The organism is Mycolicibacterium austroafricanum (genome assembly GCF_902705885.1).
Taxonomy (GTDB): Bacteria; Actinomycetota; Actinomycetes; order Mycobacteriales; family Mycobacteriaceae; genus Mycobacterium; species Mycobacterium vanbaalenii_A.
Map to the genome: position 1 here is coordinate 1 of NZ_CACSIP010000019.1, position 90,692 is coordinate 90,692.

Here is a 90,692-nt window from a genome sequence, read left to right on the forward strand (position 1 = left end):
GGGCAGATCACCCACGTGTTACTCACCCGTTCGCCACTCGAGTACCCCGAAGGGCCTTTCCGTTCGACTTGCATGTGTTAAGCACGCCGCCAGCGTTCGTCCTGAGCCAGAATCAAACTCTCCAAACAAAAACTTCTCGCACCCAAAAGCACAAGCAGAATTCGAATCAGAACAAGCCTGACCTAACAAAAAGACACCAAAAACTGGCATCAAAAACAGTCACACCCCCAAACGGGAAAATGCAGGCATGACCAAAAAACAAACAAAAACCACCAAACACACTATTGAGTTCTCAAACAACACACCCGGTTTTCAGGCAACCCTGCCACTGTACTGCATGTGACCAGGGAGGTCAAACCTCGTCCGCCGCGCCTTTTGGGCTGGGGCCGTTGGCTTCTGCCGAAATACTACGCGCTGTGGCGCTCAGTCCCAAATGACCAGCACAGCGCCGGTTCTGGGCTGCGGAGACTACTCGACGCGCTCGATCTCCGCGCCCAGAGCGACCAGGTTTTCCACGAATTTCGGGTAACCGCGGTCGATGTGAAAGACGTCGTGCACCTCGGTGTCACCATCGGCGACCAGACCCGCGAGCACCAGACCGGCGCCGGCGCGGATGTCCGAGGACCACACTGGAGCACTCGACAGCTGAGGGATTCCCCGCAGCACGGCGTGGTGGCCGTCGGTCCGGGCGTCGGCGCCGAGCCGGATCATCTCCTCGACAAACCGGAATCGCGCCTCGAACACGTTCTCGGTGATCATCGAGGTTCCCTCGGCGATCGCCGCCAACCCGATGGCCATCGGCTGGAGATCGGTCGGGAAGCCGGGGAACGGCAGTGTCGCCACGTTCACCGCCTTGGGGCGTTCGTACTGGACCACCCGGAAGCCGTCGTCGCTCTGCGTCACCGTCGCGCCGGCATCGTGCAACTTGTGCAACACCAGCTGCAGATGAGCAGGATCGACCCCGGTGACCGAGATGTCTCCTTGTGTCATCGCCGCGGCGATGCCCCACGTCGCGGCGACGATCCGGTCGCCGATCACCCGGTGCTCCGTGGGGTGAAGCCGGTCGACACCGGTGATGATCAGCGTCGACGACCCCCCACCGGCGACCTGGGCACCCATCTGGTTGAGCATCGTGCACAGGTCGACGACGTCGGGCTCGCGGGCGGCGTTGTGGATGGTCGTCACGCCCTCGGCGAGCACGGCGGCCATCAGGATGTTCTCCGTTGCCCCGACGGACGGGAACTCGAGTTGGATCTCGGCGCCGCGCAGGTGGTCGGCTTCGGCGACGACGCAGCCGTGTTCGATGTTGCACCGAGCACCCAGCTGGCGCAGCCCCGACTGATGCATGTCGAGCGGACGCGAGCCGATGGCGTCACCGCCCGGTAGGGCCACTTTCGCCCGCTTGCACCGCCCCACCAACGGACCGAGGACACACACCGACGCGCGGAACTGCCGGACCGCGGCGAAGTCCGCGTCGTACTTCAACTCGTCGGGTGAGGTGATCTGCACGACGCTGCCGTCGAGCTCCACGGTGGCGCCGAGGCCCCGGAGCACCTCGGCCATCAGCGGCACATCAAGGATGTCGGGGCAGTTGGTGATGGTGCTGGTGCCCTCCGCGAGCAGCGAGGCTGCCATCAGCTTCAACACGCTGTTCTTGGCGCCCCCGACGGCAACTTCGCCCGATAACCGACTGCCGCCGGTCACCACGAAACGCTCGCTCACGCGGCCAGTGTAAACAGCGTCGACGAGCGTGTCAGTTTCCTGGCATCCGCCGCCTGCACCGGTACGGTTTCAGCATGGCTGTTCACCTCACCCGCATCTACACACGGACCGGCGACGATGGGACCACCGGGCTGAGCGATTTCAGCAGGGTCTCGAAGAACGACGCACGGTTGGCGGCGTACGCCGACTGTGACGAGACCAACGCCGCGCTCGGTGTCGCCGTGTCTCTCGGGCATCCCGAGGGGCGACTTCTCGACGTGCTGCGGCAAATTCAGAACGACCTCTTCGACGCGGGCGCCGACCTGTCGACCCCGGTGGTCGAGAACCCTGAGTATCCGCCGCTGCGCATCAAGCAGAGCTACATCGATCGCCTGGAATCGTGGTGCGACGAGTTCAACGAACCGTTGCCTGCGCTCAATTCGTTTGTGCTGCCCGGCGGCACGGCGCTGTCCGCGCTCCTGCACGTGGCGCGCACTGTGGCGCGGCGCGCCGAGCGGTCCGCGTGGCATGCAGTCGACACCGAAGGGGATTCGGTGAGCGTGTTGCCCGCGAAGTACCTCAATCGGCTCTCGGACCTGCTTTTCATTCTGTCCCGCGTGGCGAACCCGCAGGGTGACGTGCTCTGGCGGCCGGGCCAGGAGTCTCAGTAGCTTCGGCGGCGCGCCCGCGGCGAGGGCCGCGATTCCAGCCACGAGGTGAACGCCGTCAGCGCTCCGCGATCGAGGGCGATCTCATAGCCGCGGCCGGGTTCGGGTCCGACATCCCGCAATTCCAGGATCACGATCTCCTCGGTCATGATGTCGAACTCGTCACCGCGGGGCGCGCGTCTCGAGACGACCTCCAGGCCCCGCCTGCTCAGCGTCCGATCCGGCCACCACCGCATGCTCGACAGTCGGTAGAAGCCGGCCTCTCCTCCGCGGTATCGCATCACCCCGTGCCGCCAGCCGTGACCGCCGACGGCGGGGACGTCCCGCAGGATCGCTGCCGTGCCCCCGACCTGCCTCAGCTTCCACAACCGGTAGGAGAGCGCGACGACGACGATCAGCAGCACGCCGACCAGCGCGACCATGAACAGCATGGACGCGCTCACCGGCTCGCCTACTAGTCGATCTGACCGAGGGCGCGAAGCCGCGCCCTGCCCCATGCCGCGGTGTGTTCATCGTCGGACTCGGAGTCCTGTTTCGCCTCATCGGCGTTGATCTCCGACTCGAACTCGGCCCGCTCCACCAGGATCCGCACTGCCTCCTCGGTGACGGAAAGGAACCCGCCGTCGACCGCGATGCGCAGGTCGTCGTCGCCTTCGCGCTCGACACGCACCATCGCGTCGTCGACGAGCTCAGCCACCAACGGGATGTGCCGCGGCAGGATCCCGATCTCGCCGGCGGTGGTGCGGGTGAACACGAACGTGGCCTCACCCGACCAGAGTTCGCGCTCCACGGCGACGATCTCGACTTTGATTTCGGCCATGTCACACCACCTTTCGCAGCTGGATAACCGTCACAGCTTGGCGCCGAGGCTTTCGGCCTTCTTCGCCAGGTCGTCGAGCCCACCGATCAGGAAGAACGCCTGTTCGGGCAGGTGGTCGAAATCGCCCTTGCTCAGCTTGTCGAACGCCTCGATGGTCTCCTTGAGCGGCACCGTCGAGCCCGGCTGACCGGTGAACTGTTCGGCCGCCATCATGTTCTGGCTCAGGAAGCGCTCGATCCGTCGCGCCCGGTTGACCAACTGCTTGTCCTCTTCGGAAAGCTCGTCGACACCGAGAATGGCGATGATGTCCTGCAGGTCCTTGTAGCGCTGCAGGATCCGGATGACTTCCTGCGCCACCCGGTAGTGCTCGTCACCGACGACCGACGGATCCAGGATCGTCGAGGACGAAGCCAGCGGGTCCACGGCCGGGAAGATGCCCTTCGAGAACACGTTTCGGCTGAGCTCCGTGGTCGCGTCGAGGTGCGCGAACGTCGTGGCCGGCGCCGGGTCGGTGTAGTCGTCGGCGGGCACGTACACGGCCTGCATCGAGGTGATGGAGCGGCCGCGGGTCGAGGTGATGCGCTCCTGCAGCTCGCCCATCTCGTCGGCCAGGGTGGGCTGGTAACCCACCGCGGACGGCATACGGCCGAGCAGCGTCGACACCTCGGAGCCGGCCTGGGTGAACCGGAAGATGTTGTCGATGAACAGAAGCACGTCCTGCTGCTTCTCGTCGCGGAAGTACTCGGCCATCGTCAGCGCCGAGAGCGCCACGCGCATACGGGTGCCGGGCGGCTCGTCCATCTGGCCGAACACCAGCGCGGTGTCCTTGAGCACGTCGGCATCGGCGAGCTCGACCCACAGGTCGTTGCCCTCACGGGTGCGCTCCCCCACGCCGGCGAACACCGAGGTGCCGCCGAAGTTGCGGGCGATGCGGTTGATCATCTCCTGGATCAACACGGTCTTGCCCACGCCGGCGCCGCCGAACAGGGCGATCTTGCCGCCACGCACGTACGGGGTGAGCAGGTCGACGACCTTGAGGCCGGTCTCGAGCATCTCGGTGCGGGGCTCGAGCTCGGCGAACGGCGGCGGCTTGCGGTGGATCGACCAGTGCTCGAAGTCCTCACCGTAGCCCGGGTCGTCCAGGCAGTCGCCCAGCGCGTTGAACACGTGACCCTTGACGCCGTCACCGACCGGCACCGAAATGGACTTGCCGGAGTCGGTCACCTCGACGCCGCGCACCAGACCGTCGGTGGGCTGCATGGAGATGGTGCGGACCAGGTTGTCGCCGAGGTGCTGGGCGACTTCGAGGGTCAGCGTCTTGGCCAGGTCCCCGTAGGTGATCTCGGTGTTGAGCGCGTTGAACAGCTCAGGCACCGCGCCCCGCGGGAACTCGACGTCCACGACCGGCCCGGTGATACGAACGACGCGACCGGCGGAACCGCTCTTGCTGTCGCTCTTGGTCTCTTCTGCGGTAGCAGTCATTTCCTCTTCGCTTCCTACGGGGGCTTACTTAGCATCGGCCAGCGCGTTGGCGCCGCCGACGATTTCGCTGATTTCCTGGGTGATCTGGGCCTGGCGTTCGCGGTTGGCCATCAGCGTCAGATCCTTGATGAGATCGTCGGCGTTGTCGGAGGCCGACTTCATGGCACGTCGCCGTGACGCCGACTCCGACGCCGCCGCTTCGAGCAGCGCGGCGTAGACGCGGGTCGCGACGTACCGCGGCAGCAGCGCATCGAACAGCGTCTCCGGGTCCGGCTCGAACGAGAACAACGTCTGGGGCCCGTCGTCTTCGGGTTCGTCCTCGACGTACTCGACCACCATCGGGGCGATCCGGCGGGCCGCCGCGGTCTGCGACAGCATCGACCTGAACTCGGTGAACACGATGTGCAGCTCGTCGACGCCCAGAACGCCGTCGTCGCCGGGGTCGTCACCTTCGTCATCGACCCCCGACATGAACGAGTTCACCAGGGTGCCGGCGATCTCCCGTGCGTTCTCGTAGGTCGGACGCTCGGAGAACCCGGTCCACGACTCGGTCACCTCGCGCTGACGGAAGTTGTAGTAGCCCAGGGCCTTGCGGCCGACGACGTACAACTCCGGCGTCTTGCCCTCGTCGCGCAGCAACGAGAACAGTTCCTCCGCCTGTCGAAGCACGTTGGCGTTGTAGGCGCCGCACAGTCCGCGGTCCGAGGACACCACCAGCACACCCGCCCGCTTGGGGTTCTCCCGCTGGACGAGCAGCGGGTGATCCAGTGCGCTGGCACTGGCGAGTTCGGTGAGCATGCTGGTGATCTCGTTGGCGAATGGCCGAGCCGCCTGGACTCGGGCCTGCGCCTTGGCGATTCGCGATGTCGCGATGAGTTCCTGGGCCTTGGTGATCTTCTTGATCGACCCGGCGGAACGGATGCGTCCGCGAAGTTCGCGCAGTGTTGCAGCCATCTAGCTCTCCAGACCCTTTCCAGATCCTATGATTTCGGGTCCGCTCTACTTCTTGGGCGCCGGCTTACGGACCTTCACGGATTCTTTCTCGACGTCTTCTTCGTCCATGGCTTCGGCCTCGGCCTCGTTGACGACCACCGAGCTGCCGTCGCTGGCCGAGAAGCCCTTCTTGAACTCGTTGATGACGCCGGTCAGCTTCTTCTCGGTCTCCTCGGAGAGCTTCTTGCTCTCCCGGATCTCCTTGAGGATCTCCTCGTGTGAAGCCCGGACATGCTCGAGGACCTCGGATTCGAAGCGCGCGACGTCTTCCACCGGAACCGAATCGAGGTGGCCCTTGGTACCGAGGAAGATGGCGACGACCTGGTCTTCCACCGAGTACGGGGTGTACTGCGGCTGCTTGAGCAGCTCGACCAGGCGAGCGCCACGCTCCAGCTGCGCCTTCGACGCCGCATCCAGATCCGAGGCGAACGCGGCGAACGCCTCGAGCTCGCGGTACTGGGACAGCTCCAGGCGGAGACTTCCCGCGACTTCCTTCATGGCCTTGATCTGGGCGGCGCCACCGACGCGGGACACCGACACACCGACGTTGATCGCCGGTCGCACACCCTGGTTGAACAGATCGGACTCCAGGAAGCACTGGCCGTCGGTGATCGAGATGACGTTGGTCGGGATGAACGCCGAGATGTCGCTGGCCTTGGTCTCGATGATCGGCAGCCCGGTCATCGATCCGCCGCCGAGTTCGTCGGACAGCTTCGCGCAACGCTCCAGGAGCCGGGAATGCAGGTAGAACACGTCGCCGGGGAAGGCCTCACGACCCGGGGGCCGGCGCAGCAGCAGCGAGATCGCGCGGTAGGCGTCGGCCTGCTTGGAAAGGTCGTCGAACACGATCAGGACGTGCTTGCCGTCGTACATCCAGTGCTGGCCGATGGCCGAACCGGTGTAGGGCGCCAGCCATTTGAAGCCGGCCGCATCGGACGCGGGTGCGGCGACGATGGTGGTGTACTCCATCGCGCCGCCCTCCTCGAGGGCGCGCTTCACCGAGGCGATCGTGGTGCCCTTCTGGCCGATCGCGACGTACACGCAGCGCACCTGCTGCTTGGGGTCGCCGGTCTCCCAGGCTTGGCGCTGGTTGAGGATCGTGTCCACGCAGACCGCCGTCTTGCCGGTCTTGCGGTCGCCGATGATGAGCTGGCGCTGGCCGCGGCCGATCGGGGTCTGCGAGTCGATGGCCTTGATACCGGTCTGCAGTGGCTCCGACACGCCCTGACGCTGAATCACCGACGGCGCCTGGAGTTCCAGCGCACGGCGGGTATTCGATTCGATGTCGCCCTGACCGTCGATCGGCTGACCCAGCGGGTTGATGACACGGCCGAGGAACGCGTCCCCGACCGGCACCGAGAGCACCTCGCCGGTGCGCTTGACCTGCTGGCCCTGCTCGATCTTCTCGAAGTCACCGAGGATCACCACGCCGACGCTGTGCTCGTCGAGGTTCAGCGCCACCCCGAGCACACCACCGGGGAACTCGAGGAGCTCCTGGGTCATGACCGAGGGCAGGCCTTCGACGTGCGCGATGCCGTCACCGGCGTCGATGACCGTGCCGATCTCCTCACGCTCGGTTTCGGCGGAGAAGTTGGCGACGTAGTCCTCGATCGCCCCTTGAATGTCAGAAGCCGAGATTGTCAACTCTGCCATGGCTTTTGGTTCCTGCCTTCGTGTCTGTCGTGTCGAATTCTGTTAGTCGGGCAACTGGGTCTCGGCCGCTGCCAGCCGTGACGACAGGGAGCCGTCGATGACCTCTTCGCCGACGGCGATCTTCAAGCCGCCCAGCACGTCGGGGTTGAGGTGGAGCTGCAGCGACACCGGGTGCCCGTAGATGCGCGTCAGCACTTCCGTGAGACGGGTACGTTGCCCGTCGCTGAGATCGGCGGCTGCGGTGACGTGCGCGACGACCTCGCCGCGACGGGCGACCGCGAGTTCGGCGAGGTCGCGCACCACCTCATCGGCCCGCTCGCCGTTCAGCAGTTCGATCGTCTGGTTCAACAACGCCCGCGTGGTGGCGTTGGCGTTGGCGCCGAGCACATTGTCGAGCAGACCGATCCGCCCCTCGGCGGGTGCGGTGTGATCACTCAGCAACGAGTTCAGCTCCGACTCGGAGTCCAGGACACGGCCGAACCGGAACAGTTCGTCCTCGACCTCGGTGGTCTCGTCGTTGCGCTCGGCCCGCACCAGCAGGGCGAGCCTGGCGACGTGCCTGATCGCGAAGGCCAGGTCTGCCTCGCTCGACCACCGCTGTGACACCGCCGCTTTGACGATCTCGAGCGCGGTGTCGGAGATCTTGCCCGACAGGAGGGTTTCGGCCAGGCCGGCCTTCCCGTCTCCGACGTCCGCAGGCTCGGCGAAGTGCTTGGCCAGCACCACCTCTACTCGCAGTAGCTTCGCGAACGACGTCAGGTCCTCCGCGACCGTCGACAGACCGTCGGCGTCGACGTCGGAGGTGAGTTCGTCGAACCGCGCGACCACGGCGTCCAGGGAATCCCTGCTGGTGGCCCGGAGTTCGCTGCCCGCGGTGTCCGCGATCACGGCCTCCGACGGGGCCATGGCGTCCAACTCGTCGAGGAACCGATCGACGGTGGCCGACTGCCGGTCCGCGTCCGACACGTGCTGCCGGACGAGTTCGCCTGCGCGGTAGATGGATTCGGTGCCGAGATTCTGACGAAGCTCCCGGATCAGCTGCTGCCGGAGCAGTTGGACCTGCGCGGCACCCTGCACCTTGATCCGCTCGACCTCTGCGTCGGCTTGTGCCCGCAGCTGCTCGCCGATCTTCTCGGCATCAGCACGCGCCTCCTCGACCACCTTGGCAGCGTCAGCTTTTGCCGCCTCGACCGCCTTGGTGTGCTCGGAGTCCGCCTTCTCCACCTTCTCGGCGGCAACGGCGCTCTCCTCGAGCTGACGGCGCACCGTTTCCTGCTGCGCGGTCATCATCTTGCGTACCAGGGGCAAGATGTACCGCACCACCAGGAACACGATGAGCAAGAACCCGACGAACTGACCGATGAATGTCGACATTTGTTACCGTCCCTGACTGCTCGTCGGGGCGACGTCCACGCCGAGCACGCGGCTGGCCAGCTTCTCCGACAGAGCCTCGATCGACGACTGCAGTTCTGTGGTGGTCGCCCGACCCTGTTCCGACAACTGGTCGTTCGCTTGCTGCAGGGTCTCCCCGCTTTCGGCACTGGCCCGACCGCGCATGTCCTCGACGATCTTGCGGCCTTCACCGCGCGCCTCGTCCCGGATCGCCGACGCCTCACGGCGCGCCTCGGTCATCACCTCTTGTGAGTCGGCCTGTGCCGCGGCGGACAACTCGGACGACTTGCGGAAGTCCTCGTTGGTCTTGGCGACCATTGCCTCACGTTCGTGCAGCACCTTGCTGATCGGCGGTACCACGAACTTGGCGATGACACCAAGCACGATCAGGAAGATGAGCAGCACGAAGATGAACGTGCCGTTGGGGAGCAGGAAGTTGCCTCCCCCGCCCTCTTCCTGGGCGAGGATGGTCGTGCTCAGGTCACCCATGACTCGAGACTCCAAGCCGACTACGCAACCGGGGTCGCGAAGACGAACAGCGCCATGAACGCCAGGTTGATGAAGTACATCGCCTCGACCAGACCGACGGTGATGAAGAACGGGACGAAGAGCCGGCCCTGAGCTTCAGGCTGCCGCGCGACGCCGTTGACCAGCGCGCTACCGACGACACCGTCGCCGATTGCCGCGCCGATGGCGCCGCCCCCCAACAGAAGTCCACCGCCGATGAGCGCGCCGGCAGCGATTGTGGGATCCATTTCTTTCCTCCTTGCTAGCTGGTAGGAGTCCTACCAGGTGTCGTGGGTCGAGCATGTCGGGATGGTCAGTTCAGTGTGCGTCGTGCTCTTCCAACTCCATCGACTGACCGAAGTACAGGATCGTCAGAAGCGCGAAGATGAACGCCTGGATGGCGCCGATGAACAGTTCGAAGGACTTCCACAGCGCGTTGGGCGCCCACAGGATGTAGGCAGGGAACAGCGCGATGATCGTGACCATGATGCCGCCGGCGAAGACGTTGCCAAAAAGACGGAGTGACAACGAGACCGGCTTGGCGATCTCCTCGACGAGGTTGATCGGCGCGAGGAACGCGACGTGGCCCTTGAGCAGCTTGATCGGGTGCCCGATCGCGCCGCGGCGCCAGAACCCGGCGGCGTGGTAGCAGACGAACACGAAGAGACCGAGGGCCAGCACGAAGTTGATGTCCGAGGCGGCCGGCTTGAGGAACTCGTGGATGCCGGTCTCGTCGGAGTACTGCCACGGGAACACCGACAGCCAGTTGGCTGCGAGGATGAACACGAACAGCGCCAGCGCCAGCGGAAGCACAAACGGCGCGATGCGCATGCCGATGGCGCTTTCGATCTGGTTTCGAGTCTGGACGGTGATCGCCTCCCAGAACAGCTGGACACCACCGGGGACACCCGTGGACGTCACCTTGGCCCGGAGGAAGAACGCCAGCGCGAGCACGATCACCGCGGCGATCGTGGTCGAGAGCAGGGTGTCGGTGTTGACCGTCAAACCGAACCACTCGGCCTCGGTGTGCTGTCCGACGTGAATGCCGGACTCGGCGGCGAGAATCGTCCCGTTCATTGCTAGCTGATTTCCCCTTCGGCTCCGTGGCTTGCCGGGCCACTGGCGTTGGCGGCGCCGGCCCGCAGTTTCTTTGCCACCGGTAGTGCGGTCGTAAACACCAGCAGAAGCTGGAACAAAGCCATCCCGAACACCACGCCCAGTCCGTCAGGCCGGAACACGAATGCGATCGTCAGGCCGATGACCGTCATGATCATCAGGCGCGTCGCGGAATTGACCGCCATCTTGCTCTTGAGTGGATGCTCCTCGGCGGTGATCTTGGTGACCGATCGCCGGATGAGCAGCGCGTTGATCAGACCCAGCGCCAGCCCGATGCCGAAGAACACCCCGATCATCACGCGCCCCACAAGTCCGAGGCCCAGCGTTGCCAGAGCGGCGAGCACCACACAGATCACCAGCAGGCGCACGGGACGGAAAGCGACGGACGGGAACACCAACGGCGCATCTTGCGCTGGTGTCGTCACTGGTTCACCTCAATCCCGCGGTCGTCGAAACTGCTGAGCCTTCAAAGGAGCCGGTCCCGATGATCCGGTGCGTAGTGCCCGTAGCGTATCGGAGGGCGGCGGGCGCGCTGGAATCACCCAAGAGGTAGCTCCTGTGATCGGTCAAACTGTCGGTCAAAGTTCCGTTCCGATCGGTGTGAACCGATGGTCCGGGGCCGGCAACCCGCGAGGTAATTTCGGGCTCTCACCGAACCCTAACATATGGTGAGAGCCACAAAAGAGGGCCTACTACTTTCCGTCGTACAGCTGCTCGGCAGGATCGTCGCGGCCCCGCAGGAGTGGGATCAGCGTCGCCACGACGGCGATCAGGATCGCCCCCACCATCACCGCGGCGGTGTGCCGTGGGTCGAAGAAGATCGTGCTCGCCGCACCGAGCGCGACGATGCCCACCCACAGGTAGATCAGCAGCACCACGCGCCGGTGCGAGTGCCCGATCTCGAGCAGTCGGTGGTGCAGGTGCATCTTGTCGGGGCTGAAGGGACTCAGCCCAGCGCGGGTGCGCCGGATGATGGCCAGCAGCATGTCCAACGCGGGCACGAACATCACTGCCACCACGAGCAGGAACGGAGACAGCAGGGCGAACACGTCGCGGGCGCCGTACGCGGTCTGGCTGATCGGTCCTGCCGCAGTCGTCGACGCGGCGGCGAGCATCAGACCGATCAGCATCGAGCCCGAATCGCCCATGAAGATCCTGGCCTTGTGGAAGTTGTGCGGCAGGAAGCCCAGACAGGCTCCGGCGAGGACGACGGAGATCACCGCCGGCGGATAGAACAGCACGTCGCCGCCGTGGTCGCGCAACAACCCGATGGAGAAGATGCAGATCGCCGAGGCCGTGATGAGTCCCAGGCCCGCGGCCAGCCCGTCCAGGCCGTCGACGAAGTTCATCGCGTTGACGATGGCGACCGTCAGCGCCAGCGTCAGCAGGATCGAGGAGACCTGGTCCAGCACGATGGTGCCGACGCCGCCGATCGGGATGTAGAGGACACTCCACGCGACCCCCATCGTGACGAGCACGCTGGCCGCGGTGATCTGGCCCGCGAACTTGGTCAGCGCGTCCAGCCCCCATCGGTCGTCGATCAGGCCGACCACCATGATGAGCCCGCCCGCGACCACCACCGCGGGCATTCCCGACGAGTAGACGAAGCCGCGCGTCAACGCCGGCAGCTGGGAGGCCAGCAGCACGGCGGCCACCACACCCAGGTACATCGCCAGCCCGCCCATTCGCGGGGTGGGCTGCAGGTGGACGTCGCGCTCGCGCGGGTAGGCGACCGCTCCCCACCGGGTGGCCAGCATCCGGACCCAGCCGGTGGCCAGATAGGTGATGATCGCGGCGGTCAGGCCGACCAGCGCGAGTTCCCGCAGCGGGACACCTGCGCCCCGGTCGGACAGGGCCAGCAGTGTCGAAGACAGCGGCTCCGTGGCGGGCACTGCCGTGATCATCGCTGAACCGTATGGCACAAGACTCCAGAGTCAATCCGTCTGTGGGGTCAGGTCTGCGGCGTCGACACCCAGCACGTCGGCGATCGCCTCGGTCGTCACCGGCCCCTGCCGCAACACCCGGGGATGTGTCCCGGTGAGGTCGACGATCGTCGAGGCTGCCTGCTGCTCGGCGGGACCACTATCGAGGTAGACCTCGACGAGATCGCCGAGTTGTTCGCGCGCCTGCCCGGCGGTCAGTGCGGCCGGCTGCCCGGAGATGTTCGCGCTCGACACGGCCATCGGACCGACTTCGCGCAGCAGATCGATGGCGACCGGATGCAACGGCATCCGCAGCATGACGGTGCCGTTCGCGTCGCCGAGGTCCCATTGCAGCGACGGAGCCTGGCGGACCACCAGGCTCAGCGCGCCCGGCCAGAACGCCCGGATCAATTCTTGCGCGCTCTTGGGGACCGTGTAGACGAGTCCCTGGATGGTGTGCCAGGACCCGACCAGCACGGGCACCGGCATGTCGCGGCCACGCCCCTTGGCAGCCAGCAGCGCCGCGACCGCGGCACCGTCGAACGCGTCGGCCCCGATGCCGTACACCGTGTCGGTGGGCATCACCACGAGCCGCCCGCCCTTGACCGCGCTGATCGCCGATGCGATCCCGGCCTCGCGCTGTGCGGGATCGGTGCAATCGAAGATTTCGGTCACAACAATCAGCCTCTCACCCGCCGCGTACCGCGGTCACGAACCGGGGTCGACCGGTGAGGTCGTGTCGTGCGGTGACGTCGACGAATCGCGCTGCCCGGGTGAAGGCTTCGACGGTGGCCGCCGAGGTGGTGTCGTCGTGCTCGACGGCGCAGAGGCCACCCGGCCGCAGCAGTCGCGCCGCCGACGTGACCAGGTGGGTGACCACCGCCATGCCGTCCTGCCCGCCGAACAGCGCATGGGGTGGATCATGTTCGGCCACTTCGGGTTCCAGGCGTGCGCCGGTGGGAATGTAGGGCGGGTTGGCCACCAGCACGTCGACGGTGCCGTCGAGATCGGCCAGCAGATCCGTATCGGTGACGTCGGCACGCACCAGTTCGACGGATGTCTCGCGGATATTGCGCCGCGCATACGCCAGTGCCTCGTCGGAGTCGTCGACGGCGATCACCCGGGCCGCGGGCCGGTGGTGCCACAAAGCCAGCGCCAGCGCGCCCGAGCCAGTGCACAGGTCGACGATCGTCGGCTGGTGCGACAACGGTTGGGCGAGCACCCATGCCAGCAGCGACTCGGTCTCCGGTCGCGGGACGAAGACGCCGGGCCCCACCTGGACGGTGACCGCACCGAAGGCGGCGGTCCCGGTGAGGTGTTGCAGCGGCACCCGGTCGGCCCTCCTGGCGACGAGCCGTTCGTACTGCTCGACGAAATCGGGGCCGGGGTCGACCAGCGCGAGTCTGCCCCGGTCGGTTCCGGCCACGTGAGCGGCGAGCAGTTCGGCGTCCGCCCGTGGGGATCCGACGCCGGCCCGGGCCAGCGTCGCTGTCGCGGCATCGATCGCATGATGCAGCCGACGGGTCCTCATCGTCGGCTCGTCACGTGTTCTGCAACCTGGACTGCCTGTCGGCGGCTGCCAGCGCATCGAACAACGGATCCAGGTCACCGTCGAGCACCTGATCGAGGTTGTGCGCCTTGAAGTTGATGCGATGGTCGGCGATCCGGTTCTCCGGGAAGTTGTAGGTCCGGATCCGCTCGCTGCGGTCGACGGTGCGGATCTGGCTGGCGCGGTCGGCCGNCGCGTCGGCCGACGCCTGCTCCTCGGCCAACAGCTGGAGCCGCGCCGCGAGCACCTGCATCGCCCGCGCCCTGTTCTGCAGCTGCGAGCGTTCGTTCTGACAGGTCACGACGATTCCGGTGGGCAGATGGGTGATCCGCACCGCCGAGTCGGTGGTGTTGACCCCCTGACCGCCCTTGCCCGAAGACCGGTAGACGTCGATGCGCAGATCGGACTCATCGATCTGGACCTGCTCGACCTCTTCGGGCTCGGGGTAGACGAGCACGCCGGCCGCCGAGGTGTGAACCCGGCCCTGGGATTCGGTGACCGGCACCCGCTGCACCCGGTGCACGCCGCCCTCGAACTTGAGCCGCGACCACACCCCGTCGGCGCTGTCGCCCTTGCTGGTGATCGACAACGTCGCGTCCTTGTAACCCCCGAGGTCGGAGAACGTCTCGTCGAGCACCGTCACGGTCCAGCCGTGCCGCTCGGCGTAGCGGATGTACATCCGCGCCAGGTCCGCGGCGAACAGAGCCGACTCCTCGCCGCCCTCTCCGGATTTCACCTCCAACACGATGTCGTCGGCGTCATGGGGATCGCGGGGGGCGAGCAGATCGGCCAGCTGGGTTTCGAGCTGCTGCACGGTTGCGGTGAGCTCCTCGACCTCGGCGGCGAACGAGTCGTCGTCGGCGGCCAGTTCCCGGGCGGCCTCGAGGTCACCGCGGGCCGTCTCGAGTTTGCGGTAGGTCGAGACGACGGGCGCGAGCTGCGCGAAGCGCCGGCCCGCCTTGCGTGCGGCTCCCGGGTCGGCGTGCAGTTCGGGATCGGACAGCCGCCGCTCCAGGTCGGCGTGCTCGGCGAGCATCGCGTCGATCGCCGGTGCCGTATCGGTCACCTAGCCTCCTCTGCGCGCCGTCTGCTGCTGACTACCCCTTCTCACGAAGCGGCGCCCGACCTGCGCACAGCGCAGAGCGGGCGCCGATCTTCAGAGCTACTTGTCGGCGGAGGCTTTCGTGTCCCCCGTCGCTGCGCTCGCCCCGGCGCGCTTGCCGTAGCGCTTCTCGAAGCGCGCCACCCGGCCGCCGCTGTCGAGGATCTTCTGCTTGCCGGTGTAGAACGGGTGGCACTTCGAGCAGACCTCGACGGTGATCTGTCCGCTCTGCTTGGTGCTGCGGGTGGTGAAGCTGGCGCCGCAACCACACAGCACGCTGGTGTCGACATAGTCAGGGTGAATGCCCGATTTCATGGTTTCCTCTTCAGTCGTTGGTCCCGGGTCGCCCCTCCCGTTCTGGGAGGCGTGCGGCGTGAACCGGAACCGAGGTGTCGGCGATGAATTATGCCAGGTCAACCGCCAGTGTCCTAAACGCCCGCGCAGGAGGGCCTATTCCCCGCCGACAGTCCGGTAGGTGTCCCCGGCACGCTTCCACAGCACCCGCCCTGCGGGTTGCACGCCCATCGCGATCAATTCGCGTTTGACCACCTTGTTGGTGGCGGTGCTCGGCAGTTCGCCGGCGATCCAGACGTGGCGCGGCCACGCCTTCGGCGACAGGTCCGGTTGCGCGGCGAGGAACTCGCCGAACTCCCCCGGCGTCAGGGCCGCGCCGTCCTGCAGAACGATAGCGGCCATCACCTGGTCGCCGACGTGCTCGTCGGGCACCGGATACACCGCCACCTGGCTGATCGTGGGTTCACGGATCAGGATGCGTTCGATGGGCGCCGCCGTCATGTTCTCGCCGTCCACCCGCATCCAGTCCGCGGTGCGACCGGCGAGGTAGATCCAGCCGTCGGCGTCCCGGTAGGCCAGGTCACCGGACCAGAACATGCCGTGACGCATCCGCTCGTCAGTCGCCCCCGGATCGTTGTAATAGCCCGCGAACATCCCGGCGCCCTCGGTGTTGACCAGCTCGCCGATCGCTTCATCCGCGTTGGCCAGCGCGCCGTGCTCGTCGAACTGCGCGACGGCGCACTCGGTCAACGTCTCGGAGTCGTAGATCGCCACCCCCGGGAAACCCTTGCCGATGGACCCGGCGGGACAGCCGTCCTCACGCGTCACCGTGACCGCATTCTCGGTCGAACCGAAACCGTCCCACACCTCGCAGCCGAAGCGCCTGGCGAACTGCTCGATGTCGCGGTCGCTGGCCTCGTTCCCGAATGCCACCCGCAGCGGGTTGTCGAGGTCGTCGGCCCGTTCGGGACTCGCCAGGATGTAGGCCAGCGGCTTGCCGACGTAGTTCATGTACGTGACGCCGTAACGGCGGACGTCGCCGATGAACCCGGAGGCGCTGAACTGCGCCGGGGCCATCGCGGCACCCGCATTGAGCGCCACCGACCACCCCGCGAGCACCGCGTTGCTGTGGAACAACGGCATGGACAGGTAGCAGACGTCGTCGGGGGTCAGCTCGTAGCGGCCGGCCAGCGCCGCGCCGGCCAGCAACACCATCGCATGCATGACCCGGACAGCCTTGGGGTCGCCGCTGGTGCCGGAAGTGAAGATCAACATGTAGGTGTCGACGGCGGCGGCTTCGCGGTGCGGCCTCAGCTCCCCCGCCTGCCCCAGCAGGTCCTGCCACTCGGGGCTGCCGACCACCAGCACGCGGACGCCGGTCAGATCCAGGCCGTCGAGAAGCGGGAGGTGCCGGTCGTCGGTCACCAGGATCTGGCAGTCGGCCCGGTGGATGTCGCGGGCGAGCGCCTCACCACGTCGGGTGTTGTTGATCCCGCACAGCACGTATCCACCGAGCCCGGCGGCGGCCATCGCGGTCAGCATGTCGGGGGTGTTGTCGAGCAGGACGCCCACATGGAGCGGTCGGCCTGGGTCGGCGACGCCGATCAGCGCCGCGGCTTGCCGCGCTGCGCCGTCGAGGTGCTCGCGCCAGGTCCACGTCCGGCCGTCGTACTTGACTGCCACGCCGTCGTCGTCCGCGCGCTCCCGCAGTAGCTGTTGAACTGTCTCTGCCACCTGCCTGCCCTTCAAAGTCGGTGAACAGATTGCCCTACGTGTCTACTCGATCCGGGGCGGGCCTGGCGCATCGCCCCACCGATGCCCGCTCATTTGCGAAGATAGGGGCGTGAGTGTCGGCACAGCGGCGAAACCCGAAACCAGATCCGTTCGTGATCGCCTGATCGAGGCTGCCGAACAATGCCTGACCGCCAAGGGCATTCGGGCGACCACGGTGTCCGAAGTCGCCGAGGTGGCGGGGGTCAGCCGCGGCTGGCTGTATCGGCACTTCCCCGACAAGGCCGACCTGCTCGGCGCGGCGATCGTGCGACTCAACGACGCGTTCTGGACCGAGGCGAGTACCCGCTTGAACGCGGTCAGCGGCCTCGACCGGCAGATCGTCGCCGGAGTCGCGCTGGCGCACACCACCTCGGAGGCCCCCGGTGCCCTGGTGCTCAAACTCCGCCAGGAGGAGCCGGAGGCGTTCGCCGCATGCGTCGGAGTCGGGGTACTCGGGCTGATCCCCGAGATCGCGGCGTTCTGGGAGCCCTACCTGCGTGCTGCGGTCGACAACGGTGAGATCCACCCCGACACCGACTGCGCCGAGTCGGCCGAATGGATCGCCCGGATCACGATGAGCCTGGCGACCGTGCCGAGCGAGCATTTCGACCCGGAGAACCCGGATTCGGTGCTGCGCCATGCCCGCCGGTACATCGTGGCGGCGCTGCGCTGCGACCCGGCCGAGGGGTGACTTCGGCGCGCCGAGTCGCGCTGAGCGCGACCGGCCACGCCGAGATCACTCAGTCGCCGTCGTTGCCGCCGGGGGTGTTCTTCGACACCTGGACCAGGAACTCGTAGTTGTTCTTGGTCTTGCGCAGCTGACTCATCAACAGGTCGATGGCCTGATGCGGGTCCAGTCCGGACAGCACCCGACGCAGCTTGTGCACGACCGCGAACTCGTCGCTGGACAGCAGCAGCTCGTCCTTACGGGTGCCTGACGGGTTGACGTCGACGGCCGGGAACACCCGACGCTCCGAGATCTTGCGGTCCAGCTTGAGCTCGGCGTTGCCGGTGCCCTTGAACTCCTCGAAGATCACCGTGTCGCCGGTGGAACCGGTCTCGACCATGGCCGTGGCGATGATCGTCAGCGAGCCGCCCTCTTCGATGTTGCGCGCCGCGCCCAGGAACCTCTTGGGCGGATACAGCGCCGTCGAGTCGACGCCACCGGACAGGATCCGGCCCGACGCCGGCGACGCGTTGTTGTAGGCGCGACCGAGGCGGGTGATCGAATCCAGCAGCACCACGACGTCCTTGCCCTGCTCGACCAGACGCTTGGCCCGCTCGATGGCCAGCTCGGCGGCCTGCGTGTGGTCTGACGGCGGCCGGTCGAAAGTCGAGGCGATCACCTCGCCCTTGACCGAACGCTGCATGTCGGTGACCTCTTCAGGACGCTCGTCGACCAGCACGACCATCAGATGGCACTCGGGATTGTTCCTGGTGATCGCGTTGGCGATGTCCTGCATGATCGTCGTCTTACCGGCCTTCGGCGGTGACACGATCAGGGCACGCTGCCCCTTGCCGATCGGCATGATGAGGTCGATGACGCGGGTGGTCAGCTTGTCGGGCGTGGTCTCCAGGCGCAGCCGCGTGTTGGGGTACAGCGGGGTGAGTTTCTGGAACTCGGGCCGCTTTCTGGCCTCCTCCACCGGTTTGCCGTTCACGGTGTCCAGGCGCACCAGCGGATTGAACTTCTGCCGGGAGTTCTGTCCACTGTTGTCGCCGTCGCGGGGCACCCGCACCGCACCGGTGACCGCGTCACCGCGGCGCAGACCGTTCTTGCGCACCATGTTCATCGAGACATAAACGTCGTTCGGGCCCGCCAGATACCCGGAGGTGCGCACGAACGCGTAGTTGTCGAGAACGTCGAGGATGCCGGCGACGGGCTGGACGACGTCGTCCTCGCGCAGCTCGGTGTCGCGCTCGCCGCCACCGCCACCGCCACCGCCACCGCCACCGCCGCCGTCGCCACCGCGGTCCCGCCGCCGCCGGTCGCGGAATCGGCGGCCGCGCCTGCCCTGACGGCCTTCGCCATCGTCGTCGGCGTTGCCGCCGCGGTTCTGTCCGCCCTGCTGGTCGGAGTTGTCGCCGCGGTTGTCGCCGCGGTTGTCGGAGTCCCGGTTGTCCCGGTCGGTCTTGTTGCCGTCGGACTTCTCGGCCCTGTTGCCCTCGGACTTGGCGGCCTGATTCTGGCCGCCGTCGCGCTTGGGCTGGTCTTTGGGCTGGTCTTTGGGCTGATCCTGGGCCTGGGCCTGATCCTTGTTGCCGGGTCCGCCGGCGCCACGGGCCGCCGAACGGCGCTCGCGGCGCTGCTGCGGCTGGGCCTCGGGGTTGGTCTGTTCGGGCGCGGCACTGTCGCCGGAGTCACCGACAGGTGCACTCGCAGGGGCGCTCTCGGCCGGTGCGGGAGCGGCGGCCGAATCGCCGGCAGTGCTGCTCTCCGCCTTGCCTGTCTCTGCCTTGCCTGCGGAGCGGCCGTTGGCTTCGCCACGGCGCTCACGAATGGCGGCGATGAGCTCGCTCTTGCGCATGCCGGAGGCGCCGTCGACGCCGATCTCCTTGGCCAGGGCGCGCAGCTCGGGCAGCACCATGCTGGTCAGAGCGCCACGCCGGGTGCCCGAGCCGGCGCCGGCTGAGCTTTCGGGGGCCGCTGCCGTCGGAGCATCCTCCGCAGCCGGAGCCTTGCGCTCGGTCGAAGAAGTGCCGTCCGCAGTCACGGTTTTCGGCAGCTCACCGCTTTCAGCGCTGCCACCAGCCGTGATGAGGTCCGTATCAGTCACGGATTTCCTTTCTTCCCTCGCTGATCGAGTCACGCGGGGGTTCGGTGCGCTCAGCCAAACTGCTGAACGCGAAGGTCACACCATTGCCACTGCAACGGTGATCGCCGGGTTTCGCCGAAACGGCAAACCGTCAGTCCACTAATTTGAACACCTGAAAGAAGAGTGGTCGTCCTAGTGTCGGCGCAGCTTCAGACGCTGCGATTGCTGGACGAGAGCGAGAATAACCCGCATCCGGGCCGGAAGCAAGAAACGCCGTGATTCGCATGTTACAGGTGTTGCTCGCGCGCGGCGATCCAGCTAGGGCCGGGCGGCCACGCCGGATGTCCAGGTCACCCCGTCGCCCACGGACATCCTGGCCACCGCGAAGCCGTGCTCGCGGCCGTGGTCGAGAACTTCCGCCGGCAGGTCCGGGGTGGTGCTCAGCGCCAGCACTGAAGGTCCGGCGCCGGAAAGTACCGCTGCAATGCCACAACGGCGGAACACCGCCAGGTATTCCGCTGACGCAGGCATGGCCGCCGCCCGTTGCGGTTGGTGCAGGACGTCCTCGGTGGCCGCCATGAGCAGGTCGGGCCGTTGGGTGAGCGCGACGACCAGCAGGGCGGCCCGGCTGAGATTGAAGCGTGCGTCGGTGTGGCTGATCTGCTCGGGCAGCAGGACCCGGGTCTCTGCGGTCGACGAACGCTCCTGCGGCACTGCGGTGAACACGTGGATGTCGGGGTGCAAGGCGATCGGTGCGGCCGCGTACACCGGGCTTCCGGCGCCGGATTCCGTCCAGGACACCACCGCCCCGCCGAGCACCGCGGCGGCCGCGTTGTCGGGATGGCCCTCGAACTCAGCGGACATCTGGACCAGCTGCTCCGGCGTCAGCGCTGTCGAACCATCCTGCGCGGCAAGGCCACTGGCGGCCGCGAGACCTCCGACGACAGCCGCAGCCGATGACCCCAGCCCGCGGGAATGCGGAATGTCGTTGCGGCAGCGGACGATCAACCCGGGCGCCGCCGCACCGACTTCACGCAGGCCGCGCTCGATCGCGCGCACCACCAGGTGAGAAGCGTCCAGCGGGACCTGTCCGGCTCCTTCCCCGTCGACCTCGACGACAAGGCCGGATTCGGTTGTTTCGACCACGATCTCGTCGTAGAGACTCAGCGCGAGCCCCATGCTGTCGAAACCGGGCCCGAGGTTGGCGCTGGAGGCCGCGACCACAGCGGTGGCCGTCAGCCCGGGTGGCAGGTTGCGTGTCACTGGAATCCGTTCTAGACCAGGCCGAGCTTGGCGACCACGGCCACAGGGTCGACGGGTACCGGGATCACCGCAGGCATCCCCTTCAGGGCGGTGTCGGGGTCCTTGAGTCCGTTTCCGGTCACGGTGCACACCACCGTGGAACCCTTGGCGACCCAGCCGTCTTCGATCGACTTCAGCAGACCCGCGATGCTCGCCGCCGACGCGGGTTCGACGAAGACGCCCTCCGCCCGGGCCACCAGATGGTAGGCGGCGAGGATCTCCTCGTCGGTGGCGGCGAGGAAGCGACCCTTGGACTCCTGCTGCGCCTCCACTGCCGAGGTCCACGAAGCCGGCGAACCGATCCGGATGGCGGTGGCGATGGTCTCGGGGTCGCTGACCGGCTCACCGAGGACCAGCGGTGCCGCGCCGGCGGCCTGCGTGCCCAGCATTCGCGGCAATCGGCCGGCCAGACCGTCGTGGTGGTATTCGGTGTAACCCTTCCAGTAGGCCGTGATGTTGCCGGCGTTGCCGACGGGCAACGCGTGCACGTCGGGCGCCTCGCCGAGTGCGTCGACGATCTCGAACGCCGCGGTCTTCTGTCCCTCGATACGAAACGGGTTGACCGAGTTGACAAGTGACACGCTCGGGAAATCAGAGGTGAGCTTGCGGGCGAGTTCGAGGCAGTCGTCGAAGTTGCCGTCGATCTGAATGATCTTCGCGCCGTGCATCACAGCCTGGGCCAGCTTGCCCATCGCGATCTTTCCCTGCGGCACCAGCACTGCACAGGTGATGCCGGCGCGCGCGGCATACGCCGCCGCCGACGCGGAGGTGTTGCCCGTGGAGGCGCACAGCACCGCCTGCTGCCCGCGGGCCACCGCCTCGGTCACCGCCATCGTCATTCCGCGGTCCTTGAACGACCCGGTCGGGTTGAGTCCTTCGACCTTCAGATGCACTGTGCACCCGGTGTACTCGGACAACCGCGGCGCCGGCAGCAGCGGAGTGCCTCCCTCGCGCAGCGTGATCGGCGTCCAGCTGTCGTCGACAGGCAGCCGGTCACGGTACGCCTCGATCAGGCCGGGCCAGGGCTGATGCACGGCTCTCGGCGCGGTGGTACTCACTCTGTGGTCCCTTCCATGCGCAGCACGCTGTTGATACTCTGCACGACCTCCAGGTCGGCCAGCGCTGCAACCGTTTCCGAGAGGGCCGCGTCTGTCGCCTGGTGGGTGACGACGACGATGCGCGCACCGCAGCGCTGACCTCCGTCGTCGACCATGCCCTCCTGGCGCACCTCGGCGATGCTGACCTCGCGCTTGCTGAACTCCGCTGCCACAGCGGACAGAACGCCCGGCCGGTCCGCGACGTTCATGTTGACGTAGTAGCGGGTGGGGATGAACCCGATCGGCGCCACCGGCAGCTTGGCGTACTTGGATTCACGGGGTCCGCGACCACCCTGAACCCGGTTTCTGGCCGCCATCACCAGATCACCCAATACCGCCGACGCCGTCGGCGCACCTCCGGCGCCCTGGCCGTAGAACATCAGCCGCCCCGCGGCTTCGGCTTCGACGACCACCGCGTTGAACGCGCCGTTGACCGAGGCCAGCGGGTGATCCAGCGGCACCAGCGCCGGGTAGACGCGCGCCGAAACGCGCTGCTGCCCCTCATCGGTGATGAGCCGTTCGCAGATCGCCAGCAGCTTGATCGTGCAGCCCAGCGCGCGGGCCGACTCGAAGTCGGCCGCGGTGACGGTGCTGATGCCTTCGCGATAGACGTCGTCGGTGGTGACCCGGGTGTGGAAAGCGATCGACGCCAGGATGGCCGCCTTGGCTGCCGCGTCATAGCCCTCCACGTCCGCGGTCGGGTCCGCCTCCGCGTATCCGAGCGAGCAGGCGTCGGCGAGTGCCGAGGCGTAATCGGCGCCGGTGCTGTCCATCTCGGACAGGATGTAGTTGGTGGTGCCGTTCACGATCCCGGCCACCCGCAGGACGGTGTCTCCGGCCAGCGACTGGGTCAGCGGGCGGACCACGGGGATGGCACCGGCGACGGCCGCCTCGAAATACAGGTCGACGCGGGCGTTCTCAGCGGCCTGGGCGAGTTCGCCGGTGGACACCGCCATCAACGCCTTGTTGGCGGTCACCACCGATTTGCCCTGCTCGAGCGCGGTCAGGATCGCCTTGCGCGCCGGTTCCACCGGCCCCATGAGTTCGACGACGATGTCGACGTCCTCGCGGGACACCAGTTCCTCGATGTTGTCGGTGAGCAACTCGACCGGAACGCCACGGTCGGCGTCCACCCGTCGCACCCCGATACCGCGGATCTCCAGCGGCGCGCCGATACGAGCGGTCAGATCCGCGGCGCTCTCGTTGATGATGCGCACCACCTGGCTGCCGACATTGCCCAGACCCAGCACGGCTACGCCGATTGCGTTACTCACGCTCACCTCACTTCCAGACTCAAGAGATCCTCGACCGTCTCCCGGCGCAGGATCAGACGTGCCCGCCCGTCGCGCACGGCCACCACGGCCGGTCGGCCGATCAGGTTGTAGCGGCTCGACATCGAATAGCAGTATGCGCCGGTCGCTGCCACGCCCAGTAGGTCACCCGGGGCCACGTCGTCGGGCATCCATGCGTCGCGCACGACGATATCGCCGCTCTCGCAGTGCTTCCCGACGACCCGAGACAGTGTCGGTGCCGCCTCGCTGACCCGCGAGAGCAGCCGCACGTCGTACTCGGCGCCGTACAGCGACGTCCGGATGTTGTCGCTCATCCCGCCGTCCACACTCACGTATCGGCGGTGCCTGTCGGAGGCCACCGCGACGTCCTTGACGGTGCCGACCTCGTAGAGGGTGATGGTGCCCGGTCCGGCGATCGCGCGCCCCGGTTCGACCACCAGGGTGGGCGCGGGCAGACCCACGGCGGCGGATTCGCTGCGCACGATCGCCTGCAGCTTGTCGGCAAGTTCCTTCATCGGCGGCGGGTGGTCCTGCGGGAGGTAGGAGATGCCCAGCCCGCCGCCGAGGTCGACGATCGCGATCTGCGCGGTCTTGTCGACACCGAACTCGGCGACCACATCCCGCAGCAGCCCGATCACCCGGTGGGCGGCCAACTCGAAACCCGCCACGTCGAAGATCTGCGAACCGATGTGGCTGTGCAGGCCGACCAGTCGCAGGTTGTCGGCTTGGAAAACCGCGCGCACCGCGGCCATGGCGGCACCGCTGGCCAGCGACAACCCGAACTTCTGGTCCTCGTGGGCGGTGGAGATGAACTCGTGGGTGTGCGCCTCGACCCCGACCGTGACCCGGACTAGCACGTCCTGCACGATCCCGGCCTCGCCCGCGATCCGGTCGAGCCGGTCGATCTCGATCATCGAGTCCAGCACGACGTGCCCGACACCGCCGGCGACCGCCGCGGTCAGCTCGGCGACCGATTTGTTGTTGCCGTGCAACGCGATCCGCTCGGCCGGGAACCCCGCGTGCAGCGCCACCGCGAGTTCTCCCCCGCTCGCGACGTCGAGCGACAGGCCTTCCTCGTCGACCCAGCGGGCCACCTCGGTGCACAGGAACGCCTTGGCCGCGTACCGGACCGACTCGCCACCGCCGAACGCGGCCGAGATGTCGCGACAGCGCGCCCGGAAGTCGGCCTCGTCGATGACGAAGACTGGCGTGCCGAACTCCGCGGCGATCTCGGTGACCGGGACCCCGGCGATCGACACGGCTCCGTCGCCATCACGGACTGCGTTGTGCGGCCACACATTCGGCGCCAGCACCGCCACGTCGGCGGCGTCGCGCGGACGGTCGGGCGCCCCGCCGTGGTGCATCTCTTCGGCGTGCCGGGGGCCGGCCGGATGCGCGCTCACATCCGCTCCGGGGCGCTGACACCGAGGATGTTCAGTCCGTTGGCGATGACCTGGCGGGTGGCCTGACACAGCGCCAGCCGCGCGGCGTGCAGTGGGCCGGGCTCCTCGTCACCCTGCGGGAGCACCCGGCAGGAATCGTAGAAGCGGTGGTAGTCACCGGCCAGGTCTTCCAGATAGCGCGACACCCGGTGGGGCTCGCGCAGGTCAGCGGCGGTTTTCAAGACGCGGGGAAACTCGCCGATGTTGCGGATCAGCGTGCCTTCCTTGTCGTGGGTCAGCAGGTCGAGATGGTCGGTGCCGGGTGTGATGCCCAGTTCGGCGGCGTTGCGGGCCAGCGCCGACAGCCGCGCGTGGGCGTACTGCACGTAGTAGACCGGGTTCTCGGCCGATGCCGAGGACCACAGGGCCAGGTCGATGTCGATCGGGGTGTCGACCGAGCTGCGGATCAGCGCGTAGCGGGCGGCGTCCACCCCGATGGCGTCGACGAGGTCGTCGAGCGTGATGACGGTGCCGGCCCGCTTGCTCATCCGCACCGGTTGCCCGTCACGCACCAGGTTGACCATCTGGCCGATCAGCACCTCGACGGTGTCGGGGTCGTCACCGAGCGCGGCGGCGGCGGCCTTCAGGCGTGCGATGTAGCCGTGGTGGTCGGCGCCGAGCATGTAGATGCACAGGTCGAAGCCGCGCTGCCGCTTGTCCAGGAAGTACGCCAGGTCACCCGCGATGTAGGCGGGCTGACCGTCGCTCTTGATCACGACACGGTCTTTGTCGTCACCGAAGTCGGTGGTGCGCAACCAGACCGCGCCGTCGGACTCGTAGATGCTTCCGGTCTCGCGCAGCTTGGCGATGGCCTGATCGACACGACCGGAGGTGTGCATCGAGTCTTCGTGGGTGTAGACGTCGAAGTCGGTGCCGAACTGGTGCAGCGATTCCTTGATGTGGTCGAACATCAGGTTCACGCCGATCGCGCGGAACGTCTCGCGCATCTCGCTGTCCGGCAGGCCCAGCGCGTCGGGTTCCTTGTCGAGCACTGCCGAGGCGATGTCGGCGATGTAGGAACCCGCGTAGCCGTCCCCGGGGGCGGGCTCACCCTTGGCGGCGGCGATCAGCGAGTTGGTGAACCGGTCGATCTGCGCGCCGTGGTCATTGAAGTAGTACTCCCGTACCACCTCGGCACCCTGGGTGCTCAGCAGCCGGCCCAGCGCGTCGCCGACGGCGGCCCACCTGGTCCCGCCGATGTGGATGGGTCCGGTGGGGTTGGCCGAGACGAACTCCAGGTTGACCTTGAGGCCCAGGTCCGCCGAGGTGCCGTAGCCGGCGCCCGCGGCGATGACGTTTCCGACGATGACGTTCTGGGCCGATGCCTCGATCCGGAGGTTGACGAACCCGGGTCCGGCGACGTCGGCGGCCGCGATGCCGTCCTGCTCGGCCAGCGCCGCGGCCAGCCAACCGGCCAGCTCACGCGGGTTGGCGCCGACCTTCTTGCCGAGTTGCAGGGCAAGGTTGGTGGCGTAGTCGCCGTGCTCGGGGTTGCGGGGACGCTCGACGGTGACGGTCGCAGGCAGCGCGGCGGGGTCGAGGGCGTGCTCGGAGAGCACCGCGGCGGCGGTGGTCCTGAGCAGCTCAGCCAGATCGGCGGGGGTCACGGGGGTCCATCCTATGGTCTGGGGTCTTCGCGCCCCGAATCCATTTCCCCTCGTGGGTATGCGCTAGGCTAGCCACGCCCATTGGCGCAGTCAGTTCGGTATGCGCCCCCGTAGCTCAGGGGATAGAGCGTCTGCCTCCGGAGCAGAAGGCCGCAGGTTCGAATCCTGCCGGGGGCACCAGGTCAGGCCATGTTACTGACTAATGCTTGCAACATACGTGCGAGATTGCATGGCCATACGTGTCGGTCCAATCGGTCACAGTGTCATCATGGCCAGAACCGCGCGAGTCGCTCTGCCCGAGGACGACTACCTCATCCTTATCGGCTAGGTGGCCTATATGGTCAGCTCGCTCGAATGGACCATTCTGGGCGATCTGCCGGGGTTGGCGCAGTACCTCCCACCTGAACTCACCACGTCGGCCCTAGCGGGCAAGTCCACCGGCCAGATCGCTGGCGCATTGACCAAGGCAGCGAACGGTATCAGCGATGACGACGTGCGGATCTTTGTCGAGCGCGCAGGTGAGTTGCTGAGCGACGCAGCTGAACTACGCAACGACATGCTTCATGCGCGACCGGCGACCATCGGTGAAGACCAACGCCTATACCGCTGGAGGCCCGCCGACTGGCGGGGGCCCGGTCGCGCGTTCCCTATCGACACCGGATGGCTCAACAGCACAATCGACAAGCTATCGGCGGCGGCGGGTGCACTCAGCGCCGCCAGGCCGCTCCACAGAAACACAGCGTTCCTCACTCGCCAGCCACAGCCCCGCAGCCGCTAGTCGGCATCGGCTCGCAGCGCCGCGATGTCCTGGTGCGGGGTGCGCCAGACCGCAGGATCGAGCGCGTCGGGGCCGATGGTGGTGAGGTCATCAGGCACCGGCACGCCAACGTCGGAGACGCGGACGGTCACCTCCTCGTCAACGCTCGTTTTTGTGACCACCACGGCCTCGTTCAGCACCTCCGGATCCACTGTCAGCATGCCCTTGTCGATCAGGCCTTTGAGCATGATGTGGGTGTAGATCACCCGGTCGCATATGCGTGCGATGCCTGGTGCGGCGGCGTAGTACCGCTGGTCGATGCTGAGGTCGCGGATGACCGACGACCTCCGCGACTGCGCGTGGATCACATCGCCGTAGAGCCAGGCGTACATCAGCTTTCGGTCGGTGGTGGTGCCGCTGGGCGTAGCCACCCAGTACGCCTGCGCCGCCAGGTTGGCGTCGATGACGGCGCGCCAATAGTCGCGCCACCAGGTCAGGTCAATTTCCTCGTTCAGGGCCTCGGTCCCGACGAGCTGTTCCAGCGCGTCGAGCGCCCTGGCGTAATAGATCGGCTCGCTGCTGAGGATCAGCGGACGTACCCGGCTGGCCAGCGACTCCAACGCCTCCTCCGGCGGGTATTCGACTTGCAGCCGGTGGCTCTCCTCGCCGGTCTTGGTGTTGACCGTGACCCAGATCGTGACCTGGCCGGAGTGGAGCTTGCTCATCAGCGCCGCCTGCTCGCGGATCAGCGAGTGCGCCATCACACGCCGGGTCCGCAGAAGGAATCCCTCGATGACGGCTTGTGGTGTAGGTGGTGCTGAGGCCATGGCCGCACTGTACGACCGCGCACCGACACTCTCGGGCGGCGGCGCGACACCCCCGAGAAGCGCGTTCACGCCGGTGCGCCCCCGCGTGCTGGCTGATTGGTGACCCTTGTGGGTAGGGGTGGTGCATCATCGTGAGCATGCCGTCCATACCCGCCCCCGTTGAGCCATCGGTGCTCCGCTGGGCGCGTGAGTCGTGCGGCCTGATCGAGGTCGCGGCATCGCGCAAGATCGGGGTGCCCGACGACCGGGTGGCCGCGTGGGAGGCGGGCACGGCGGTGCCGACCATTGCGCAGTTGCGCAAGGCGGCCGAGGTGTACAAGCGGTCGCTGGCGGTGTTCTTCCTTCCCGCGCCGCCCGAGGGGTTCGACACCCTGCGCGACTTCCGGCGGCTCGACGGTGCCGACGGCGGGAAGTGGTCGCCCGAGCTGCATGAGGAGTTCCGGCGAGCGCATACACAGCGTGACTACGCATTGGAGCTGGCCGAGACCGAGGAGCGCGAGCTGCCCGACGCCTGGCGCGTCCCGGTGTCCGAAGACGACAGCGACGCCGACATCGCGACGCGCATCCGCGCGGCCCTGATCGAGGTCGGGCCGCTGCCCATCCCGCCGAACTCGCCGACGCCCTACGAGCACCTGAATGCGTGGGTCTCGGCCATCGAGGCGTCCGGGGTGCTGGTGCTGGCGACCCGTGGCGGCAAGGTGGCCGTGGACGAGATGCGCGGCATGTCGCTCTACTTCGACGTGCTGCCGGTGATCGTGCTCAACGGCGGCGATTACCCCCGCCCGCGACTGTTCTCGCTGCTGCACGAGTTCGTCCACCTGGTGTTGCACACCGAGGGGTTGTGCGACGTGGTGACCGACGACCGGCCCCGCAGCGCCAACCGGACCTTGGAGGCGCGGTGCAACTCCATCGCCGCCGCCGTACTGATGCCCGCCGCCCAGGTGCGCGGGAGACCCGAAGTCATCGCGCGCACCGACATCCCGGCCTCGTGGACCTACGAGACGCTGCGCCCGGTAGCTGCGCAGTTCGGTGTGAGCGCCGAGGCGTTCCTGCGGCGGCTGTCCACGTTGGGTCTGGTGCCGGTCGAGCTGTACCGGCAGCGCCGCGCGGAGTTCATCGCCGCCCATGATGAGGAGGCCGACCGCGCACGGTCGACCGGCGGTGGGGATTGGTACCGCAACACCGTGCGCGACCTCGGCAAGGGCTACGTGCGCGCCGTCGCCGACGCCCACCGCCGCCGGGTCATCGACAGCAACACCGCTGCGATCTACCTGGACGCGAAGGTGAGCCAGATTCCGCGTCTGGCCGAGTCCGCCGAGCTGCGGAGCGTTGTGTGACCGACCGGTTCTACTCGTTCGACACCAGTGCGATCCTCAACGGGCGACGTGACCTGTTCCGGCCCACGGTGTTTCAAACGCTATGGGTGCAGATCGAGGACGCCGTCGCGGCAGGACAGATCAGGTCGGTGGACGAGGTGCAGCGCGAGCTGAGCAGGCGTGATGACGACGCCAAGCGGTGGGCCGACGCGCAGCCTGACCTGTTCGTGCCGCTTGAGACGCCGATACAGCAAAGCGCTGCCCAGATACTCACCGTGCACGACCGGCTCGTCCGTCAAGGTGGAAGGCGCAGCGGTGCTGACCCGTTCGTCATCGCGCTGGCGATGGTGCGCAACGGCACCGTCGTCACCGAGGAAACCGCGACCGGTAATCTGGACAAGCCGCGCATCCCTGATGTGTGCGGTGACCTCGGGGTGCCGTGCCTCAACCTCATGGAGTACATCGAAGCGCAGGGGTGGACATTCTGATCAGTGCGCCGCACGCCACGGCGACCCTGCTCGCTCTGCATTGTGCGCCACGCTGACCTTATCCCTCGGTGATGATCAGTGCGTACTCGATGCTGTAGGTGTTGGTCAGGCCGAGTGCCTGTTCCCACTGGTGAATGAACTCGGCGGATTTGTCGCACGCCCACTGCGCGACACCGGCGCACAGGACATGGTGAGGGAACCAGGGTTTCGCACCTTGCATCAACGGGTTCGCCGGCATCAACTGGATCAGCCGTTTCTGCAAGGTGTGCGCGTCGTTGTCCCATTGGAGCTTCGGCTTGAAGTGCACGAAGGCGTCGCGCAGTTTCACTAGGCCGCACACGTCCTGGGCGGGCCGCGTGCCCCTGTCGATGCCTCGCCCAGTAGCGCAGACCAGCGTCTGGTCTAGCTTGTCGATCACCGGCAGACGGTCCGAGCCTGGTCGTTCGGCAAACTCGCGGATGGCATCGACCTGCGCAACGTTCAGACCAGCGAGGCGCTGCCTCGCTGACCCAGGGATCGGCTCCGTGGCAGCGAACCAGACTTCATTAACCCGCGCCTCCAAGAACGCCGCAGACTCGACAATTGCACACACCGCATATGACTCAGCGTCGTAATCGACGGTCGGCAGTGCATCGCGCCGGGTTTCCAGCACCACACGCTCCCGTTCGCGGCATTGGGATGCCATCAAACGGGCGGCACGGATGTGTGCACCCGCGAAATAGTGCCGCGTACCGATCACGTCGTAAGTCGGTCTGCCTGCCGGATCTGCCATAACCGAAGTATGCCGACACCGAACCCCGCCGCGCCTCCGAGTCATCGTCCGCCGATCTGGCGGCGCATCCATGCCGGGGGTGGTGGAATCTTGCCCTCGCGGGCGCGGCGTGCGGTGTCCATTGGGGTGAATGCGCCGAGGCCAAACGCGCGTGGCTGGGCCGCATCACTGCTTTACAGGATTGTGCGCGTTCGTATTTGACGCGCGCATGCTTATCGAGCGGCCTGAATCTCCACCGGAATCACCGGGCGCAGCAGCGCATTGACATCGGCGACTTTGACGCGCATGGCGCTGCCCGGCTTGTCGCTTATCCGGTAGGCGGGCAGCTCGCCGCTGGCGATCTTGTCGCGGAACGTGAACACCGAGTAGCCCGTACGGGCGGCCGCAGAGCGCAGCGATTCGTACTCGGGCGTGGGAATGGCAGTGCGGGTGGACACTTCGGTCTCCTTTGAACTCGCCGCTAACCGAAGGGACCGGGTGGTCCTATTCGGGTTGCGGCGGCCCAATGCCGCCTTAACGCCTACGAATATAGCGCAGGCCGTGAGTTTTCGTTGCATTGCGCGCGAAACGCGCCAATCGAGTTAGGTTGTGCGGGTTCAGTTTCCCGACATTTACGGGTTAGTCGCGGCTAGCGCGGAGAGTTTGTCGGCCAGCTCGGCCGTGCGCCCCTCGGCGGTGTGCTGGTAGCGCATCGCCATGTTGGGCGAGGTGTGGCCCAGCCAGTCCATCAGCTCGCGCAGCGTCGCGCCGGTGTGTGCGTACAGTACGCCGCCCGCGTGGCGCAGATCGTGGAAGTGCAGGTCCGGCTGCCCGACTGCCACCCTGGCGGCCTCCCAGGCGGTGCGGAACCGCTTCTCCCCGGCGAACGACCCCGTGGAAGGCTCCACGAACACCAGTGCCTCGTCGCTCTCGCCGACGTGGCGCGCGAGGTGGTCCACGACAGCGGGCCGGACGTGCGGGGGCACACTGACCACGCGCCGCGATTCGCGGGTCTTGGTCGGCCCCACCTCGAACTTGCCCTCCCGGTACGTCACCGCCCGCTCGATCCGCACCGTGGACCCGTCGGCGGCGATGTCGCAACGGCGCAACGCGAACACCTCACCCATTCGCAGCGCGCACCAACCGGCTAGCAGCACGGCCAGGCGTGCGTCGTCGGGCATCTTCGCGGCCAGCTCGGTCAGTTTGGGCGGCGTCGAGCAGCACTACCGACCGGCGGGCGTGCTTCACCTGCGCCGCCCCCTTGATCCGACACGGGTTGCGCTCGATCAGGTCGTCGGACATGGCGGTGTTGAACACCCCGTTGAGGACGGCGTACGGCTGCGCGTTGCGGGTCTCGTGCTCACTGCCCAGCCCGGCGAACCACGTCCGCACGTGCTCGGGCGTGATCTCGGCCAGACCGAGGTCGCCCAGCGCGGGCAGGATGTGGCTGTCGAGGTGGCCCCGGTAGTTGTCGCGGGTGCGCCGTGCCAGCTTGGTCTTGTTGTCCAGCCACGTGTTGGCGTAGGTGCGCAACGTCAGCTTCTCGGCCTGGCGGCGGGCAGCCCATTCGGCGGGCGGGGTCCACTCCCCCGGTCAGCGACGGTCGAGGGCGGTCAGGTCCTCCTCGGCCTGCAGCCAGTGCTCGGCGCTGCTCTTGGTCGGGAACGTGGCCAACGCCTTGTAGACCACCCCGTTGTGCAGGTAGCTCGCCTGCCAGCGGCCCGAGGGCAGTTGGCGCAGCCGACCGAACGACCGCCGGGGGCACCACGAACATCCAAGCTGGCTCCACGGCCATTACCAGGGCCAACTCGGCATCCCGACCCGCACCGCCTGGAAGTCGTCGCCGCCCTCGGGATCAGCACCACCTGGTCCCGACGTCGAAGGCTCCGTCGATGGTGACGGCGAGTTCACCCCCAGAGGATGATGCACTGATGAAGGCGAGCAGGGCGTGCAAGGGCGGAGGCAAGAACTGGTCGGTGAATAAGGACGGCAAGCCGATCTGTCCCGGCTGCTTCCGAGGCCTCAGCGCCGTCGCCGGCTATGGAAAGACGGTGCGCAACACGCCCATCGTCCCTGCGCACGACCGTCCCGGTCCTCAGGACGCCCAGAAGCCTCGTCGCGACCGACACGCTGACTCACGGGGCTCCGGCGGCGCCTCCTGAGCGAAAATCCGTGGACAGATCGCGGCGGCCCGTGTGCCGTGCACGCGTGGCGTCAGGACCACTCCGCGAGGACCCGCATCTTGCCGGCCTTCACCGCCGCGTCCCGTCGCAGCTTCTTGAGCTGCGGCGCGAACGCGTTGCGGGCGTTGTCCTGGAAGTTCAGCGGCAGCTCCAGCGCACTGACTAGCTTGGCCTCGAGATACCACGGCTCAGGATGCAGCACCCAGGACACCGCGGCATTCTCTGCCATCCACCGGGTCAGCACGGCTTCACCGCCGGCGAAGGTCTGCCGCTTGCCCGAGCCGATCCGGCGCAGCGCGAAGCCGAGTTGATCGCCGAGCAGCACCCCGAGCGACTTTCGCAGTGTGGAGCCGTCGGCGCCGGCATTGCCGGCACCGAAGTGGTAGCGAATGCGTTTGCGCAGGTCCTGCGGCGTCTGCGGCTTGCCGTCGGCGCGGGGCGGACCGGGGCTGATTCCGACGTAGAGCAGTGTCCAGCCGTCCCGCTGTTCGCACCCGGTGACATCGATGTCGCCCGGAATGTCGCGGAACCACCATCCGTGAGCGCCGGCTTCGTCGGGCACCGGGCACGGCTCGGCGAACACCTCGTCGCGCGTATACCGCTGAGCCGCAAGAAAGTTCGCGACAGCGGTGGCGTTCCGCTTCGCGGAGATCGACTCAGCCATGATTCCGAGCGTAGTCGCAGGTGGCCTTGGCGTATCGCTGCGCCGCCGGACCGCCGGAAACCGACGTCACCACCACGTTTGATTTACCGACCAACTAGGTGGTTAGTCTGCAGTGAGACCCCGTTCCCGAGCAGGAGGCCGCCATGCAGTTGGCGCTGACACCCGAGGAAGCCGCCTTTCGCGACGAGCTTCGCAACTTCTATCGCACCGAGATCCCGGCCGAGATCCGCGAGCGGACCCGCGTCGCCGCGGAGGCCAACCGCGAGGACATCGTCACCACCCACAAGATCCTCAATGACAACGGCCTTGCGGTGCCCAACTGGCCGGTCGAATGGGGCGGCAAGGACTGGACCGCGACCCAGCAGCAGATCTGGCTCGACGAGATGCAGCTGGCCTGCGTTCCCGAACCGCTGACCTTCAACGCGAACATGGTGGGCCCGGTGATCGCCGAGTTCGGCTCCCAGGAGATCAAGGAGCGCTTCCTGCCGCCCACCGCCGCGCTGGACATCTGGTGGTGCCAGGGGTTCTCCGAGCCCGAGGCCGGCTCGGACCTGGCCTCGCTGCGGACCACGGCGCTGCGCGACGGGGACACCTACGTGGTCAACGGCCAGAAGACGTGGACGACGCTGGGTCAGTACGCCGACTGGATCTTCTGCCTGGTCCGCACCGACCCCGACGCGCCGAAGAAGCAGGCGGGAATCTCGTTCGTGCTCATCGACATGAACGCTCCGGGCATCACGCTGCGGCCGATCAAACTGGTCGACGGCAGCTATGAGGTCAACGAGGTCTTCTTCGAAGACGTCCGGGTCCCGGCCGACCAACTCGTCGGCGAAGAGAACCAGGGCTGGACCTACGCGAAGTTCCTGCTGGGCAACGAGCGCAACGGCATCGCCCAGGTGGGCCGCACCAAGCTCCGGCTCGCCGAGGTCAAGCAGCGGGCGCAGTCGAGCGGCCTGATCGACGACCCGCTGTTCGCCGCGCGCCTGGCAGAAGCCGAGAACGACATCCTCGCGCTGGAACTGACCCAGATGCGGGTCGCCTCGGGCTCGCAGGGCGGCAAGCCGAACCCCGCGTCGTCGGTGCTGAAGCTGCGCGGCAGCCAGCTGCAGCAGCTTGCGACGGAACTGCTGCTGGAGGTCGCCGGACCCGACGCGCTGCCCGATCACGCCGACGGCGTCGCCTCCCCGCAGTGGGCGCAACACAGCGCGCCGCGCTACCTCAACTACCGCAAGACCTCGATCTACGGCGGCAGCAACGAAGTGCAGCGCACCATCATCGCGTCGACGATTCTCGGATTGTGAGGTAGACCATGGACTTTCAACTCAGTGAAGAGCAGGTCCTGCTCCGCGACACCACCAAGAACGTGCTGTCGCGCACCTACGACCCCGAGAGCAGGCTGAAGGTCCTCGACAGTGACCTCGGCTGGAGCCGCGACGTGTGGACCCAGTTGGCCGAGATCGGCATCCTCGGGCTGGGGTTCGAGGATGACGCCGGCGGCCAGATCGAGGTTCAGCTGGTCGCCACCGAGATCGGTCGACGCTTGGCGCCCGAACCGGTCGTGCACGCGGCGTTGGGGCCGGGCGGTCTGATCGCCGAAGTGGGCACCGCAGAACAACGCGCGCTGCTCGACGAGGTGGCCGCCGGTGAGCGGCTGCTGGCGTTCGCCCATTCCGAACCCGGCATGCGGCTGCCCACCGGATCTTTGACGACAATCGCTGCGCGCGAAGGCGATTCGTGGACCCTCAGCGGGTGCAAGAACCCGGTGCTGGCCGGGGACTGTGCTGACACCCTGGTGGTCAGCGCCGCCCTGCCCGACGGTGGCACCGGGTTGTTCCTGGTTGATGCCGCAGCGGCGAACCGGCAGCCGTACCGCACCTTCGACGGTCAGCGCGGCGCACAGATCGACCTCGACAAGGTCGCCGCCGAACCCCTGGGCGAGGCGGTCGACGCCGGCGCCGCCGTCAGCCGCGCCCTGGTGCGGATCTCGTCGGCGCTGTGCGCCGAAGCACTCGGCGCGATGGAGGAAGCCCTGCGCCTGACGGCGGAGTACCTGACCCAGCGCAAGCAGTTCGGCGTCACGCTGAGCAAGTTCCAGACGCTCACTCAGCGCGCCGCCGACATGTACGTCTCCCTCGAACTCGCACGCAGCATGACGCTGTACGCCGCGATGTCGGTCGCAGACGGTGATCTCGACCCGACCATTGCGGCACGGGCCAAGCTGCAGATCGGCCGCTCAGGACGCCACATCAGCCAGGAGGCCATCCAGTTGCACGGCGGCATCGGGGTCACCGCCGAGTACCCCGTCGGGCACTATGCCGCACGGCTCACCGCGATCGAGCACACCCTCGGGTCGTCGCAAGACCAGGTGCACGTGCTCATGAACCAGCTCGGTGACTACGAGGTCGTCACCGTCTGAGGCGGTGTCCGGGCGTTAACGCGTCTGGCGGAAGATGCGATACAACGGATGAAGGACCGCAACGAGCATCCAGATACCAGGCAAAGGAGTGCACGATGCAGGTGAAGAGAGTTCTCGCCGCCACCGCGATCACCGCAGGTCTCGGATCGGCCGGCCTGGGGTTCGCAGGTACTGCCGCCGCGGACGACGACTGGTGGGCACCCAAGCCGCCGTCCCCCGGCCACGTCGGACAGGTCGTCAACGTCCCACCAGGGCACATCGGTCAGATCGTCGGTGTCCCGCCCGGGCACTGGGACAAGCCCTGGAAGTGGGTCGGGTAGCGACGACGGCTGCTGAAGGTCACAGCCGTAGCGAGGTGCCGGTTTCGGCCTCGGCGAATTCCCACAGCGCCCTGGCCGTGTCGTAGTCGCAGGCGTTAGGGGTGCGTCCACTGAGCGTCGGGCCGCCCTTGAACCCGAACCTGCCGTTGATCCCGACGTAGCTGCCCGGCGGGATCGGCTCCGAGATGCAGTACAGCGTGGGGGCCGCGCCGGCGTCGATGTCGTTGCCGATCCGGTTGGCGACAGCCTGGGCGGCGGAGTGCACTGCCGACATCACCCGGGTGTCGGAGATGTTGGTCAGGTTGGACGACACCCAGCCTGGGTGGGTCAGCTGGGCGGTGACCGGTGACCCCGCGTCGCGCAGCCGTCGGTCGAGCTCGAGGCCCCACAGCATGACCGCCAGTTTCGAGCGGGCGTACGCCGGAAACGACGACCATGCGCGGGTGCGCAGGTGTGGGTCGTCCATCGCGATGGTCGCCCGCTTGTGGGCGTCGGAACCGACGTTGATGATCTGCGAACCCACCCGGTCGAAGAGCAGATTGGTCAACGCGAACGGCCCGAGGAAGTTGGTACCGAGGGTGACCTCGAAACCGTCGACGGTTTCGGTCCGGGTCTGCGCGACCAGCCCGGCATTGTTGATCAGGATGTCCACGTTGCCGTCGAACAGGCCGGGGAACGCGCGCACCGACGACTGATCGGCGAGGTCGAGTTTCACGACCTCGGTGTCACCGCCCATCTCGGCTGCGCGTTGCGCGCCCAGCTCGAGATTGCGCACCGCCAGGATGACGTGAGCGCCGGCGCGGACCAGGGCGCGCGCCGTCGCCAGGCCGACGCCGTTGGTCGCACCGGTCACGATGATGCGCTTGCCGCTGAGATTGCCGAGTCGGCTCGGCGACCAGTCCGAAGTCACGCAGCGAGATTAGCCGTGGAATCGTTGACATGACACATCCCGGCTGGTTGTCTACCGAGAAATGACAACATTTCAGGGCACCGCGATGCACCTCGATTCGTCGGGGCGTGAGCTGTCGGCATGAGTGACAGCGCCCGGGACATCGAGAACCTGATCTACACCTATGCCGAACGGCTCGACGCCGGCGACCTCGACGGGGTGGCGGCCCTGTTCGCCCACGGCCGCATCGCCGGCGTGGAGGACGGCCCACCGGAGACGGTCTTCAGCGGTGTGGCGGGGGTCCGTCGGATGTACGAGATGGCTACCCGGCTCTACGAGGACGGCACCCCCAAGACCAGGCACCTGACCAGCAACGTCCGGATCGTCGTCGACGACGCGGCCGGCACCGCGCAGGCCGGCGCGTATTACTGCGTCACCCAGGCGACCCCGGACCTGCCGCTGCAGATCATCGTGACGGGCCACTACCGCGACACCTTCCATCGCATCGACGGTCAGTGGTGGTTCGACACCCGCATCATGTTCGTCGACCAGGTCGGAGACACCAGCCACCACCTGAAGTTCTGATCGCAGTGCCGACGCGATGCGCCGCTGGCTCGACAGGCGACCGCGCGAGGTGGCGCGGCCTCAGCAATGAACTGATCGAGCGGTTCACCGCCTACAACTCCCGATTCCGTTCCGCTGCAGATACTTCGAGGAGCACTTGATGTCCGAGTACCCCGGTGACCCGGTCGCCACCGCGTCGCAACACGAACAGGAACTCGCGGCGCTGGAGCTCACCAGCCACCCCACCGTCAAGGCGGCCTACCGCCGCGTCGCCGACACCTGGCTGGGACGGGCCAAGGCCTCCGAGGCGATGCGCGCGGTGTTCGACGATGCGTTCGCCGAGGTGATGTTCTCGGCGGCGGTGTGGTCGTCGAATCAGGACAAGCTCCGGCCGAAGGTCAGCTGCATCACCCGCCTGGGCCATCCGGTCGGCGGCCGACCGATCCCTGGATCACGTTGGGGCATCGACAATCCCGACAGCGTCTACCGGGTGATCCCGATCTCCGGCGAGGAGCGCTACGAGATCCGGGGCCGTGTCGGTGAGCACCGGTTGACGGAGAACTACTTCACGTTGTGGGACGCGCACATGGGCACCGTCGCGGTGCTCAACGGCCGCACCATGGAAATCGAACCGGACGGGTCGTTCGTGATCACGGTGGACTCGAACCCGGCAGGCGGGCGGCCCAACCATGTGCAGTCCACGCCGGAAGCACACGAGTTCTACATCCGCGACGTGTTGCTGAACTGGGACCACGACGACCCCAACCACCTCACCGTGCACCGACTCGGCGGCGAACCGACGGCCCCGGCCCGGACGCTCGAGGAACAGGCCGAAGCGACCGCGGACATGATGGCCTACTTCGCGAACTTCACCGGCAAGCTCAGCCACGGCATCTACAAGATGGCACCGAACAACTTCAACCTGGCCTGGTCGGCCGACAAGGTCGGTGCGATGCGCAACCAGGTGTACGTGATGGGCCGGTTCGAGCTGAATCCCGGCGAGGCCTTCGTCGTCGACGTCAGCGACGGTGGGGCTGAGTACTTCACGGTACCGCTGAGCAACATCTGGGGCACCACCCTGGACATCGTCGACCGCACCGGCAGCCTGAACAAGGCCCAGTCGGTGCCCAACGAGGACGGCACCTACACCTACGTCATCTCCCCCACCGACCCCGGCGTCGCGAACTGGATCGACTCGAACGGGCTGCACGAAGCGATCCTGACGCTGCGGATGGCCGAGTTCGGTCCGGAGGGACCGACACCCGATCTCGGGGCCCGCGGACGAGTCGTCGCGCTCGACGGCCTCGAGGCGCAGGTGCCGACACTTCGGCGGGTGTCCGCGCAGGAGCGGGCGACCGAGCTCGCCGCGCGCCGGGCGTCGTATCTGCGCCGGCTTCCGGAAGGGACGAACTGACATGGGCCGCTGGCTGATCACCGGGTGCTCGACCGGAATCGGACGCGAGATCGCACGCGCAGCCCTGGAATCGGGGCACTCGGTGGTGGTGACCGCACGGCGGACCGAGACGGTGGCCGACCTGGCCGACGGCTTCGGCGACCGCGCGGTCGCCGTAGCACTCGACGTGACGGACAAGGACCAGATCACCGCGGCGGTGCGCACTGCAGACAAGGCGTTCGGTGGCATCGATGTGCTGGTCAACAACGCGGGCAACGGCTATCTGTCGGCGATCGAGGAGGGCGAGGACGAAGCCGTTCGAAAACTGTTCGACACCAATTACTTCGGTGTGGTGGACACGATCAAGGCGGTGCTGCCCGGGATGCGTGCCCGCCGCTGCGGCCACATCATCAACATCTCGTCGATGACCGGTCTGGTGGCCAATCCCCCGAACGCCTACTACTCGTCGACGAAGTTCGCGCTCGAAGCGCTCACCGAGGCGTTGGCCCAGGAGGTCAAGCCGTTCGGCATCAAGGTGACAGCCATCGAACCGGGTGCGTTCCGCACCGACTGGGCGGCGCGCTCGATGTGGGAATCATCGACTCCGATCAGCGATTACGACGAGAACGTCGGCGCCCGCAAGACGATGATCAAGGAGTTCGCGAACCATCTTCCCGGCGATCCGCGCAAGGTGGCCGAGGCGGTGTTGATGGTGGCCACCCTCGACGAGCCGCCGCTGCGGTTGCTGCTCGGCCGTGACGTGCTCAAGGCGGTCCGCGAGAAGCTCGCGGCATTCTCAGCGTCCATCGACGATTGGGAAGCCGTCACCAAGAACGTCAACTTTCCGAAGGAATGACGATGGGATCACTCGACGGCCGGGTCGCGTTCATCACCGGTGCGGCGCGCGGCATGGGCCGGGCGCACGCCGTCAAACTCGCCAGTGAGGGCGCCGACATCGTTGCCCTCGACGTCTGCGCCGATGTCGACTCCACCGACTATCCGGGCTCGACCCTCGACGACCTGGCGACCACGGTCGAATTGGTTGAGCAGCAGGGCCGTCGGATTCTGGCGCGCCAGGCCGATGTCCGCGATCCCGCGGCGGTGGACGCGGTGGTCGCCGACGCTGTCCGGGAGTTCGGCCGCCTCGACATCGTGGTCGCCAACGCGGGAATCATCCGGGTGACCGACAGCGACGATCGCCGACAGACGTTCCGCGACATCGTCGAGGTCAACCTGATCGGGGTCTGGAACACCGTCGACGCCGCGATCCCGGCGCTGATCGCGGGCGGTCGCGGCGGGTCGATCGTGCTGGCCAGCTCCACCCAGGGAATCAAGGCGTCGGGAACCGACCGACCGGGAATCCAGGCCTACAGCGCCTCCAAGCGCGCCCTGGTGGCACTCATGCAGGGTTGGGCGATGTCGCTTGCGCCGCATTCGATTCGGGTCAACACCATCCATCCCAGCGGGGTGGCCACCGACATGATCATCAACGAGGCCACCATGGGTTTGGCAGCGGCCGCAGACCCGTGGCTCGCCAGCCAGCAGAACGCGCTGCCGATCGCGCTGCTGCAGCCGGAGCAGATCGCGGGCGCGGTCGCGTGGCTGGTGTCCGACGCGGCGAACTTCATCACCGGCACGTCCTGGCCGCTCGATGCGGGTTTCACGCTGCGCAGTTAGCGCCGGGACACCTGACGATCGGCGACGAACCGCTCGCGGTAGGCACGGAACCGGTGAGCGACCTCGGTGACGTCGAGGCCGAGCGCCTCGGGGTCGTAGATCACCCCGCCGTAGCGGCCTCGTGGATGCTCGGCGATGAACTGTTGCATCGCCGTTTGCACCCCGGCATCGAACGGCTGCCCCGCTTTCTCGTAGATGGCCTGGATCGTCGCCTGCTCGTCGGCCATGAAGTCGTCGAACCCGATGTCGATCGACTGTCCGGCCGGCAGCACGTCGCGGTCGCGCACACAGCCGTCGAGGAGGTCGTCGATGCGGTCGAGCCAGTAGCGGGTGATCTTCACCGGATCCGGATGGGTCACCGCCATCCGGGTGACGTAGCAGATCATGGTCAGCATCGATGTCGTCACTTCGACGGGATCACGATGGGTGAGCACAAAAGTCGCGTCGGGGAAGGTCGCCGCCAGGACAGGGAACTGCTCCAGGTGCTGCGGTGACTTCAGCACCCACCGGGTGCCGCCGCGCAGCCATTGCATTGCCTGCAGGGTGCGCTTCAGGTAGCCGTAGGACGGTATCTGGTCATGCGCTTTGTAGTGCGCCGCGAAACTCGGGACATGATAGGTGGTTTCGAACAGCATGCCGGAGATGTCGTTGGCCAGCAGCTGGATCTCTTCATGGGCGTGCTCGACGGTCATGTCGTGCATGCGGCGGAACTCCGGCATCGAGGTGTGCACCAGCTCCAGTCCCGCCACGCACCGTTGGCGGCGGGGCTCGGGGTCACCGTCCTCGGGTGCGGGGAACGGTTCCAGGCTCTCCCAGTACGGCAGATGCCGCAGCGACGGGTCGGCGGCCAGCAGGTTGTGCAGGTGCGTGGTCCCGGTGCGGGGCAGACCGCAGATGATGATCGGCCGCTCGATCCGCACATCCTCGATCTCGGGATGTTCGGCGACCAGCGCTTCCAGTCGAAGCCGGTTGACCAGGTTGCCGACCAGTTGTTCGAAGGCGATGGCGGTGCCGGCGTCGCTGAGCCCGGCCTCGTCGCGCAGCGAGGCACACAGCACGTCGAGGCGCTCACCGAACGCCGGGTCACCCCAGTCGTCGAGGCCCGTGCGCTCCATGGCCGCGGCGCGCAGCGCCTCGGCGCTGAGGTCCAGCACGGCCCCGTAGGCGGCGAGCCCGTCACGGATCGGCGTGGCGGCTTCCGGGTACACCGGGTCGGCCAGGTCGGTGAGCCGGATCGGCGCGGGCCGCGCCGTACCGGTGCTCACCCGGCTACCGCTTCAGCGAGTTCCGCGGGCCCGACCACACGGCACTGTGGCCGGCTCGGCGTGTCCTCCGGCAGGAACCAGCGCAGCCAGATCAGACCCTTGCGCCGTCCCGCGGTGGACACCCAGTTCCGATGGCCCGGATCCTGGTCGCAGATCACGATCTTCCACGAGCCGTCCGGTTCATAGGTGATCTGGGAGCCGTTGATGGTGACGCGTTCGTAGGTGTGATCGTAGGTGTGCAGGAATGGATTCCACAGGCACAGGTTCCAGAACACACACTCCGGTGACGTGCCCGTCACCACCAGGGCCTGACCGGGTTCCAACTCGAAAGCGCCCATCGCGTACGCGGCGTCGGCGGCCGACCATCCGTAGGCGTTCTCGGGCACCGGGAACGGTTCCATGATCTCGTTGGGTGGGTCGATCCGGGTCGGCAGGAACGAAACCTGTTCATGCAGCCAGGTTCTGGCGTGCTGCAGCCTGCGGGTGAGATCCCCGGCGCTGTCACGGCGGCGGGCGGGCGGGTCGATGGCCTCGAGCTTCCACACCGGGCGGCGTCCGGTCGTCGGTTCGTTGAGGTAGTCGCGGGTCAGGGCGAACTCGGCATCGGGGTCGAGTCGCAGCCACGCACCGTCCCCGGCGTGCGGACCGAGCATGAACTCGAAGTTGCCGGCGCTGTCGAACTCCAGGTTTCGGTCGTTCATCGTCCCGACGATCCGGTTGCTGTACTGACCGTTGCCGGGGCCCCCGTAGACGGTCATCGACAGATAGACGGCGTCACCTCGGTTTCCGGTGACCCGGTAGGTCCGGTTCGGGTCGAGCGGCGCCAGCTGGTAGTAGGCGTCGGAGTTGTCGCCACCCCACTTCAGATACGGGCCGATGACGTCGACCAGGATCGGGTTGTCCCGGTCGCCCCACACGTAGGCGTCGACGGCGACGCGCAGCAGGCTGAACGTCAGCCGATAGGCATCGAGCAGGTCGGGTTCGTCCAGCGCCGGCTGTGTGGACAGCACCTTCTGCTCGATCGCACGGACCTCGTCGAGTAGTTCGTTGAACGCCCGTGACAGCTCGGGGGTCTCGGTCATCGGTGTTCCCTCTTTCGGTTGGGGACTGCGCGGACCCCCTGGATCACCAAGGAACACAGTCGTTCTGCCAGTTGTACGGGGTTCGACCCGGCGTCCATGACCACCTGCGCCTGGTAGAAGGTCGTCCCGATCACGAGCTGGTAGAAGGCATCGACGTCGACGGCCGGGTCGACCACACCCTGCTCGATGCCACTGCTCACCAGCGACCGGAAGTGTGCGACGGTGCGCTCGTCGAGCAGTTGCTGTGTGCGGATGTGCAACTCGGGGTCACGACGCCGTTCAGCGAGGATGCCCCGGGCAGCGGCCTCCACCACCGGGTCTCGCCAGAAGCTCAGCGCAGCGCTGACGAAGGTATGCAGGTCGGCCTCGAAATCGCCCGACTGAAGCGGGAGTTCGTCATCCCCCGGATCTCCGAACGCTGCGTCGAACACCAGGTGGGCCTTCGACGGCCACCGCCGGTACACGGTGGGCCGGCTGACGCCGGCGGCTTTGGCGATCGACTCGATGCTGATCTGTTCGTAGCCGTCGGTGGCGAGCAGTTCGCGGGTGGCAGCCATGATGTCGCGGTCCGCCCGCGGATCGCGCGGACGACCCCGGACTCCCGCACCCGCCACGGCCACTCGATTATGATTACACTACGTAACGTAAATTAGGCAATGGTTCGCGCACCCGCGCTCGGGGACGGGCTCAGTAGGCGTCGTGCAGACGCATCCACTCGTAGGGCGGCTCCTGGGGCCAGCCCTCGGGCGAGTCCTCCCAGCTCTCCTGCCGGCCGTAGGGCGTGAGGTCGAGCAGGTCGAACACCACCATGAACGGCTCCTCGCCGCGGTCGAACGTCTGCCAGGTGTGGAACACCCGGTCGCCGTCGCGCAGGAACACGCTGATCGAGTGGCGTTCCTCGCCGTCGACCGTGGTGTGGAAATCCTCGTTGAACGACGACCGCCCCGACGACACCCACGGCAGGTCCCATCCCATCCGGTCCTTGAACGCCACCAGCTTGCCCACCGGCGCCCGCGAAACCAGGACCAGCGACGTGTCCTTGGCGTAGAGGTGTGACAACGGGCCGATGTGGTCGGCCATCATCGAACAGCCCGAACAACCCTCGTCCCAGTCCGGTCCGAACATGAAGTGCTGCACGATCAGCTGGCGGCGACCGTCGAACAGCTCGAGCAGCGACCACGGCCCGGCCTCGGTGTCGAACTCGTAGGGCGTCTCGATCGCCACCATCGGTAGCCGACGGCGAGCGGCGCTGACCGAGTCCTTGAGCCTGATCAGTTCCTTTTCCCGGACGAGCAGTTCAGCGCGGGCACGGTCCCACTCGGCGCGCGAGACGATCGGCGGCATGGCTTCGGAGGTCCCCATTCCCCGAGCATGCCACCGTGCTCAGTCGAAGTCGCGGACCACGTCGGCAACCTGGCGAACCTGGTCGATGTCCGAGCTCGTCGGGATCAGGTGCACCTCGTCGGTACCGATGTCGGCGAACCGCTTGAGTACCGCGTGCAGCTGCTCGGCGGTGCCCGCCCAGCCCGTGGTCGGAGCCATCGCGTCGACGATCTCGGCGGGAATCCAGTTCATGTAGCGCTGCAAGTGGCGGTGGACCTGGGCGCGGGGCTCGTCGCCGTCACCGATCGCGAACCAGAACGACGTCGCCAGGTGCGGCGCCATCTTGCCCGCCTGCTGCCACGCCTCGCGTGCCACGTCGAACAGCTCGCTCTGCTTGCCGGCGTCCAGATCCAGGGTGGTTCCGGCGAGTCCGTCCGCCCAACCGGCGGCGTGGCGCGTCGTCTTCGGTCCCATCGTGCCCACCAGCAGCTTCGGCCCCCCGGCCTGCACCGGCGGCGGCCCCACCGGCAACGTGGACTCGGTCACCTTCTCCCCGGACCACACGCGTCTCATCACCGCCACCCGCTCGGCCATCTCGCGCATCGTCTGGGTCGCGGGGTCGGCCCCGGCGGCGCGGTAGTCCTCGTGGCGGCCCCCCACCCCGAGGCCGACGGTGAGCCGGCCGCCGCTGAGCATGTCAGCGGTCGCCAGCGCCTTGGCCAGCATCACCGGGTCGTGCAGTTGCGGGATCAGCACCGTGGTCACCAGCTGCACCCGGCCGGTCCAGGCCGCCATCGCCCCGAGCAGGGTCAGGCTCTCAGGATTGTCGAACGCCATCCGCTCGCCCCAGCACAGCGACGAGAACGGTCCGCTGTCGACGAGGTGCGCCCAGGCTTTCAGCGTCGCCGCGTCCAGGTCGGGCTCCATCACCGGCAGGGTCATCCCGATATGCACGTCGGCGATTCTGGCATGCCCGGCGAATCCGGCGCGAAACGCGACGCGACGCGGGCGTCAGCGCGCCGGATTCGACGCGGGCGGATCCTTCTGAGCGCGGATCGGGTCGGTTCCCGGCGGTGCGAACAGTCCGCCCCGCAACCCGCCGCCGAACGTACGCACCGCCACCAGACACCAGGTGGCCAACAACCCGATGTAGGCGATCGCCGCGGCGACCCGAAATGCCGGCAGGTCGGTGTGCACGGCCAACTGCGTGGTGCCGGTGACGAACGTGCCCACCGGGAACGTCAGGCTCCACCAGGTCAGCGCAAACGGCATACCGCGGCGCAGCGTGCGGGCGGTCAGCGCGGTGGCCAGCGCGATCCACAGCACGCAGAAGCCCCACACCGGCACCCCGTAGAGGACCGCGAACACACCCATTCCGTCGGCGAGCTCCTGGTCGACGGCCAGTGCCGCATCCGTGGCGAGAAGGCCTGCCACGGTGATCGATTGGCCCAGAGGGCCGAGGACGATCCACAGCGTGGGCACTCGTGCGGTACCCGAGGTGCCGAAGTGCGCCAGCCGGCTCCAGATGATGGTGATGATGATCAGCGACGCGACCAGCGACAACCCGAACATCGCGTAGCAGCCGTAGAACATGGTGGTGCGACCGGTTCCCGGAGCCATGTGCGGGATCAGCATCGCGCCCGTGGCGGCAGACACCATGGGCGGCACCACTGGCATCAGCCATCCGCCGAACGCGGCGTCGGGTTCGACCCGGTACTGGGTGAACATCATGAAGGGGATGCTCATCGCGGTGAACAGGCCCCCGAGAGTCCCTGCGGTCCACAACACCCAGGCCAGGTCCACCGCCGCGCGTTCGCCGATCAGGTCCCTGCCCACCAGCAGCGCCCCGGCGCCGACCGTGAGCAGGGCCATCGGAGCGGCCCCGTAGAAGTGCGCCATCTGCGGATTGCGGACGTGACTGCGCGCCACCGTGGGGTTGCGCACCCAGTGGGCGATCATCGCGAGGATGAGCAGCACCAGCCACACCGTCGAGGCCACCCAGACCACCAGCGCGAACCCCCGCAGCCCCGGTATCTGCACCGGCAACGTCGCGCCGGCCGTGGCGACGATGCCGGTGCCCATCACCGACGCGAACCAGTTCGGCCCGAGGTAACTGAGAGGGTGGGGCCGGTCGCTGGGCATGTCACCGGTCATCCAGCCAGTATGGCCACCGCGAGCGCTCCAGAAATGCCACTTCTGGCGGTGTGTTGGCGAGCAGACACGCGCCGTCGCGGCGCAGGGGGTGGTTAACCCCCGCCGGAATGGGAGGAAAACGCTGTGTCGCCGGCACGGGCAGATCCATAGGTTGGAGTCCATGGCCGCTATTGCTGACATGGACGCAGTCACCGACCCTGGTCCCGCGGTCCCGCACGAGCCGACCGCGGCAGGGTCTCCGGAACCCCGCGCGCTCGGCCTGGCACCGAGTGCATCGATGATCACCGGCGGCGCGCTCGGCTCGGTGTGGGTCTGGATCCCGTTGGCGATCGTCGTCATCGGCATCTCCTCGATCCCCAGCATCATCGGGTTCGTGGTGGCCGGCGTGGTCTTCATCTACCTGATGCGGGGCATCGAACAAGTCGAACGCGTGCGCAGCGAAGCCGTGTTCGGCATGGACATCGGGATTCCGCCACGGCGACTGTCCCCGCACACCGGCTTCCAGCGCTGGGCACACCAGCTGTGGCTGGACCTGAGCAGCACCCGGTTCTGGAAGGCGGTGGCGCACCACTACCTGCGGATGATCTACGACATCCTGGTCACCGGGCTGGCACTGGCCCTGTTGGTGTTCGCGTTTCTCGCGCCGGCGGCCGCGATCGCCATCGGCAACAGCGACGCAGACGCCGGCCTGACGTTCCTGCCCACGCCGTTGGCCTGGCTGTTGGCAGTGGTGGCGCTGGCCGCGGCGATCGCGCTGCTGGTGTTCGCACCGGCCCTGGACGCGACGATCGACCGCTGGCTGTTGTCCCCGTCGCCGACGGCCGCACTGCAACACCAGGTCTCTGCGCTCGCCGACGCCCGCCAGGGTGCGGTGACGTCCGCGCAGACCGAACGGCACCGCATCGAGCGCGATCTGCACGACAGCGTGCAGCCGCGGCTGGTGTCCCTGGCGATGACGATCGGCCTGGCCCAGACCAAGCTCGACACCGATCCGCCCGCGGCCAAGGCGTTGATCGCCGAAGCACACGACGACGCCAAGAGCGCTCTGGTGGAGCTGCGCAACGTGGTTCGCGGCATCGCCCCGACAATCCTGTCCGACCGCGGCCTGGACGCCGCGCTGTCGGCGGTGGTCCAGCGCGCGACGAATGCCGGTGTCCCGACGACGCTGAGCGTGCATCTGCCCCGCCGGCTGCCCGACGAGGTCGAGGCGTGCGCCTACTTCGTGGTGGCCGAGGCTCTGACCAATGTCACCCGACATGCGGGGGCCTCGCACGCGGCGGTCACCGTGCGACTCGACGAGTCCGCGAACCGGTTGTACGTCACGGTGTTCGACGACGGCCGCGGAGGCGCGTGGATCACCGACGACGAGAACGCGACCGGGTTGCGCGGTCTCGACGAACGGGTGCGCGCTGCCCGTGGCACCTTCTCGGTGGCCAGCCCGGTCACCGGACCCACGATCGTCACGGCGGTGCTGCCATGCGCATCGTGATCGCCGAGGACTCGGCGCTGCTGCGCGCCGGCATCGAGCGCATTCTGACCGACGCGGGGCACCAGGTCGTCGCCGGTGTCCCCGACGCGACGAACCTGCTGCGCCTGGTGAACGAGGAGCGGCCCGATCTGGCGATCCTCGACGTCCGGATGCCGCCGACGTTCACCGACGAAGGGATCAGGGCCGCTGCCCTGCTCCGCAGTCAGAACCCGGAGTCACCGGTTCTGGTGCTGTCCCACTACGTCGAGGAACGCTATGCTGCCGACTTGATCGCTTCGGACACAAAAGGTTTCGGATATCTTCTCAAAGACCGCGTAGCCGATGTCCCCGCGTTCCTCGACGCGGTGACGGTCGTCGGCGCCGGAGGCACCGTGCTCGACCCCGAGGTGGTCTCCCAGATCCTGGTCCGCTCCCACCGGAACAACACCCTGGACGCACTGACCGCGCGCGAGCGTGAGGTCCTGCAGTTGATGGCCGAGGGCAAGACCAACTCCGCCATCGCGATGGCACTGCACATGTCGGTCGGTTCGGCCGAAAAGCACATCGCATCGATCTTCACCAAGCTGAATCTCGCACCCGACGAGAGCGAGAACCGTCGCGTTCTCGCGGTGCTGCGCTACCTCGAATCCTGAAGCAGTGAAAGGACTCTGACGTGACAACCACCCTCGCACCGCCTCCCGGACCGGCCTCACCGCCTCCACCCCTGTCCCCCGGCGGACGGACCGCTGTCCGTGCCGTGCTGATCGTCGCGGCCGCGGCGCTGGTCATCGGGCTGGTCGTGACGTTGTCCGTATTCGCCTGGGGGGTGAGCACTTTCCGGGTCGTCACCGACTCCGCGGCGCTGCCGGCCACGCTGCGCTCGGTGATGATCGACACCGGCTCCGTCCCGGTGGCGATCCGGATCACCAGCGACCGCGAGGCACGCGAACCCCGGGTGGATATGCGAATGGTGAACTCCACGCGTGCGGGCTCGGATCCGTTGTCGGTCGACACCGACGAACTCAGCGCCCGGGTGACGATCGACGCCGAGGACTCGCCGATTCTGGACTGGGGCAGGGCGTCGGAGATCACTTTGGTGCTGCCGCCCGAGCTGGCGCGCCGAATGACGGTCACCACACAACAGCAGATGGGTGTGGTGCTCGCCCAGGCCGACGTCGACCAGCTGATCGCACGGACCGGCGAAGGTGCCATCGTGCTGAGCGGCTCGGCCAACCACATCGACATCACCAACGAGCGCGGCGACGTCCACACCCGAGAACCGGTTTCGGTGTCCGAAACGTTCCGGGTGGTGACTCAACACGGTGACGTCAGCGTCGATTTCACCGCTGCGCCGAAGACGATCGACGCCCAATCCGTCAACGGGGACATCGTTCTCGCGCTGCCGCGGCCTGGCCCCTACAGCGTCGACGCGACAACCGGTCAGAGGTGGGGCACCACGGTCGTGCGGGTCCCGCAGACCCGGGACCCGAAGAACGCGGTGTCGGTGGTGACGGCGCGGTCGGACACCGGCGACGTCATCGTCGAGGAGCTGGATTAATCGCCGGCGTCGGGCGGCGCCGCCGGCAGCCCGACGGTCAACTTCTCGATGATCGAGGCGACAGGTGCGGATTCGGCCTGCAGATATCCGGTGCCCGCCCAGACGTTGACCGCATGCGGGTCCCCAGCACGCACCGACGCTGCACGCACCGGACTGGTCAGATGGTGCACCTCGGGATATCCGAACGGCGCCTGGGATTCGTGCTCGTCGACGAACCGGTTGCGCAACCCGCGCGCGTAGCGGCCGGAGAACGCGCGTGTCACAACGGTTTCGGTGAACTGAGGATCCCGCAGCGCCGCCCGGTGCACCGCGCTGCTGCCGGCTTCGTCGGCGAGCAGGAACGCGGTTCCCAGCTGGGCGGCCACCGCTCCCGCCTGCAACACCCGCCGCACGTCGCCGGCGCCCATCAGCCCTCCGGCCGCGATGACGGGGATGTCGAGATCAGCCACGATCCTGGCCACCAGCACGTCGAGCGGCCCCTTCGACGGTGCTGCGGTCGCATCGAACGTGCCGCGGTGCCCACCCGCCGACGGACCCTGCGCGACCACGGCGTCGACCCCACACTCCACGGCGAGCCTCGCCTCGGCAATCGTGGTCACGGTGCCGACGGTGCTGATCCCGGCGTCGGAGAGCCGCCGCCGTTCGTCGGCGCTCGGCAGCCCGAAGGTGAACGACGCCACCGCCGGCCGCAGCTGCAGCAGGACCTCGATCTTGGCGTTCCAGCGGTCGTCGTCGAAGCGCGGCGCGCCCAGGCTGACGCCGTAGTGCTGCGCCTCGGCGGCCAACGCGTCGGCATACGCCTCGATCGCGGCGGGGGTGGCCGCACTGGGCTGCGGCACGAAGAGATTGGCACCGACCGGCCCCGTGGTCAGTCGTGCGGCGGCCTCGAGTCGCTCGGCGAACACCTCGGCGGTCAGGTAACCGGCGGGCACGAACCCCAGGCCGCCGGACTCTGCGCCCGCCGCGGCCAGCTGCGGGGTGGACGGCCCGCCCGCCATCGGGGCGATCAGGACCGGGACGGCGAGATCACGAACGTCGAACATCACACCTCCTTGGAAGCCACAACCAACCGGAAGCCCCAACTAACCGACCGAGTGCCCCCGCGCCTCTTCCTGGCTGCGGTAGTCGTCGGCCAGGGCGCACACGTGGTCGGGCAGTGCGCCGGCGACCACGTCGGCCAGGGTGGTCTGTTCCACCACCGAACGCATACTGGCCCGCAGCGCCCGCCACACGTCGGTCAGCGCCGCCGTGGGACCCGAGTACGGAAGGTCACCCAGACCGATGTCGCGGACGCTGGCCAGCGGCCCGTCGATGCAACGCAGCACGTCGGCGATGCTGATCTCGATGGCGGGCCTGGCGAGTTCGTACCCGCCCTCGCGGCCACGGTGGCTACGCACCAGTCGGTCGGTACGCAGGTCGGAGAGGATATCGACGAGGAACTGGGGTGGGATCCCCTGCGCCCTGGCCAGGTCGTCGGTCTTGACGACGGTGCCGTCGTCGACCGTGGCCAGCTGAACCATGGCCCGGACGGCATACTCCGCCTTGGCCGACATCCGCATGCCCCAAGGCTAGTCGGGTATGTCCGCCGATCCCGCAACCACCACCGCGAACATATCGGCCAGGGCCGCCAGGCTGGCCGACTGCATCGCCGACGCCGGCACCGGATCGCCCGTCAGTCCCGGCAGGGCGCGGGTCGCGGTGGCACCAGCTACCACCGTCGGCGAGTAGCCCAGATTGAACGCCCCGCGCGCCGTCGAGTTCACGCACATGTGCGTCATGAATCCGGCCAGGACCAGGTGTGACGCGTCGACCGTCTTGAGCAGTCCGTCGAGTTCGGTCTTGAAGAACGAATTCGGATAGTTCTTGATGACCACAGGCTCAGCATCCCGCGGCGCCACCTGCGCGACAATCGCTCCGCTCTCGCCGTCGACGTCGTAGAGCGAGCCGGGTCCGTCGTCGTGCTGAATGTGGATGACAGGGATACCCGCTGTGCGCGCCCGCTCGAGCAGAGCCGCCGCTTCGTCGAGTGCGGGTTGCACGCCCTCGAGTTCCATCACCCCTCGGGTGTAGGTGTTCTGGCAGTCGATCAGGACGAGCGCCGAATCGGCCAGACTGACCGGGGCAAGCGGAAGGCCTGCCATCGCGCGCAGAGTGTTGGGATCAGACACGGCCCAAGCCTACGCGGGGACCTGTGGGGCCTGGATGGGATTCAGCGAGCGGTGACCGCCAGCACTGCGTCCGCGTATTCGGGACGGCAGACGATCAGGTCGGGAAGTTTCGAGTCCCGCTGGTTGTACCGCAGCGCCGACCCGTCGATGCGCGAAGTGTGCAACCCGGCGGCCCGGGCCACGGCGACCGGGGCGGCGGAGTCCCATTCATACTGCCCGCCGGCATGCACGTAGACATCCGAGAGCCCCTGCACCACCGATGCCACCTTCGCTCCGGCCGAACCCATCTCGACGAGAACACCGCCGAGCGCATCACGAACCTCGAGCGCGATGGCGGGCGGGCGGGTCCGCGAGACCACGATCCGCGGAACCGCGGGTGCGGGCGGCGGGGTGAGCACCGTCGGGGTGGCAAGCGTGACGTGCTGCGCCGGCAACGCGACCGCACCGGCGATCAGCTCACCGCCGTCGCCCCCGCGTTGCCAGAGCGCCACGTGCACCGCCCAGTCGGTCCGGCCGAGCTCGGAGAACTCCCGGGTGCCGTCGAGTGGATCGACGATCCACACTCGCTCGGCGCCGATCCGCACCGGATCGGCCGCCTCTGCCGGCCCTTCCTCCGAGAGGACCGCGTCATCGGGTCGCTCGGCAGCCAGCGCCGCCATCAGGAAGTCGTGGGAGCGCTTGTCCCCCGCGGCCTTCCGCTCCTCGGCACTGGCTTCTGCGAGTTCACTACGGACGTCGAGCAACAGCGCACCGGCCTCGGTGGCCAGTCGTGCGGCGAGCTCGTGGTCGGTCACAGCCGTCTCCTCTTCGCGCGAGCGCTCATCACTGCCGATCCTCGAGCATCTCGATGACCGACACCGCCAGCTCGTCGGGGGTGCGGTCCGGGGTGAGTCGCAGGTCCGGGTCCTTCGGCCGTTGGTAGGGACTGTCGACACCGGTGAAGTGGGTGATCTCCCCGGAACGCGCCTTGGCGTACAACCCCTTCGGGTCGCGCCTCTCGCAGTCCTCCAGCGGCGTGTCGCAGAACACCTCGTAGAAGTCGACACCGGCTTCGGTGGCCACCGTGCGCGCCAGCTCGCGATGTTCGGCGAGCGGGCTGATCGCCGGCACCAGCACCACCTGACCGGAGTCGGCGAGGATCGCAGCCACATGCGCCAGCCTGCGGAGGTTCTCCGACCGGTCGGCCATCGAGAAGCCGAGGTCCGCGTTGAGGCCGTGGCGCAGGTTGTCCCCGTCGAGAACGTAAGCGGGAATCCCCTTTTCGAGCAGCTTCTGCTCGACGAGCATGGCCACCGAGGACTTGCCCGAGCCCGACAGACCGGTGAACCACACGGTGCGCCCCTTGCTCAGCCGGTCCTCGGCGGTGCACAGCGACTCGTGTCGGACGGTGTTCGGGCTCGCGCTGCGCGCCGTACCGTCGCGCAGCACCATGCCCGCGGCGACGGTCCCGTTGGTGTTCGGGTCGATCAGGATGAACGAGCCGGTCGTCGCATTGCGGCTGTACTCGTCGAGCAACAACGGCACCTGGGTGCGCAGCGAGATCCGGCCCAGCTCATTGAGTTTAAGCGCCGTGGCCGACTTGTCGCGGTGCAGGGTGTTGACGTCGAGCCGGTAGTCCAGACCCGTCACCTTGACGCGGGTGGTGCGGGTGTTGTGCTTGATCAGGTAGTCACGGCCGGGTTCCAGCGACGCAGCGTCGGCCATCCAGCACACCGTGGCGTCGAAGTCCTGCGAGACCCTGGGCTGGTTGTTGGGACGCGCGATCAGATCGCCACGGGAGATGTCGATGTCGTCGGTCAGGCTGACCGAGACCGCCATCGGCGGGAAAGCCTCGTCGATTGGGCCGCCGGGGCTTTCGATCGCGGCGATCTTGGACGTCTTGCCGGTCGGCAGCACCACGACCTCGTCACCGACGCGCATCACGCCGCTGGCCAGCGTGCCCGCGTAGCTGCGGTGATCATGGTGGTCCCGGGTCTGTGGACGGATCACGTACTGCACCGGGAACCGGACGTCGACGAGGTTGCGATCGCCGGCGATGTACACCTCCTCGAGGTGCGTGAGCAGCGACGGCCCTTCGTACCAGGGCGTCACGTCGGATTTGGTGACGACGTTGTCGCCGTTGAGCGCCGACAGCGGGATGGTGGTCACGTCGTGCACGTCCAGCCGTGCGGCGAAGTCGTGGAAGTCGTCGCGGATGGACTCGAACCGTTCCTGGTCCCAGTCGACCAGATCCATCTTGTTGACCGCCAGCACCACGTGCTGGATACCGAGCAACGAGGCCAGGAACGCGTGCCTGCGCGACTGCTCGAGCAGCCCGTGACGCGCATCGACCAACACGATCGCCAGCTGCGCGGTCGAGGTGCCGGTGACCATGTTGCGGGTGTACTGGATGTGGCCGGGAGTGTCGGCGATGATGAATTTCCGCTTGGCCGTGGCGAAATAGCGGTAGGCGACATCGATGGTGATGCCCTGCTCACGCTCGGCCCGCAGCCCGTCGGTCACCAGCGCCAGGTCGGTGTAGTCGTTTCCGCGCTCCTTGGAGGTGCGCTCGACGGCCGCGAGTTGATCCTCCATGACGGCCTTGGAGTCGAAGAGCAGCCGGCCGATCAGCGTGGACTTGCCGTCGTCGACCGAACCGGCGGTCGCGATGCGAAGCAACGTAGCCATGTCAGAAATAGCCTTCCCGCTTGCGGTCTTCCATGCCTGCTTCGGAGATCCGATCGTCGGCGCGGGTGGCGCCACGTTCGGTCAACCGCGAGATGGCGGTCTCGGCGATGACCTCGGCGACGGTGGCCGCCGTGGACTCGACGCAACCGGTGCAGGTGACGTCGCCGACAGTGCGGAACCGCACCGTCTTCTCGATGATCGGCTCGTCCTCATGGGGCTGCAGGTACCTGTGGACGGCCAGCAGCATGCCGTCGCGCTCGAACACCTTGCGCTGGTGGGCGTAATAGATCGACGGGAGCTTGATGTTCTCGGCGCCGATGTAGGACCAGATGTCGAACTCGGTCCAGTTGGACAACGGGAACACCCGGATGTGCTCACCCTTGTGGTGGCGGCCGTTGTAGATGTTCCACAGCTCCGGGCGCTGAGCCTTGGGATCCCACTGGCCGAACTCGTCACGGAAGGAGAAGACCCGCTCCTTGGCCCTGGCCTTCTCCTCGTCGCGACGGGCACCGCCGAAGGCGGCATCGAACTTGTTCTCCCGGATCGCGCGCAACAACGTGAAGGTCTGCATCGGATTGCGGGACGGAATGGTCTCGACCACCCGGCCGGCGTCGATGTCGTCCTGCACCTTGGCGACCACCAGCCGCACCCCGGACTCCGCGACCAGCTCGTCACGGGCGGCCAGCACCTCGTCGAAGTTGTGGCCGGTGTCGACGTGCATCACCGGGAACGGCAGCCGACCGGGCCGGAAGGCCTTGATCGCCAGGTGCAGCATCACGATCGAGTCCTTGCCACCCGAGAACAGCAGGACCGGCCGCTCGAACTCGGCGGCCACCTCCCTGATGATGTGGATGGCCTCGGCCTCGAGGGCTCGCAGGTGGCTCAGCTCGTACCGGCCGGCGTTCTGGGTGAGCTCGTCGTCGGTGACCGTCATCGCATCTCCATAAAGTCGGTAGATATGACCAACTTAGCAATCATGACCTGAAATGTAGCGATCTGCCACCACTGCTGTCAACGTCGAGCAGGCGCTCGGACCTCGCACGCCGAGCAGACACAAAATCGTGCTTATCGCAGGGGTTTCGCACGACTTTGTGTCTGCTCGGCGGTTCGGGGACGGTCGCCGGGCAGCCGGACAATGAACTCGGTTCTGCCCGGGACGCTGTGCACCTCGATCGTGCCGCCGTGTGCCCGCACGACAGCGTCGGCGATCGCCAGGCCGAGCCCAGTACTGCCACCGCGTCGCGACCGCGAGGAGTCACCGCGCGCGAACCGCTCGAACACATCGGGCTGCAGCCAGGCCGGGATACCCGGGCCGTCGTCGAGGACGGTCAACACCACGTCCGCCCGGTCACCCACGGCCAGTGATGTGGTGACGGTGGTGCCGGGCGGGGTGTGCGTGCGCGCATTGGCCAGCAGGTTCGCCAGCACCTGATGCAGGCGCGCCTCGTCTCCGGCGACCGTGACGGGTTCGTCGGGCAGATCCAACTCCCACGTGTGATGGGGTCCGGCGATGTGCGCGTCGCTGACCGCGTCCACCACGAGGCGGGTCAGGTCAACCGAACCCTGCTGCAGGGGACGCCCGGTGTCCAGGCGGGCCAGCAACAGCAGATCCTCGACGAGGTGCGTCATCCGCGCGGTCTCGGATTCGACGCGGTTCATCGCGTGGGCCACGTCGTCGGGGAGCTCACCCTGCTTGCGCTGTGCCAGCTCGGTATAGCCCCGGATGGCCGCCAGTGGCGTCCGCAACTCATGGCTGGCGTCGGCGACGAATTGCCGCACCCGTGTTTCACTGGCCTGACGCGCCGACAGCGCCCCGGCGATGCGGTCGAGCATGCGGTTCAGCGCGCCGGAGAGCTGCCCGATCTCGGTGTGCGCGGCAGCCGGATCGACCTTGACGATCGGCGTCGGCAACCGCACCTCACCTCGATCCAACTCCAGGTCGGCGACCTGCTGCGCGGCCGCAGACACCCGCGCCAACGGCTCGAGTTGGCGACGGACGGTAACGATGCCCGCCGCCGCGGCGGCCACCAGAGCGACGGCACCGACGACACAGAAGATGACGAACACCCAGAGCAGGGTGTCGTCGACATCGGCGGTGGGCAGACCGGTCACGATGGTCTCGCCCGGGTGATGTGCGGGTGAACTCACCACCCGGTAGCGGCCAAGCCCATCGATGTCGACTGTCCTGGCACGCATGTCGGCGGGAAGCTCGGCGAGTTGTTCGGCCGCGGCCGAGGAGATCTCGGCACGGGATCCGTCGGCGGTGATGACCCCGGCGTCCAGCACGGATCCTTGCGACACGACCGCCCCGACCGTGCGGATCTCCTGGCCCGGCGCGTTGAGGAAGGCCGGCCCCACCCCGTCGGCGTCGCGGATGATCACACGGGGGGCGGAGCCGGGCGGCCGGGGCAGGGCGGGCTGCCTCATCATGGGCGGGCCCATTCCGGGTGGCGGCCCGAAGTCGAAGATCACCGCTGAACGTCTGGCGGCCTCCACCACCTGTTCGTCGAGCTGGTTCATCAGAAAGCGTTGCAGCGCGAACTCGGTCGCGACGCCGATACCCGCGCACACCGCCGCCAGCAGCACGACCTGGGTGACCAGCAGGCGGGTCCGCAGCGACCAGCTACGAGGAGCTCGCCAACCCACCCGTGTGGGTTCAGCGCGCGGGCTTGAGGACATAGCCCGCACCCCGCAACGTGTGGATCATCGGTTCGCGCCCGCTGTCGATCTTCTTGCGCAGGTAGGACACGTACAGCTCGACGATGTTCGATCGGCCCCCGAAGTCATAGCTCCACACCCGATCGAGGATCTGCGCTTTGCTCAGCACCCGTTTGGCGTTCCGCATCATGAACCGCAGCAACTCGAACTCGGTCGCGGTCAGCGAGATGACGTCTCCGGCACGGGTCACTTCGTGGCTGTCCTCGTCGAGCACGAGGTCCCCGACGACGATCTTGGCTCCGCCGCCCTCGGTGGTCACGCCGGTGCGCCGCAGCAGCGCACGCAACCGCAGCACCACCTCTTCGAGGCTGAAGGGCTTGGTCACGTAGTCGTCTCCACCGGCGGTCAGACCTGCGATGCGGTCCTCGACGGAGTCCTTGGCGGTGAGCAGCAGCAGCGGCAGCCCCGGGATCTGCTCCCGCAGCTTGCGCAGTACCTCCAACCCGCTCATGTCCGGCAGCATCACGTCGAGCACGACCACATCCGGCGGGGTCTGTCTGGCCAGCGCGATCGCGGTGGCACCGTCGCCGGCGGTCACGATCTCCCAGCCCTCGTAGCGCAGCGCCATCGACACCAGTTCGGCCAGCACGGGCTCGTCGTCGACGACGAGGACGTGGATCGGGCGCCCGTCGGCGCGGCGCATCACCACCCGGGCACCGTCGCCGGAGGCGGCGAGACCGGCGGCGTCGCCGTCGGAAACTGGCGTGTCGGCCACTGACCCAGTATGTGCCCGGGCCCTAGGCGTTTTCTGTGTCGTTGCTATGCGCAGGCTGTGAACAGTGGCCGACAGGCCTGGCCAGCCGCCGATTCCCCAGCAGGACCCCGGCACCGATCAGCCACGCCGAACCCACCTGAACGGGCTGTGTCAACACATTTCTCCTAACCTGTGCGAATGCAGCGCAGCGGCGGACCCACCGCATGACCCGGTTCCTCGCGCGCCGGCTGCTCAACTACATCGTGCTGCTGGGCATCGCGTCGTTCCTCACGTTCACCCTGACCGCGCTGACGTTCGAACCGCTCGACAGCCTGCTCGAACGCAACCCGCGGCCTCCGCAGGCCGTCATCGATGCCAAGGCCGCCGAGCTGAACCTCGACGAACCGATACCGGTCCGCTACGCGAACTGGGTGTCGGGGGCCGTCCGGGGAGACTTCGGCACCACTGTCGGCGGCCAGCCGGTCAGCGACGAACTGTGGCGCCGCATCGGTGTCAGCCTGCGGCTGGTGCTGATCGGATCGGTGGCGGGAACCGTCATCGGGGTCGTGGTGGGCGCGTGGGGCGCGATCCGCCAGTACCGGGTGTCGGACCGGGTGATCACCGTCACGTCTCTGCTGATCTTGAGCACCCCGACGTTCGTGATCGCCAACCTGCTGATCCTGGGCGCACTCAAGGTGAACTCGATACTGGGCGTGCAGCTGTTCGAGTACACCGGGGAGACATCGTCGGACGCGGTCGGTGGCGCCTGGGCGCAGTTCGTCGACCGTCTGCAGCATCTGGTGCTGCCCACCTTCACGCTCGCCCTGGCGTCCATCGCCGGGTTCAGCCGCTATCAGCGCAACGCGATGCTCGATGTGCTGGGGCAGGACTTCATCCGGACGGCGCGGGCCAAGGGCCTGACGCGGCGCCGGGCGTTGTTCAAACACGGCCTGCGCACCGCGCTGATCCCGATGGCCACACTGTTCGCCTACGGCGTCAGCGCCCTGGTCACCGGCGCGGTGTTCGTCGAGAAGATCTTCGGCTGGCACGGCATGGGCGAGTGGGTGATCCAGGGCGTCGCCACCCAGGACACCAACATCATCGCCGCGATCACGGTGTTCACCGGAGCGACCATCCTGCTGGCAGGGTTGCTCTCGGATGTGTTCTACGCGGTTCTCGACCCCAGGGTCCGGGTCTCATGAGCGCCCCCGAGTATCAGTTCGTGTCCCGGCGCACCCTGGTGCTGCGCAGGTTCCTGCGCAACCGCCCCGCGGTGGTCTCGCTGATCGTGTTGGCCGTCTTGTTCATCGGCTGTTACGCGATCCCACCACTGCTGCCCTACTCCTACACCGATCTGGACTACTACGCCCTGCAGCAACCACCGACCACCGCGCACTGGTTCGGCACCAATGCGCTGGGCCAGGATCTGTTGGCGCAGACGTTGCGCGGGATGCAGAAATCGCTGCTGATCGGTGTCTGCGTGGCGTTCATCTCGACGATCATCGCGGCCACCGTCGGTGCGATCGCCGGCTACTTCGGCGGCTGGCGGGACCGAACCGCGATGTGGATCGTCGACCTGCTGCTCGTCATCCCGAGCTTCATCCTGATCGCGATCGTCACCCCCCGCACCAGGGAGTCCGGCACCATCCTGTGGCTGATCCTGTTACTGGCGGCGTTCAGCTGGATGATCAGCTCACGCATGGTCCGGGGCATGACGATGAGCCTGCGGGAGCGCGAATTCGTGGTCGCTGCGCGGTATATGGGTGTCAGCCACTGGCGCATCATCGTCCGCCACATCCTTCCGAATGTGGCCTCCATCCTGATCATCGACACTGCGCTCAACGTCGGCATCGCGATACTGGCGGAGACCGGTCTGAGCTTCCTGGGCTTCGGCGTGCAACCGCCCGATGTGTCACTGGGCACGCTGATCGCCGACGGCACCCGCTCGGTGACGACCTTCCCGTGGGTGTTCCTGTTCCCGGCCGGGATGCTGGTGCTGATCGTGTTGTGCGCCAACCTGATCGGCGACGGACTGCGCGATGCGCTGGATCCCGGCGCGCGGCCCGCCCCGCGCCGCACGCGGGGGGCGCGGGCGATGAGCGCTCGGGCGAAGAGCAGAGGGCAGCGATGAGCCTGCTCGAGGTGCGCGGCCTCACGGTGACGTTTCCCACCGACACCGAACGTGTCGCAGCCGTGCGCGGCCTGGACTACCACGTCGACGCCGGTGAGGTCGTCGCGCTGGTCGGCGAATCCGGCGCCGGGAAATCAGCGGGCGCGATGGCCGTCATCGGACTGCTCCCCGAGTACGCCGAGGTGGCCGGGTCTGTCCGGATGCACGGTGATGAACTGCTGGGTCTGTCGGACCAGCAGATGTCGCGCATCCGGGGCAACCGGATCGGGACGGTGTTCCAGGACCCCATGTCGGCTCTGACGCCGGTCTACACCGTGGGTGACCAGATCGCCGAGGCGATTCAGATCCATCACCGCGATATCGGCAAGCGGGCAGCGCGCACCCGGGCTGTCGAGTTGCTCGAACTGGTCGGGATCGCCCAGCCGCAGCAACGGGCGCGCGCGTTCCCGCACGAACTGTCCGGCGGCGAACGTCAGCGCGTTGTCATCGCGATCGCGATCGCCAACGACCCCGACCTGCTGATCTGTGACGAGCCCACCACCGCGCTGGACGTGACGGTGCAGGCGCAGATCCTCGACGTGCTGCGCACAGCGCGCGATGTGACCGGCGCCGGGGTGCTGATCATCACCCACGATCTCGGCGTCGTCGCGGAGTTCGCCGACCGTGCACTGGTGATGTACGCGGGACGTGCAGTGGAGACGGCGCCCGTGGCCGACCTGTACCGCAGCCGCCGGATGCCCTACACCGCCGGTCTGCTCGGCTCGGTGCCGCGCCTGGACGCACCCCAGGGTGCCCGTCTGGTGCCGATCCCCGGCGCTCCCCCGTCGCTGGCAGCACTGCCTGCGGGCTGCCCGTTCACCCCGCGGTGCCCGCTCGCCGTCGACGCCTGCCACGAGCAGGAGCCGGAACTCGAGACGGTCGGTGACGATCACCAGGTCGCCTGCATCCGCAGTGAGCAAGTCGCCGGCCGCAGCGCCGCCGAGATCTACGGCGTGTCCACCGCGCCGCAGCCGGCGACCGGTCCGGAGGCCGACGAATCCGTCGTGCTGCGCGTGCGCGATCTGGTCAAGACGTACCCGTTGACCAAAGGGGTGGTGTTGCGCCGCCGGATCGGCGAGGTGCGCGCGGTCGACGGTGTCGGTTTCGAGTTGCAGCAGGGCCGCACCCTGGGCATCGTCGGCGAATCGGGTTCGGGCAAGTCGACGACGCTGCACCAGATCCTGGAACTCAGCGCACCCCAGGGCGGGACCATCGAAGTGCTCGGCACCGATGTCGCCACGCTGGACAGACGGGTCCGCAAAGCCCTGCGGGGCGATCTGCAGGTGGTGTTCCAGGATCCCGTGGCATCCCTGGATCCCCGGCTGCCCGTGTTCGATGTGTTGGCAGAACCGTTACGGGCCAATGGCTTCCACAAAAACGACATCGATGGCCGGGTGGCCGGCTTGCTCACCGAGGTCGGGTTGCGCCGTGAGGACGCCGGAAGGTACCCCGCTGAATTCTCCGGCGGCCAGAAGCAGCGCATCGGCATCGCCCGGGCGCTGGCGTTGCAGCCGAAGATCCTGGCACTCGACGAACCGGTGTCGGCGCTGGACGTGTCCATCCAGGCCGGGATCATCAACCTGCTCCTCGATCTGCAGGAGCGCCTCGGGCTGGCATACCTGTTCGTCTCCCACGACCTGTCGGTGGTCAAGCACCTCGCCCACCGGGTGGCGGTGATGCACCAGGGCGTGATCGTCGAGCAGGGCGACGGTGACCAGGTTTTCACTCACCCCCGCCACGAGTACACACGCCGGTTGCTGGCTGCGGTGCCGCGGCCGCCGGCGGATCACGGATAAAGTCGGTGGGCATGACCTACCGAACCTCCCGAGCAGACGCAAAATCGCATCCATCGCCCGCTTTGCGTGCGATTTTGCGTCTGCTCGGTGTCGGCATGGCGGCCGTGCTGGTACTGACCGGCTGTTCCAGCCCGGACAGCGACGTGCCGTCCGCCGGTGGTGACGCCGAGATAGGCGCGACCGCCGATATCAACCCGCAGGATCCTTCGACGCTGCAGCAGGGCGGCAATCTGCGGCTCGCGCTGTCGGGTTTCCCGCCCAACTTCAACTACCTGCACATCGACGGCAACCTCGGAGAACTGGGCGCATTGTTGCGCGCCACGCAGCCGCGGGCGTTCTTCATCAGGCCCGACGGGGAGATGACCGTCAACGAGGACTACTTCACCAGCGTCGAGTTGACCAGCACGGACCCCCAGGTCGTCACGTACACGATCAACCCCAAGGCGGTCTGGTCCGACGGGGCGCCGATCACCTGGGAGGACATCGCGGCCCAGATCAACGCCACCAGCGGCAAGGATCCCGCATATCTGTTCGCGGCCCCGAACGGCAGCGAGCGCGTCGCGTCGGTGACCAAGGGCGTCGACGACCGGCAGGCCGTCATCACCTTCGCCAGGCATTACGCCGACTGGCGGGGAATGTTCGCAGGCAACAGCATGCTCGCCCCCAAGGTGATGACCGAGACGCCGGAGGCGTTCAACACCGGCTTCCTGGACGGTCCCTCGCCGTCGGCCGGGCCCTTCACCATCACCTCGGTCGACCGCAGCGCACAGCGAATCGTGTTGAGCCGCAACCCGCAATGGTGGGGAACCCCGCCGGTTCTGGATTCGATCACCTACACGGTGCTCGACGACGCGGCCAAGATACCGGCGCTGCAGAACAACGCGCTCGACGCGGTCGGGCTGGGGACGCTGGATGATCTGACGATCGCCCGCCGCACCGACGGCGTCTCGGTCCGGCGGGCGCCGGCGCCGAGCTGGTACCACCTCACGTTCAACGGCGCGGAAGGCTCGATTCTGTCCGATCCGGCGCTCCGGACGGCCATCGCGAAAGGCATCGACCGCCAGGCCATCGCGGCGATCACGCAGCGTGGCCTCGTCGACAACCCGGTACCGCTGAACAACCACATCTACCTCGCGGGCCAGGAGGGTTACCAGGACAACGCCACCGCATTCGACCCGGAGGCCGCGCGGCGCGATCTGGATGCGCTGGGCTGGACACTCGGCGGCGACGGCCAGTTCCGCGAGAAGGACGGCCGCAGGCTCACCATCCGGGACGTCTTCTATGACGCACAGAGCACCCGCCAGATCGGTCAGATCGCGCAGAACAACCTGGCGCAGATCGGTGTCGAACTGCAGTTGAACGCCGTCGCCGGCGGCACCTTGTTCAGCGACTACATCACGCCGGGGAATTTCGACATCGCCCAATTCGCTTGGGGCGGGGACGCGTTCCCGCTGGGTGGCCTGACCCAGATCTATGCCTCCGACGGGGAGAGCAACTTCGGCAGGATCGGCAGCCCGGAGATCGACGCCAAGATCGAGCAGACGCTCTCCGAGTTGGACCCGGCCAAGGCCCGCGACCTGGGCAACGAACTCGACGAGTTGATCTGGGACGTCGGGTTCAGCCTGCCGCTGTTCCAGTCGCCGGGCAACGTCGCGGTGCGCTCCAACCTGGCGAACTACGGCCCGTCCGGTATCGGTGACCTGAAGTACACCGCGATCGGCTTCATGAAGGAGTGACCTGGCGCCCAGCGCGGGCGAGCGCATCGGGCACCACGGACTCCGCCTTCGCCGCGACGTTGATCGCGCGGGCGAGCAACCGGAGGGACAGGTTCGCCGGCAGGTCGTCCAGTTCGCTTGAGAGCGAAGGGAGCTGGTGAATCTTGCCGGCGGTCACGGACGTGCAGATCCGCAGCGCAGCCTGCTCTCGGGTGTCGAGGATGCTGTGGCCGGCCGTCGGGAGTTCGACGAGCACCGCGTCGGGGATCAGCTCGGCGATCCGCCGCGCCACGGCCGGTGGTGTGGTCAGGTCACGTCCGCCCGAGATCACCGCGGTCGGCCAGGAGAAACCGGGCATGGCCGCCATCAGGTCGTAGGGCTCGGCGACGAAATCGGGGTCACCGCCGGCGATCTCCCGGAAGCCGAGCGCCGGGTCGAGCGGGCCGCCGTCCGGTACCGCACCATAGTTGAGTTCCCGGTAGGCGATGCGCTCGACGAGGTCTGGCTCGTGGTGGTACGGCGTCTGACGTTCCAGCAGCAGCCTGGTTCCCAGTCCCACCGCTGCCCACAGCCAGTCATGACCGGCCAGCAGCAGGTCCAGCTGACGGCTCAGCACCTTCGGGCCGGCGATGCCGTACATGCCGGCGGCCCGCAGCACGGCTGTCGGATCGAGGACACCGTCGGCGACCAATCGGCGTACCTTGACCGCGAGGTCGGCGCTCTCCGGAATCACCCCGTCCCACAGCACCCGTCGGATCTGTGCCCGAACGTCGTTGATGTCGGCGGCCGAGAGCAGCGGCGAGTCCAGCACCATCGTGTGGATCCGTCCCGGGTGACGCACCCCGAGGCCGGCCGCCAGGTATGTGCCGTAGGACGTTCCGTACACGATCGCCGAATCGACTTGGGCGTCGTCGAGCGCCGCGGCGATGTCGTCGACCACCGCGTCGACGGTCAGCGCCTCCGGGGGCAGGTCACCGCCCGCGTCGTCATGGCGGGACAGGCCGACACCACGGTGCTCGATCATGATGACGTCGAGTCCGTCGACCGCCGCGTGGCGCCGAAACGCCCGGTAGAGCGCCACCGAAGCCGCCCCGGGTCCGCCGGGGATGACAACCAGCGGATGGGCGGTTTTGTGGCCGGTCCGAACGTAGTAGAGGTCGAACTCGCCGTCGCCGCCCTGCACGATCGGCCTGCGAACCGGGCGCACACCGGCCAGCGCGGCGAGCTTGTCATGCGCTCGGCGCCGTGCGGCGTTCATCGTCATCACGTTAATTGTGCCCCGCGCGTTCTCAGCGCACTCGTCGGCCGCGACCGCGCGCTCGATGTCCGCGGTCAGCGGCGCGTCGGCGTGCAGACACGAGCGCTCGCGGTCAGGAGGTGATGAGGTCGGCGGCCTTCTCGCCGATCAACACGCTGGGTGCGTGGGTGTGGCCGCGGATGATCGACGGCATCACCGACGCATCGGCCACCCGCAGCGCCGTCACGCCGCGGACCCGCAACTCGGGATCGACGACGCTGGCGTCGTCGGTGCCCATCCGGCAGGTGCCGACCGGGTGATACAGCGTGTGCGACAGGGATTCCAGTGCCCTGGCAAGGGTTTGGTCATCGAGCGTGGTGGCGTCCAAGGGACGGGCGATTCTGCCGATGGTCTCCCGCAGCGCCGGGGCGCGGGCGATGTCGGCGCACACGCGCAGCCCCGCCATCAGCGCTTCCCGGTCCGCCCCGGCATCGTCGGTCAGGTAGCGGGGGTCGATCAACGGCTTGTCGTGAGGGTCGGCGGTCCGCAGCGTGATCGTGCCCCGGCTCTGGGGTTTGAGCAGGATCGGACCCATCACCACGGCGTGGCCGACGTAGGGATCACCGATCCCCTCGTCGAAATAGGGTGCGGGAGCGAAGATCAGCTCGAGATCCGGGAGCTCCAGGTCTGGTCGGCTCTTGATGAAGCCGTAGGCCTCCCCGATGTTCGAGGTGAGCATGCCGCGACGCCGCACGAAGTAGTTGAGCAGCTCCAGCGGCTTCTGCGCCGCGAACAGCGAGTCGTGGGGCACGTCGAAGCCCAGCGGGATGACGAGGTGATCGATCAGGTTGGCGCCCACCTCCGGCGAGTGCGCGACGCCGACGATGCCGTGCCGGGCGAGTTGGTCATGGTCACCGATGCCGGAGAGCATCAGCAGCTGCGGGGTGTTGATCGCCCCGGCACACAGCACCACCTCTCGGCGCGCGGTGGCCACGGTGCGGCCGTGCTTGCCGTCGAACTCCACGCCGATCGCCCGGTCGCCGGCGAACACCACCCGCGTCGCCGTGGCCTCGGTCAGCACCCGCAGATTCTTGCGCTTGCGGATGGGCTTGAGGTAGGCGTCTTCGCTACTCCATCGCGCACCCCGGCGCTGGGTGACACGTGTCTCGCAGAAGCCTTGCGGCTCAGCCTGGTTCGGCTCCTCGACGGGGTATCCGCATTCCTGCGCCGCGGTCAGCCAGGCTGCGGTCGACGCCCGCGGGCTGCGTTGGCGCGAGATGACCAGCGGGCCCGATTCGATGCGCCGCAGGTACGGCTCGAGGTGGGCGTGGTCCCATTGCTCACCGGCGTGCTCACCCCACTCGTCGTAATCGGCGGCGAACCCTGTCACCCACATCATCGCGTTCATCGACGACGACCCGCCGAGCATCTTGCCCCGGGGCCAGTAAATCCGGCGTCCGCCGAGACCCCGTTGGGGTTCGGTCAGGTAATTCCAGTCCAGCGGGCCCCGCATCAACTGCGCGAAGCCGGCGGGGATGTGGACGAACTTGTCCTTTCCACGCATGCCCGCCTCGAGCACGGTGACCCGGACGGAGGGATCGGCGCTGAGGCGGTTGGCCAGGACTGCGCCGGCAGAGCCTGTTCCCACGATGACGTAATCGGCGTCCACGAGCCGAAGTCTAGGTGCCGACGCACGGCGGCCGGCGATTTCAGGCGGTCAGCTCGATGTGCTGGGCGCAGCGCACACCGGCGTAGCGCTGCGGGCTGCACGTCAAGATGATCACCTGGCCGTCGGTGGAGACCGCGTCGAACACCTCGGCCATCTTCGTCAACCGTTCGGCGTCGGTGAACCCGAGCGCATCGTCGATCACCACCGGCACGCTGTCCTCCTTGGCGACCAGGACGGCACCGGCCAGCCTGGCGACGATGCCCAGTTGCTCCTTGGCTCCCCCGGACAACGACTCGTACGGCACGGTGCGCCCCGACAGTGTGCGGCCCTCGATGCACAGCTTGCTGTTGATGTCGACCTCAAAGCTCTCGCCGAACACGATGCGGCCCAGCCGCTCCACCTCGTCGCGGAACGGGTCGACGTAGCGCAGCCGCATCGCGTCGCGGTGGCGGCTCATCACCGTGCGGAGCAGCTGCGCGGCCCGGGCGCGACGCTGCACTCGCTGATACTCGCCCTCGGCATGCTCGCGTTCGGCCTCGGCGGTGTCCAGCCGGCCTTTGCGTCCCTCGGTGCCATACACCTTCAACTGAGCGGCGACCTCGCGCAACTCCTCGGCGGCGCGGTCATGGCGGCTCTGGATGCCGGCCGCGGCCCGCTCGGCGTCTTCGAGTTCGGCGGCCACCGCCGCCGGCTGGTGGCCGGCCAGTTCGGCGTCCAGCCGGGCGACCAGAGCCAGCGCCTTCTCCGAGACGTCGGCTTCGGTCTCGGCCTTGACCGCTAGCTCGTCGTCGCCGGTGGCCTGCCGCTGGGCGGCCAGACGTCCGCCGGCGACCGCCAGCTCCGTCTGCGCGGCCTGCAGTTTCTCCTTGGCGCGGGCCGCGCGCATACCGCGCTCGGCGAGCAGCTTGGCGGCCTCTTCGGCGACCTTGCGTCGGGTTTCACAGTCGCGGACCGCCTGTTGATGCGCCGTGGTGGCAGCTTCGAGCTTGGCGTGCACCGCGGCAGGTTCCTGCGGACCGGGTGCCGCCGGGTCCCACAGCCCGTCCTCGGCGGGCATGCAGGCCTGCAGCTGCGACAGCCGCGACCGCAGGTCTTCGAGGGTGTCTTCCGCGGTGAGCGCACCGAGGACGGATCGAAGCCGTTGCGCCACTTGGGCCAAGTCGCGGCGTTGTTCGTCGAGGGTGCGCGCGGCGGTGACGTCGGCGACGCCGGCCTGCTGCAGCGCGGCCGCCAAGTCCGCCCGGGCAGCGTCGAGAGCAGCCTGGGTGGTCGCGGCCGGGGCACCCGCTGTGAACCGCACCGAGAGCACCCCGGGGACCTCGACACCGGTCGTGCCGCTGACCCCCGCCGACCATTCATCGCCGGCGCGCAACGTGACGGGTTCGCCGCCGACCCGCACCTCGAGGTCGGTGGCGGCGACGAGCTCGAGGTGCGCCGAGGCCTGCGCCGCCGCGGCGCCGGTCCGCTCGACCGCGCCTGCGGCGTCCTCGATGGTCTGCATCAGCTCGCCGGTGAGCGTGATGGCGGACAGGCTGCGCTGTGCGGAATCGAGTTCGCGTTGGTGGCCTTCGATGGTGCCGATCCGGGCGGCGATGCGGTCGAGCTGCTCCCGGTCCGACAGTAGCTGCGCAGCGGCACGCGCGGCGTCGACCCGGGCTTGCGAGGCTTCGAGCGCCGACCGGGCCTGCGCCGCCGCCTCCTCGGCCGCCACCTGCACCTCCCCGGCGGTGGCGAGTTCCTCGGCCGCGTCGTCGGACGCCGCCTGGAGGTCCACGATCGCTGCGGTGCGTTCGTCGATGTCTGCCCGGGCACGGCGCCGCTCGGTCAACGCCGCGACCGACGCGGCGTGTGCCGACTTCGCCGCATCGGCCAGCACGTTGGCCTGGGCGAGCTCGCCGCGCAACCTCGTGACGGCCGAAGCGGCGGTCCTGGCATCGGTCAGTCGCTCCAACGCGGCGGTGCTCTCCACCGTCAGTGCCGCGACCTGGGCGGTCAACGTGGCGTGCGTGCGCACCGCCTCGTCGACCTCGGCGACCGCCGCGGCACACCTGGCCACGTCCTCGTCGGCAGCCCGCAGTCTGGCGGTCGCGGCCGCCCATTCCCCGGTGGGCCGCCCCGTCGAGGTGAAGTAACGCCGGTACTCCTCGTCGATCCGGTCCACCAGCAGCGTGTCGACATCACCGCAGGTGCCGCCGTTAGGCACGATGGCGTCAGCGGCGTCGGCGGCGTCCTCGACCTCACCGGCCGCCACGTCGAGGGCGCGGGACAGGGCGTTACATCCGGACAGATCGGCCGCCGACGTGGGTGCCGACTGCAACACCCGCTGGGCCTGCCACAGATCCATGTCGACGGTTTCGGCGAGCATGGCCAGCACCCTGTCGTGTGCCTCGTCGCCGGTGAGCTGCTCCCGCCGCGGCGCCAGCAGCGTCAGCTCCGTCTCGGCACGTTTGTGGAATCGTTTCCGGTACACGAAACGGTAAGGCCCGGTTGATATCTCGGCGGTGACTTCGGCACCGACGTCGGCGTGGGTGGGCTTGACCTGTTTGACTTCCTTCTTGGTCGAGCGGTCCTTGGTCTCCAGCAGCAGATCGAGAGCCTCCAGCATCGACGTCTTGCCGGTCTCGTTGGCGCCGCTGATCACGACCACGCCGTGGTCGGGCAACTCGATGTCGCGGTGCGAGATGCCGCGGTAGTTCGTCAGCGTCAGGCGGTGCAGCTTCATGCGGCACCGCCCTCGGCCAGCCGCCGCAGCAGCGCCAGCGCTCCCCGGGCGTCCTCGGCTTCCTCGCCGGTGGAGCGCGCGGCGGCCACGAGCTCGTCGACTGCGGCGACCGCGAAACCCCCGATGCCGAGATCGTCGAACTCGCCGTCGGCGGGCATCACGGCGATGTCGGTCTGCTTGTCCCACGGAACCAGTGCGGCGAACAGCCGGGCGTAGCGGTCCAGACACGCATCCAACGCGGCCTTGTCGGTGACCGTCAGCGTTCCGGTCAGACCCAGCCGGATGACGGTGCGTTCCTTGTCCGGCATCAGGTCCAGGTTGATGTCCAGATCGGCGATGTCGCGGCTGTCGTCCACGGGGCGGCGCAGCGACACGAACCGCCAGCTGCCGATCCGGCGGGCGTCGACCGCGACGGGCCGCAGCGGATCGGATTCGTCGATGTCGACCACGAGCACCTGGCCAGGGTCCGGTTCGATGTCGTCGTAGTTCGTCACCTCTGGTGAGCCCGAGTACCAGACCCGCCCGGTGGCGCCGACGCTCAACCGGGAGTGCTTGTCCCCCAACGCGACATAGTGGACCGCACCACGGGCGACGGCGGACTCCAGCGCCGCGAAGCCGATGAGTGAGGGCCTGTCCTTGTCGGGCACGAGGATGTCGACCGCACCGTGGCCGACGAGGATCCGGGTGGTCCCGTCCGCCGGCGCAGCCTCGAGCGCCTCGGCGACGAGGTCGACGGTGGGCGCCTTGGAGTACCAGGGCGCGGCCACCAACTCCAGCCCCGGCCGCACCTCGTGGATACCGGGACGGTCCAACACGACGACGTTGTCGGGCCGCTCCGCGGTGAACAGCGCGCTGGTGTAGACCGACGACGCGTCGAGCGGATCGTGATTACCGGGAAGCAGGTAAACCGGCACGTTGATGGCGCGCATCGCCTCCAGCGACTGGCTGACGTCACGCGGAGCGAGCTGATTGTGCTCGAACACGTCGCCGGCGACGACGACGAACTCGGCGCCGACCTCGGTGGCGAGCGGGCCGAGAGCCGCGACCGCGGAACGCCGGGCAGCCGAATACCGAGGCTGCGCTTCCCCGTTGAGGAAGTGACGGGTCATCCCGAGTTGCCAGTCGGCAGTGTGCAGAAACCGCATCTCACCCGTCCTTCCTCACCTGGTCCCCCAGCCTGTCGGCCATGGCACCGCGAGTGTATGGCGGGCCGCCGACAAGTCCGGGGACGCGCACCGGCATGGCCTACCGTTGTCCGCATGAGCACCACGATCCGCACGCTGCTGCTGCTTCGCCACGCCAAGTCCGACTATCCGTCCGGCGTCGACGACCATGAGCGGCCGCTGGCTGCCCGAGGCATTCGGGAGGCCGTCTTGGCCGGTGACTGGATCAGGGCCAACGTCGGTGACGTCGATGCGGTGCTGTGCTCGACCGCGACCCGCACACGGCAGACGCTGGAACGGACCGGGATCACCGCGGCGGTGCAGTATGTCGATCGCATCTACGACTCGACACCCGGAATCGTCATCGACGAGATCAACACCGTGCGATCACGGTTCGCCGCAGACCTCGGAGACCACGCGGAACTGACCACCCTGCTCGTGGTGGGACACGAACCGGTGATGTCGTCGCTGGCGCTGAACCTGGCGAACGACGCTACCAACAATGGTGCGGCCGCCCAGGAGATCTCGGCGAAATTCCCCACGTCTTCGGTCGCGGTGCTGCGCATCGCCGAGCCGTGGAATCAGCTGGCGCTCGGCGGTGCCGAGCTGGTCGATTTCCATATCGCACGCTGAGCGTGCGGAACGCGCTGGCGCGCTGAACGTGCGTGTTACGCCCGGGTGGCCAAGGTCAGCTCCATCAGCTTGATGGCCATGCCGCAGGCGTCGATGCCGGGTGTCTGCGGGTTGACCCACCAGCCCACCACGCCCGCGGCGTCGCTGGCCACACCGCACGCGCCGTTGGGGTCGTTGGGGCGCATCACGATCGACTGGATGCCGGCGACCGACCGGCTCTCGATCTGATACTCCAGCTCCTCGGCGGTCTGGCGCTCGTTGTCGAGGCTGCCCAGCTCGAACCAGAACCGGGTGATGTCGACGAGCCCGGCGGGATTGGCCGCCTGCCATCGGCAGACCGCGCCGACGAAGGTGCTCTGGATGTCCAGAGGGTCCGCGCCGACGGTCTCGGCGAGGATGTCCTCGGTCAGCACCTCGCATTCCTTCAACAGGTTCGGGTACTGGCGCTCCGAGTCGTCGTTGCGCGGGACGTTCCCTGATCCCGCCTTGGCCGCGGTGCCCTCGACGGTCTGGCTGCAGCCGGTCAGTAGAACCAGCCCTGTCAGGGCGGCGATCGCACCGGCCCGTATCCGCCGCGCGCTCACCGGGAGTTCACAATCGACTGGCGGGTCAGCTCGGTGGCGACCTCGCAGGCGTCGGGGAACGGCGGCTGCGCGTAGCTGATCGACCACTCGATGAAGTCATCGCCGAACTGGACGCCGATCTCGCACAGGTTCACAACGCCCGTGGTCAGGTCTTCGTTGATCCCCATGAACCCGTCGTGGCCCTCGATGCTGATGTCCTCCACGCTGGTGCGGGACAGTTCCATGGTCTTGCGCTCCCGGCCGATGGGGCTGCCGCGGAACCAGGTGAACGAGAAGTGCGGGCCGAGGATGCTGCCACCGGAGAGCCACTGGCACCCCACCGATGTCTTGGCGGTGTTGACCAGGCCGGGCACTTGGGTCTGGCTGATCACCTCTTCGTCGCTGACTCCGCCGCACTCGGGAAAGAACGGGCCGTGCGAGATGCCCTCTGCCGGCGCGTCCGTTGTCGGCACGGCCGGAGAAGCCGGCTCGGAGTCGGAGCACGCGGCAAGGACCGGGAGCATGGCCGCAACCGCGACGGCCAGCGCCCCGCGCACGCGAGGAGCAGATGTGGCCTGCGCCGACTTGCTGGGTGTCACGCCATGCACTGTAGCGGCCGCGCCTCAGGGGAACCACCGACATGCCGACTGAGCAGCTCATTTAGGGAATTCTCAGGCAGGCCAGCCGAACACGCGTCCCGCCTGGCGGGTGTGCGAAAGTAGCGGGATGCTCTGGGAGCTGCTCCGACGGCACGTGCGGCCGTACCGGCGGTTGCTTGCGGTGGTGGCGCTGCTCCAAGTCATCAGCACCCTCGCGACGCTGTACTTGCCGACGGTGAACGCCGCGATCATCAACGACGGCGTCGCACAGGGCAACCTGACACTCATCGTCGAGCTCGGCGGGGTGATGCTGGCGGTCACCGCGTTGCAGGTGGTGTGCGCCGTGGGAGCGGTCTACTTCGGATCGCGAGCGGCCATGAGCGTCGGCCGGGATCTGCGCTCGGTGATCTTCCACCACGTCACCGGGTTCTCCGCCGAGGAGACCGGCCGGTTCGGCGCCCCCTCGTTGCTGACCCGGACCACCAACGACGTCCAGCAGATCCAACTGCTGGTGCAACTCACCTGCACGATGCTGATCACTGCCCCGATCATGTGCGTCGGCGGCATCGTGATGGCGATCCACCTCAACGCCGGTCTGGCATGGCTGCTGCTGGTCAGCGTGCCGCTACTCGCGGTCGCCAACTACTGGATCGTGTCCCACCTGCTGCCGATCTTCCGCCGGCTGCAACGTCAGATCGACGGCATCAATCGGGTGATGCGCGAGCAGCTCACCGGCCTGCGGGTGGTGCGGGCGTTCGCGCGGGAGCCCTACGAGCGCAACCGATTCGCCGAGACCAACCGCGCACTGGCGGACACCGCGCTGGAGGCCGGGCGCTGGCAGGCGCTGATGCTGCCGGTGACCACGCTGGTGATCAACGTCTCCAGCGTGGCGCTGATCTGGTTCGGCGGCCAGCGCATCGACGCCGGCCAGATGCAGGTGGGGTCGCTGATCGCGTTCCTGTCGTACTTCATGCAGATCCTGCTCGCGGTGCTGATGGCGACGTTCATCCTGGTGGTGATCCCCCGTGCGTCGGTATGCGCGGAGCGGATCACCGAGGTGCTCACCACCACGCCGGCGATCACCAGCGACGAGACCGCGATCCGGCCCGAGCGGATCGTGGGTGAGGTGCGGCTGGAGTCCGCGACGTTCAGTTATCTGGGCGCCGAGCGTCCGGTGTTCGAAGATGTTTCGTTCACCGCGCGGCCAGGCACCACCACCGCGATCGTCGGATCCACCGGGTCGGGCAAGTCGACGCTGCTGTCGCTGATCTGCCGGATGTACGACGTGACGGGCGGTTCGGTGAGCGTGGACGGAATCGACGTGCGCGACTTGGACATCGAACGGCTCTGGTCTGCGATCGGGCTGGTCCCGCAGCGCGGGTATCTGTTCGCGGGCACGGTGGCCGAGAACTTGCAGCTCGGCGCGGCCCCAGGGCATGTGGCGGACGAAGACGAGATGTGGGAGGCGCTGCGGGTGGCCGCGGCCGACGACTTCGTCGCCGCCCACCCCGACGGACTGGGCATGCAGGTGGCCCAGGCCGGCATGAACTTCTCCGGCGGGCAGCGCCAGCGCCTGGCGATCGCCCGCGCCGTCATCCGCCGCCCCGCGATCTACCTGTTCGACGATGCGTTCTCCGCCCTGGACGTCCACACCGACGCACGCGTTCGCGCCGCGCTGCGCGAGGTGTCGGCCGCCGCGACGGTGCTGATCGTCTCGCAGCGCATCGCCACGGTCGCCGAGGCCGACCAGATCGTCGTCGTCGACGACGGCCGGGTCGTCGGTGCCGGTGACCACGCGCACCTGCTGCGCACCTGTTCGGCGTACCGCGAATTCGCAGATTCCCAGTCGGTCAACGCCGGTCAGACATGACCGGGCCCCTGGCACGACCGCTGCGCGGCGCCGAGCCGCCGGAGGTCCGGTCCCGCGACTTCAAGGGCTCCGCGGTCCGGCTGCTCAAGCGCCTGCTCCCCCACCGAAGCCTGACGGTGGCGGTGATGCTGCTCGGCGTCGGCGGCATCGCCATCGGGGTGGTCGGCCCACGCATCCTCGGCCACGCCACCGATCTGCTGTTCAACGGTGTCATCGGCCGCCAGCTCCCGGCGGGTCTGACCAAGGCGCAGGCAATCGACGCGGCGCGGGCGCGGGGCGACGACAGCTTCGCCGATCTACTGTCCGGGATGGACGTGGTACCCGGGCAGGGTGTCGACTTCGGCGCCGTGGCCCGCACACTCGCGCTGGCCTTGGCGCTGTATCTGGTTGCCGCCCTCCTGGTTTGGCTACAGGCTAGGATCCTGAACGTCGTCGTGCAGCGGACGATGGTCGCGTTGCGCGCCGACGTCGAGAACAAGGTGCACCGACTGCCCCTGCAGTACTTCGACTCGCGGCGGCGCGGCGAAGTGCTCAGCCGACTGACCAACGACGTCGACAACGTGCAGACGTCACTGTCGATGTCCATCACCCAACTGCTGACGTCGGTCCTGACGGTGTTCGCGGTGGCGGTGATGATGCTGACCATCTCGCCGCTGCTGACGCTGCTGACGGTGGTGACGGTGCCGCTGTCACTGTGGGTCACCCGTTCGATCGCGCGCCGGTCACGGAAACTGTTCGTCGCGCAGTGGCGCAACACCGGACGGCTCAACGCGCACATCGAGGAGACCTACAGCGGCTTCACGGTCGTCAAGACCTTCGGGCACCGCGCCCAGGCCGAGAAACAGTTCAGTGAGCTCAACGACGACGTCTACCGGTCCAGCTTCGGCGCCCAGTTCCTGTCGGGACTGGTGTCTCCCGCGACGATCTTCGTCGGCAACCTGAGCTACGTGGCGGTGGCCGTCGTGGGTGGGTTGCAGGTGGCGACCGGGCAGATCACGCTCGGCAGCATCCAGGCGTTCATTCAGTACGTGCGCCAGTTCAACCAGCCGCTGACGCAGATCGCGGGGATGTACAACACCCTGCAGTCCGGGATCGCGAGCGCAGAACGGGTCTTCGACCTGCTCGATGCCGACGAGGAGCCGGTCGATTCCTCCGAGACGATGCCCGCGGTCGACGACGGGCGCGGTGTTGGACTCGGGGGGCGGGTCGAGTTCGACCACGTCTGGTTCGGCTACCTGCCCGACACCCCGGTCATCGAGGATCTGTCGCTGGTCGCCGAGCCGGGCACCACGGTCGCGATCGTCGGACCCACCGGCGCCGGCAAGACGACGCTGGTGAACCTGCTGATGCGGTTCTACGACGTCGACTCGGGGCGGATCCTGCTCGACGGCGTCGACATCTCTTCGGTGAGCCGCGCCTCCCTGCGCTCCCGCATCGGGATGGTGCTGCAGGACACCTGGCTGTTCGCCGGGACGGTGTACGACAACATCGCCTACGGCCGCCCCGAGGCCACCGAGGAGGAAGTGGTCGAGGCGGCCGCCGCGGCGTACGTCGATCGGTTCATCCACACGCTGCCCGACGGGTACCACACCCTTCTCAACGACGGCGGCACGAACATCAGTGCCGGCGAGAAGCAGTTGATCACGATCGCCCGAGCCGTACTGGCCCGACCTCAGTTGTTGATCCTCGACGAAGCCACCAGCTCGGTGGACACCCGTACCGAGGTGTTGATCCAGCATGCGATGAGTCGACTGCGCCGGGACCGCACGAGTTTCATCATCGCGCACCGGCTTTCGACGATCCGCGATGCCGACATGATCCTGGTGATGGAGGCCGGCCGGATCGTCGAACGCGGCAGCCACGCCGAATTGATCGCCCGCCGCGGTGAGTACTGGACGATGACGCAGGCCTGACTCCAAACGTCGGTTTAAGCGGATTGCTTCGTGCAGGATGACGACATGGGTACCCCGTCCGGCCGAAAGACCGTTCACACGTTCTGCCGGTACTGCCTGGCCTCGTGCGGCGTGGACGTGACCGTCGAGGACAACCGGGCCACGAAGATCTCTGCCGACAAACAGAATCCGCACAGCTGGCACGACTTCTGCGCCAAGGGACGCACCGCCGCACAACTGGTCGAACACCCCAGGCGGATCCTGACTCCGATGCGACGCGTGGGCGATTCGTACGTCGAGGCGACCTGGGACGAGGCCATCACCGACATCGCCGCGCGGATGAATGCCGTCATCGACGCCGACTGCCCGGACGCTGTCGGCGTCTACTACGGCAACCCGTCGGGCTTCTCGTCGTCCAACATCATCTTCATGAACGGCTGGTTGGATGCCGTCGGCACCCGCAGCCGGTACTTCGTCGGTTCGATCGACCAGAACGCGATGCACGTGGTGGCCGCGGCCATGTACGGGTCGATCCTGATGGCCCCCGTCTCGGACATCGACAACTGCGACTATTTCCTGCTGGTCGGCACCAACCCCGCCGTCAGCGCCTGGAACTGGCTGGAAACGGTGCCGGGAGGCTGGCGTCGCGCTCTGGCGCGGCAGTCCCAGGGCGCCCAGATCGTCGTCGTCGACCCGTTGCGGACCGAATCCGCGCAGAAGGCGGACCGCCACCTGGCCGTGCGTCCCGGTCAGGACTGGGCGCTGCTGCTGGCGATGGTCAAGGTCATCCTCGACGAGGGGCTGGAGCACACCGAGGACTGCACCGAACTCGCCACCGGGGTGAGCGAGCTACGCGACCTCGTGGCGCAGGCCGACCTCGACGACCTGGCGCGCCGTTGCGACGTCGATCGGTATCAGATCGAAAGTGTGGCAAGAGATCTTGCAGCAGCACCACGTGCCATGGTGGTGACGCGCACAGGGGTGTCGCTGCATCTGGCCGGCACCGTCGCCGAGTGGCTCGGCCACGTGTTGAACGTGATCACGGGTCGGATGGACCGTCCCGGCGGCCGCCGGTACGAGCCGGGTTACGTCGACGCCATCAAGATGTCGGGCATGGTCAAGACCAGCCCGCACCGCAACAGGTTGTCGGGGCGGGAGATGGTGGCCGGCGCCCACGCGCTGTCCGAACTGCCCGCGGAGATCACCACTGTGGGTCCCGGTCAGATCCGGGCGATGGTGATCAACTGCGGCAATCCGGTGGTGTCCGGGCCCGATGGAGCCCGCCTGGACGAAGCGCTGTCGCAGCTGGACCTGCTGGTCGCCATCGACTTCGTGCAGCGGGAAAGCCATCGTCACGCGCACTGGCTGTTGCCGGCGGTGCACTGGCTGGAACGCGACGACCTGCTGGCGTTCACCAGCAACATGCACGACGAGCCCTACCTGCAGTACGGCGCCAAGGCGGTCGAACCGCCGCCGGGCGCACGTCAGGAATGGCGGATCTTCGTCGACCTCGCGATCGCCATGCGCAAGCCGCTGTTCCGGGCCAGAGGGCTCAACGGCTTCATCGGGGCGTCCCGCCGGGTCGCCCGGCTGACGGGCCGGCCGGGCCTCGAGTTCACCCCGCACTGGATCGACCGGCTGGTGGTCGCTACAGGACGAAAGTTCAACGGGCGCAGGATCAAATGGCGCGACATCCTGGCTCACCCGCATGGTTGGGTGCTGGGGCCGCGGGAGTTCGGGCATTTCAGGCGAGCGCTGCGCACGCCGGACAAGAAGGTGCACGCGGCGCCGGCCGAGTTCGTCGCGCGGACCGAGGAGCTGCTGGCCGAGCCGCCACCCGAGGCGCCTGTGGACTATCCGTTCCAACTCGCCAACCGGCGCCACCGGCACTCGATGAACTCGTGGCTCAACGAGTTGCCCGGCCTGCACCCGGCGGGCAAACGCAACGAGGTACTGCTGCATCCGCTGGACGCGGCGACACTCGGCGTCGGCGATGGCGATCCGGTCAAGGTGTTCTCTGCGGTCGGCGAGATCGAGCTGACGGCATCGCTGAGCGAGCGTCCCCGTCGTGGCGTGGTGGTGGTCGACCACGGTTGGGGCTCACGCGTATTCGACCCGCGCGGGGGCGCCGAGCCGGTGTCCTTCGGCGTCAACCGGAACCTGCTGGTCGACGCCGGACCGGTGGACCCGTTGTCGCAGACCTCGGCGTTGAGTTCCTGCTACGTGGGCGTCAAACCCCTGACCTGATCTGCCGGAACGGTATTCCAGCAGCACTTTTCCGCGTGGGAGCCTGCTGGAATACCGTTCCGGCGGGGTCTAGACCTGCGGGGTCTAGACCTGCGGGCCTGCTGCGCGCAGGTCGTCGACGTTGCGCATCGCCTCACGCAGATCCGCGAGCCATTCGTCGGCGTGCTCCCCGACCAACCGGACCGACCATGCCAGCGCGTCGGAGCGGGACCGGGCCACGCCGGCGTCCACCAGTGTGTCGAGCACCTGGCGTTCCGGTTGCCGCAGCCGGGTCATCACCGGTACCGCCATGTGGGTGAACAGGATTCGCTCGGGAGCGGCGCCGGTCGCCGCGATCTCGACACCCCACGCCACCTTGCGGCCATACCGCGCCTCGGCTTCATCGGCAATGCGCATCCGTTCCGTGCGGGTCTGCTCACGGAACCGCGCCGCGCGACCCGACGCGCGGGCCTCGCTCTCGGAACTGTCGGCGCCTTCGGGCAGCCGGCCGATCACGGTGATCTCTTCTCGGTCGACGACGACCTGTGGGTCACCGGCGAACCAGTCCTCGGGCATCCGACCGGCGAACCAGTCGGCGGCGTCGGTTGCATCGGGTTGGTCGGCCTGCTGCCAGCCGCCGGAACGTCCCGGCCTCCGGCTGTGGGGATGGTGTCTCATGATTACATGCTTACACTGTTGCACCGCTGGTGGGCGGCAGTTCGCCGTCGGCGAAACGATGGCGAGAGCCGACGTCAGCGGCGCTTGGTCAGCACGGCCGCGCCACCGCCGAGCACCGCGGCGATCAGCAGCAGCGCCGCCCACCCGGCACCGAAAAGCCACCACACGACACCCAGCCCCAGCAGCACCGGCGACAGCGCGAACAGCACCATGCCGGGATGTTGTCTGATCACCGCGAGGGCGCCTTGGGCCCGCTGACGGTCAATTTCCTTTGCCATCACCCAAGGATGCCAGCCGCCGGCCTCGCGCGGCATAGTGTGGGAAGCCGGTCAAACGTCAAGGAGGCAGCGGTGACAGGACCCGGACAAGGCAGCTGGCAGCCCGACCCCGAGGGCCGCTACGAATACCGGTGGTTCGACGGGCAACAGTGGACCGATCAGGTCTCCCAGCAGGGCCAGGTGATCCGTGCGCCGCTCGGCGGCGGCGGACCGGGTCCGCAGGCGGCGCCGCAGGACCGCGGTCAACAGACGGCCCAGCACGACCAGAGCCAGCACCAGGGCAGACACCAGGGCCCGGCGCAGCCCGATCAGCCAGGCGGCGGCGACGGATTCGCCGGCATCACCGGGGACCTGATCGACGGGCGGTTCAGCGAAAAAGAAGACAAGGCGATCGCCAACCAGAACTCCAGGCTGCTCAGGGTGCGCCTCGGTGAGCCGTTCATGGCGCGGCAGGGATCCATGGTCGCCTACCAGGGCAACGTGGATTTCGCCTTCGAGGGTGGCGGCGCCTCGAAGTTCATCAAGAAGGCGCTCACCGGCGAAGGGCTGCCGCTGATGCGCTGCTCCGGCCAGGGAGACGTGTTCCTCGCCGAGCGCGCCAACCACGTTCACCTGCTCAACATCACCAATTCGGGGTTGTCCATCAGCGGCAAGAACGTGCTGGCGTTCTCGTCGAGCCTCGACTGGACCATCGAGCGGGTCAAGGGCGGCAGCATCGCGGCCGGCGGCTTGTTCAACACGATGCTGCGGGGCACCGGGTGGGTTGCGCTCACCACCGACGGGCCGCCGGTGGTGCTCAATGCCGCCGAGGCCCAGACCTTCGCCGACACCAATGCCGTGGTCGCCTGGTCGGCAAACCTGCAGACGCAGCTGAAGACGAGCTTCAAGGCCGGTGCCCTGATCGGCCGCGGCTCCGGTGAAGCGGTGCAGGTGTCGTTCTACGGCAACGGATTCGTGATCGTGCAGCCCTCCGAAGGTGTCCAGATCACCGCCGCGCAGTAGTTACAGCTCCAGCAGCAGGGTCACCGGGCCGTCGTTGACGAGCTCGACCTGCATGTCCGCGCCGAACACGCCGGTCTCGACCCGGGCACCGAGCCCGGCCAGCGCCTGGGCGAACGCATCAACGAGCGGTTCGGCGACCGCCCCCGGCGCCGCTGCGTTCCACGTCGGGCGTCGCCCCTTGGTGGTGTTGCCGTACAGCGTGAACTGACTGACCACCAGGATCGGCGCCCCCACATCACTCGCGGATCTCTCGTCGTCGAGTATCCGTAGTTGCCAGAGCTTTTCGGCCAGCTTCTGCGCCTTGGCGACGTCGTCGGTGTGGGTGACCCCCACCAGCGCGAGCAGACCCTGACCGCCGGGCCGGATCTCGGCGACCGTTTCGGCCGCCGAGCCGGCACCGACCGTCACGCGCGCGGAGGTGACCCGCTGGACGAGAATCCTCATGCCGGCGATGCTGCCATGCGCTACATGGAATCCAGGATCTGCCTCATCGTGTCGATCTCACGCACCTGGGCTTCGATGATCTCGGTTGCCAGCGCAACGGCGGGCGCGAACTGACCGGCGTCGATCTCGGTCTGCGCCATCGTCACCGCGCCCTCGTGATGCTCGATCATCCCGGTGAGGAACTGCCGACTGGCATCGGCGCCCTGGGCCTGGCGCAGCTCGTCGAGCTGCTGGTCGGTCATCATTCCCATCGCCTCGTGCACGGACCCGTGCATGGGCTGATCGCCGGGCATGTCGTGCCCCTCGTGCCCGGACGGCGGCGGAGCCGTGCCCCACTCCGCGAGCCAACCCCTCATCGTCTCGATCTCGGGCCCCTGCGCGGCCTTGATCTGGTCGGCGAGCTCGGTGACGCGCGGGTCGATGTCCTCCTTGGCCAGGATGATGTCGCTCATCACGATCGCCTGCTCGTGGTGGGGAATCATGTCGCGGGCGAACGCCACGTCCGCGTCGTTGTGCACATCCGCGCCGTGCACATCACCGTGCTCACCGTCGTGCCCGTCGGCCGCTTGCGAGGTCGACTCCTGCTGTGGGGCTGCAGTGTCCTGCTCGGCGTCGGTGCCTTCGCCGCTGCAGCCCGCCATCAGCAGCACCAGGGTGGCACCCACGGCACCCGCTCCGACCTGCACACTGTGTTTCCGCATCCGTTCCTTGCTCCCTTCGAACCTCTTGAATACCCTAGGGGGGTATGGTACACAGGTGTCAAGCACGTCGTTCGCCCGAGAGGAACTCCATGGAATCCACCACTTTCACCGTCGCGGGCATGACATGCGCGGGGTGCGCCTCCTCGGTGCGCGCCGAACTGACCGTCATTCCCGGCGTCGTCGACGTCGGCATCGACCTCTCCAAAGGTACGGTGACGATCGACAGCGCCGAACCGGTGGACAGCCTGGCCGTCCGCGTAGCCGTGGAAGAGGCCGGCTACCAGTTGGCCGGATGACCGGCACCGCCATGAACGTCGTCTCGAGGATCGCGGTGTTCGCCGCCCTGCTCGTCGGGGTTTTTGCGGTCTCGGTCTGGGTCGGAGGCACCTTCGGCCCCGACCCCGGCTCGGTGCCACACGCCCCGTCGACGAACCAGCACCTGCCCACGCATGGTGAGGCCGGGCAATGACCTCCGTCGACCTGTCCATCAGCGGGATGACGTGCGCCTCCTGCGCGGCGCGGGTCGAAAAGAAGCTCAACAAGCTCGACAACGTGGTCGCCACCGTCAACTTCGCGACCGAGAAGGCCCGCGTGCAGTTCGGTGACGACGTCACCCCCGAGCAACTCGTGGCCGCCGTGCAGGCGGCCGGCTATCAGGCCCGGCTGCCGGAGCCGACTCCGACCTCAGAGGGCGCTGTCGACGACCCGACCGCGGCGCTGCGTCGGCGCCTCCTGATCTGCGTGGCGCTGTCGGTCCCGGTGATCGCGATGGCGATGGCGCCGGTGTTGCAGTTCACCTACTGGCAGTGGCTGTCGCTGACGTTGGCGGCCCCCGTCGTGGTGTGGGGTGCGTGGCCGTTCCACCGGGCAGCGTGGACGAACCTGCGGCACGGGACAGCGACCATGGACACGCTGATCTCGCTCGGCACGCTGGCCGCCCTCGGCTGGTCGGTGTACGCGCTGTTCTGGGGTACCGCCGGAACGCCGGGAATGACGCATGCCTTCGCGCTGACGATCGCCCGCACCGACGGCACCGCCAACATCTATCTCGAGGCCGCCGCCGGGGTGACGACGTTCATCGTCGCGGGACGCTATTTCGAGGCACGCGCCAAGCGACGGGCCGGCGCAGCCCTGCGGGCGCTGATGGAGATGGGCGCCAAGGAGGTGTCGGTCCTCAGGGAGGGCGTAGAGCACCGCATACCGATCGACCTGCTGGGTGTCGACGACGAGTTCGTGGTTCGGCCCGGGGAGAAGATCGCCGCCGACGGCGTGGTCGTCGAGGGCAGTTCGGCCGTCGATGCGTCGATGCTCACCGGCGAGTCGGTGCCGGAGGAGGTGCTACCGGGCGACCAGGTGGTGGGCGCGACGGTGAACGTCGACGGCCGACTGGTGGTGCGCGCCGAACGCGTGGGCTCCGATACCCAACTGGCCCAGATGGCTCGACTGGTCGAGGATGCGCAGAACGGCAAAGCACAGGCACAGCGCCTGGCCGACCGGATCTCGGCGGTCTTCGTACCGATCGTGATCGGATTGTCCGTCGCGACACTGGGTTTCTGGGTCGGCGCGGGCGCTTCGGCAGCGGCCGCGTTCACGGCAGCGGTCGCGGTGCTGATCATCGCGTGCCCGTGCGCACTCGGGCTGGCCACGCCCACTGCACTCATGGTCGGGACCGGACGCGGGGCGCAGTTGGGCATCCTGATCAAGGGGCCCGAGGTGTTGGAGTCCACGCGCCAGGTGGACACGGTGATTCTCGACAAGACCGGCACCGTGACGACCGGCACGATGACGCTGTTCGACGTGGTCGCCGCGGACGACGAGCAACCCGACGAGGTGCTCAGAATCGCCGGCGCCGCGGAGAGTCCGTCCGAGCATCCCATCGCCCGGGCGATCTCCGCCGGCGCCAGGGGCAAGCTCGGCGAACTGCCGCGGGTCGAGGCTTTCACCAATCTGCGAGGCCTGGGAGTCGAGGGGACCGTCGACGGCCACCCCGTGCTGCTGGGCCGGCTCAAGCTCCTGGCCGACCGATCCTACGACGTGCCTGACACCCTGACCCTCGCCGCGCACCAGGCGGAACTGGATGGCCGGACAGCCGTCGCGGTGGCGTGGGACGGGCGCGCCCGCGGGCTGCTGATGGTGGCCGACGCGGTGAAAGCGACTTCCGCCGAGGCCATTTCCCTGCTGAAGGGCCTCGGACTGACCCCGATCATGGTCACCGGCGACAACGACGCGGTGGCCCGTACGGTGGCGGCGCAGGTGGGTATCGACGAGGTGATCGCAGGAGTTCTGCCGCAGGACAAGGTCGATACCGTCAAGCGCCTGCAGGGTGACGGCAGGGTCGTGGCGATGGTCGGCGACGGCGTCAACGACGCAGCCGCGCTGGCGCAGGCGGACCTGGGGTTGGCCATGGGCAGCGGGACCGACGTGGCCATCGAGGCGAGCGATCTGACGATCGTCGGCGATGACCTGCGTGCGGTGCCTGACGCGATCCGGTTGTCCCGCAAGACGTTGAGCACGATCAAGGGCAACCTGTTCTGGGCGTTCGGATACAACGTCGCCGCTCTACCGCTCGCCGCGGCCGGACTGCTCAACCCGATGATCGCCGGTGCCGCAATGGCGTTCAGCTCGGTGTTCGTGGTCAGCAACAGCCTACGCCTGCGGGGGTTCACTCCCTCACGCTGACAACAGACTTCAGAACAACAGTGACCTCGAAGTTGACAGTTGATCTCACGTTCTGGAGACTGAGACCTCCGGGCGCGGCGATCCCGAATTCCGCTGAGAGGCATCCCGTCTCACGCCCCGAACATCGAACGCCGAGGTGAGCATGGCCACCACGCAGGAGCCCGGCGGCGGCACCACGACGGTCCCGCTGCGCAAGCGGCAGCGCAATGCGCTACGCGCCGACATCCAGCATGTCGCACTGCGGATGTTCGCTGAGCACGGGTTCGACAAGGTCACCACCGAAGCGATCGCCGAAGAGGTGGGCATTTCGCCCAGCACGTTCTTCCGTCATGTTCCGAGCAAGGAGCACCTCCTACTCGGAGCAACCCAGCGGGGTCGGGCCAAGATCGTCGCCAACTTCCACGCGCGCCCGCGCGACGAGGACGTCGTCGATTCCCTGGCAGCGGCGATCCTGGCCCGCACCTCCCAGTTCGTGGACGACGACGAGACCCTGGAACTGTGGCGTCGGGCGATGGCGTCGGCGCCGGCAGAACTGCGGCGAGCGTCCCTGCTCGACCGCGAGGACTACGACGAGTTGATCGGAGCGGTGGCACGCCGCTGGGACGACACCGTTCCCGCGGCGGACATGCGCGCCGGGGTGCTCGTGCGCGCGGCCGTCGCAGCGGTCGAGTACGCCTACGAGTGGTGGCTTGCCTACGGCCAGAGCGAATCCCTGCACGGGCTCACCGAGCAGGCCCTGCAGCTGGTGACCCGCGGGCTCGCCGGACCAGTCCCCCCGACCCGTCGCCGTCGGCGATGACGCGCCTGTGCGCGGCCCTGCTCCGGCGCCCGCCGTCGCTCACGCACCGCCGGCGGTTGGGCGCAATCGTGGTACCGGCACATCCATCGCCGGCCGTTCGCAACCGCCGTCGACGTGCAGCAGTTTGCCGGTGACCCACGCCGAGGCCGGAGAGCACAGATAGAGCGCAGCGCAAGCGATGTCCTTCGGAGTTCCCGGCCGGCGCATCGGGGTGTTGGCCTCGAACTGGGCCCGCAGTTCGTCATTGGTGAGCACCATGTCGAGACCCTGGGTGGCGACGCCGCCGACAATGATCCCGTTCACCCGCACCACGGGGGCGAACTCGGCAGCGAGGTTTCGGGTCATCTGGTTGAGGGCGGCCTTCCCCGCGCCGTAGGCCGCGAACGATGTCATCACCATGTCGGAGGCCCGTGACGAGATGTTCACGATCGCGCCGCTGCCCGCGGTGTCGACCATTGCCTGTGCGCCGAGCTGGCTCATCAGGAACGGCGCGGTGACGTTGAACTTCATCGCCATGTCGAAGAACTGCTCGGACGTCGCCATCGCCGGCCGAGGCCCGGTACCGCCGGCGTTGTTGATCAGGACATCGAGCCGGCCGTACCGTTCGACCGCAGCGTCGACGAGCCGGCGTCGGTCCTCCTCGGCCAGCACATCGGCGACCACCGCCAGCGCGCTGCCACCCCCGTCCGCGACCTCGGCGACGACTGCGTCGAGATCGGCCTCGGTGCGGGCCCCGACCACGACACTGGCGCCGGCCTCGGCCAGACCCAACGCGATTCCGCGGCCGATGCCCTGCCCGGCGCCGGTGATGACCGCAACGCGTCCATCGAGGCGGAATTCGTCGAGGATCACTTGGTGCGGCCCAGCCCGAACTGCGGTGCTGCGCGGCCGGCCAACAACGGCAGATCGAGGTAGGTCTTGATGCCGGGATCGGCGGCGACGACGTACGGGATCGCGCTGACGCAGTGGTTGGCGGTGACGACGATCCCCGGATTGCGAACCAGCCCCTCCTCGATGGTGTCGGGCTGCAGACCCTTGAACGTCAGCAACACATCGGGTTCGCCACTGATCTCCACCTCGAACCGCTCCCCCTCGGGCCCGAAACTCCAGGCCGGGTCGAAATGCTCCTCACCCATGAACCAGTTGACACTCGCGGTGACAACCGGCGTCCCGTCCACCAGGGCCCGCCAGTGGAACTTCCGCGCGGCGACCTGACCCGGCTCGATGACGCCGGCAGGGGTGTCGATCGGCGCGGTGGCCACGGCGACCTCCTGCACCGTCTCCAGTTCGGGATCGATGTCAAAACCCATCTCCGTCACGATCATCCGGACCGAGGCCTTGAAGCCCGCGGCCAGCAGGCCGACGATCGGGCCAGCCATCGCCTCTTCGGGCGTCACGCCGAACCCCATGATGTGACGCACGACGTCAGGCGCGTTGTAGGTGCGGATGTCGCTGAACTCCTCCGACCGCACATGTGTGACACCGGCGGTCAGCGCCGAGACCATCAGCGGAAACCGCTCGGTGATGCCACCCGGATGAATACCTGTGCCGTGCAACGTGCTTCGCCCCTGCGCGCAGGCGTCGAGGATGGCTCCGCAGTTCTTGAGATCCGGGTACACCCAGCCGACGGGGGTGACGACGTTCTTGCCCGACCGCAGCAGCGCCACCACCTCGTCCTCGTTGGGCAGCAGCGGACTGTAGACCACGCAGTCGGCGTCGAGGGCGAGTACGTCGTCCACACTTGTGGTCGCGCTGACACCGAGGGGTGCCAGGCCGATCAGCTCACCAACGTCCTTGCCGTGCTTGGACTCTGAGTGCACCCATGCGCCGACCAACTCGAGGTCGGGGTGCGCCAGCACCCCTTCGATCGCCGCCTTGCCCACGCCCCCGGTCGCCCACTGCACCACTCGAATCGCCATGGGGACCATTCAAGCCCCGTGTGACAGTGACTGTCAATATCAGAGTGTCTACCGCTACGGCGACTCCAGCGCTACGTCATTGCGGTCATTGCGCCCGGCGCGCCCTGAACGCTTTGACATCGGGCTTGATGCCCTTGAGGTGTTTCGCGCCGGCGAACGACCACATGAAGCGGTCGTCGTCGGCGATCGCCTCGCGCGTCGCCTCGGCCACCAGGACCGAGCCCGGCCGGGCGGCGCCCGTCACCCGGGCCGCCAAGTTGACGGGGCTGCCGAACCAGTCCCCCTCCCGGCTGACCGCCATACCGGTCGCGACGCCGACACGCAGCCGCGGGAACCCGTCGTCGCTCTCGGTGTCCTCGACCAGCTGCAGGACCGCGTCCAGCAGCGGCGCCGGGTCCGGGCTGACGAGCATCACCTCGTCGCCGATGGTCTTGATGAATCGCACCGGCCCGACCGCCACGTCGCGGGTCAGCAGGGCCAGCCGCTGCGAAAGTCGCTCGAGGTCTTCGGGTTGGAGCGCTTCACCCAGGCTGGTGAAGCCGACCAGGTCTGCGAACCCGATCGTCACCAGCCGCGCACCCGGCAGGTGCTGCCCCTCTGCGCGCTCCGTCGCGTTGACGGCTTCGGTCTCGATCGCGTGGCGCAACTGCAGCAACAGCACCTCCTCGATCATCGGGCCCAGCAGCGGCGCCACGTTGCCCACGAGCCTCTCGGAGGCCTGCGCGATCTCCAATTCGGTTGCGCCGGGACGCATCACGGCAGCCAACGCCGCATAGCGCATCGCCTCGGCGGCCCGGGAAAGGCCGTCGCCGAGCAGGCGGGTGATCTGCAACAGTTCATCGGGATGAATGCCCGCCTCGAGGAACTCCCGGGTGAACTTGGCCGACTCGGCGTCGGCGCGCAGGAAAACCGCAGCGTCGGGATCCTCGACCCGCGGCAAACCCATGGCACGCTGCATCCGCTGGAAGAGGTCGACATCGACCCCGGCCTTGGCGGCGGCCTCCCGCGCAGAGATGTACTGACCGTCGTCGCCGATGACCCGCCGCGACGCCAGCATCATCGGTGCCGAGGTACCGCGGATCTGCTCGACGCCGACACCCCGCTCGATCAGCCAGGGGATCAGCTCGGCACGCTCGGCCCGCGCCGTCCCCTCGAGCCCGTCGAGCAGTCCGGATGCCTCGAGATCGACGTCGTCACCCACCCGCCCAACGTATACGGCTCGCGCCGGTGCGATAGACAGGAACGATGACGTCGCCGACGCTCGAGAGCTTCCCGCCGCTGGTCGCCACAGGTGCGCGCATCTTGATCCTCGGCAACATGCCCGGTGTCGCGTCGTTGCAGGCGCAGCAGTACTACGCCCACCCGCGCAACGCGTTCTGGCCGATCACCGGCGAGCTCTACGGATTCGACCCCGCCGCGCGGTACGACGATCGCGTGGTGGCCCTGACCCGTGCCGGAGTGGCCGTGTGGGACGTGCTGCGGTGCTGCCGACGAGTGGGCAGCCTGGATTCCGCCGTCGAACCGGACAGCATGGTTGCCAACGCCTTCGGTGCGTTCTTCGCGGCGCACCCGACGATCACGCAGGTGTTCTTCAACGGTGCGGCAGCAGAAAAGAACTATCTGCGTCTGGTCGGCGTCGATCCGCAGATGCGCTATGTGCGCCTGCCTTCCACCAGCCCGGCGCACACGATGTCGTTCGCAGACAAGCTCGCCACCTGGCGTGAGGAACTCACCGCCTGACCGCGCCGTACGTCGCGGCGTACTCCCCCGGCGTGGTGCCCAACATAGTGCGGAAATCGTTGATGAAGTGGGCCTGGTCATACCAGCCGAACCGAACTGCCAGGTCGGCGAAATCGATGTCCGGGTCCGTCTCGATCTTCAACGCGGCATTCTGGAGGCGGTACCGGCACAGAACCCATTTGACCGGCACGCCCACATGACGTCGGAACACCCGTTGCGTGGTGCGCGCACTCCACGGCGAGTGAGCCATCACCTGCTCGACTCGGTGGATGCCGGCGTCTTCCCGGATCCGGTCGATGAGCGGCGTCAGCGCCGCGAAGATGGCGTCGGGGCGGCCACCCTGCGCAACCAACCGGTCGAGGCGGGTGGCTGCCGCGGTGGCGTCGTCGTCGAGTCGAATTGACGACCCGAACAGATCGTCGTCGACAGGCTGCACACGTCCGGTCATCGTCGATGCGTCACTGCCGAACCGGGCGGTGAAGCCGCCGGGCCGGAAGCGCGCGCCCACTACCGTGCCGCGCTCGCTGATCGTTGTCCGGAACACCCGCTCGACGACACCGTGGACCAGGGTGTTCGGCAGCCCAAAACCGTGGCGCGCAGCATCTTCGCCCCATTCATGGGTGATGTGCATCGACGGGAATGTGATGACGGTACTGGCGAAAGGCCGCTGTCCGCGCAGATCCCAAGAGACCGACCAGAAGTGCTCGACGAACCGTGAACTCTCGTCGCTCGGAGCCCACCGCTGCAGGTCATACACCGAGGAGCTCTTGGCACGCCCGACCACCCCGCGCACCGGCGGGTCAGGTGTCGCATTTTTCCAAGCGCGCACCAACCCGATGCTACGAGACTCGTCGGTATGACTTGCGAAGACATCCCCCGCGGATACACCAGCCTGACCCCATTCGTCTGCGTCGCAGGCGCGTCAGCCGCGATCGACTTCTACACCACGGTGTTCGGGGCAACTCTCGTCGAGAAGATGGACGGACCGGACGGCACCGTCGCTCATGCAGAACTTGACTTCGGCCGCGGCCGCCTTCAGCTCGGCGAACCCTCCGAGGCCTACGGCATCGCGGCACCCAAACCGAACAGTCGCGTGGTCACACACTCGACCGCCCTCTATTGCGCGGACGTCGACGCCGTCGTGGCCGCGGCCGAGAACCACGGCGCCACCGTCCGGGAAGCGCCGCAGGATTTCGCCACGGGCGACAGGTTCGCGTCGATCATCGATCCGTTCGGCCTCCGTTGGACCGTGATGACGCGAGTCGAGGACGTCTCCCCCGCCGAACGCGACCGACGGCTGGGTGAATGGTCTGAGCAGAACCTCAACTAGCTTGGACAGCATGCCCTGCGTGTTCTGCGCCATCGTCGCCGGCGAGGCGCCCGCCGTCCGTATCCACGAGGACGACGACTGCCTCGCCATCCTCGACATCCGTCCCTTCACCCGCGGCCACACCCTGGTCTTTCCCAAGCAGCACACGGTCGACCTCACCGACACACCGCCCGACACCGTGGCGGGCATGGCCGCGCTGGGTCAGCGCATCGCGAAGGCGGCACGCTCGTCGGGTCTGCACGCCGACGGCAACAACATCGTGATCAACGACGGCAAGGCCGCGTTCCAGTCGGTGTTCCACATCCACCTGCACGTGGTGCCGCGCCGGGCCGGCGACAAGTTCTCGTTCGCCAAGGGCATGCTGGTGCGCCGCGACCCCAACCGCGAGGAGTCCGGGCGGCTGTTGCGTGAAGCACTGGCGCGGATCGACGTCGGTGAGAAGGATTGACGACATGAGCATTGCACTGTGGTTGGAGAAGAACGTCGGCAGGCGGCTGCTGATGACGCACGACGCGCTCTACAAGGGCACCAACGGTCGGATCGGACACCGCATCCCGCTTCCCGGTGTCCCGCCCAGTCTGTTGTTGCACACCGTCGGCGCCAAGACCGGCAAGCAGCGCACCAACACCCTGTCCTACTTCCCCGACCGCGGCGACTACCTGGTCGTCGCCTCCAAGGGCGGCGACCCCAAGGCGCCCGGCTGGTACCACAACCTCAAGGCCAACCCCGACGTCGAGATCAACCTGGGTCCCAAGCGTCTGGCCGTCACTGCGACACCGGTGCTGCCCGACGATCCCGACTACGCCCGGATGTGGTCGCTGGCCAACACACAGAACTCCGATCGCTACAACGGCTACCAGAAGCGGACGTCACGACCGATTCCGATCGTGCGGCTCACGCCGAAACCCTAAAGCGCGTCGAACAACTGGGTGCGGTCGAGGCGGCGTAGCAGTGGGCGATCTGGCTGAGGTAGAGGAAGCCTTCGTGTGCGTTGAGGGTGACTTCGTAGTGGCGGTCGAGTCGTCGGCAGTGGTTGATCCAGCCGTTGGTGCGTTCG

90 protein-coding genes, 1 tRNA gene, 1 rRNA gene and 1 pseudogene are annotated in these 90,692 nt (G+C 67.7%); 33 read left to right on the forward strand and 60 right to left on the reverse strand.

Annotation, left to right across the window (positions count from 1 at the left end; translation table 11 throughout):
* Positions 1-128 (reverse strand): 16S ribosomal RNA (locus BEMPMBAN_RS13845); the annotation flags it as partial.
* 340 nt (positions 129-468) lie between these two features.
* Positions 469-1,722 carry a UDP-N-acetylglucosamine 1-carboxyvinyltransferase gene (gene murA / locus BEMPMBAN_RS13850; protein ID WP_159230961.1) on the reverse strand — a complete coding sequence of 418 codons (1,254 nt, stop codon included), beginning with the start codon at positions 1,720-1,722 and terminating at the stop codon, positions 469-471.
* 74 nt (positions 1,723-1,796) lie between these two features.
* On the opposite strand from murA, the gene BEMPMBAN_RS13855 reads away from it, so the two are divergent.
* A complete protein-coding gene (locus tag BEMPMBAN_RS13855; RefSeq protein WP_159230962.1) occupies positions 1,797-2,372 on the forward strand; it encodes a cob(I)yrinic acid a,c-diamide adenosyltransferase in 576 nt (191 codons plus the stop codon).
* On the opposite strand, the gene BEMPMBAN_RS13860 is transcribed toward BEMPMBAN_RS13855, so the two are convergent.
* The 16 genes from BEMPMBAN_RS13860 to fadD1 form a co-directional block, all read right to left on the reverse strand.
* Positions 2,366-2,812, reverse strand: coding sequence for a DUF2550 domain-containing protein (locus tag BEMPMBAN_RS13860; RefSeq protein WP_234897448.1), 447 nt, complete (start codon positions 2,810-2,812; stop codon positions 2,366-2,368). The two genes, BEMPMBAN_RS13855 and BEMPMBAN_RS13860, sit on opposite strands and share 7 nt — an antisense overlap.
* 11 nt (positions 2,813-2,823) lie before the next feature.
* Complete coding sequence (locus BEMPMBAN_RS13865; RefSeq protein WP_159230963.1) at positions 2,824-3,189, reverse strand: F0F1 ATP synthase subunit epsilon; 366 nt, start codon at positions 3,187-3,189, stop codon at positions 2,824-2,826.
* Positions 3,190-3,219: 30 nt separating this feature from the next.
* A complete protein-coding gene (gene atpD, locus BEMPMBAN_RS13870) occupies positions 3,220-4,671 on the reverse strand; it encodes a F0F1 ATP synthase subunit beta (protein WP_159230964.1) in 1,452 nt (483 codons plus the stop codon).
* Positions 4,672-4,695: 24 nt separating this feature from the next.
* A complete protein-coding gene (locus tag BEMPMBAN_RS13875; protein WP_159230965.1) occupies positions 4,696-5,625 on the reverse strand; it encodes a F0F1 ATP synthase subunit gamma in 930 nt (309 codons plus the stop codon).
* A 45-nt stretch (positions 5,626-5,670) separates the two neighbouring features.
* The gene (atpA, locus tag BEMPMBAN_RS13880; RefSeq protein WP_159230966.1) at positions 5,671-7,317 is read right to left on the reverse strand and encodes a F0F1 ATP synthase subunit alpha; all 1,647 of its coding nucleotides are present in this window, start codon (positions 7,315-7,317) and stop codon (positions 5,671-5,673) included.
* A gap of 42 nt (positions 7,318-7,359) precedes the next feature.
* Positions 7,360-8,691 (reverse strand): F0F1 ATP synthase subunit B/delta, encoded by a 1,332-nt coding sequence (locus tag BEMPMBAN_RS13885; protein ID WP_159230967.1) that lies wholly within the window; start codon positions 8,689-8,691, stop codon positions 7,360-7,362.
* A gap of 3 nt (positions 8,692-8,694) precedes the next feature.
* Entirely contained in the window at positions 8,695-9,198 is a 504-nt protein-coding gene (locus BEMPMBAN_RS13890; RefSeq protein ID WP_159230968.1) for a F0F1 ATP synthase subunit B, read from the reverse strand.
* A gap of 20 nt (positions 9,199-9,218) precedes the next feature.
* On the reverse strand, positions 9,219-9,464 hold the full coding sequence (locus tag BEMPMBAN_RS13895; protein ID WP_069407341.1) for a F0F1 ATP synthase subunit C: 246 nt from the start codon (positions 9,462-9,464) through the stop codon (positions 9,219-9,221).
* Positions 9,465-9,534: 70 nt separating this feature from the next.
* Positions 9,535-10,293, reverse strand: a complete 759-nt coding sequence (gene atpB / locus BEMPMBAN_RS13900) for a F0F1 ATP synthase subunit A (protein WP_159230969.1) — start codon at positions 10,291-10,293, stop codon at positions 9,535-9,537.
* Positions 10,294-10,295: 2 nt separating this feature from the next.
* The gene (locus BEMPMBAN_RS13905) at positions 10,296-10,757 is read right to left on the reverse strand and encodes an ATP synthase subunit I (protein ID WP_159230970.1); all 462 of its coding nucleotides are present in this window, start codon (positions 10,755-10,757) and stop codon (positions 10,296-10,298) included.
* Between the two features lie 267 nt (positions 10,758-11,024).
* Positions 11,025-12,236, reverse strand: coding sequence for a glycosyltransferase family 4 protein (locus BEMPMBAN_RS13910; protein WP_159230971.1), 1,212 nt, complete (start codon positions 12,234-12,236; stop codon positions 11,025-11,027).
* A 30-nt stretch (positions 12,237-12,266) separates the two neighbouring features.
* Positions 12,267-12,929 (reverse strand): L-threonylcarbamoyladenylate synthase, encoded by a 663-nt coding sequence (locus BEMPMBAN_RS13915; protein ID WP_159230972.1) that lies wholly within the window; start codon positions 12,927-12,929, stop codon positions 12,267-12,269.
* A 13-nt stretch (positions 12,930-12,942) separates the two neighbouring features.
* Complete coding sequence (gene prmC, locus BEMPMBAN_RS13920; RefSeq protein WP_159230973.1) at positions 12,943-13,785, reverse strand: peptide chain release factor N(5)-glutamine methyltransferase; 843 nt, start codon at positions 13,783-13,785, stop codon at positions 12,943-12,945.
* 10 nt (positions 13,786-13,795) lie between these two features.
* A complete protein-coding gene (prfA, locus tag BEMPMBAN_RS13925; protein ID WP_200845974.1) occupies positions 13,796-14,869 on the reverse strand; it encodes a peptide chain release factor 1 in 1,074 nt (357 codons plus the stop codon).
* A 96-nt stretch (positions 14,870-14,965) separates the two neighbouring features.
* A complete protein-coding gene (gene rpmE, locus BEMPMBAN_RS13930) occupies positions 14,966-15,220 on the reverse strand; it encodes a 50S ribosomal protein L31 (RefSeq protein ID WP_159230974.1) in 255 nt (84 codons plus the stop codon).
* 135 nt (positions 15,221-15,355) lie between these two features.
* Positions 15,356-16,933, reverse strand: coding sequence for a fatty-acid--CoA ligase FadD1 (gene fadD1, locus BEMPMBAN_RS13935; protein WP_159230975.1), 1,578 nt, complete (start codon positions 16,931-16,933; stop codon positions 15,356-15,358).
* A 109-nt stretch (positions 16,934-17,042) separates the two neighbouring features.
* Between fadD1 and BEMPMBAN_RS13940 the strand changes: the two genes are divergently transcribed.
* Positions 17,043-17,663 (forward strand): TetR/AcrR family transcriptional regulator, encoded by a 621-nt coding sequence (locus BEMPMBAN_RS13940; protein ID WP_200845975.1) that lies wholly within the window; start codon positions 17,043-17,045, stop codon positions 17,661-17,663.
* A 49-nt stretch (positions 17,664-17,712) separates the two neighbouring features.
* Here the strand turns inward: BEMPMBAN_RS13940 and rho are convergent, their stop codons facing one another.
* The 6 genes from rho to argS all read right to left on the reverse strand — a co-directional run bounded on the left by rho (position 17,713) and on the right by argS (position 26,468).
* On the reverse strand, positions 17,713-19,749 hold the full coding sequence (gene rho / locus BEMPMBAN_RS13945; RefSeq protein WP_159230976.1) for a transcription termination factor Rho: 2,037 nt from the start codon (positions 19,747-19,749) through the stop codon (positions 17,713-17,715).
* 297 nt (positions 19,750-20,046) lie between these two features.
* Positions 20,047-20,991: a homoserine kinase gene (gene thrB / locus BEMPMBAN_RS13950; protein ID WP_159230977.1), complete on the reverse strand. Its 945-nt coding sequence runs from the start codon at positions 20,989-20,991 to the stop codon at positions 20,047-20,049.
* Between the two features lie 11 nt (positions 20,992-21,002).
* Positions 21,003-22,088 (reverse strand): threonine synthase, encoded by a 1,086-nt coding sequence (gene thrC, locus BEMPMBAN_RS13955; protein WP_159230978.1) that lies wholly within the window; start codon positions 22,086-22,088, stop codon positions 21,003-21,005.
* Positions 22,085-23,401 (reverse strand): homoserine dehydrogenase, encoded by a 1,317-nt coding sequence (locus BEMPMBAN_RS13960; protein WP_159230979.1) that lies wholly within the window; start codon positions 23,399-23,401, stop codon positions 22,085-22,087. The genes thrC and BEMPMBAN_RS13960 overlap by 4 nt, the downstream gene beginning before the upstream one ends.
* Positions 23,402-23,403: 2 nt before the next feature.
* Complete coding sequence (lysA, locus tag BEMPMBAN_RS13965; RefSeq protein ID WP_159230980.1) at positions 23,404-24,822, reverse strand: diaminopimelate decarboxylase; 1,419 nt, start codon at positions 24,820-24,822, stop codon at positions 23,404-23,406.
* Positions 24,819-26,468: an arginine--tRNA ligase gene (gene argS / locus BEMPMBAN_RS13970; RefSeq protein WP_159230981.1), complete on the reverse strand. Its 1,650-nt coding sequence runs from the start codon at positions 26,466-26,468 to the stop codon at positions 24,819-24,821. Before argS ends, lysA begins: the two co-directional genes overlap by 4 nt.
* A gap of 104 nt (positions 26,469-26,572) precedes the next feature.
* On the opposite strand from argS, the gene BEMPMBAN_RS13975 reads away from it, so the two are divergent.
* A tRNA-Arg gene (locus BEMPMBAN_RS13975) sits at positions 26,573-26,648 on the forward strand.
* A gap of 157 nt (positions 26,649-26,805) precedes the next feature.
* Positions 26,806-27,246, forward strand: coding sequence for a hypothetical protein (locus BEMPMBAN_RS13980; RefSeq protein ID WP_159230982.1), 441 nt, complete (start codon positions 26,806-26,808; stop codon positions 27,244-27,246).
* Here BEMPMBAN_RS13980 and BEMPMBAN_RS13985 read toward each other — a convergent pair.
* Positions 27,243-28,052 (reverse strand): hypothetical protein, encoded by an 810-nt coding sequence (locus BEMPMBAN_RS13985; RefSeq protein ID WP_159230983.1) that lies wholly within the window; start codon positions 28,050-28,052, stop codon positions 27,243-27,245. The genes BEMPMBAN_RS13980 and BEMPMBAN_RS13985 overlap by 4 nt on opposite strands.
* A gap of 106 nt (positions 28,053-28,158) precedes the next feature.
* Here BEMPMBAN_RS13985 and BEMPMBAN_RS13990 point away from each other — a divergent pair.
* Positions 28,159-29,389 (forward strand): annotated as a pseudogene (locus BEMPMBAN_RS13990) (XRE family transcriptional regulator).
* Positions 29,386-29,856, forward strand: coding sequence for a DUF4411 family protein (locus BEMPMBAN_RS13995; RefSeq protein ID WP_159230985.1), 471 nt, complete (start codon positions 29,386-29,388; stop codon positions 29,854-29,856). The pseudogene BEMPMBAN_RS13990 and the gene BEMPMBAN_RS13995 overlap by 4 nt, the downstream one beginning before the upstream one ends.
* A 58-nt stretch (positions 29,857-29,914) precedes the next feature.
* Here the strand turns inward: BEMPMBAN_RS13995 and BEMPMBAN_RS14000 are convergent, their stop codons facing one another.
* From BEMPMBAN_RS14000 to BEMPMBAN_RS14015, 6 genes are all read right to left on the reverse strand, one after another.
* Positions 29,915-30,628: a hypothetical protein gene (locus tag BEMPMBAN_RS14000; protein WP_159230986.1), complete on the reverse strand. Its 714-nt coding sequence runs from the start codon at positions 30,626-30,628 to the stop codon at positions 29,915-29,917.
* Between the two features lie 212 nt (positions 30,629-30,840).
* Positions 30,841-31,065, reverse strand: a complete 225-nt coding sequence (locus tag BEMPMBAN_RS14005; protein ID WP_159230987.1) for a MerR family transcriptional regulator — start codon at positions 31,063-31,065, stop codon at positions 30,841-30,843.
* A gap of 174 nt (positions 31,066-31,239) precedes the next feature.
* Positions 31,240-31,788, reverse strand: a complete 549-nt coding sequence (locus tag BEMPMBAN_RS32620; protein WP_234897449.1) for a site-specific integrase — start codon at positions 31,786-31,788, stop codon at positions 31,240-31,242.
* Complete coding sequence (locus BEMPMBAN_RS32625) at positions 31,727-32,140, reverse strand: N-terminal phage integrase SAM-like domain-containing protein (protein WP_234897450.1); 414 nt, start codon at positions 32,138-32,140, stop codon at positions 31,727-31,729. The genes BEMPMBAN_RS32620 and BEMPMBAN_RS32625 overlap by 62 nt, the downstream gene beginning before the upstream one ends.
* Before the next feature lie 60 nt (positions 32,141-32,200).
* Positions 32,201-32,347, reverse strand: a complete 147-nt coding sequence (locus BEMPMBAN_RS33255; protein ID WP_483238003.1) for a hypothetical protein — start codon at positions 32,345-32,347, stop codon at positions 32,201-32,203.
* A 474-nt stretch (positions 32,348-32,821) separates the two neighbouring features.
* Positions 32,822-33,454, reverse strand: coding sequence for a GIY-YIG nuclease family protein (locus BEMPMBAN_RS14015; protein ID WP_159230988.1), 633 nt, complete (start codon positions 33,452-33,454; stop codon positions 32,822-32,824).
* Between the two features lie 143 nt (positions 33,455-33,597).
* Here BEMPMBAN_RS14015 and BEMPMBAN_RS14020 point away from each other — a divergent pair, with 143 nt between their 5' ends.
* From BEMPMBAN_RS14020 to BEMPMBAN_RS14030, 3 genes are all read left to right on the forward strand, one after another.
* A complete protein-coding gene (locus BEMPMBAN_RS14020) occupies positions 33,598-34,755 on the forward strand; it encodes an acyl-CoA dehydrogenase family protein (RefSeq protein ID WP_159230989.1) in 1,158 nt (385 codons plus the stop codon).
* Positions 34,756-34,763: 8 nt separating this feature from the next.
* Complete coding sequence (locus tag BEMPMBAN_RS14025; RefSeq protein ID WP_159230990.1) at positions 34,764-35,870, forward strand: acyl-CoA dehydrogenase family protein; 1,107 nt, start codon at positions 34,764-34,766, stop codon at positions 35,868-35,870.
* Between the two features lie 95 nt (positions 35,871-35,965).
* A complete protein-coding gene (locus tag BEMPMBAN_RS14030; protein WP_159230991.1) occupies positions 35,966-36,190 on the forward strand; it encodes a hypothetical protein in 225 nt (74 codons plus the stop codon).
* Positions 36,191-36,209: 19 nt separating this feature from the next.
* On the opposite strand, the gene BEMPMBAN_RS14035 is transcribed toward BEMPMBAN_RS14030, so the two are convergent.
* Positions 36,210-37,100, reverse strand: a complete 891-nt coding sequence (locus tag BEMPMBAN_RS14035; RefSeq protein ID WP_159230992.1) for an SDR family NAD(P)-dependent oxidoreductase — start codon at positions 37,098-37,100, stop codon at positions 36,210-36,212.
* 120 nt (positions 37,101-37,220) lie between these two features.
* Here BEMPMBAN_RS14035 and BEMPMBAN_RS14040 point away from each other — a divergent pair, with 120 nt between their 5' ends.
* The 4 genes from BEMPMBAN_RS14040 to BEMPMBAN_RS14055 all read left to right on the forward strand — a co-directional run bounded on the left by BEMPMBAN_RS14040 (position 37,221) and on the right by BEMPMBAN_RS14055 (position 40,713).
* Positions 37,221-37,664 (forward strand): nuclear transport factor 2 family protein, encoded by a 444-nt coding sequence (locus BEMPMBAN_RS14040; RefSeq protein ID WP_159230993.1) that lies wholly within the window; start codon positions 37,221-37,223, stop codon positions 37,662-37,664.
* A 139-nt stretch (positions 37,665-37,803) separates the two neighbouring features.
* Positions 37,804-39,057, forward strand: a complete 1,254-nt coding sequence (locus tag BEMPMBAN_RS14045) for a DUF1214 domain-containing protein (protein ID WP_159230994.1) — start codon at positions 37,804-37,806, stop codon at positions 39,055-39,057.
* 1 nt (position 39,058) lies between these two features.
* A complete protein-coding gene (locus tag BEMPMBAN_RS14050) occupies positions 39,059-39,892 on the forward strand; it encodes an oxidoreductase (RefSeq protein ID WP_159230995.1) in 834 nt (277 codons plus the stop codon).
* 2 nt (positions 39,893-39,894) lie between these two features.
* Entirely contained in the window at positions 39,895-40,713 is an 819-nt protein-coding gene (locus tag BEMPMBAN_RS14055; protein WP_159230996.1) for a mycofactocin-coupled SDR family oxidoreductase, read from the forward strand.
* On the opposite strand, the gene BEMPMBAN_RS14060 is transcribed toward BEMPMBAN_RS14055, so the two are convergent.
* The 6 genes from BEMPMBAN_RS14060 to BEMPMBAN_RS14085 all read right to left on the reverse strand — a co-directional run bounded on the left by BEMPMBAN_RS14060 (position 40,710) and on the right by BEMPMBAN_RS14085 (position 46,537).
* Positions 40,710-41,978, reverse strand: a complete 1,269-nt coding sequence (locus BEMPMBAN_RS14060) for a sulfotransferase family protein (protein WP_159230997.1) — start codon at positions 41,976-41,978, stop codon at positions 40,710-40,712. The genes BEMPMBAN_RS14055 and BEMPMBAN_RS14060 overlap by 4 nt on opposite strands.
* The gene (locus BEMPMBAN_RS14065; protein ID WP_159230998.1) at positions 41,975-43,060 is read right to left on the reverse strand and encodes a DUF1214 domain-containing protein; all 1,086 of its coding nucleotides are present in this window, start codon (positions 43,058-43,060) and stop codon (positions 41,975-41,977) included. Before BEMPMBAN_RS14065 ends, BEMPMBAN_RS14060 begins: the two co-directional genes overlap by 4 nt.
* Entirely contained in the window at positions 43,057-43,680 is a 624-nt protein-coding gene (locus BEMPMBAN_RS14070) for a TetR/AcrR family transcriptional regulator (protein ID WP_234897451.1), read from the reverse strand. The genes BEMPMBAN_RS14065 and BEMPMBAN_RS14070 overlap by 4 nt, the downstream gene beginning before the upstream one ends.
* 67 nt (positions 43,681-43,747) lie before the next feature.
* On the reverse strand, positions 43,748-44,422 hold the full coding sequence (locus BEMPMBAN_RS14075) for a DUF899 domain-containing protein (protein ID WP_159230999.1): 675 nt from the start codon (positions 44,420-44,422) through the stop codon (positions 43,748-43,750).
* A gap of 21 nt (positions 44,423-44,443) precedes the next feature.
* Complete coding sequence (locus BEMPMBAN_RS14080) at positions 44,444-45,325, reverse strand: LLM class flavin-dependent oxidoreductase (protein WP_159231042.1); 882 nt, start codon at positions 45,323-45,325, stop codon at positions 44,444-44,446.
* Positions 45,326-45,394: 69 nt separating this feature from the next.
* On the reverse strand, positions 45,395-46,537 hold the full coding sequence (locus BEMPMBAN_RS14085) for a TDT family transporter (RefSeq protein WP_234897452.1): 1,143 nt from the start codon (positions 46,535-46,537) through the stop codon (positions 45,395-45,397).
* Positions 46,538-46,715: 178 nt separating this feature from the next.
* Between BEMPMBAN_RS14085 and BEMPMBAN_RS14090 the strand changes: the two genes are divergently transcribed.
* The 3 genes from BEMPMBAN_RS14090 to BEMPMBAN_RS14100 are packed head-to-tail and all read left to right on the forward strand — an operon-like array spanning position 46,716 to position 49,563.
* Positions 46,716-48,026, forward strand: coding sequence for a sensor histidine kinase (locus BEMPMBAN_RS14090; RefSeq protein WP_425294977.1), 1,311 nt, complete (start codon positions 46,716-46,718; stop codon positions 48,024-48,026).
* A complete protein-coding gene (locus tag BEMPMBAN_RS14095; RefSeq protein ID WP_159231000.1) occupies positions 48,014-48,658 on the forward strand; it encodes a response regulator transcription factor in 645 nt (214 codons plus the stop codon). Before BEMPMBAN_RS14090 ends, BEMPMBAN_RS14095 begins: the two co-directional genes overlap by 13 nt.
* Positions 48,659-48,678: 20 nt before the next feature.
* Positions 48,679-49,563 carry a DUF4097 family beta strand repeat-containing protein gene (locus BEMPMBAN_RS14100; protein WP_159231001.1) on the forward strand — a complete coding sequence of 295 codons (885 nt, stop codon included), beginning with the start codon at positions 48,679-48,681 and terminating at the stop codon, positions 49,561-49,563.
* Here the strand turns inward: BEMPMBAN_RS14100 and BEMPMBAN_RS14105 are convergent.
* The 8 genes from BEMPMBAN_RS14105 to BEMPMBAN_RS14140 all read right to left on the reverse strand — a co-directional run bounded on the left by BEMPMBAN_RS14105 (position 49,560) and on the right by BEMPMBAN_RS14140 (position 57,759).
* On the reverse strand, positions 49,560-50,609 hold the full coding sequence (locus BEMPMBAN_RS14105; RefSeq protein ID WP_159231002.1) for a nitronate monooxygenase: 1,050 nt from the start codon (positions 50,607-50,609) through the stop codon (positions 49,560-49,562). The two genes, BEMPMBAN_RS14100 and BEMPMBAN_RS14105, sit on opposite strands and share 4 nt — an antisense overlap.
* A gap of 36 nt (positions 50,610-50,645) precedes the next feature.
* A complete protein-coding gene (locus BEMPMBAN_RS14110) occupies positions 50,646-51,122 on the reverse strand; it encodes an Rrf2 family transcriptional regulator (RefSeq protein WP_159231003.1) in 477 nt (158 codons plus the stop codon).
* A gap of 9 nt (positions 51,123-51,131) precedes the next feature.
* Complete coding sequence (locus tag BEMPMBAN_RS14115) at positions 51,132-51,731, reverse strand: cysteine hydrolase family protein (RefSeq protein ID WP_159231004.1); 600 nt, start codon at positions 51,729-51,731, stop codon at positions 51,132-51,134.
* A gap of 41 nt (positions 51,732-51,772) precedes the next feature.
* The gene (locus BEMPMBAN_RS14120; RefSeq protein ID WP_159231005.1) at positions 51,773-52,525 is read right to left on the reverse strand and encodes a 3'(2'),5'-bisphosphate nucleotidase CysQ; all 753 of its coding nucleotides are present in this window, start codon (positions 52,523-52,525) and stop codon (positions 51,773-51,775) included.
* Positions 52,526-52,553: 28 nt separating this feature from the next.
* Positions 52,554-54,398 carry a sulfate adenylyltransferase subunit CysN gene (gene cysN / locus BEMPMBAN_RS14125; RefSeq protein WP_200845978.1) on the reverse strand — a complete coding sequence of 615 codons (1,845 nt, stop codon included), beginning with the start codon at positions 54,396-54,398 and terminating at the stop codon, positions 52,554-52,556.
* A gap of 1 nt (position 54,399) precedes the next feature.
* Positions 54,400-55,332 carry a sulfate adenylyltransferase subunit CysD gene (gene cysD, locus BEMPMBAN_RS14130; RefSeq protein ID WP_159231006.1) on the reverse strand — a complete coding sequence of 311 codons (933 nt, stop codon included), beginning with the start codon at positions 55,330-55,332 and terminating at the stop codon, positions 54,400-54,402.
* Between the two features lie 131 nt (positions 55,333-55,463).
* On the reverse strand, positions 55,464-57,077 hold the full coding sequence (locus BEMPMBAN_RS14135; protein WP_159231007.1) for a sensor histidine kinase: 1,614 nt from the start codon (positions 57,075-57,077) through the stop codon (positions 55,464-55,466).
* The gene (locus BEMPMBAN_RS14140) at positions 57,055-57,759 is read right to left on the reverse strand and encodes a response regulator transcription factor (protein ID WP_159231046.1); all 705 of its coding nucleotides are present in this window, start codon (positions 57,757-57,759) and stop codon (positions 57,055-57,057) included. The genes BEMPMBAN_RS14135 and BEMPMBAN_RS14140 overlap by 23 nt, the downstream gene beginning before the upstream one ends.
* A 275-nt stretch (positions 57,760-58,034) precedes the next feature.
* Between BEMPMBAN_RS14140 and BEMPMBAN_RS14145 the strand changes: the two genes are divergently transcribed.
* The 4 genes from BEMPMBAN_RS14145 (at position 58,035) to BEMPMBAN_RS14160 (ending at position 63,512) form a co-directional block, all read left to right on the forward strand.
* Positions 58,035-59,012 carry an oligopeptide ABC transporter permease OppB gene (locus BEMPMBAN_RS14145; RefSeq protein ID WP_159231008.1) on the forward strand — a complete coding sequence of 326 codons (978 nt, stop codon included), beginning with the start codon at positions 58,035-58,037 and terminating at the stop codon, positions 59,010-59,012.
* The gene (locus BEMPMBAN_RS14150; protein ID WP_159231009.1) at positions 59,009-59,941 is read left to right on the forward strand and encodes an oligopeptide ABC transporter permease OppC; all 933 of its coding nucleotides are present in this window, start codon (positions 59,009-59,011) and stop codon (positions 59,939-59,941) included. Before BEMPMBAN_RS14145 ends, BEMPMBAN_RS14150 begins: the two co-directional genes overlap by 4 nt.
* Positions 59,938-61,776: an oligopeptide ABC transporter ATP-binding protein OppD gene (locus BEMPMBAN_RS14155; RefSeq protein WP_159231010.1), complete on the forward strand. Its 1,839-nt coding sequence runs from the start codon at positions 59,938-59,940 to the stop codon at positions 61,774-61,776. Before BEMPMBAN_RS14150 ends, BEMPMBAN_RS14155 begins: the two co-directional genes overlap by 4 nt.
* Positions 61,777-61,871: 95 nt before the next feature.
* On the forward strand, positions 61,872-63,512 hold the full coding sequence (locus BEMPMBAN_RS14160; protein WP_159231011.1) for an oligopeptide ABC transporter substrate-binding protein OppA: 1,641 nt from the start codon (positions 61,872-61,874) through the stop codon (positions 63,510-63,512).
* On the opposite strand, the gene BEMPMBAN_RS14165 is transcribed toward BEMPMBAN_RS14160, so the two are convergent.
* The 4 genes from BEMPMBAN_RS14165 to BEMPMBAN_RS14180 all read right to left on the reverse strand — a co-directional run bounded on the left by BEMPMBAN_RS14165 (position 63,499) and on the right by BEMPMBAN_RS14180 (position 70,264).
* Complete coding sequence (locus BEMPMBAN_RS14165; RefSeq protein ID WP_159231012.1) at positions 63,499-64,755, reverse strand: alpha/beta fold hydrolase; 1,257 nt, start codon at positions 64,753-64,755, stop codon at positions 63,499-63,501. The genes BEMPMBAN_RS14160 and BEMPMBAN_RS14165 overlap by 14 nt on opposite strands.
* 106 nt (positions 64,756-64,861) lie before the next feature.
* Positions 64,862-66,397 carry a GMC family oxidoreductase gene (locus BEMPMBAN_RS14170; protein WP_159231013.1) on the reverse strand — a complete coding sequence of 512 codons (1,536 nt, stop codon included), beginning with the start codon at positions 66,395-66,397 and terminating at the stop codon, positions 64,862-64,864.
* Between the two features lie 40 nt (positions 66,398-66,437).
* Entirely contained in the window at positions 66,438-69,119 is a 2,682-nt protein-coding gene (locus BEMPMBAN_RS14175) for an AAA family ATPase (protein WP_159231014.1), read from the reverse strand.
* Positions 69,116-70,264: a metallophosphoesterase family protein gene (locus tag BEMPMBAN_RS14180; RefSeq protein WP_159231015.1), complete on the reverse strand. Its 1,149-nt coding sequence runs from the start codon at positions 70,262-70,264 to the stop codon at positions 69,116-69,118. Before BEMPMBAN_RS14180 ends, BEMPMBAN_RS14175 begins: the two co-directional genes overlap by 4 nt.
* Before the next feature lie 114 nt (positions 70,265-70,378).
* Here BEMPMBAN_RS14180 and BEMPMBAN_RS14185 point away from each other — a divergent pair, with 114 nt between their 5' ends.
* Positions 70,379-70,915: a SixA phosphatase family protein gene (locus BEMPMBAN_RS14185; protein WP_159231016.1), complete on the forward strand. Its 537-nt coding sequence runs from the start codon at positions 70,379-70,381 to the stop codon at positions 70,913-70,915.
* 35 nt (positions 70,916-70,950) lie between these two features.
* Here BEMPMBAN_RS14185 and BEMPMBAN_RS14190 read toward each other — a convergent pair whose 3' ends face one another.
* Positions 70,951-71,499 (reverse strand): DUF3558 domain-containing protein, encoded by a 549-nt coding sequence (locus BEMPMBAN_RS14190; protein WP_159231017.1) that lies wholly within the window; start codon positions 71,497-71,499, stop codon positions 70,951-70,953.
* Positions 71,496-72,086 (reverse strand): DUF3558 domain-containing protein, encoded by a 591-nt coding sequence (locus BEMPMBAN_RS14195; protein WP_425294975.1) that lies wholly within the window; start codon positions 72,084-72,086, stop codon positions 71,496-71,498. The genes BEMPMBAN_RS14190 and BEMPMBAN_RS14195 overlap by 4 nt, the downstream gene beginning before the upstream one ends.
* A gap of 118 nt (positions 72,087-72,204) precedes the next feature.
* On the opposite strand from BEMPMBAN_RS14195, the gene BEMPMBAN_RS14200 reads away from it, so the two are divergent.
* The 3 genes from BEMPMBAN_RS14200 to BEMPMBAN_RS14210 are packed head-to-tail and all read left to right on the forward strand — an operon-like array spanning position 72,205 to position 78,086.
* Complete coding sequence (locus BEMPMBAN_RS14200) at positions 72,205-73,947, forward strand: ABC transporter ATP-binding protein (protein WP_159231018.1); 1,743 nt, start codon at positions 72,205-72,207, stop codon at positions 73,945-73,947.
* Positions 73,944-75,860, forward strand: coding sequence for an ABC transporter ATP-binding protein (locus BEMPMBAN_RS14205; RefSeq protein ID WP_159231019.1), 1,917 nt, complete (start codon positions 73,944-73,946; stop codon positions 75,858-75,860). The genes BEMPMBAN_RS14200 and BEMPMBAN_RS14205 overlap by 4 nt, the downstream gene beginning before the upstream one ends.
* Positions 75,861-75,905: 45 nt before the next feature.
* Positions 75,906-78,086 (forward strand): molybdopterin-containing oxidoreductase family protein, encoded by a 2,181-nt coding sequence (locus tag BEMPMBAN_RS14210; RefSeq protein WP_159231020.1) that lies wholly within the window; start codon positions 75,906-75,908, stop codon positions 78,084-78,086.
* 84 nt (positions 78,087-78,170) lie between these two features.
* Here BEMPMBAN_RS14210 and BEMPMBAN_RS14215 read toward each other — a convergent pair whose 3' ends face one another.
* Entirely contained in the window at positions 78,171-78,743 is a 573-nt protein-coding gene (locus BEMPMBAN_RS14215; RefSeq protein ID WP_159231021.1) for an ATP-binding transcription factor AbmR, read from the reverse strand.
* A 74-nt stretch (positions 78,744-78,817) separates the two neighbouring features.
* A complete protein-coding gene (locus BEMPMBAN_RS14220; RefSeq protein ID WP_159231022.1) occupies positions 78,818-79,021 on the reverse strand; it encodes a hypothetical protein in 204 nt (67 codons plus the stop codon).
* Positions 79,022-79,093: 72 nt separating this feature from the next.
* On the opposite strand from BEMPMBAN_RS14220, the gene BEMPMBAN_RS14225 reads away from it, so the two are divergent.
* Complete coding sequence (locus BEMPMBAN_RS14225; RefSeq protein ID WP_234897453.1) at positions 79,094-80,023, forward strand: AIM24 family protein; 930 nt, start codon at positions 79,094-79,096, stop codon at positions 80,021-80,023.
* On the opposite strand, the gene dtd is transcribed toward BEMPMBAN_RS14225, so the two are convergent.
* The gene (dtd, locus tag BEMPMBAN_RS14230) at positions 80,024-80,467 is read right to left on the reverse strand and encodes a D-aminoacyl-tRNA deacylase (protein WP_159231024.1); all 444 of its coding nucleotides are present in this window, start codon (positions 80,465-80,467) and stop codon (positions 80,024-80,026) included. It lies immediately after the preceding gene.
* A gap of 20 nt (positions 80,468-80,487) precedes the next feature.
* On the reverse strand, positions 80,488-81,168 hold the full coding sequence (locus tag BEMPMBAN_RS14235; protein ID WP_159231025.1) for a DUF305 domain-containing protein: 681 nt from the start codon (positions 81,166-81,168) through the stop codon (positions 80,488-80,490).
* Between the two features lie 89 nt (positions 81,169-81,257).
* Here BEMPMBAN_RS14235 and BEMPMBAN_RS14240 point away from each other — a divergent pair, with 89 nt between their 5' ends.
* From BEMPMBAN_RS14240 to BEMPMBAN_RS14255, 4 genes are all read left to right on the forward strand, one after another.
* The gene (locus BEMPMBAN_RS14240; RefSeq protein ID WP_159231026.1) at positions 81,258-81,464 is read left to right on the forward strand and encodes a heavy-metal-associated domain-containing protein; all 207 of its coding nucleotides are present in this window, start codon (positions 81,258-81,260) and stop codon (positions 81,462-81,464) included.
* Positions 81,461-81,637 (forward strand): hypothetical protein, encoded by a 177-nt coding sequence (locus BEMPMBAN_RS14245; RefSeq protein ID WP_159231027.1) that lies wholly within the window; start codon positions 81,461-81,463, stop codon positions 81,635-81,637. Before BEMPMBAN_RS14240 ends, BEMPMBAN_RS14245 begins: the two co-directional genes overlap by 4 nt.
* Positions 81,634-83,847 carry a heavy metal translocating P-type ATPase gene (locus BEMPMBAN_RS14250; RefSeq protein ID WP_159231028.1) on the forward strand — a complete coding sequence of 738 codons (2,214 nt, stop codon included), beginning with the start codon at positions 81,634-81,636 and terminating at the stop codon, positions 83,845-83,847. Before BEMPMBAN_RS14245 ends, BEMPMBAN_RS14250 begins: the two co-directional genes overlap by 4 nt.
* Positions 83,848-83,989: 142 nt before the next feature.
* Positions 83,990-84,646, forward strand: coding sequence for a TetR/AcrR family transcriptional regulator (locus BEMPMBAN_RS14255; RefSeq protein WP_159231029.1), 657 nt, complete (start codon positions 83,990-83,992; stop codon positions 84,644-84,646).
* Between the two features lie 39 nt (positions 84,647-84,685).
* On the opposite strand, the gene BEMPMBAN_RS14260 is transcribed toward BEMPMBAN_RS14255, so the two are convergent.
* From BEMPMBAN_RS14260 to BEMPMBAN_RS14270, 3 genes are all read right to left on the reverse strand, one after another.
* A complete protein-coding gene (locus BEMPMBAN_RS14260; protein WP_159231030.1) occupies positions 84,686-85,498 on the reverse strand; it encodes a glucose 1-dehydrogenase in 813 nt (270 codons plus the stop codon).
* On the reverse strand, positions 85,495-86,565 hold the full coding sequence (locus tag BEMPMBAN_RS14265; protein ID WP_425294976.1) for an NAD(P)H-dependent amine dehydrogenase family protein: 1,071 nt from the start codon (positions 86,563-86,565) through the stop codon (positions 85,495-85,497). The genes BEMPMBAN_RS14260 and BEMPMBAN_RS14265 overlap by 4 nt, the downstream gene beginning before the upstream one ends.
* An 85-nt stretch (positions 86,566-86,650) precedes the next feature.
* Positions 86,651-87,766 carry an adenylate/guanylate cyclase domain-containing protein gene (locus tag BEMPMBAN_RS14270; protein WP_159231032.1) on the reverse strand — a complete coding sequence of 372 codons (1,116 nt, stop codon included), beginning with the start codon at positions 87,764-87,766 and terminating at the stop codon, positions 86,651-86,653.
* A 44-nt stretch (positions 87,767-87,810) separates the two neighbouring features.
* Between BEMPMBAN_RS14270 and BEMPMBAN_RS14275 the strand changes: the two genes are divergently transcribed.
* Complete coding sequence (locus BEMPMBAN_RS14275) at positions 87,811-88,305, forward strand: DNA-deoxyinosine glycosylase (RefSeq protein WP_159231033.1); 495 nt, start codon at positions 87,811-87,813, stop codon at positions 88,303-88,305.
* On the opposite strand, the gene BEMPMBAN_RS14280 is transcribed toward BEMPMBAN_RS14275, so the two are convergent.
* The gene (locus tag BEMPMBAN_RS14280; RefSeq protein WP_159231034.1) at positions 88,295-89,134 is read right to left on the reverse strand and encodes an AraC family transcriptional regulator; all 840 of its coding nucleotides are present in this window, start codon (positions 89,132-89,134) and stop codon (positions 88,295-88,297) included. The genes BEMPMBAN_RS14275 and BEMPMBAN_RS14280 overlap by 11 nt on opposite strands.
* Before the next feature lie 27 nt (positions 89,135-89,161).
* Here BEMPMBAN_RS14280 and BEMPMBAN_RS14285 point away from each other — a divergent pair, with 27 nt between their 5' ends.
* From BEMPMBAN_RS14285 to BEMPMBAN_RS14295, 3 genes are read left to right on the forward strand one after another with little or no spacing between them, the layout of a single operon-like run.
* Positions 89,162-89,635, forward strand: coding sequence for a VOC family protein (locus BEMPMBAN_RS14285; protein WP_159231035.1), 474 nt, complete (start codon positions 89,162-89,164; stop codon positions 89,633-89,635).
* Between the two features lie 10 nt (positions 89,636-89,645).
* A complete protein-coding gene (locus tag BEMPMBAN_RS14290) occupies positions 89,646-90,083 on the forward strand; it encodes an HIT family protein (protein WP_159231036.1) in 438 nt (145 codons plus the stop codon).
* Between the two features lie 4 nt (positions 90,084-90,087).
* Entirely contained in the window at positions 90,088-90,546 is a 459-nt protein-coding gene (locus BEMPMBAN_RS14295) for a nitroreductase family deazaflavin-dependent oxidoreductase (protein WP_159231037.1), read from the forward strand.
* Positions 90,547-90,692: the final 146 nt, after the last annotated feature.

What these genes read in the sequence shown, in the direction of transcription:
- BEMPMBAN_RS13855 (WP_159230962.1), top strand. Translation starts at nt 1,797, where the DNA reads ATGGCTGTTCACCTCACCCGCATCTACACACGGACCGGCGACGATGGG.
- BEMPMBAN_RS13865 (WP_159230963.1), bottom strand. Translation starts at nt 3,189, where the DNA reads ATGGCCGAAATCAAAGTCGAGATCGTCGCCGTGGAGCGCGAACTCTGG.
- atpD (WP_159230964.1), bottom strand. Translation starts at nt 4,671, where the DNA reads ATGACTGCTACCGCAGAAGAGACCAAGAGCGACAGCAAGAGCGGTTCC.
- BEMPMBAN_RS13875 (WP_159230965.1), bottom strand. Translation starts at nt 5,625, where the DNA reads ATGGCTGCAACACTGCGCGAACTTCGCGGACGCATCCGTTCCGCCGGG.
- atpA (WP_159230966.1), bottom strand. Translation starts at nt 7,317, where the DNA reads ATGGCAGAGTTGACAATCTCGGCTTCTGACATTCAAGGGGCGATCGAG.
- BEMPMBAN_RS13885 (WP_159230967.1), bottom strand. Translation starts at nt 8,691, where the DNA reads ATGTCGACATTCATCGGTCAGTTCGTCGGGTTCTTGCTCATCGTGTTC.
- BEMPMBAN_RS13890 (WP_159230968.1), bottom strand. Translation starts at nt 9,198, where the DNA reads ATGGGTGACCTGAGCACGACCATCCTCGCCCAGGAAGAGGGCGGGGGA.
- BEMPMBAN_RS13895 (WP_069407341.1), bottom strand. Translation starts at nt 9,464, where the DNA reads ATGGATCCCACAATCGCTGCCGGCGCGCTCATCGGCGGTGGACTTCTG.
- atpB (WP_159230969.1), bottom strand. Translation starts at nt 10,293, where the DNA reads ATGAACGGGACGATTCTCGCCGCCGAGTCCGGCATTCACGTCGGACAG.
- BEMPMBAN_RS13910 (WP_159230971.1), bottom strand. Translation starts at nt 12,236, where the DNA reads ATGATCACGGCAGTGCCCGCCACGGAGCCGCTGTCTTCGACACTGCTG.
- prmC (WP_159230973.1), bottom strand. Translation starts at nt 13,785, where the DNA reads ATGAGGACCCGTCGGCTGCATCATGCGATCGATGCCGCGACAGCGACG.
- rpmE (WP_159230974.1), bottom strand. Translation starts at nt 15,220, where the DNA reads ATGAAATCGGGCATTCACCCTGACTATGTCGACACCAGCGTGCTGTGT.
- BEMPMBAN_RS13980 (WP_159230982.1), top strand. Translation starts at nt 26,806, where the DNA reads ATGGTCAGCTCGCTCGAATGGACCATTCTGGGCGATCTGCCGGGGTTG.
- BEMPMBAN_RS13985 (WP_159230983.1), bottom strand. Translation starts at nt 28,052, where the DNA reads ATGGCCTCAGCACCACCTACACCACAAGCCGTCATCGAGGGATTCCTT.
- BEMPMBAN_RS14000 (WP_159230986.1), bottom strand. Translation starts at nt 30,628, where the DNA reads ATGGCAGATCCGGCAGGCAGACCGACTTACGACGTGATCGGTACGCGG.
- BEMPMBAN_RS32620 (WP_234897449.1), bottom strand. Translation starts at nt 31,788, where the DNA reads ATGCCCGACGACGCACGCCTGGCCGTGCTGCTAGCCGGTTGGTGCGCG.
- BEMPMBAN_RS14015 (WP_159230988.1), bottom strand. Translation starts at nt 33,454, where the DNA reads ATGGCTGAGTCGATCTCCGCGAAGCGGAACGCCACCGCTGTCGCGAAC.
- BEMPMBAN_RS14020 (WP_159230989.1), top strand. Translation starts at nt 33,598, where the DNA reads ATGCAGTTGGCGCTGACACCCGAGGAAGCCGCCTTTCGCGACGAGCTT.
- BEMPMBAN_RS14025 (WP_159230990.1), top strand. Translation starts at nt 34,764, where the DNA reads ATGGACTTTCAACTCAGTGAAGAGCAGGTCCTGCTCCGCGACACCACC.
- BEMPMBAN_RS14030 (WP_159230991.1), top strand. Translation starts at nt 35,966, where the DNA reads ATGCAGGTGAAGAGAGTTCTCGCCGCCACCGCGATCACCGCAGGTCTC.
- BEMPMBAN_RS14040 (WP_159230993.1), top strand. Translation starts at nt 37,221, where the DNA reads ATGAGTGACAGCGCCCGGGACATCGAGAACCTGATCTACACCTATGCC.
- BEMPMBAN_RS14045 (WP_159230994.1), top strand. Translation starts at nt 37,804, where the DNA reads ATGTCCGAGTACCCCGGTGACCCGGTCGCCACCGCGTCGCAACACGAA.
- BEMPMBAN_RS14050 (WP_159230995.1), top strand. Translation starts at nt 39,059, where the DNA reads ATGGGCCGCTGGCTGATCACCGGGTGCTCGACCGGAATCGGACGCGAG.
- BEMPMBAN_RS14055 (WP_159230996.1), top strand. Translation starts at nt 39,895, where the DNA reads ATGGGATCACTCGACGGCCGGGTCGCGTTCATCACCGGTGCGGCGCGC.
- BEMPMBAN_RS14065 (WP_159230998.1), bottom strand. Translation starts at nt 43,060, where the DNA reads ATGACCGAGACCCCCGAGCTGTCACGGGCGTTCAACGAACTACTCGAC.
- BEMPMBAN_RS14075 (WP_159230999.1), bottom strand. Translation starts at nt 44,422, where the DNA reads ATGGGGACCTCCGAAGCCATGCCGCCGATCGTCTCGCGCGCCGAGTGG.
- BEMPMBAN_RS14080 (WP_159231042.1), bottom strand. Translation starts at nt 45,325, where the DNA reads ATGACCCTGCCGGTGATGGAGCCCGACCTGGACGCGGCGACGCTGAAA.
- BEMPMBAN_RS14085 (WP_234897452.1), bottom strand. Translation starts at nt 46,537, where the DNA reads ATGACCGGTGACATGCCCAGCGACCGGCCCCACCCTCTCAGTTACCTC.
- BEMPMBAN_RS14090 (WP_425294977.1), top strand. Translation starts at nt 46,716, where the DNA reads ATGGACGCAGTCACCGACCCTGGTCCCGCGGTCCCGCACGAGCCGACC.
- BEMPMBAN_RS14095 (WP_159231000.1), top strand. Translation starts at nt 48,014, where the DNA reads ATGCGCATCGTGATCGCCGAGGACTCGGCGCTGCTGCGCGCCGGCATC.
- BEMPMBAN_RS14110 (WP_159231003.1), bottom strand. Translation starts at nt 51,122, where the DNA reads ATGCGGATGTCGGCCAAGGCGGAGTATGCCGTCCGGGCCATGGTTCAG.
- cysN (WP_200845978.1), bottom strand. Translation starts at nt 54,398, where the DNA reads ATGGCTACGTTGCTTCGCATCGCGACCGCCGGTTCGGTCGACGACGGC.
- cysD (WP_159231006.1), bottom strand. Translation starts at nt 55,332, where the DNA reads ATGACGGTCACCGACGACGAGCTCACCCAGAACGCCGGCCGGTACGAG.
- BEMPMBAN_RS14135 (WP_159231007.1), bottom strand. Translation starts at nt 57,077, where the DNA reads ATGTCCTCAAGCCCGCGCGCTGAACCCACACGGGTGGGTTGGCGAGCT.
- BEMPMBAN_RS14140 (WP_159231046.1), bottom strand. Translation starts at nt 57,759, where the DNA reads ATGCGCCGCGCCGACGGGCGCCCGATCCACGTCCTCGTCGTCGACGAC.
- BEMPMBAN_RS14145 (WP_159231008.1), top strand. Translation starts at nt 58,035, where the DNA reads ATGACCCGGTTCCTCGCGCGCCGGCTGCTCAACTACATCGTGCTGCTG.
- BEMPMBAN_RS14150 (WP_159231009.1), top strand. Translation starts at nt 59,009, where the DNA reads ATGAGCGCCCCCGAGTATCAGTTCGTGTCCCGGCGCACCCTGGTGCTG.
- BEMPMBAN_RS14155 (WP_159231010.1), top strand. Translation starts at nt 59,938, where the DNA reads ATGAGCCTGCTCGAGGTGCGCGGCCTCACGGTGACGTTTCCCACCGAC.
- BEMPMBAN_RS14160 (WP_159231011.1), top strand. Translation starts at nt 61,872, where the DNA reads ATGGCGGCCGTGCTGGTACTGACCGGCTGTTCCAGCCCGGACAGCGAC.
- BEMPMBAN_RS14165 (WP_159231012.1), bottom strand. Translation starts at nt 64,755, where the DNA reads ATGACGATGAACGCCGCACGGCGCCGAGCGCATGACAAGCTCGCCGCG.
- BEMPMBAN_RS14175 (WP_159231014.1), bottom strand. Translation starts at nt 69,119, where the DNA reads ATGAAGCTGCACCGCCTGACGCTGACGAACTACCGCGGCATCTCGCAC.
- BEMPMBAN_RS14180 (WP_159231015.1), bottom strand. Translation starts at nt 70,264, where the DNA reads ATGCGGTTTCTGCACACTGCCGACTGGCAACTCGGGATGACCCGTCAC.
- BEMPMBAN_RS14185 (WP_159231016.1), top strand. Translation starts at nt 70,379, where the DNA reads ATGAGCACCACGATCCGCACGCTGCTGCTGCTTCGCCACGCCAAGTCC.
- BEMPMBAN_RS14200 (WP_159231018.1), top strand. Translation starts at nt 72,205, where the DNA reads ATGCTCTGGGAGCTGCTCCGACGGCACGTGCGGCCGTACCGGCGGTTG.
- BEMPMBAN_RS14205 (WP_159231019.1), top strand. Translation starts at nt 73,944, where the DNA reads ATGACCGGGCCCCTGGCACGACCGCTGCGCGGCGCCGAGCCGCCGGAG.
- BEMPMBAN_RS14210 (WP_159231020.1), top strand. Translation starts at nt 75,906, where the DNA reads ATGGGTACCCCGTCCGGCCGAAAGACCGTTCACACGTTCTGCCGGTAC.
- BEMPMBAN_RS14215 (WP_159231021.1), bottom strand. Translation starts at nt 78,743, where the DNA reads ATGAGACACCATCCCCACAGCCGGAGGCCGGGACGTTCCGGCGGCTGG.
- BEMPMBAN_RS14220 (WP_159231022.1), bottom strand. Translation starts at nt 79,021, where the DNA reads ATGGCAAAGGAAATTGACCGTCAGCGGGCCCAAGGCGCCCTCGCGGTG.
- dtd (WP_159231024.1), bottom strand. Translation starts at nt 80,467, where the DNA reads ATGAGGATTCTCGTCCAGCGGGTCACCTCCGCGCGCGTGACGGTCGGT.
- BEMPMBAN_RS14235 (WP_159231025.1), bottom strand. Translation starts at nt 81,168, where the DNA reads ATGCGGAAACACAGTGTGCAGGTCGGAGCGGGTGCCGTGGGTGCCACC.
- BEMPMBAN_RS14240 (WP_159231026.1), top strand. Translation starts at nt 81,258, where the DNA reads ATGGAATCCACCACTTTCACCGTCGCGGGCATGACATGCGCGGGGTGC.
- BEMPMBAN_RS14245 (WP_159231027.1), top strand. Translation starts at nt 81,461, where the DNA reads ATGACCGGCACCGCCATGAACGTCGTCTCGAGGATCGCGGTGTTCGCC.
- BEMPMBAN_RS14250 (WP_159231028.1), top strand. Translation starts at nt 81,634, where the DNA reads ATGACCTCCGTCGACCTGTCCATCAGCGGGATGACGTGCGCCTCCTGC.
- BEMPMBAN_RS14255 (WP_159231029.1), top strand. Translation starts at nt 83,990, where the DNA reads ATGGCCACCACGCAGGAGCCCGGCGGCGGCACCACGACGGTCCCGCTG.
- BEMPMBAN_RS14265 (WP_425294976.1), bottom strand. Translation starts at nt 86,565, where the DNA reads ATGGCGATTCGAGTGGTGCAGTGGGCGACCGGGGGCGTGGGCAAGGCG.
- BEMPMBAN_RS14275 (WP_159231033.1), top strand. Translation starts at nt 87,811, where the DNA reads ATGACGTCGCCGACGCTCGAGAGCTTCCCGCCGCTGGTCGCCACAGGT.
- BEMPMBAN_RS14285 (WP_159231035.1), top strand. Translation starts at nt 89,162, where the DNA reads ATGACTTGCGAAGACATCCCCCGCGGATACACCAGCCTGACCCCATTC.
- BEMPMBAN_RS14290 (WP_159231036.1), top strand. Translation starts at nt 89,646, where the DNA reads ATGCCCTGCGTGTTCTGCGCCATCGTCGCCGGCGAGGCGCCCGCCGTC.
- BEMPMBAN_RS14295 (WP_159231037.1), top strand. Translation starts at nt 90,088, where the DNA reads ATGAGCATTGCACTGTGGTTGGAGAAGAACGTCGGCAGGCGGCTGCTG.